This is a genomic window from Pseudoalteromonas sp. BDTF-M6 (genome assembly GCF_018334135.1).
Lineage (GTDB): Bacteria > Pseudomonadota > Gammaproteobacteria > Enterobacterales > Alteromonadaceae > Pseudoalteromonas.
On the sequence record NZ_JAGXTQ010000004.1, the window covers coordinates 115,344 to 230,686 of the forward strand.

Below are 115,343 nucleotides of genomic sequence, written 5' to 3' on the forward strand. Positions count from 1 at the left end.
GGTATTTGGCCACCGCCGCAGTCATACCCCCGAACTTGAAGTGGTGGCATTGGAATACGCCAATCTGCGAGCCCATAGGCGCTATTTATACGCCACCGAGGTTACAGTAACCACGACACAAAACCTCGAGGTCGGTGCCAAATCACTGGATTTCAGTGTCCTGGGCATGCAAATTGAGCTGGCAGAAGGTAATGGCATAAAAAAAGGCGATGTGCTCACCCTGGCCTTACCGCAGTTGCAGCAGATCACCAAGAAGTTCCACCTGGCGCAACTGCCCTACGAGGTAATGGCAATCAGTAAAAGCGGCACCGTTTTAAATTTGAAGGCCTATCAGAAAGGACGGCAGCCTCATGCCGGGGTGTTATTTTTTGCCCAGCTCATCGACAACAATAAAGATAAGCTGCAGCAATGTGAAGAAGAGCCCAAGGTACCAGGACTGTCCAAGGCGCTGCGTAACATAGTGATTAAAAACCTGTGTCAAACGCCCCTGTATTTTTGCAAGCAAGACAACCAGTTGGCCCTGGGTGCCATTGGGCTTGGCCGCTACAGCAACAGTATTCACCGCATTTGGCGACACTTCGGCGAGCTCGGCAGGCACCCGGATTTAAGCGCCTTGTTTAAAGGCCAAAGCCTACAACTGCTCACCGACACCCTGCGTGAGGGTCATCGCCAAGATCAGGCCAAGGCCTTTGATCTCTTTATCCATGTGCGCCCGAAAGAAGACAAAATTGCCGATGCCATCAGCTGTCGTTGTGTGGCCCTTGAGCAAGACTATCAGGCCCTTGCCCCCTTTATTAACGATGCGCTAGATGGAGGCTTACTCTTTGCCTATCGGTTATTTTTATCCAAAACTGGGCGTCCGGATACCAAGTATCTGCTCAGCGAGCTGAAATACATTAGCCATTATGCCCTGCACAAGGCCAAGGAATTAGAAGACGCCCTGTGGCAGGTAGAGGGGGTGAGCGATGCCCTGGCCATAGACGAGCTAATTCCAAGGCTTGTTCATGTGGATATCGGCGCCTACCAGGGTATGGTCGAGCGCCGTACTAAGTGGCTACAGCGTATTGGTTAACGTGCCGGAATAGTTAAAAAGTAAAGCAATTGCGCCAGGCTGCCAGCGGTGATCGCCGCAGGTGCCTCGGCAACCACCTTGGCCTTACCATGCACCGCCACACCTAAACCGGCCTGATGCAGCATCAGCAGATCATTGGCACCATCACCTATAGCCAGAGTCTGCTCCTTGGCCAGACCCAGCTCATCACGATAGGCGGATAAAAAACGCGCTTTTTCCTCGGCGTCGACAATTTTCCCGCTTACCGAGCCCACCAGCACCTTGCCATCGTCATCCAAGGTATTGGCATGAATGCGATCCAGGTGTAAGAGCTTCTGCACATGGGCGGCAAAGGGAACAAAGCCGCCTGAGGCAATGGCCAGATGCCAGTTGTGTGCGCGTAAAACCTCACACACCTGCTCTATGCCCGGCATCAGCGGTAATTGATTTTGCAGCTCGGCCACCAGAGTTAATGGGATCCCCTCTAACTTGGCGACCCGCTGGCGCAAACTGGCGCTAAATTCCAGTTGTCCGGCCATGGCCTGTGCGGTCACCGCAGCCACCTCGTCATAAACACCGCCAAGGCGGGCGATTTCATCAATGCATTCAATGGTAATGGCGGTGGAGTCCATATCCATCACCAGTAATCCGGGCTCACTGAGCTTGGGCGGATTAACCAGCACTGCACATTGCACGCCATTATCGGCGCCATACTGCTTGATTTGCTGCGCCAATTCCGGCGCTGCATCCTGCACGGTAAAGGCAAAGGCGGGCGGCAGGTCGCTGTGGGCTTCAAAGCGGCAAACGGCGCTAAGCTGACCCGGCCATTGCTGCAATTGTTGAACTAAATTAGCCACTTGCATGCCAAGTTGAAAACCGAAAACTAGTACATATGTTGGAGTTTTCGGCTCGGTATCTGCCACCAAAGACGAATGGTCGATGTCATACCAAAGGTTTAAACTTAGCAGATTACTTAAGGACAGATCGTCTTGCTGTGCTAAAGTAGAAAAGGCAATATTAGGCTGTGACATCAAAGGCTCCAAGGCGAAATTTAATCGTGATTACGGCACTGCCAATTTAATCACCGATAGCCGTGAAAGTCAGTAACCACATGAGCGATATGAAAAATAAACAAGTAAAAAATCCGGTGCGCAGCTCACAATGGCAACGCCTTAGACGCTTACTCTTTGCCGCGCTGTGTTTTGTCTTGCTGACCTGGATGGCCTTTAACACCAGCTTCCAGGGTCATCATATGCTCTATCAACAAGGCTATCACAGTGCCAAAAGCCTGTCTCAACAGCTGGCTCTGACCGCAGCCTTGCCGCTGGAACAAAACAATAAGCCACGCCTGGGCGAGTTAACCAACCAGCTCAGCAGCGATGCGGTTATCCAAAGTGCGGTTATTTACGATATGTATGGCACGGCACAGGCGCAAAGCGAGGCCTACAGCCCTTATCAAGCCAGCTTAGGGATCACCCAGGCAACGCCGGGGATCAGCAAGCTAACACAACCCATAGTGGTGCCGATCAACTCCCCACAAGACAACAAACCCATAGGTTTTGCCCGGGTCAATTACCTGCCGCAAACCGCCATAGACACGAGCCACCGTTATATTCATGAGGTCGGTCGCCAGGTACTGCTGATGCTGTTTATTTGCTGCATATTTACCTGGCAGCTTGGACGCGGCCTAAAGCGCTGGCAGCTAAAGCGTTACTTTCGTAAAAAAGCCAAACAGTTCAAATAAAGCTGCTCGCTTAAGGCGTCATAGTCCTGCCTTTGCAACAGCGCCGCCAGGGCGAGAAACACATTGGGTATGCGCTCCGGGGTATTCCTGCGCCCCTGATAACCACACAAGGGCATGCTGGGCGCATCGGTTTCGAGTAGCAGATGCTCGACGCCTACATGGCGCAAAGCTTGCTGAGTTTTTTGTGCTCTGGGATAGGTGATGGTGCCCCCCACCCCGAGCTTAAATCCCGCCTTGACATAACTTTCGGCCACCTGCTGTGAGCCGGAAAAAGCATGGATCACACCACCGAATTTAGGCGGACAGCGTTTAAAGCTAGCGGCGATTAGATCGTGGCTTTGTCTGTGGTGGACAATCAGCGGCAACTCAAATTCATTGGCCAAGGCGATTTGCGCCTCAAATAAACTCTGCTGCTTCTTTAACTCGCCGATACTTCTATCCAAACCACATTCGCCGACGGCGACCAAGATCTCACGGTTTGCCGCTATTAAATCACTCAACTCGGCAATATTTTGCTCTTGATGCTGGGCTAGAAAGTAAGGGTGCAAACCGGCACCGATATAGGTTGCAGGGTATTGCTTGGTGAAGGTAAGCAGGTTTGTGGCTTGGGCCAGGCTCACGCCCGGCACCACAAGGTGTGTGACTCCCAGCGACAGAGCATTGGCAATGCACTGCGCCCTATCCTCATCGAATTCACTAAAATCGAGATGACAGTGGGAGTCAATAAAGCGCATTAGGGGTTTAAGCGCTCGACTTGCCAGCTGTTATCTTGCTGGCGAATATACATAAAGCGGTCGTGCAGGCGATGGGCACCGCCTTGCCAAAACTCCACCTTGGTGGGCTTAACGCAATAGCCACCCCAGAAATCCGGCAAGGGGATCTCACCCTTGGCAAACTTGTTCTTCATTTGCGTAAACTTTTCCATCAGCACCTGACGTGAAGACACGGGTCGGCTCTGACTTGATGCCCAGGCGGCCAACTGGCTTTCCTTGGGGCGGGATAAGAAGTACTTGGCGACATCGGATACCGGCAAAGGCTGGGCTTCGCCATAGACTATCACCTGGCGCTCAAACATATGCCACGGGAAGTGCAGGCTGATTTTATTGTTCTTCGCCAATTCACTGGCTTTACGCGAGCCGGTATTGGTAAAGAAGACAAAACCCTTTTCATCCAGGTGCTTCAGCAACACGATACGCTGCGAAGGCTGGCCCTGCTCATCCACCGTCGCCACCACCATGGCCGTAGGATCGGGAATTTGCGCCTTAATGGCCTGTTCAAGCCACTTTTCGAATTGCGCAATGGGGTCGGCTTCAAGCATGCTCTCATCCAACCCGCCTTGTAAATATTCACGACGAATATCATCAAGTTTCATATCAATTCCTTCTAATTATCACCGCCGCCTAACACAAAAATCGCAAGGCTAAAGCCTCGCCTACAAAGCGAAAAACAACGACCCACAAATCACAGTATCAGCAAGTGTAGGAGTGCTGACAAGGCTTTCAACCGACTTATCCCTAGGAGCATACATAAAGTATGTGATTAGGGTCAGTCGGTTTAACAACGCCGTCAAAGCGAACTACAGGCCGCCTGATTCAGCAAGTGTAGGAGTGCTAGCTAGGCAGAGAAATGATTTATGTCAAGGAGCATACATCTAGTATGTGACTTTGACTCAATCATTTCTCTAACGCAGCTAAAGCGAACTACAAGCCGCCTGATTCAGCAAGTGTAGGAGTGCTGACAAGGCGGTACTCTTTTTTATACCTAGGAGCATACATAAAGTATGTGACTAGTGTTCAAAAAGAGTACCAACGCCGTCAAAACGAACTACACGCCGCTGAAATTACATTTGCTCCATGACTTCAATGCCGAGAAGCTCAAGACCTTGACGTAGCGTCTTCGCCACCAAAGAACAAAGTACCAAACGGCTAGCCTTATCTTCCTCGCTCACCCCCTCTTTCAATACCGGGCAGGCTTCGTAGAAGCTCATATACAGGCTCGCCAGCTCATACAGGTAACCACACAATACGTGCGGTGTGGCGTCACCGACCATTTGATCCAGCACTTCTTCAAACTGCATCAGTTTAATGGCCAATGCTTTTTCCTGTGGCTCAGCAATCACTACCGGCGCCTGATGCGCGGCGCTGTCGATGCCGGCCTTGCGGAAGATACTCTTAACACGAGTATAGGCATATTGCAGATAAGGAGCCGTGGCGCCTTCGAAGCTCAACATGGTATCCCAGTTAAAGATGTAGTCGCTGGTGCGGTTCTTCGACAGATCCGCATATTTTACCGCGCCAATGCCCACTTTAGTGGCGATCTCTTCCTGCTCCTGGTCGTTTAATGGCGACTCGCGCTCAGACAGCTTGGCCTTGGCACGGCTGACCGCTTCATCAAGCAGATCCGCCAGTTTCACCGTACCGCCGGTACGGGTTTTAAACGGTTTGCCGTCTTCACCCATCATGGTGCCGAACGGGCAGAATTCGTAGCTGGTTTCATCGCGCAGTAAACCGGCCTTGCGAGCGGTGATTTCAACCTGGCTAAAGTGCAGACTTTGACGGGCATCCACGAAGATCATGATGCGGTCGGCACCCAGCTTATGTGAACGGTACTCACAGGCTGCCAGGTCTGTGGTCGCATACAAGAAGCCACCACCTGATTTTTGTACGATAAATACCGAAGGCTCGCCGTCTTTGTTGGCCAGCTCATCAAGGAACACCACCTGGGCACCTTGGTCTTCTTTGGCAATGCCTTGTTCGCGCAGCACATCGATCATGCGCTGTAGCTCGCTGTTGTAGGCACTTTCCGCGTAAATATCTTCACGCTTAAGGGTCACGTTCAGCTTTTCGTATACTTCTTCCGAGTGCTTCACCGAGGTATCGATAAACATCTGCCATAGCTTGTCGCAATGAGCATCGCCTTGCTGCAGTTTTACCACGTACTCACGGGCACGATCGGCAAAGCCTTCTTCATCGTCGAAACGCTTTTTCGCGTCACGGTAGAAGCTTTCAAGGTCGGCGAGAGCCACCTTTTCCAGGTCAACGCCGTCATTAAGCAGGTCTTCCAGGTGCGCAATCAACATACCGAATTGTGTGCCCCAGTCGCCCATGTGGTTTTGACGAATGACTTTGTCACCACGGAACTCTAGGGTACGAGCAATGGCATCACCGATAATGGTTGAGCGCAGGTGACCCACGTGCATTTCTTTGGCCAGGTTAGGCGATGAATAGTCAACCACAACCGTGTCGGCTTTCGCATGCTCGGCCACACCCAGTTTGGCATCCTGGTTAGCGCTGGCCACAGACTCGGCCAGAAACTCTGGCTTAAGGTGAATATTGATAAAACCTGGGCCGGCGATTTCAACCTTATCCGCTAAATCGGATACGTCTAACGCATCGATAATTTTTTGCGCTAGTTCACGGGGGTTGGTTTTTAGTTTTTTGGCCGCGCCCATGGCGCCATTGATTTGGTAATCACCGAACTGCGGACGCGTGCTTTGCGTTACCGCTGGATTTGTGCCTTCTTCAAGCCCCGCAGCAAGCATGGCGGCATTGGCTTTGTCGATTAAAATTTGTTTAATGTTCATCGTTGCAGTTACCTTGCAATTGGGCCAACATCACGCTGGCCGAGATAAATTAGGGGCGATTAGTGTTCACGGGTCTCACTGAAGCTCACTTCAGGATAGCGTTCCATCGACAGATTTAAGTTTACACGGGTTGGCGCTATGTAGGTGAGGTTGTCCCCGCCATCGAGGGCCAGGTTCGCCTCACACTTACGTTTGAATTCTTCAAACTTCTTCACGTCATCGCAAGAAACCCAGCGCGCGGTGTTAACGTTGACGCTTTCATAAATGGCGTCCACCTTGTATTCCGCTTTTAAACGCGCCACAACCACGTCGAACTGCAGCACACCAACGGCGCCTACGATCAGGTCGTTGTTGATCAGTGGACGGAATACCTGCACCGCACCTTCTTCGGAAAGCTGTACCAAGCCTTTAAGCAATTGCTTTTGCTTCAGTGGATCTTTCAAACGAATACGGCGGAACAGTTCCGGCGCGAAGTTTGGAATACCGCTGAATTTGAGCTTTTCACCATCGGTAAAGGTATCACCGATTTGAATAGTGCCATGGTTGTGCAGACCTATGATGTCACCGGCGTAGGCGTCTTGTGCACGCTCACGGTCACCGGCCATAAAGGTTACCGCATCGGAAATGCTCACCTGCTTGCCCAAACGCACATGGTTCATCTTCATGCCCTGGCTGTATTTGCCCGACACGATACGCATAAAGGCGATACGGTCACGGTGTTTGGGGTCCATGTTGGCCTGAATTTTAAAGACGAAGCCGGAGAACATCTCGTCTTCTGCGCTCACTTCACGCTCGTCGTCGGTTTTACGCGGCATAGGTGCCGGCGCCCACTCGGTTAGACCATCGAGCATATGGTCCACACCGAAGTTACCTAGGGCGGTACCGAAATACACCGGCGTTAGATCACCGCTTAAGAACATTTCCTCGTCAAATTCGTTTGACGCACCTTGTACCAGCTCGATTTCTTCACGCAGTTGCTCCGCCAGACTCTCGCCTACCGCTTCATCCAACTCGCTATTATCTAGGCCCTTAATGGTACGCACGTCTTGAATGGTGTGACCCTGACCCGTTTGATACAAGATGGTCTCATCGCGGTGCAGGTGGTACACGCCTTTAAACTCTTTACCACAGCCGATAGGCCAGGTGATGGGCGCACACATGATGTTAAGCTCGGTTTCTACCTCATCCAGCAACTCCATTGGGTCGCGAATATCACGGTCCAATTTGTTCATAAAGGTAACTATCGGCGTATCACGCAAGCGGGTGACTTCCATTAGCTTACGCGTACGGTCCTCTACACCCTTGGCGGCGTCGATCACCATCAAACAAGAGTCAACGGCGGTCAATGTACGGTAGGTATCTTCCGAGAAGTCTTCGTGTCCTGGGGTGTCCAGCAGGTTAACTAAGCGCTCATTGTAAGGAAACTGCATGACCGAGGTGGTGACCGAGATACCACGCTCTTTTTCCATTTCCATCCAGTCCGACTTGGCATGCTGGTTGGAGCCACGGCCCTTGACCGTACCGGCCTTTTGAATGGCCTGACCGAACAAGAGTACCTTCTCGGTGATGGTTGTTTTACCCGCATCCGGGTGAGAGATGATCGCAAAGGTGCGACGCTTATTAATTTGCTGTATTAATTCTGACATGCGGTCACTTATGAGCTGTCGACCCAACCACGGCGAGGCGGTTAAGTCGCATTTAAATTATAAAGACATTAATGCCCGAGATTATACCGACTTTAGGGTGTGCACAAAAGCGCCGAATACAAGTAAAAGTGACTTCATGGTCCACCTATGTGTATTATTGCTGAGCATTTTGTATAATTTTTTTGTTGTGGTGATTACCATAACGCGCTCAGGCTATTTTAAGACGTTGCAAGGAGGCGCACACCATGAAGACAAGCAAGCTAAGCATTCGCTTATTGTGGTACATCACCCCGGTGGTGATCTTGCCCTTGCTGTTTCTAGGTGGTTTTACCCTCACTAACGTTACCAGCTCCTCAGAGCAACAGGCGCAGCTGATTGTTAGCCGCTTTGTTGAGCAACAACAAAACAAGGTGTTTCACTCGCTCAATGTCTATCATTCCACCACTGAGTTGCTGAGCACCTCGCCGGTATTGCAAAACTTTTTGCACCAGATTGACCGCCCCAACACCTATTACACCGCCCACCTGGGTGCTCTGCTCGACGTCTTTAGCAGTTATACCGAGGCCTATCCGGATATTCTCAGCATTAACTTTATTTCCAGTACGCAACAAAGTTACGCCTACTTTTCCACAACGCTGCAAAGTGCACCGCAACAATATCCCTTTTTCGAGCAACTACTGACCAGCTCGTTGCGCCGCCAGCAATTTATGGTGCAAGAAGACAATGGCGAAACCACCCTCTACTTTGCGCAAAAGGTATTTGCCCCGGACTACCATTTGGAGCGCCCGGTGCTGCTTGGCCACATCATAGTGCGAGTGCAGCCAACCGTACTTAACACCGCAATTTTAGAGGCGCCTTACAATAACACCTTGAATTTATTGCTGACCGAGCAAGGTAAGGTGTTGTTTAGCTCCAACCATGCGCTGCTGGGTAAAACGCTCAGCAAGCAGGATTTAGAGGCCATAGATCTGTGGGCCGACAACGGCCGCCTTAATGAAATTGTGCTTGAGAGCGTCGATAACACCGAGCGCATGCTCTACGGCGTGCAAATGCCCGATGGCCACTACTTTGTCACCAGCATTCCGAAAAAAATGCTCTATCAGGCCGGAAAGGTGATCAGTCTTATCACCGCGCTGATCGTGCTGATCTCTATCGTCACCCTGCCCGTGTTGATCTTTATCGTTGTGCGTAACTTACTGCTTAACCCCATAGAGCAACTGGGAGCCGCCAGTCACCGCGTCGGCGCCAACGATCTGGCCGTGCGCCTTGATGACAAACGCACCGATGAGGTTGGCCAGTTGTTTAGCGACTTTAACAACATGGTGAACAAGATTTATCGCACCCAGGGCGAGCTTAAGGAATACAAGGACACCTTGGAGCAAAGGGTTGAGGAGCGCACGTTGGAGCTGGAAAAAACCAACAAGGCATTGGAGTTAGCCATTGAGCAGGCGGAGCAGGCCAACCAATTAAAAAGCCGCTTTTTGGCCAATATGAGTCATGAAATTCGCACTCCCTTAACCGCCATCATGGGCTTTACTGAACAGTTGCTGGAGAATAACCAAATAGACGATGACAAGGTGCAACACCAGCTTGCCACCGTACTGCGTAACTCACGTCACCTGCTGGAGCTGATCAACAATATCTTGGATCTATCAAAAATTGAGGCGGAAAAGCTCGCCGTTAACCGCGAGCCGGTGTCACTGTATGAGCTGTTTGACGACTTGAACTCCATAGTCGAGCCCCAGGCGCAACAAAAACAACTGGAGTTTGCCATCAACTACCAGTTCCCCTTACCTAAATACATTAACAGCGACCAAACCCGCATTAAGCAGATCCTGCTCAATATTCTCACCAATGCGGTGAAATTTACCGCCAAGGGTCAGGTGCACCTGGATGTCAGCTACCACGACGATATGATTGAGTGTGTGGTCAGCGACACCGGTATAGGCATCTCGGATCAGGAACTGACCCGTATCTTTAAGCCTTTCGAGCAAGCCGATACCACCACCACCCGTCGCTTTGGCGGCAGTGGCCTGGGCCTGTGTATTGCTAAAAATCTGGCACAGTTATTAGGCGGCGATGTGCGCGCTCACAGCCAACAAGGCGTAGGCAGTCGCTTTAGCATACAGATCAACTGTAACCAGGTGTATGAGGCCCAGGACTTCTACCATGGCGTCGAGGAAATGCAACCGGTTATGGAGCCGATGCCAACCCTAAGCTGGCAACAATTCGACGGTGAAATTTTGGTGGCCGAGGATAACCGGGACAACCAAGCGCTTATTTCCCTGCTGTTGGAGCGCTGGGGGATCACTCCGGACTTTGCCAATAACGGCGCCGAGGCGGTAGAAAAAGCCCTGGTCAAAGACTACCAGCTGATCTTAATGGATATGCAGATGCCGGTGATGGGTGGTGAAGAAGCCACGCAAATGCTGCGCCATGCCGCCTACGATGGGCCCATCATTGCCCTGACCGCCAACGTGATGAAACACGATATCGAGCGTTATTTAGAGGCGGGCTGTGACAAGGCGCTGGCCAAACCCATCGACAAGGAGCAGCTCGAGCATACCCTGGCCACCTATTTAAGTCTGCAACAGGAGGCCAACTCCAAGTGGGACGACATACTTAAAAGCGAACGCTTTTTACAGATCAATGAAAACTACAAGCAAAAGCTCCCCGATTACCTTGAGCAGGTCTTGGCTCACCAGCAAGCCAAGGAATGGGAGCAGTTGCAGGCGGTGGCCCACAGCATAAAAGGCAGTGCCAGCTGCTTTGGTTTTAACGCCGTAGCCGATGCCGCCAGCGAGCTCGAGCTATCGTTGCGCAACGGCGAGTGCGAGCACCACGAATACCCGGTGCTTAAGCTTGAACACGCCATCCGCTTTGTTTTACAACCACAAGCCGAAGCGCCGAAGGGACTCTCTTAAGTCACTTGCCCCGCAGCAACTCAAAAATAAAATTACATAACGAGAACGATAAACTATGGACATGTTTTTAAATTGGGAATCGCCTGAATGGCTTGAACTGGCGCAGTCTTGGGCGGATCAGAACCTTGCAAAGCATGGCCTTGAACCATTAGGTAAACTACAAAAGGTTTCCGGCTGGGCTCTGGGTCAAATCTTTAAGCAAAATACCAACAAGGGTCTGTGCTTTTTCAAGGCGACAGCCTTTTTGCCTTTGTTTTCCAATGAGTCGCAGCTGTGTGCAAAACTCTCAGAACTCATGCCGGAGTATGTTCCCGAGACAATGTTTATCAGCAGTGAAAAACAGTGGATGATGAGCAAGGATTTTGGTGGCGGATTACCCGAAGATGCGGACAAAGGTTTGTGGCCAAAAGCGTTTCAGCGCCTAGCTAGGCTACAACAGCAATCGACAAAGCATACAGATGCACTGATAAAAAGTGGTTGTTTACTTAGGCAAGTGGCTGATATTCCAGAGCAATTAAATAGCGCATTAAACGATACTGAGATAACACGGCACCTTACTGACGACTTTATAATTAACAAAGATGAAATACTACTCAGGGTAAAACAAGCCGTTGAGAAATTAGCAAGTTTTAATATGCCCAATACCCTCGTGCATGGTGATCTGCACATCGAAAATATAGCCCAGGTGAATGGTACTTTTATTTTCTTTGACTGGAGTGATGCCTGTATCAGCCACCCCTTTATTGATGGCACCTACATTTACAGAATGCCCGAAGGCGAAAACAAGCAAAGGATAGTCACAGCATATTTATCTCAATGGTCGGACTTTGGGGACCCTGCAACACTGCGAGACGCCTGGGATACAGCCGAGTTGGTTTGCTATGCACACCAAGCAATATCCTATGCATCCATGAAAAAAGCCCTTAGCTCTGAGCAAATGGTGGCTCTAGAGCAGGCTTTTTTAAATGCTTTTAACAGGCTGCTTGCCAAAAGTTGAACGAAATAAGCTAGGAGCTGCTCCCCATTACGCATCTAATCAGATAAGCGAAACGAGAGCGACGCATTAAGCTGAGGGTGAGGGATAGCAAGGCAACGTTATTGTTAACGGATGCTGGGTGGCTAATCATCACCCATCAAAGGTTTCATCATTAACAAGGCATCTTCGCCATCGGGGTAGTATTTCTTACGCACACCGTTAGTGATAAAGCCATAGGCTTCATACAGGGCGATGGCGGCGGTATTGCTTTCACGCACTTCTAAAAACATCAACTCGGCATTACGCGCAGTCGAGTCCTTAATGAGCGATTGCATCAACACCTTACCCAACCCCTGCCCCTGCTCACTTGGCGCTACGCAAATATCCATCAGGGTAATATCTGGGCCAGCCTGCTCGGCGACATAAAAGCCCAATAGTTTATTGTCGCTAGAGAGTCCGGTGCAGAAATAACGCCCGGACAAACACGAGCGCATCAGCTTTTCACTCCATGGGTGACTGTGACAGGCCCGCTCTATGGCCATCATGTCCGCCACATCTTGTTCGCCCAAAGGCGCCAGCCTATGCATCGATAAGTACCTGCTCACATTCACACAATTGCTGCCACAGGGCCTGCTTATGTGCCACTGATAAGTTGTCGCTGGGAAGGTAAACGCGATTGCCCTGCAATTGCGGTGCGCTCACATCACCCAGGTGCACCTCGCTCCCTGTGGGAAGCAGACGCAAAATATCCTCGGCCAAGGGGCCCGACAAGGGTTGTGAATCTTGGGTTTGTTCACCATCAAGAGGCTGTGTGTCATGCGCTCGGTAAGCTGCACGTAAACGCACCGGCTGTATAGCAAAAATATCGGCTAAGTGTGACTGCATACGGAAATAATTAACTTTATTTGGCGGCTGCCAGTGTAGCGTAAAGAAGCTAAGGAAAGAAGTGGCAGGGGCGGAGAGATTCGAACTCCCAACCGTCGGTTTTGGAGACCGCTGTTCTACCAATTGGAACTACGCCCCTGCAATGTCGACGCATTATAATGAGCTTTTTATAAAGGTAAAGAAAAAATATCGCCGTACCCGTTCAATTGCTTCGAAAATAAACAACTGTAGAAAAAACAGTCCATTTTAGCCGGCTTAATGCGTAAATACCCCGCGCAGCAACTGCTGAGCTCTGGCGATCCTGGGACTACGCAGCGCTCCCGCCCGCCAACACAAGTGATACTCTATCGCCGGATTTGCCTGGGGGCCACCTATGGCGACTAAGCGTTCGTGTTTTAAATCATCACTCACCAGGTACTCGGGTAACACCGACCATCCCAAGCCCGCGAGCACCAGGGTACGCAAGCAACGCAGATCCGGGGCGGTGATAATCTCATTTAAGTGCCCCAAAAATAAACCATTATGGCTTACCCATTGACGCACTAGGGTCCGGCCCAGATCATAGGCCACCAAGGGTTGCTCACTTAATACCAGCTCCAGGTCCTGGCTCATTTGCCGCGCCCTGGCAGGGCTGGCAACCAGGAAAACCCGTTCCTCACCCAATAAACAGTAATCCAGCTGCCCATCTTCCGGAGGCGTTAAACACAGGGCAAAGTCCGAGTTACCATCTTTAAGAAAGGTAAACATGTCGTCATCGTGACTGGGGTGTAAGCGTATTTGCGCCCCAGCATCGGTAAGCGGTTGTAACTTGGGGGCGAGCATACTCGAAAGCATATCTATGGGGCCGTTTATATGTATCACCCCGTCTATTTTGCTGCCGTGTGATTTCATTTTTGCCAACACGCCTTCGGCATAATCCAGGGTATCTCCCAGTTGTATCGCTAGTTCATCGGCAATACGGGTTGGCCGTACCCCGCGTACATGGCGCACAAACAAACGGTGATCCAATTGTGACTCGAGTGAAGCGATATGACTGGAGACCGCAGGTTGAGTGATATGCAAAACATCGGCGGCCTTGCTAAAAGAACGCTGGCGGTAAACCTCAACAAAGGTGCGTAGTTGGTGAATGGACATAAGCTACAGCTATAAATTTAATTATATTAACCCAAGTTTAGATTATTTTTCCTCTATCTGCTTCTCACGCATACTGGGTCCCAACACAGTAAGAGCCAACAAGGTAACCAGTATGATTTATTCAACCACAGCCATTGCCAGTGGTGGCCGCGATGGCAGTGCCAAGCTAGCCGACGATAGCCTGACCCTTACCATGACCACACCGGGTACCAGCGCACCTGGACATAACCCAGAGCAGCTTTTCGCCATGGGGTATGCAGCCTGTTTCGACAATGCCCTTATTCTCACTGCCAAGCGCCTGAAGATGGCACTTAAGTGCTGTCAAACCCAGGTCACCGTGGGCCTGGATAAGGTCGCCGAGCAGTATCTGCTTGATGTGACCATAGATGTTTCAATAGAGGGCCTAGAGCCAACACAGAGCGAGCAGCTTATCGCCCTGGCCCATGAGGTTTGCCCTTATGCAAATGCACTGCGCGGCAATGCCAAGGTGCGCGTTAAAAACCTTGAGCAATCCGCTTGAAGATAAATTTCGGAGTCCTTATGAACACAATGAAAGCCGCCATGTATACAAATATAGGCCACCCCGCAGAGGTGCTAGACGCCCGTGACCTAACCATTCCCGAGCCGCAGGCGGGGGAAATCCGCGTGCGTATGACGCGCTCGCCCATACATAACCATGACATCATGACGGTCCGCGGCGAGTACGGTAGCCTACCCCAGTTGCCCGCCATCGGCGGCAGTGAAGCCGTAGGCATTGTTGATGCGCTGGGTGAGGGCGTTGCAGGCCCTGCTGTTGGCACGCGAGTAAACGTGGCCGGTGCCGCCGGTACCTGGGCCGAGTATTTTATTGCTCCTGCTATGGCGGCGGTGCCGCTGCCGGATAGCATCAGCGACGATATCGCCGCGCAATTATTAGCCATGCCAATGAGCTCGGTAATGGCGCTTAATAAAATCCCTGCCAAAGCAGGTGATTGGATAGTGGTTAACGCCGCCAACGGCGCCGTCGGTAAAACCGTGGCACAAATAGCCAAAGGCCGTGGCCTTAAAGTACTGAGCCTGGTTAACCGTGGCAGCTCCAAGGCGCAACTTGACGAGCTGGGTATTGGCAACGTCTTTGCCATGGACGAAGCCAATTGGTTTGAAAGTGCCCTTGCCGCTATTGACGGCCCCGTGGTCGGCGGTATCGAAATGATCGGCGGTGAAGCCGCCCGTAAGCTGATTAACCTGGTCGGAAACGGTGGCACTGTGTTGTCTTTTGGTGCCATGTCCAACGAACCCATGGCGGTGGATGCGGGCGATTTGATCTTTAAGGAAATCACCGTAAAAGGCTTTTGGGGCATGGTGGAATTCAGCCGTTTAACACCGGAGCAAATCACCGACTCGGTACTGGAGCTGATTGGGCTGGCCGAGCAAGGCGAGCTAACCTTGCCGGTGCATGAAACCTTCGCCATCAAGGACATTGCCAAAGCCGGTGCCGCCTATGACCAGCCGCGCCAAGGCAAGCTCATGATTCAGCCTTAAGCCCGACCAATTCAGAGTAAGTCATTTAAGTAATGTGACGTCAAAAGGCCCCAACCAGGGCCTTTTTTTGTCCGCGCTCAACAAATGTATAAATATAGGCACAAGTGGATTGACACTCTTGTACGCGACTTGCTATTTTCCTTAATGTCCTAGTTGGCATTGGAACGGATGCCAATAAAAATCAAATGGATAGCGCTTTTCCAGGCATGGCTGATGGCCAAGGCGCTAACAAGCTAATAAGGATGTTAAGATGAATAAAACCAACCGCTGGTTGCTGCCCCTGTGCACTTCCCTCGCCCTGCTGGCGAGCACGCCGACTCTGGCAAAGAGTTATCTGAATATTGAAGTGGCCGATGAAATTCTGGCACTGGGAGAGGAATATGAGCTCTCATTGAGCGAGAGTATTATCAGCGATAAAAACCATATGGTGAACAAGAAGCTGCTCACCTTTCTGCCCGAGGACGACAAGGTCTTTTACGAATTTACGCTGAGCATCAAAAAAGGCGAAAAGGTGTGGATCAGTGATGTCTTTGTCTTTAGCAACCAAAAGAATTTTTTAGACTTCAATACCCTGCTTTTTTCAGAGCTGGTTGATGAGAGCGACTTTTATCATCTTGATCACAAAGCCGGATATAACTTCTTTTCTTCCTATTCGCAGCATATTCCAAAGGGCTACGAAAAGTTAAAAGCCGAATACGACAAGGGCCTGCCGCACTATTTTAGTTACACCAGTGCCTCGACCGACTATCAGGCGTACCTAGCAAATATTTACCCCCTGTCGGAAAAATTGAAGAAAGCGGTTAAGGACACCCGGGCCACTAAGGTCACACCCCATGAAGAGGTGATCGAGCGTTTTGTCCGTGCAATCAACAGCAAGCGCTCGGCGCCATTATTAAAATATCGTGACCCCAAGGCCTCACAAAAGAACCAGGATATATACAAGCGAGGACTGCAAACCTTATTTGCCTACTTCGATAAAATTGGCAACCCCAGCAAGTTCGAGGTGGTTCAACATAGGCGCTATGAAAACATCAATCAGCCTAGTGTGGACTACTATCTGATCAATCTGCTTGAGCACAATGGGGCGTTAAGCAATCGGGTAGAGATGGAGTTTTTCTTCAGCGACGTGCACGGTAAACGCTATATCAAGGAATACGATATCACCGGCATTCATTTCGAATAACAAAAAAGGGCTGATTTCAGCCCTTTTTTAATGTTTGCTTATCTCATTGAGAGATAGTCAGGAATTGTTCCCTCTCGAATATCAATGAGAAGAAAATACACCTACATAACAGCTAGTTAGAAAGGTGCTCGTTATCGACACCATCATCTATACCATGCGCAGAATTTTTTTGATTATTTGCTGCTCGTCGACGTTTTAGTTCTGCTTTGGCTCAAGCTGAAGATTCTGCCATATCACGACGAAGCTCTTGTATCTCTTCAACACTAAGCCGTCGTGGGCCCGGTTTAGCTCTATCCACCTTGTACCTCCAACTTGCCACTATAAATTTTAGATTATTTTTCCTACACATCTTGAAAGCCATCAGAAGTGCCCAAAGATTATACAAAGAGGAATAACCTCGCTAAAGAAAAGGATTAAATCAATGGGTTTGAAACCAGGGCCTAAGCCAATAGCCAATAGCCAAGTCGACCGGCAAGCCAGATCAACGTCGACGTGACAACAAAAAAACGCCAGGAAACACTCCGGGCCTAAAACCGAGTAAATCCTCGACCAAGTAACGCTATCCCAATATCGAGTCAGAGTAAGTAGTACTGACTCTTGTTGACAACATTCTGTATGTTGCTATTTCTAAATCGTAAACGCCCAAAGTTAATGTGCCATTAGCCCAAAAAAAAGCCCGTAATGACGCGGACTTAAGTATGATTTAGTGCTTGTTAGTGCCAGACGTTTCCGGCCTAACAATTATTCCCATTCTATTATCAATAGAACAACAAACAAGTTATAAAACAATACCTTGAAGAACAACCCAATCAAAAAAAACCATGAAAAATGCCATGCATCGTAAAAACGCTTCAGATGTCGGATTAGCCTCTTCAGATAGCCAACTCACCCGCATTACCATCACAAACATCCAGCTCAACTAGGAGGCCTCGCGCGGCTTTTACAAAGCATCTTTCGCCAAGAGCTGCATGTTGAGACGCCCCCCCAAACACGCCAAACACCATTTCTGTGTTCACGACAGCAGCAGTCACAGTATTTCCACCGGTGATACTTTTGGCATTTCCTACAAGGTGTTTGACTCGCCTGCGGGCGAAAACCTGTTGTTTGTCACCACCACACATGTGCACTTAGACCCGCTCGCCATTAGTGCCAGCATCGAACGGCTGGTCGCACTTGAACCCAGGTTTATGTACCTGACCCACTACGGGCCGGTGCAGCCGATGACCGCGAATGCCCGGCAGTTACTGGCATCACTGGATGCCTTTGTCGCCATCGCCGAACAACACGCCAGCCCGCTTGAAGGTCGTCACCAGCGCATTGCCGAAGCCATGCTCGACTGGCTGACAACACAACTGGAGACTATCAACCCAGCGGCAGACCTGCAATAGGCCCGCGCCTGGCTGGGCAAATCCAAGTCACTTTGAATCTATTAAAGTCCCGAAAAAGCTGGTGTCCGGGTAACCAAGAACTCTGATAGAAGCATTTTCATCAATAATGACTTCGACCTCGTTAGCGTCTTCTGGCGGCTCCAGAGGAATTCTGCCCCCCGCCAGGTAAATTAATTCCTGATTTGACGAGCCCCTCCAACGAAGATTCGTATTCCTTAAAGAAGAAGAGTAGCGACCGGTTATCATCAAGTCACAATGTTCTCTGAGCAACGCCCAATCCTTGCGTTTTACTAGCTCACTATACGTAAAACCGGTATATAAAACCGTCGAGCAGCCCGAGTAGCGCCTGATAGACCTTAATAACCAACGTGTGCTTGGTGCCTGTTGTAGAGGCTCACCTCCTAGTAGGGTTATGCCATCAATATCCTTGTATTGAAGAATTTCATCCAATAATTGCTCCCGATGTATCAATTGGTTAGGCTTAAATGACCACATCTGCTGATTCCAGCATCCTTCACAAGCTAACGAACAGCCCTGGAGCCAAATAACGTAACGTTTACCAGGGCCATATATATGGCTTTCTGGTTCAATATGGGCAACGTTGAAGTATTCGCCGTAATCTTTGGCCACGGCTACACCATCCGGGTCAGAACCAGTTGGATCTGACCTTTACTGTTGGTAGTTTCCTTAATGGAGTACCCTTGGGCTTTAGCCTTGGCAATAGCCTGCTGGCGCGTTGCTTCAACACGGGCTTTACGTTCTTCTTCAAGGCGAATTCGTTCCTGCTCGACCAGTTTTTCCAGATGCTTTTCATAAGCAGATTCGTAAGCACCACTCACATCAGTCAGAAATCTGGAAACCTTGATATAACCCTTTTCGGAAAAGCGATCGACGGTACGACCTGCGTACTCATCTGAATCATGCATCATTACCCAACGATCTCGCTCAAACCGAAATAGCTGGCGGCCGTTGTAATCACTACGATTCGTTAGAATATCCCCAATCTGAAGTCGATTGAGCTGAACAAGATCAACATCACTTGAAGTGACTCTTTGTGGTTCAGCCCCAAGCGCTGTGAGAGCCTCCATCAGCACTTCTTCAATCACAAATGGCGTAGCGGTTTTGATTACAGCACTCATCAGGATTTACCCCTGAGCGACTGAACCCGAGCCGTTTGTTGAGACTGCTGCTGATGATATTCATCGGTCTTCTTTACGCTGCTGACGACACCTTCCAGATTGAGTAATTCATCCAGCGCCTCCAGACAGCTTTCGCCCTTGAATCCACAGGTTTTGGCGCTAATGGCTCCGTCGTCATCAATGGTCAGGGTAATTTTCTGTTCAGGCATTGGCGGACTCCTTGTCGCATACAATTTTTGCGTTCAAACGTTTTGCATCCTGTCTGGCCTGATTAATCTGAGCAGTATCAAATACCACCAGATAACGATTCTGCTGATATTTACGCAGTTCCGTTCCTTCTACGGGCGGCTCTTCTGATGGCCACAGGAATTGGTTTTCAGCAGCTGTATTACCTTTCAGACCGAGCTGTTTGGCAAAGGCATCAGATGCTTGTTTCGGCTGATATACAAACGATGAACCATGTTCATTCAGTGCTTTTTCTGCTCGCTCCTGTTCAGCTCTGCTGTTATCCAGTGCTTTTTGAGCCTCCTGGATATCACGCTCGATTTTCTTCACGCCTTGTCCATGATCAGCCAAGCAGCGCTCAAAAGCGCTGTAATGCTTTTTCCAGGTTTTGTCTTTAATGGATGTTTTCCAATTGTTAGCCTGACCCACATCCATCGACTGCAGAGCTTCTCGCCTGGCTTTTATACAGGCCTGGCGAGCCTGTTGTGTTAATTCTTCACATCTGGATTTGGCTTGTTGAATAGCCCCCTGTCGGGCCTGCTTTTCCTGCTCATCAGCGTCTTTGGGTGCCGCCTGCGGAATATCAGGCAAAGCTTCTGCAAGAAACTGTTCAAGCTTAAGGTCGTTGATTTCAGTGTTATTCAGCTGATGATCTGTCAGCTTTTCGGCAGCCGAGATCCAGCTAGCTCTGAATTTTTGCTCAACCAGAGAAGTGGCCTCGGGTTTATTCTTTTCCAACTGGTCAAGAGCAGACGACTTCTGCCTTCGTGACTCGTTTGCCGTCAATTGATCAGCTTTTAATGCATCACGACGTTGCTCCCAACGCTGATTCTGTTCGGCCTCGTCCAGCTTCTGCTCGGTGTCGACACCACGCTTGCGAATTTTATCTTGCAAGGTTTCCAGGCGCTGGCGATGTTGCTCTCGTTCCGCTGGTGTTGCGGTAATGACAGACCAATTATTGAGGGCATCGATTTCCTGATTCAGGGATTTCACCGACTGTCCCTGCCCAAGTAAGAATCCCTTGATAAAGCCTCTAAGTTTGTCAGCGATACTGGCTTGCTGTTGATCGATTTTAGACTGGGCGCTAGTCAGCACCTCGAGTCGTTGCTGCCAATCTTTTTCTGAGCTTTCCCAGGCCTGATACAAGGCATCCGGCTTTGCAGACTCAGGGCAGTATGGTGGGTGTACGACCACATCATAATCAATGAAGTGGGCCAGCTGGCTACGTTGCCAACCAGTCACCCCGGATGCCAGCTGCTCGGCATCATCATTCAGGAAGCTGTCGATACTCTGGGTGCTGATACCCTCAAGCTCAATTTCACGAACGTCCTCAACCACATATTCCAGGCCCGGTTGATCAGCGAAACGGAGTCGTTGCTGATAATCGCATTCGCCTATCGCTGTTTTGACTAGATACTGCCAGGCGGCCTCTTCAAAGGCCTGTTCGTAGGCCTGCTCAAGTTTCTGGCTTTGCGCTGCTGATAGCTTCAAGCACCAGTTGGCAGCAGCAAAATCAATTTTATCCGGAAGCAACCAGTTGCCATCGCTCGATAATAACAATGACGGAATCTGGTTATCCGTAAGCGCTACACCAGCACGAACCTGTTCTGCTACTTCGCTGGATTGAGTTCCCAATAACAACCGCCAGCTATCACCGGAAGCACCAAAACCGGAATGAGTGGCCGCTTGCAGATGTTCCAGCGTATCGCCCAGGCAATCGTTCAATGTGCCGCATAGCTGATGGGAGTGGTTGGTAACGACAGCGCCATCCGGATGCTGAACGCTGGATTGCTGCTGGTTCTGTTGCAGGTATTCCTCATTGCTATTTTCCCAGAACAGTTTGCAGAAACTGCGGAAACTGTCATCGATCTGCTGACGCTCCAGCTGGATTCCCCAGGCAGGTTGATCAGCAGATACCAAAGGCTGACCGGACATCAACAGCAGCCCTTGAGCCTGAGTGGTGGAGTGATCTACCAGCACCAAAGTACCTTGCTGGCTCACACCCGTGCGAATCAGACAACGACCAGACAGGGTATCAATCGCCACCTTATTGGCGTTTTTCTCGCCCAACAGCAGATAAATACGAATGCCTTTTTCTGCCTGCTCTTTGATGGCCTGAATCAGCAATTCGTCTTTCAGTTGCTCACAGGCAATCAGCAGGGTCAGACGAGCCATGGAGATAATCCGGCTGAGAAACTCACTATTCCGCATCGGCAAAACGCTACTGAAGTCTGCATCAGACTCCTGTTTGCTGAACAAAGCCGGTAAATGCTCGTGCTGGTAATCGATTCGAAATTGTTCCTGACGAGGTACGATCCGTGTCATCAGAGAGCCTCCGCTACTGTGTTATTGATCTGGTCTTGCAAGTATCGAGGCAGCTCAGCCTCTTCTTTCGGAGTGAAGGTCGGTGAGCCATCAACAATAAATCGGCCACCACTCTCACGAATAAAATCAAGCCCGCTGCTGCATTCCCAGCACCAGGTATGCTCCGTACCGACCAGAATCCAGTAGCGACCGTGGTTATCATTTTGCTTTTGCAGGATTTCGCGCGACCAGCTGTCTGGCAGTTCTGCTTCTTTTCCGTGCTGCCTATCCAGCGTCAACAGCAAGCCATCAGCATCAGTAAAATAAGCAGCCACTGAATTCAGGTTGCGGCTCTGACGTGGGGTATGTACATAACGATCTGAATAGATGAAGTGTTCGATATATTCACCACCTGTCAGCTGTTGCAATAACTCACCAAGATCCAGTAGATCAGTATTTACCAAGCTGATTGGCATCCGTAACTTGCGGCTTCTGGACGAAGTGAGATCCGCCATTGCGGCAACATGCCAATAAGCCTGCGGCTGACTTTCGCGTGAAATCTCTGACAGCAAGGACTGCTGTTCTTTAAGTGGTAACTCAAAGTCATTCAATGCAATATGATCCAGCCATTGTGCCTGATTTTTACGAGCCTCCGGCGATGAGTGGTACTTTCTGCTATAGAAGTCTTCCAACCAGAAACGATGCCAATCTTCAGCATCAGCTTGGTCAGCTGGTTGAATGGGAATATGCTTAGCCTGAACTGACTTAAACCGACCTATAACAGTTGAAAGACCCGAACAATTCAAGCTACCGATCTGTAATTTCTGGACAGCGGATGGATAACGCTGAATCGACTCCAGAGATGCCTGCAAGCGACGGTCTTTAATCAACCAATCGCCGTCGAATTCTCCGGCAATAGCCGCCATGACATCGTTCAGGTGATCACCAAAATCGTCAATGGAGAGAGCCAGAGCTTCTGGGCGTGAGCCGGTTTTGTTCTGCTTGAATTGCAACATATCCAACTGGCCATTTAGGCTAACTAGCGACTGCGAAAAGTCGAGCGTCCATTCAAGCTCAATCTCTGCTGATTTTTCGGGCGAGCAAATCACTTCGGGTTCGAGCGATGCCAGCTGCAGGCTGTAATGCTTAGGCTCAGTCTTGTTACGATCGACAAAGGACTCTTCCAGAACGTTCAGCTGTACAGGCTGCTTTACTTGGAATTCTGACCGAGCTGCGTCCGCTCCTTTTTTCCAGCTTGGCATATTGGGGTCAAAAAATGCCGTATCCAGCTGCATCATGACCGGACGAGTGCCCAGCAACGGATCATTATCTGTGTACCAGATATGATAAAGACCTCGCTCTTTAGCTTCGAACAAACCGCTATCAATAACTTGCTGACCTTTATCCGTGATTCCGGATTCATCCCACAGCGTTTCTCGCTTGAGATATGCCCTCAGTCGAGGCGGCATATCAGCAGGATTGTTTTGCATACTCTTTAACAGGGACACCAGATCGGGGCGCTTCCGCAAAAACGTACATCTGGCGATAATGGGAAAACGCTTTAGCTGAACATTTCGACTGAGCGTTAAGGCTAGTGAGCCTTTTTTGTTTACATTCTCTTTGACAGGCGTGGAGTGGTTTTTAGCCTCACCTGCCGGTTCATTAGCGTCAGCGATTCCTTTCAAGTCTGAAAAGGAACTCATCTGGTGTTTTTTATGGTTACTCATGATCGAGACTTCCCTTTCTTACCTGCATTGTGGTGCGGTTGTTTTTGGCTATTTTCAGTCGAAGCACAGCAGGATTCTGCGAGTTTCTTTAGCTCCAGCGTACGGGAACGCTGAGAGAAATATTCATGATGCCCAACAATCACCAACTGGAAACGGGCACGGGTAATGGAAACGTTAAGACGGTTGGGCGAGTCCATAAAGCCATCACGGTTGGTATTAACCATCGACAAGAACACCACATCCGCTTCCTGCCCCTGGAAGTAATCCACCGTCGCCAACTTGATCGATATGCCTTTGAAATTAAATCGTGCATAACGATAGGCATTACCCGGCAGCTTTTTAAGGGCTTCCCGCAGGGCTTTTTCCTGACCTTTGTAGAAGGTCAAAATCGCAACGTCGAAGGCTTCGCCTTTTTTGTTTTTGCTTTTGCCTTCTGCCCAAGCACAAAACGCCTTCAGCTCTGTTATCAGAGCCTGCGTTTCTTGTTTATTGCTATTGCCCCTGGTTTCTCCCCGAATATCCAGCCAGATATTACGAGACTTATACCTTGTGTATTGCCATGCCCGGTCAGAAGCTGTTTTACCGCCATCCTTCAAAACACCTTGTGGGTAAAATTGCTGTCGAGGGAATGCCGATATATCCGGATGCATCCGATGTTGATAGGTCAGCGTCGTATAGCGTTGGGATTTTTCAGAAGCATCAAAACCCTGATTCAAGGTCGTTGGATCGTCGCTCTTGCGTTTAACCAGTCCATCCCCCGATAGGGCCTCCAGAATCGACGGGAAAGCAATATTTTTGAGTACATGAATTCGGCCATCAGCTGATACTGACTTGGGGAAAAGCCGTTCCAGAGTATCTTCCAGATAACCGGTTTTCTGCTTCTGGTTGGTGGATAACCGCAGCCAGTACTCGCGCTCCAGACGCCAGCACACTTCTTCCGACCATTTAGTGCTGTCGATACGGTCGAGCAACTCTTTATGAACCTGAACGGTATCCTTGTATTCAGAGGTTTTAACTTTAAACGACTTACAGCCAGTTCCCGAAACCTTATGCTGCGCCGCTTGGGACGTGCGGCACCAATCGGGATGCAGTACCAGCATATCGTCAGGAATCCAGCCAGTCAGTTCCCCCAGACAGCTTTCTTCGATAAAAAGTAAATTGTGGCTATATAGCTGTTCAGGATTCAGCTGAATCTGTTTCAAGCCAACCATGTGGCTATTTGCATCACGTCCCGCGTTTGCCATTACGACCAACAGGTTATCCAGGCCCTTGGCAAGTTTTGACAGCGAAGTACGTGTTCGAATTTCTGCAACCAATGCACTTGCAACGTCACGGGTAACAGGCACCGACACTGGATGGGAATAGGGATTCCGATGGTCACCTCGCAGCTCCTCCAGCAGGAAGCAGGCTTGCTGGACAGCAGCAGGAAGGTTCTGACCGGGTATTTTACCTTTTGGTGGAACCAGCATCAGATTATCGAGGTTGGCGACGATCTGCTCACGATCAGTGAACGGCGATAGCTGACGCACGTCGCCTACCAATACCCAGCGTTTGGCGAAGCGGGCAGGCACCAGGAATTCCTGAAAAGTGGTTTTACTGCACTCGTCGATGATCATCACATCAAACGGTGGCTCGCCAGTATCCAGCGACACCTCGCGATCATTGAACAGTCTCAGAATACCGATGGTAGTACCGCAAACCAGATTGGAAGAATCTACCATCAGCTGCTTGCTGAGCTGATCACACCCGTGGATTTTCTGAAGACCACTGAGCATATTATCGAACTGGAATTCTTCAACACCGATGGCATTGTTTTCATCACCGATGCGCAACGGAAAGATCTGTGCCGACAGCGCTGGGTTTTCCTTGATCCGCTCCAGCACATTGTTGATCGCGGCATGGGTCGAAGCTGACAACAGAACACGCTTGCCCTGCATCACCAGCTGCATGATCAGTTCAAGAATGGTGGTAGTTTTACCTGTCCCTGGCGGGCCATCCAGAATGGTGAAGTCCTCATTCGCCAGGGCCTTGGCGACAAACTCGCGCTGACGATCACAACCATCAAAGTTTGGATCCGTCAGTACTGTCCAACTGGACTCGGGAATTTGCTGCGGCTGAACGTCTGGCCAACGGACTTGCCCACGTTTCTGCAGCATATGAACCAGCGGCCAATGGCCTACTGAAGGGCGATTCATCAACTGATTGATGGCATCCTTCTGGCGTTTGAGCTGGCTGGTGTCTACGCTGACACGAATCTCAGTCGTTTTTCCCTGTTGGGATGGATATTCGCTGTTCCAGTTTTTCTTGCCTTTGATATTTCTGGCCAGCAGGATCTGGCGCTCTCCTTGACGTGCTTTAAGCACACGAAAACCGTTATCAAATTTTCGTTCAGTCGAGTCTAGAATCTTGATGTTTTGGTTATCACCAAAGAAGTAATCCAAATCGGATCTACCGGTATCTTCGCCGCCTTCTTTCTCGATCAGCTGAATCCATTTTTCTTCGACTTTGGCAGACTCCACTGTCCAGGATAGCTGAGGAAAAGCGGAGCATTTCAGAACATCAGAATCCTTCAGTTGTTCCGTTCCTCGACTCTCGAGTACCAGAACTTGGCTTTTGTCCTTCTGATCCCCCTTTGTGGCAAGGCTTTCAACCTTCAAATCCCAGTGTTCACTTTGCAGAGAGTGCTCCTGACATTGAAAGTGACCACAACTCAGCCTTGCCAGTTGCTTACTGGTAATGTCGTCCAGCTTATGACCGTCTACCTGAGGCTGTAACTCTGAAAACAGCAACCAACTATTACCTTCGGATTTGGCTTGCCATTGCTTAAGCCTGGATTCGTCCAATCCAGTGATCAAAGTGAAAGGTGTGTCTTGCCCGCCAATGGACAGTTTGCTACCGGCTTTCACATGGCCTTGCACAGTCAGCCCAGCACCATTTTGCCGCATCACTTTACATAGTTGGCCATCAATATAAACAGAGTCCAGCTTGTCAATTTGAACAGCCAGTGGACGCAGTTCCAGCTGATAACCGCTCCATGAGATAGGATCGTCGTCTAATTCAAGGTCAGGCAAATACAGCTGATGATCCGAGGCGCTATAACCATCGTTGGGGATATCTGTCTCTCGTCGTCCTTTACCTTTGCCTTGTCGAATAGGGTCGTCCTCATCCGGGTCAAAATCAGCATCGGGTAGCTCTCCATCAACGGTGAGAATTTCAAACCAGCCTTGCTTACCAGCCACAACTTCAATTTCGCTCACTGGCAACAGTTGCCAGATCAGTTTGTCAGGCTTGAGCTGATAGCGCTTGTTGGCGACAGGCTTCCATTCGCAGCTGACTTCCTTGTTCTCCAGTGCCTTGATGCTGTTATTCAGGTAATGCATAAACGGCATCAGGACACTGTTGGTCTGGCTGGCCAGTTTGGCAGCCTTGAAGCCTTGCTGTTCAAGGGCTGTAAAAAACGGGTTTTCCATAACAAGCTATCCAGATTATTTTTTCACGAAAGGGTTTTCGCCTTCCTGTTTGAGACGGGGCTTTTTACTGCTGGAAAGATCCAGAGCTTCTGGCTCGGCAGAGCTGGCAGGAACTGCGCGCCCCTTCGCCCAAGCACGGGTATCCTGAATCATTTCCGCCATGGTCAAAGACAGTGGAGAGGTGGCCTGAATGGCCTTGAGGATATCGTCCTTGTTTAACTGGTGGCCTTCGTCAAAAGCCAGAAACATGGCCTCCTTGACGGCTTCTTCCAGTTCAGCTCCGGTAAAGCCCTTGCTGGCGAGCGCCAGCTCATCCAGTTCGTCTTGCGTAAAATCATCGAAACGATTTCGGCGTTTCAGATGAATAGAGATAATGTCTTTGCGATCCTGCTGCACCGGCAGATCGACAAAAAATATTTCATCGACACGACCTTTCCGTAGCAACTCTGGTGGTAATTGGGCGATATGGTTGGCAGTCGCGACCACAAACACCGGTTTTTCCTTTTCCTGCATCCAGGTCAGGAAGGTACCCAGCACCCGAGACGTAGTGCCGCCATCGCTTGCACCGGAGCTCTGCAGGCCTGACAGGCCTTTTTCGATTTCATCAACCCAGAGAATACTGGGCGCCAGTGCTTCGGCAGTTTGTAGTGCCGAACGGATGTTAGCCTCAGACTGCCCCACAATACCGCCGTAGATTTTGCCCATATCCAGACGCAACAGAGGCAGTTGCCAGGCATTCGCCACTGCTTTGGCGGCCAGGCTTTTACCTGTGCCCGGCAAACCGAGCAACAACACACCTCTGGGAGTTTCCAGGCCAAAATCACGGGCGTCTTTGGTGAACGACTGACGACGGCGATTCAGCCAGGATTTGAGGTTATCGAGGCCGCCGATATCGTCGAGCGTGGCTTTCGGATGAAAGTATTCCAGATGTCCGCTCTTGCGAATCACCTGCTCTTTTTCTTTAACGATAAAAGGGATTTCAGATTCGGTGAGACGTCTGAACTGGCAAGCGGCCTTTGAGAAAGCCAGTTGGGCTTCGCTGGTTGAGAGACCAAGTGCAGACTCGATCAGAGCGGATGACTCTTGATAGTCCCTGTCGCCCAGTTCATATCGCTGCTTGGCCTGTCGCATCAGAGTTTTGAGGTCATCGGTATCCGGTAATGGCATTTCCATCACCTGTACCTCTTTCTCCAATTCTGGAGGCAGTAAAGGAGCAGGCTGGGATAACACAACAGTGACGTTATTGATTTCACGGCTGGCAACGGCGATCGCAAATGCACGCAAGCGGCTGATCAGGGTGTGCTCGTTAAGGAAATGATGGAAATCTTCCAGCAGCAGGATGAAGTCAGGCTCTTCATCGTCTGCACTGATATCCACTAACCACTCGAGAACTTCTTGAGGCTGTTCCCCCTCATCCGCCCACTCCCAGCAATTGTCTTCGAAATCGTATTTCATCAAGCCCTGGGGCATGTTCCAGATGTAGAGGTCTCTGTTCAGGTCTGTGGCTGCCTGAATGCAACAGGCGCGAATCAGCAGGGTTTCGTGACTGATTATTTGAATAACCGGTGCCGCTGCTTCCGTATTTAGCTTGAACAAATCCCCAAATTTCACTGTCTAACCTCCATGTTGAATTGCCAGTAACTATAACTCATGACAGATGTATATAAGCATTAGAAATATCAAAACTCCGCCAACACCCAAGCGGAGCTTCTGGCCCTGACCCGCTGTAAATAATCCACACAGACTGATCCCGCCGCAATAATCGGCCCCTGTTCATCCAGCACTGGGATACCCTCCAGATGAGCGAGAAATGGCGTCAGCATACTGTCGGCCATGCTGTAGTACTCACCGGCCAGCCACTGGCTCTGGCTCAGCTGCTGTTCAACAATCGCAATAAAGCCACGAGCCGAAAGTTGATAAAGGAGGGTGCGCTCCGGGCGATGGCGCACATGCAGCGGTGCGCCGACACTCGAGCTGGCTTCCCTGCCAACCGGTAACGGCAACATGTTTGCATCCTTGCGAAGTTATTACAGGCTCAGGTTAGCACGTTGAGCAGGGCACCCTGTAATTCCATCTACCAAGCGGCATAGAGCCTGCCGTTGCTAGCCAGTACCGGTCACTCCCACTCGATAGTCGCAGGCGGCTTACCTGAGATATCGTAAACTACGCGAGAAATGCCGTCGATTTCGTTGATGATACGGTTTGAAACCTTACCTAGGAAGTCATACGGTAGGTGTGACCAACGCGCCGTCATAAAGTCGATGGTTTCAACACAACGTAGGCTTACAACCCAGTCGTATTTACGCGCATCACCCATTACACCTACCGACTTAACTGGTAGGAATACAGTAAATGCTTGCGACACTTTATGATAAAGATCTGCTTTATGCAGCTCTTCGATGAAAATCGCATCGGCACGACGAAGCAGGTCGCAGTACTCTTTCTTGATTTCACCCAGTACACGTACACCTAGACCCGGACCTGGGAATGGGTGACGGTAAAGCATGTCGTAAGGCAGGCCTAGCTCTAGACCAATCTTGCGTACTTCGTCTTTGAACAGCTCGCGCAGTGGCTCAACAAGGCCCAGTTCCATATCTTCAGGAAGACCGCCCACGTTGTGGTGTGACTTGATCACGTGTGCCTTACCAGTCGCAGAGGCCGCTGACTCGATTACGTCTGGGTAGATGGTACCCTGAGCAAGCCATTTTGCGTTTACACGCTTGCCCGCTTCTTCGTCGAATACTTCGATAAAGGTGTGGCCGATGGCTTTACGCTTAGCTTCTGGCTCGTCAATGCCTTCAAGGGCTTTCAAGAAGCGCTCTTCTGCATCAATCTTAACTATGTTCAGACCAAAGTGGTCGCCGAACATATCCATAACCTGCTGGCCTTCGTTTAAACGCAGTAGACCGTTGTCAACGAACACACAGGTCAGCTTGTCGCCAATCGCTTTGTTGATAAGCATGGCCACAACCGATGAATCAACACCACCAGAAAGGCCTAGAATAACTTCGTCATCACCCACTTTCTCTTTGATACGGGCAATCGCATCTTCGATGATTTGCGCTGGAGTCCATAGTTTTTCACAACCACAGATATCAACCACAAAGCGCTCAAGTAGGCGCTGACCTTGTAGCGTGTGCGTTACTTCTGGGTGGAATTGAACGCCGTAGAAGCGCTTTTCTTCCCATGACATGGCCGCATGCGGACAAGTATCTGTCTTAGCAGTAGTAGCGAACTGAGGTGGAATGGCTTCAACCTTGTCACCGTGGCTCATCCATACGTCCAGCAGACCCGCGCCGTTTTCACCCAGGTGATCTTCAATGGCGTCAAATAATGGACAGTTACCCACTTTTTCAACCTGCGCGTAACCGAACTCTTTCTTATCAGAGCCGTGTACCTTACCGCCCAGCTGCATGGCCATGGTTTGCATGCCGTAACATACACCAAGAACCGGCACACCCGCTTCGAATACGTAATCGGGTGCACGTGGGCTGCCCTGCTCTACCGTTGACTCTGGGCCACCAGATAGAATGATACCTTGTGGGTTAAATTCACGGATTTGCTCTTCCGTTACATCCCAAGCCCACAGCTCACAATAAACACCAATTTCACGCACACGACGGGCGATTAATTGCGTGTACTGTGAACCAAAGTCTAGGATCAATATACGGGAGTCATGGATATCTTTGCTCATTGCGATCTCATCTAAATTAAATGAAATTGGATTAACGATAATGCTTTTTCGTTAATCAGAAATTAGTAAGGGCTAGCATCTGCGATCGCATTTGCCAGCCCTTGTCTCGTCATGTTTGGCAATTAGCCCAGACGATAGTTTGGTGCTTCTTTGGTGATTTGCACATCATGTACGTGCGACTCACCCATACCGGCTGCGGTAACGCGTACAAAGTGCGGCTTAGTATTTAGTTCTGCAATGGTTGCACAGCCAGTTAGACCCATGGCACTGCGAATGCCGCCCACTTGCTGGTGAATAATATTAGCGATTGGGCCCTTATATGCAACACGGCCTTCAATACCTTCTGGTACAAGCTTTTCTTCTGATTTAGCATCTTGGAAGTAACGGTCTGACGAACCTTCTTTTTGGTTCATTGCACCTAAGCTACCCATACCACGGTATGACTTATAGTAGCGGCCTTGATAAAGTTCAACTTCACCCGGTGATTCTTCGGTACCGGCTAGCATAGAACCAACCATTACCAGTGACGCGCCAGCAACGAGTGCTTTAGCAATATCACCAGAGAAACGGATACCACCGTCGGCGATTACCGGAATATCACGGCCTTGTAAGCCTTCAACCGCATCTGAAATCGCGGTGATTTGTGGTACACCACAACCGGTTACGATACGAGTCGTACAGATAGAACCTGGGCCAATACCTACTTTAACGGCATTTGCACCGGCATCAGCTAATGCAACCGCACCTTCAGCCGTTGCTACGTTACCGGCAACGATTTGTAAATCAGGGAAAGCTTCGCGCGTTGCTTTAACGCGGTCGATTACACCTTGTGAATGACCATGCGAGGTATCGATAAGTAGAATGTCAACGCCAGCTTCAACCAATGCAGCAATACGCTCGTCGGTGCCTGCGCCAACACCAACAGCAGCACCCACACGTAAACGGCCTTGCTCGTCTTTACATGCGTTTGGCTTATCTTGTGCTTTTTGGTAATCCTTAACCGTGATCATGCCTTTAAGTTTAAAGTCATCATTCACAACTAAGATTTTTTCGATACGGTGCTCGTGCATAAGACCTAGAATAGTTTCGCGGTCCGCACCTTCTTTTACCGTTACTAGCTGGTCTTTTTTCGTCATTACTGTCGAAATTGGCTGGTCTAGTTTGGTTTCAAAACGCATATCACGGCTTGTTACGATACCAACTAGGTTGTTATCGGTATCAACAACAGGGAAACCTGAGAAACCTTTATCGTGTGCTAATTCTAAGGCACCTGCGATAGTCAGATCAGCAGTGACAGTAACAGGGTGAGAAACTATGCCCGCTTCGTAAGTTTTTACCTTACGAACATTCGCTGCTTGCTCAGCGATGGTCATATTTTTGTGGATAAAGCCAAGACCACCTTCTTGTGCTAACGCAATCGCTAAACGCGCTTCGGTAACTGTGTCCATAGACGCAGAAACGATTGGCAAATTCAGTTCGATTGTTTTGGTTAGACGAGTTTTAAGGTTTGCTGTATGTGGTAATACAGTTGAATGACCTGGTACTAATAGTACGTCATCAAAGGTTAAAGCTTCTTTAGCGATCCTAAGCATTGGCAACTTCTCACGAATTGGTGATTGGGTGGAGTTGCGGCGGCATTTTATCAGCGATGTACGCATGAGTAAAATAAAATTTGTGCTTTATTTATGATAAACTGCTTCAAGTTTCCCCCAGGCGCTTTATCACTATGTATTCACAATCAAATTCTGCCGCTAACCAGGGCGTTTATACGGTATCTCGACTCAATCGGGAGATCCGTACCATTTTGGAACGTGGCTTTGCCTCGATTGTGCTCACCGGTGAAATTTCCAACTTTGTCGCCCCCGCCTCAGGGCATTGGTACTTCTCGCTAAAAGACGATAAATCTCAGGTGCGTGCGGCCATGTGGCGCGGTAATAATCGCTACGCCAAGTTCCGCCCTAAAGACGGCGATCAGGTGCAAGTGCAGGCGCGGGTGTCCTTATACGAACCCCGTGGTGACTACCAGGTTATCGTTGAGCATATGGAAGCCGCCGGTGAAGGCGCCTTAAAACAAGAGTTCGAGGCGCTGAAAATGCGACTGGCGGCTCAGGGGCTATTTAGCTCGGCCCATAAAAAGCCGTTACCCGGCACCATTAATAAAGTGGGGGTGATCACCTCCTCAACCGGTGCCGCCATCAAGGACATCTTAACCGTACTAAAACGTCGGGCCCCGCAACTAGAGGTGGTGATTTATCCCTGTCAGGTGCAAGGCGACACGGCTCATCAGGGGATCATCGACAAGCTGCAACTGGCCAACGCCCGTAATGAGGTGGATGTGCTGATCGTCGGTCGCGGCGGTGGTAGCTTGGAAGATCTCTGGTGTTTTAATAACGAGCACCTGGCCCATGCCATCTTTAACAGTCAATTGCCGGTGATCAGCGCCGTCGGCCATGAAATCGACACCACCATCAGCGACTTCGTTGCCGATATTCGCGCCGCTACGCCTTCTGCGGCGGCTGAGCTGGTGAGCCCGGACAGCAATCAACTTAGGCAGGCCATACATCATCAAAAACAGCACCTCTACAGTGCCTGGCGTCATCTGCTGCATGCTCGCGCCCAGCAATTGCAGCGACTACAAAGCCGCCTGTCGCAGCAACACCCGGCCAATCAATTGATGCAACAGCAACAGCGTTTGGATGAATTGCAAATGCGTCTGCACCATGCCATGGAGGGGCGTTTAAGCCACCAGCGAGGGCAATTAAACCAGCTTAATATGCGGATGCAGCGCGCCAACCCGGATACTCGGGTGGCGGCGGCGAAATATCAGTTGCAACAGTTGTCGACGCGTCTGGTCGCGGTGCAAAAAGAGCAGCTCTATCAAGCACAATCGCGGCTTGCACAACTGGCAGCCAGGCTCGATAGCATCAGCCCACTGGCGGTATTGGCCCGGGGTTACAGCATTACCAAAAGTGAACAAGGCATTGTGAAGTCAGTGCAGCAGGTGCAACCACAGCAGCAATTAACAACCGTGGTTGCTGATGGGGAAATTATGACTCAGGTGGTTTGCGTTCAACCCAAAAGCTAAGGGAGCCATCGGAGCTCACCGCGCTGGTGCGTTGAAATTGGCGCCACCAGGGCTGTTTGTCTAGGCGTGATTGCAGCTGTCGCCAATCGGTTTGCGGGTCGAGCGTTGTGCCCTCCAAGGCGGAGAACTCGATGCGACACACGGTGCTTTTACATTGCACCTTATCCAGGGCAACCTTGTCGGCAAAGCCTTCACTGAACACAAAGTCACTGGTTTGGGTCTCCGTCAGGTAGGCCCAACTTTCATCACGGGCTTCCTGTTCAAACAGCTGCTGCAGTTGGGATTCCATTTCCTCAGGCCCTTTTAGAGCGCGCTGTAACACCCTTATCTCTTGTTTTGCCTGGGCCAGTTGCTGAGCTAACTGCGCCGCTTCTTCCGAGTTCGGCTCCTCATCTTCAGCGTCAGTACTTTCGGCAAGGGTAGCCGGTGACTCGTCGAGGAATGGTTCGGCCTGAATGGGTTCGACCTGACTGGGTTCGGCCTGAAGCTCTTGGTTACTGTCCGGATTGTCGCTTTCTGCTAATAAAACTGCATCGGCTTGGGAAGGAAGCGCTGCGCTCTGGGGGGCTGAGACCTTAGTTGCCGTCGCCTGTTCGCCGTCGGAAAACAGCGCATAACCGCACCCCAGACCCACAAAAAAGGCCGTAGCAACGGCCATAACTAATTGATTCTTTGCCATACTTTTATATTGATTATTTTTAGAGCATGGCACTAGTATGGGACTTATTTTCCGGTTCGTCATCCAAAAAGTTTTGATTCATGGACTCGGCCGGACAAGGACAATCCGGACGACCCACCACTTTAGCAGGCACGCCAACCGCGGTGGTGTGTGCGGGCACAGGGCTGAGCACCACGGAGCCGGCACCAATACGGGCGCCCTCGCCGACCTCAATATTACCCAGCACTTTGGCACCGGCACCAATTAACACGCCGGCACGGATTTTCGGGTGACGGTCGCCAGACTCATTACCCGTACCACCTAAGGTCACTGACTGCAAAATAGAGACATTGTCTTCAATCACTGCCGTTTCACCGACGACAATACCTGTGGCATGGTCGAACATGATGCCGTGACCGACCTTACAAGCCGGGTGAATATCAACGCCAAACACTTCCGAGCTGCGGCTTTGAATAAAGCGTGCCAGCTCTTTGCGGCCCTGGCGCCACAAGCAATGGGCTAAACGGTGCGCCTGAATGGCATGGAAGCCTTTGAGGTTTAAGATCACCATCAAATAAGTGTCCACCGCCGGATCGCGGTCACGCACCGCTTTAATGTCGTGCGCTACATGGGTCAACATGGCATCGCATTCAACAAAGGCCTGATCGAACAACTCTCGAATCGTAAAGGCAGAAACCACGGCATCGGCCAGCTTATTGGCCACAATAAAGCTCAGTGCCGAACCCAAACAATCATGATTTAGCACGCAAGAATAAACGTGGGATGCCAACAAGGGCTCTTTGGTAACGACTTGATTCGCTTCTTCTCTTAGCTGTTGCCAGATCTCATGACGCATGGCGGTATCCTAGTAGTAACTAACGGCTTATTGCTATAAGTGTAACGGATCTGGCGGCAAACGCGCTATCCCCGAAACTGGCGCGCTGGTTATTAGATATAACTAAATTATTCAACCAGCGTTTCCTCGCCATAGATTATTTCCTCCTGGGGGACATACAAGCTGGGTTTTTCATTACGGTACTGGCTCGGCGAGACGGCAAACCAGCGTTTAAAGGCATGATGAAAGGCACTCAGTTCGCTGTAACCACACAGATAAGCGATTTCACTAAGGCTTAACGTCGACTCCTGCAGCAGCGCACAGCTTTTTTCTTGGCGCAGGGTATCGAGCACGGTGCGATAACTGGTTCCTTCCGCACTCAGGCGCCGCTGCAAGGTTTTCTCGCTCATGCTCAGCATCTGCGCCATGGTTTTACAGCTTAACTCACCGCTGGCCAGCTGTTGTTCTAATAACAGTATCAGTACCTGGCTGATGGCCTTGTGTTTTTCGGCCACTATGCCTTGTTGCAACTGAGCGTGTTCGATTTGGGCATCGGCTTGAAAGTGGATCTGATGGCTGGACGCGCCATATTCGATGGCACAGTTAAAGTACTGCTGCAGTTGTTCGCAGGGTTCTTGGCGCTGCACGCTCACACGGGTGGGCCGCCACTGCTTGCCGGCCACGGTGCGGGCTATTTTGACGCAAAACGCCATCGCCGCCTCATAGCTCTGCGTGCCGATAGCGCCGGTATTCGAAGCAAAATGAAAGCGCAGCTGGGCCTGCCACGGTTGCGGCTCGATAAGCTGGGCATTGGTGGTGTCGCCGATCAGCTTCTGATAACGCAGGATCAGTTTAAAGGCGCTTAGCACACTGTCTTGTTTTAATAAGGCCAGGCCAATCACCGGAATGGCTCTAACATTCATGCTGCCACCGACGGCAATGCCGAGATTCAGCAGCTCACCTCGACGCTCGATGGCCGCTTGCGCCGAATTCCACAAGGAACTGACATTACTTTGTGGATAACGGCTGTCCTTAACCGTTAGGGAATCGAGGGCAATATTGGCGTCATTGAACAAGGTGGTAACGGGCAAACCATGCCACTTGAAGGTTTCGGCCATGGCACTGACCCACCATGATGAAATTGTCCGCATTGCTTGACCTGTAAAATCAATTATAAGACTCACAATAGCAAGCGCAGTGCGAATTTCCAGCATATTGTTAATAAGCGTGCTGATAAGGTGCAGCACCCTTTAGCGGCTGACTATAACAATAATGATCACTGGCACGCTGGTTATTTACTCAACAGGAGAGCGCCCATGGGCCATGTCTCAGATAAAGAAGGCTTTAGCAGCTTTAAGGAATTTTATCCTTATTACCTGCAAGAGCATAAAAACAAGGTATGCCGACGCTTACATGTGCTTGGCAGCACCTTGGTACTCACCGTCCTGGCTGCGGCCCTGCTCAGTGGCCATTATATGTGGTTGTGGTCATTACCGATTATCGGCTATGGCTTTGCCTGGGTTGGTCATTTCTTTTTTGAAAAGAATAAACCGGCCACCTTCACCTACCCGTTTTACAGCTTTCTCGGCGACTGGGTCATGTTTAAAGACATCATCACCCGTAAGGTTCCTTGGTAAAAAGTTCCTTGGTAATAAGGAGTAATAATGAAAGATCAGGTTTCACCCCAAGAATGGCAAGCGCGGGTTGAATTAGCCGCGGCTTACCGATTAGTCGCCCACTTCGGTTGGGACGATTTAATCTTTACCCATATATCCATGCGTGTTCCCGGTACCCAGGACCAATTCTTAATTAACCCCTATGGCATGATGTTTCATGAGATCACCGCTTCATCGCTGATCCGCGTCGATCAACAGTGCAATAAGTTGCATCACAGTGACTACCCGGTGAACCCCGCCGGCTTTACCATTCACAGTTGCATCCATGAAGCCCGTGACGACGCCCATTGTATTATTCACACCCATACCGCCAATGGCGTAGCGGTGTCGGCGTGCAAACACGGGCTATTGCCCATTTCGCAACAGGCGGTGGTGGTGCTCAGCGGTTTGAGCTACCACGACTATGAGGGCATCGCCCTCAATCCGGAGGAAAAAGAGCGCCTGGTTGCAGACTTGCAGGGCAACAACTTTTTGCTCCTACGTAACCATGGCCTATTGACGACGGGGGCGACAGTGGCAGACGCCTTCTTATTTATGTATGCCTTGGAGTCGGCCTGCGCCATACAGGCGCGTACCAACCAAAATCCAGAGCAACTGGTTCATGTCCCACAGCCGATTATCGATGGCATTGAAGGGCAAACTCAGGCGGTCACTAAGGGCCTGGGCGGCGCCTTGGCCTGGCCGGCGTTATTACGCCTGCTTGATGCCAACAATCCCGGCTATGATAGTTAACCATTGACTAGGCCTTCAATAATGGTTAATAAAAAAGCCCCAACATTTGGGGCTTTTTTATTGGCTTACATAGCGATTAAGCGTCGTCTCTCAGTTCCCGGCGGAGGATTTTGCCCACGGTGGATTTAGGCAGCTCCTCGAGAATATGTATGTGCTTGGGTACCTTGTAGTTGGTAAGCTGCTCGCGGCAAAACGCTTGCAACTCTTGCTCATCGACGTCTTGCTTTACGGTGATAAAGGCATGCACCGCTTCGCCGGTGCGCTCATCGGCCTTGCCGACCACGGCCGCCTCAAACACCGCCGGGTGACTTACCAGCACGTCCTCAACCTCGTTCGGATAAACATTAAAGCCGGAGACAATAATCATGTCTTTGAGACGATCAACCACCTTTATGGCGCCATTATCCAGACGAATGCCGACATCGCCGGTTTTAAAATAGCCGTCGGCGGTTAGCGCCTTGGCTGTTTCCTCTGGACGATTCCAGTAGCCCTTCATAACCTGAGGGCCGCGCACCACAATTTGCCCGCTTTCGCCGTCGGCCACTGCCTTGTCATTCTCGTCCCAAAGCTCCACCTCGGTGTCACGCAGCAGCAAACCGACCGTGCCGATTTGCTCCTGTCCCGGCTCGTTTAGGGTGACCACGGGAGAGGTTTCCGATAAACCATAGCCCTCGGATATACTACAACCCGTCACCTTGGCCCAGGCATTGGCGGCGGTTGTGGTCAAGGCGGCGCCACCGGACAAGGTTAAGCGCAAGCTGGAAAAATCCAGTTGTGTGAATTCCTTGGTCGCACACAGACCCACGAACAAGGTGTTAATGCCGGCAAAACAGGTAAAGCGAAACGGCTTAATGGCACTGACAAAGGTATCCAAGTCACGCGGATTTGGGATCAGCACGGAATGATTGCCAGAGGCGGTATTGATTAAAATGCTCAAGGTAAAGGCATAGATATGATAAAGCGGCAAGGGACAAATAAATATCTCGCTGGCATCATCATAGCGGTCAGAAAAGGCTTCCTTGGTTTGCAAGGAATTGGCAATCAGGTTTTTATGCGTTAACTGCGCCCCTTTCGACACTCCGGTGGTGCCACCGGTGTACTGCAGCACCGCCACATCATCTAGCTGCGCACTGGAGCGCGGGTAGTCAACACCCTGCCCTTGAGCCAGCGCCTGATGCCAGGTTACACAGTGCTCGGCTAGGGGGTCACTGCTCTCAAGCAATAAATCCGCGGCGCCGGTGCCGATCACCAGCTCAATCTGCGTCTCGGCCAAAATGGCCTCCAGTTTGGGATACAGATCGCCGAGGATCACCAGGGCCTTGGCTCCGGAGTCATTAAACTGGTGCAGCATCTCCCTGGGTGTGTACAAGGGGTTAGTGTTGACCACCACTAAGCCCAATTTAAAGGCCGCATAAACCACAATGGGGTATTGATTTACATTGGGCAATTGAATGGCAAGACGGTCTCCGGCTCGCAGTCCCTGAGCATAAAAATAGCCAGCCAGTTGCTGTGCCAGTGCATCCACCTGGGCGAAGGTGAGGGTTTTCCCCACGCTGGTAAAGGCGTCCTTGTCGCCATAAGTCTGGCAAGCGGACGAAATAAAGGTATCTAGGTTTTGATACTCATGTAGTTGAGCAAGCATAGGTTTCCTCGCTTTTTATTCTTTTTATTTATTGGAAAAATCATAGCTTGCTTTTGGCTTAATGTATCTAGGTACTATGCCTTGCTCTTTGGCCGCCGCTAACATGGCCTGCTCAATCCAGCCCGCATCCATGATGTTGACGTAGTTGCCGTCAGCATCGAAATTAATATTCGCGCCCTGCACCACCATAAAGGTGTCGGTCAGGCCCTCATTACTCGCTGGAGTATGGAAGGTATGAATGGAACCTCCGGGCTCAAACAAGTAGCTACCCGCCACTTGCTTATCATCCGGATATTCCAGATAGTGCCAACAGCCGCTCATGGTATAGAGATGAACGACGCCGGTGTGGAAGTGCTTAGGTAAGGTTACATTGGGTTCAAACTGCACCCGCAATACCCAAAGCCCGTTTTCAACATCCAACACCAAAGGGTACAGATGCACTCCTGGAAGGGCATTTTTAATGATTTGCTGCTCTTCGGTGTGCACACATAACAGGTGCTCGAGATGATTAACCATATCTGGTAAGGCCATAGTGTGTTCCTCTTGCTTGTTGCTGTGCCTTAAAGGCTTATTATTATTGTGAGTTAAGGGCAGCGAACTGCCCAATTTTTAATCTTGATGAAAGGGGGTCAATGCACCTTGGCGACCCGGCTCAAGGATCACCTTAATGTGGTCATTGGGCTTTAACAGGGTGTTAAAAGCCTCGGCAATGCCGTCCATACCGACCGTTGCCGTACACATTTTTTCCCAGGCGATATCGCCACTGGCGATCATTTGCAACGAGGTGGCAAATTCCTCAACCGAGTAGTAATAAGAGAATTTAATGTCCATTTCTTTGACCGTGGCATAACCAAAGTTCACTTGCGTCATAGCTGTGTGTACGCCGGTGATGACCAGGGTAGAATGGGCCGGCGCACGTTCGATAAAGCCGTTGATAAGCTGATGAATACCAACGCATTCAAAAATCACCACGCGACGGCCCTGGGCCAGGTCACTGGTAAACTTCACTTCATCTTCCTGACTCGGATCAATGGTATGCAAGGCGCCGAATTGCTCGGCAACGTCACGTTTACTGGCCTGCAGATCTGAGGCGACTATCTCTTTCACACCCAGGTGCTTAAGCGCCGCAATGGTCGCCAAACCTATGGTGCCGCAGCCGGCAACCAGAGCCACACAATCGCGGTCGATATCGGCACGATTAACCGCATGTACACCCACAGCTAATGGCTCGGTAATTGTGACGGCCAAAGAGCTTAGGTGCGCTGGCACTTCCAGAAGCAGCTCGGCATCAAGGATAAAATATTCTGAATAGGCGCCACTTAAGCCTGGGGTGACCCCGACACCGGCACCGCCTTGCGTGAGCAAGATTGGTGCACAGGTTACCCGGGTACCGGGCGCAAAACGCGGTGGTGTCTGTGGGCCATAACTCACCACTTCGGCACAAAACTCATGCCCTAACATGATCGGCGCGGAACTTGGCAGATCCTCGGGCAAGGCGCCCATCTTTTTGTAGATCTCGAACACTTCTTCGCCATGGCGAGCTATGTGCAAATCGGAGCCGCAAATACCGCAAGCTAGACTTTTAACCAATACCTGCCCCTCCCCAGGTACGGGAATATCCACGTCAATGTTGCTAATTTGGCCGTTTTGTACTGCCACTGCTGCCATCTTACTCATAGAAGTGTCCTCATTTGACGTTAAATTGATTCGCCCTCTTTTACGCTTAATGAAATAGGCAAGAGGGGACTTTAGATAGTAGTTACAAATCCACGAGGATATCTTGACAAAATGCGACATGGTGATGACATAATACGACATACAAATGACTTCATTGCCGCGGTGACCCATGCCCTATTATGCCCGCATCGGCTCTCTCACCGGCTATCCCGAGCTGGTAGAGCGGCTTGGAGGTGACCCTTGGGACCTGTTGTCACAGGTATGCATCTTGCCAAGGCAATTTACCGATCCGGATCTAATGATCCCCTACAAGCAAATTGCCGAGCTCCTGGAAATGACCGCCACGCAATTGCAGCTCCCCTATTTCGGCGCCCAGTTAGGACAAGAGCAGGGCCTAGCAACGCTGGGCTTGATCGGTGCCTACATAGTGCAAAAGCCGACCTTGCTGCAAGCTCTTGAATGCGGCGCCAAGTATGCCCAACGCCATGCTCAGGGGGTCAACCTGACTTTGGGCGCGCCAAGTGCTGATCAGTGCGAACTGGCCGTTAACCTGCAAATCAATCATCACCAGCAATACACACAAATCTGCCTGCTAACCCTGAGCCTGATACTCAGCGTATTGAAAGACATGCTCGGGGCCCACTGGCAACCCCACCATATTGGCTTTAAACAGCATCTGCCCCTGGCCGCCAAACTGGCGCTGGAGCAACTGCTCGGTTGCCCGGTACAAGGCAGTTGTCGCAAAGACAGCATTGTTTTTAATGCCGATATTCTCAGCCAGCCGCCACTACAGCAGGCCAACCTGCTCGCCGAGATCGTTGAGAGTCAATTTCAGGGTTTTCAGCTACAACAGCATGTCGACTATGTAGTGCTAACCCGTCACGCCATTAACATGCTGCTGCCCACAGGCGATTGCAGCAAGGAGAGCATAGCCAAGAGCCTGGATCTGCACCCGAAAAAGTTAGAGCGCCTGTTAAGTGAACAACACACCTCCTACCGGGATCTGCTGGAACAAGTACGCAAGGATGTGGCCCAACAGGTTCTGACAAGCCAACGCCCAAACCTCACTAACTTAGCGCTAAACCTAGGTTATTCGGAGTTTTCGGCGTTTAGCCGCAGTTTTAAGAGCTGGTTTGGTATGTCGCCGACGCACTATTTGCAAACAATCAACAATAGTAAAAAGTAAGCATCAAACGCTTATGCAAGGCTAAAAACCGAGTTCATATCAAAAAATTAACTTTCTGTTTTTAAGGAAAAACAGGAAAAACAGGAAAAACAGGAAAAACAGGAAAAACAGGAAAAACAGACAAAATGACACACAAAAGGTACAAAATCGTACATTAAATGAATTGCAACAAAACCCCTCCCACCGGTAACTTTTTGGCAACAAAACGAGGTTATCGGCAACACTTTTCACCTAAAGCCAACTGCTCGATTAACCATGAGCGTCACCAAAACAGGAACCAGTCATGACTCGACTATTCAACAAATCCCGCCTAGCAACGTTAATGATGCTAGCCATGGGAGGCTCCGCCCAAGCAGCCACCGAGCTTTCCCCTGCAGAATTACAATTTACCCTGATCACCGGCGAAAAAGTCAGCGCAGTTGTAAAACCGGATGGTCAACTAGGCGGTATTCGCCTGCACGATGAAAATGGTCAAGAGCAGTTAACCAGCGTGTTTCGCAGAGGCGACAGCCAGTATGTGTTAACCGCCAAGTCGCAAAATTTGGTTGATAACCACGGCGTTGACCTAGAGCTGTTTAACATCACCAAATTACATCAGTCCGGCTACGATGATGCCTCAACCGATAAGCTCCCGGTTATTGTCGAATACACGGACGGCACCCTTGCGGGCAGCGCCACGCCCACCACCTTTGAGGGTGTCTCACTCACCGGTGAGCTGGAAATTATTGACAGCGCCGCCTTTGCCATCAGCAAAGACAAGGCTGCACAAGTTTGGCAAAGCTTTAGCAGCGACAGCCGCATCAAAGGCGTCTGGCTTGACGCCATGGTACAAGCACATAAAACCTCACAAGGCAGCGCCACGCTGACGCCTACCGTGCCGCTAACCGGCGCCTATGGCCCACTGGCGGCACAATACAATGGTACCGGTGTGAAAGTGGCCGTACTTGATACAGGTTATGACACCAGCCATGCAGATCTTGTCGGCCAGGTCATTGCCGAACGTGATTTTATTTGGCCTTTTAACAAGGTTGACGACTTCAACGGCCATGGTACCCATACCGCCAGCACCGTTGCCGGTAATGGGGCGGAATCAAATGGCCTATGGGCGGGCGTTGCGCCGGGCGCAGACTTAATCGTCGGCAAAGTGTTAAGCGACGCGGGCGGCGGTTCAACCTACGGCATTCTTAATGGCATGCTCTGGGCCGTCGAAGAAGGCGCGCAGGTCGTAAATATGTCTCTTGGCGGCAGTGGCACCAGCTGTTCTGGTCCACTGGTGGATATGGTTGAAGCGTTAAGCGATAAAGCCCTATTCGTTATTTCTGCAGGTAACAGCTTCACTCGTGAAACAGTTGGTATTCCAGGATGTGCGCCAAGCGCATTGACCGTAGGTGCACTGGATCGTGAAAACAACACCGCCTCCTTCTCATCACGTGGTCCGTCGCCGGATGGCCACTCGGCAAAACCTGATATTGCCTCACAGGGTGTAGATGTTGTTGCCGCCGCTTCAGGTGGTACCGGTGCCACCGCCTATAAGGCGCTGTCAGGCACTTCGATGTCGGCGCCTCACGTTGCCGGTGGTGCAGCCATCGTCATGCAGGCACGTCCCGACTTATCACCACAAGAAGTAAAACAAATACTGACCTCTTCTGCCGTTGAATCCGATGCCCATGTACTTGAGCAAGGCGCAGGTCCAATGGATATCAACCGTGCCGTAGCACAAGCGGTCATCGCTGCTCCCAACAAAGAGCTGGGTATGTTCCGCCATGGCGATGGTTCAAGCTATACAGAGGCGCAAGTCACACTCGAAAACCTGTCATCAGAAGACATCACCCTGAAACTAAGCCTGGATTTAATCGGTGAAGACGGTATCACCAAGCTGCCTGCTACCTTTGCCGGCCTAGGTGAAAAAGAAATCACCATCGCCGCCAATAAAACGGCGCAGCTACCGGTGTGGGTTAACCCCGAAATTGCCCTACGCGACGGTGCCTATGGTGCTATTACGGGTAAGATCATTGGTAAAACGGTAGGAACAGACGATGAGCAGGTGATTGTGCCTATCTCATTCTGGATTGACCAACCGCAAGTGACCTTAGATCTCAATGTGACCGACCGTCGTGGCATGCCCGCTTCGTCACCTTCTAAGGTCTATCTAATCAATGAAGAAGACGATTGGGGTCGCTATATACAACTTCGCAATGGCCATGCCAGTGTAAGCGTACCTAGTGGCGATTACACCGTGGTTGCCCATATCATGACCTTTGATAACGACAGCACCACCTCGGGTTTAGTTGAGTCGGCCACCATGATGGCGGATCTTGATGCCAAGCTGACCACAGATCGCCAGCTTCAGTTTGATGCCCGCGATGCCCGAGAAGTAACCTTTAAGGCGAGTAAGCCATTAGCTACTCAAGGCTTCTCATTCGGCTTCACCTATGCCCTGGACGACAGTAAAAACGCCAAGCTGGCCGCTTATGATCTAGCCCCGGATTACGTCAACAACATGTACGCCTGGTCGCAAGGCCATGACAGCCGCTTCCGCTCATTTGTTACCACCCGTGCAGTGGCACCAGAAACAGAGCTACGCACCCAAGGTGGTTTAGTGCTGGACTATGTAAACCAAGGCGAGGCATTGTCATTCCACGGTGAAGGCAGCGTCGAAGTGGTTGCCGTTGGCGAAGGCGACTACAGCACCGATTGGAGTCAATTTGATCTCGAAGGCAAAATAGCCCTTATCTCTCACCCATACTATGTCACCTCTTACATGGTGCGTAACGCCATGAATGCCGGTGCCATTGGTGTTATTCACTATCGTGGGGGAAGCCATGGTCGTTACAAGGGCAGCATCAGTGGCACACCACGCGTGCCTGTGATTAATATCAGCGCCGAGCAAGGCGAACTATTGGCCGCAGAAGTGGAAGCAGGTAACAACCGCATCAGCTGGTCGGGTATTGCCGCCGAACGCTCACCCTATGCCTATTCGATTAACCACATTACCGATGGTGCGATCGAGTCTGGTCAAATCGTGTTGCAAGAACAAAAGATGCGAAAGGTCACCGCCCAATATCATTCACAGAATGACGAGCGTCCGGCCTGGACAGATGTTATGGCCATGACCCGGAGCACTGGCGAATTCTACTCAACCGGTAGCCCGCAAATGATCATGTTGCCCGTGGAGCGCGAAGAGTATTACAGCGCCACAACTAAGAACGCCTGGACCAATATCGTTATGCCAAGCAGCCGTTTAGGCTCAAATGGTGGTTACTTCGATGGCCCTCGCGTAATGACAGAAGGTGAAGAGCAGACAAGCTGGTTTAAAGGTCCGCGTACCGGTGCCCTACTAACCAACGGCTCGGCAATGGTCGCCCGTCAGACCAACCTGCTTTACTTCCGCTTCGCCACCTTTGGTGATGGCGCAGGTCACGACGGTACCTCAGGTTTCAATGGCAGCTCGGCGGTTGGCGTCAAGTTAGACGGTCAATCGGTTTTCCCGAACAACGGTATGCTTGAAGTACCGCACAGCAATGCCGAAGTTGAACTGACTACCCAGTACTATGCCCGTGGCGTAGGTGAGCGCTCACCTATTAGGGATAACCTGGGCTCATTCTTCCGTGGCGTATACAGCTTCAATACCCATAGTGAAACTCAGGGTCGCCAGGCAGTATTAATGCCGACCTATGATTTTCCGGTGGATATTGAGAACAGCGTGCCTGCGGGTGAAGCCTTTAAGATCGCCTTGGGCGCCAAACTTGACTCAGCAGAAACGGTCTCGCTGAGCGAAGTAAGCGTGCAATATGCTTTTGGCGAGCACTGTTTACCGGAAGGTGTGTCGGCGTACAGCTACTGCCCTGTGTCAACGCGCCTACCTGAAAGCGCATGGCAACAAGCAACCGTATCAATGGTGGATGGTCAGTGGACAGCAACCCTACCAAACAATGGTGCCGCCGGCGAATTTGTTCACCTACGTGTGCAAATGACCGATTCATCTGGCAGCACGGCGTCTCAAACCATGATGCGTGTATACATGCTTGATTAACCCCTTTGTTGGTTCACAACCACAAACCACCTTGTTCTTGTAGCAAGGTGGTTTTTTTGCTTTAGGGCGGCACCTTCAACCCCGCTTTGAGTGGTGACTTGGCAATGAAAATACTTTATTGTGCGGACAAGCATTTTTTGACTCTACAAGCAGTTATATGAGCCAAGCAGTAGTTACCTCAACCTTTTTTGCGACCATCCTGTTATTCACTCTCCCCGCCTGCCAAGCGGAAACGGTCAAAATGTCGAAAAGTGGCATTTGCCATACTCCCGACTCCGCCCACTACCAGCGCACCACAAGCTTCACAACCTATGCCGATGTACCCAGTTGCCTCGATGCAGGCGGCCGCTTACCCAAAGGCTATGGGCAAGAAAAGATCGCCCCTCGTGCCCGTGGTGAGTACAACCGCGATGACTGGCCCCATTGGTTGGATGAAGATAATGACTGCCAGGACACCCGCGCCGAGGTGTTAATTGCCCAATCACAGGCTCAGGTAAGCTTTAACGAACAACAGCAATGTCGGGTTACATTAGGTGCCTGGACGGATCCCTATTCGGGTAAGCAGTTTACCAGTGACGATGACTTGGACATCGACCATATAGTGCCGCTCAAGTTTGCCAGCGAGCACGGCGGTGCCCATTGGAGTCGCAGCGAAAAGGCACGCTTTGCCAACGACATGGACAACCTGCTCGCCGTAGACGACGGCCTAAATCGCTCCAAGGGCGCAAAGGGCCCAACCGAGTGGCTGCCACCCAAACATGACTACCGCTGCGAATACCTCGCCCGCTTCAATGCGGTGATGACCAAGTATCGCTTAAACTACACCGCGCAGGAGCAACGCACCCTAACGAAAATGCGTAGTGCGTGTAGCTAGCAGGAATAACCGCAAAAGTGGGTTAATAATCACAGCCTTGCTCGAAAACTGCTTAACGCTTTCGTTACACAGATGGACCCTGCGGGCAGGGCCCCCCGCCACTTTCGAAGGCCTCTCGCTGACGGGCAAAATGGCAACCATCGCCTAACGGACACCTTCCCCTTCTTCAGGTGTGCGCTTGATACCATAGCGCCCTTAACATTATTGGCTAACCAGGGCGCAGTGGCGTTTTTTCGTCTATCTCAGCAAACGATCACCTAATTTACTCCTTGATTTAAATCAGCACTTGGCTTGAACCATTAGCGTAATATTTTCCAAGGCCTGACGAAGATGCTCATCTTATTGCCATTTGTGATAACTGGTGATGTTGCCATAGCGCAATCATCCTCCTATTTCCACTAGCTAATCACAATCTAATTATCCAAAAGCATAGGGAATTACTTGACCTGTGCCTGAGGCTCGGGTCTAAGCTTTATGTAGGAGTGCAAAACTGAAAAGCCAATAGGAAAGTCGCCAAGCCGGCAAAAAGGCTTGCAACCATGACTAACAAGTTAAGGTATTACACGCTGTTGACATCACTGAGCCCAGTTAAGTCTGTTAACGGTCTTATGCAGAGTAGAGATATCAAGGCCCTAGCTTAGATTAAGTAAGCACTAATCCTGGCTTTAACCTGGCGCGCATCAATGAAGAACAACAGCAAGGTTTTCACTCATATTAGGAGATAAATTATGAGCGATGTAGATCATAGAGTTGGCGTCAAAGAGCATAACTTAGTTGTTCGAAACCTGAAATTAAGAAATGTTACCGAAGAGAACAGTGACGCATTAGTTTCTGAAATAGATAAGGTTTTTGGGATAGATGAAGTAAGTTACAACATAAAAAACGGTGAAATCCACCTTGCCTATGATGCTACTCATATTGATCTGGACGGTATTGAAGAAGTGATCAGAAAACATGGAGCTGATTTGCATGATGACTGGTGGACCCATACTAAAGAGAGCTATTACAAATTTGTCGACCAAAATGTTAAGGACAATGCCAAACATAAGCCTTGGAGTTGTCATCAAGTGCCTACAAAAGCAAACCGGAAACAAAAGTAAACTCACTGGCTAAGAGCTTGCTAACTAAAAAGACGTAAAGCAGGGGGAAGCGATGAAAATTAAAAAGTATACCCTTAAAGCATATGCAATGGGGATTGATACCCACCAAGAGCCTATAGTGTACATGCGCCAGGATTGCCTTATTTGTCACTCGGAAGGCTTTAGCTCAAACGCTCGCGTGCTTTTAGAGACAAACAATAAGGAATTAATTGCCACATTGAATGTTGTTCGAAATGAAAAGTTAGCACCAGATCAGATAGGCCTCTCTGATATTGCAATGGCTCAATTAGATACGTTTGCAGGCCAACACCTAACCATTTCTCATGCCCCTGTTGTTAGCTCGTTAGGCTTTGTAAGGAAAAAAATCCTTGGTTTAGAGTTAGATAAAAAAGAAATAACGCAAATTATTGAAGACATAAGTAAGCACAGATATACCGACATTGAAATTGCGAGCTTTTTAAGTGTTTGTGCGGGAAAAAGACTCAGTATCGATGAAATTGTTTATTTAACTCAGGCAATGGTGAGTTGCGGCAAGATACTGCAATGGGAAGAGCATGAAAAAGTTTTTGATAAACATTGCATAGGAGGACTTCCCGGAAATAGAACAACCCCCATCCTAGTGTCTATCGTCAGCGCCGCAGGATTAATCATTCCCAAAACTTCCTCCAGAGCAATCACCTCCCCCGCAGGCACAGCAGATACCATGCAAACCTTAACCGATGTCAGTTTAAGCATGCAGGATATTAAACGCGTAGTAGACAAAACGGGAGCCTGTTTAGTCTGGGGAGGAGCGGTCAATCTTAGTCCCGCAGACGATGTACTGATCCGCATAGAGCGCTCATTAGATCTGGATGGTGAAGGCCAGTTGATTGCCTCTGTTTTGTCAAAAAAGATTTCCGCCGGTTCGACCCATGTACTAATAGATATACCCGTCGGTGAGACGGCCAAAGTCCGTTCCCAAGAAAATGCCGCACGGCTAGCCAGGCTGTTTACTCAGGTGGGTCAGGCTTGTGGCATTAATGTGCGGTGTCTTATAACGGACGGTTCAAAACCTGTTGGCCAAGGCATAGGCCCGAGCCAGGAAGCGAGCGACATTTTAGCCGTGTTAGGCTGTAAAAAGGATGCGCCTATGGATTTAAAAGAGCGCTCATTGATTTTAGCGGCAAATTTATTTGATTTAGACAATGGACAAGGCATAGAGGCTGGGTTGGAAAAGGCAAAATCAATCCTAGAAAGCGGTCAAGCATTGACTCAGTTTAATAAAATTCGAGCGGCACAGGGCCAAATCAAGGAACTTACCTCGGCTCGGTATAACCATCAAGAAGTTGCTAACAAGAGCGGCTTTGTGAGCCATATCGATAACCGCAAACTTGCCCGGTTGGCTAAATTGGCAGGGGCACCATTTTCCTTGAATGCCGGTTTAAGACTGCATGTGAATGCAGGGAGCAAGGTGGTAAAAGGCGAGCCTTTGTTTACTATTTTTAGTAACAGCACCGGAGAGTTAAGTTATGCGCTTGATTTCTATCAGAACAACTCTGACATCTTTAATATTCAGGAATGAAAAGTGTAATGAGTAAATCAATGATCTTTTCTTTAAATTCTGAGCCCTTAGTTGCAAGCCTAAGCAAGCAATTAGATTGTCCGATCGGCGCATATAATTCACGTGATTTTCCCGATGGCGAGTCTTATCTTCGCATCCAGAGCAAGGTGAAGAATTGTCATTGCATTGTTGTTGCTGACTTATCCCACCCCAACGAGAAATATTTACCGCTTATTTTCCTGCTTGATACATTAAAAGACTTGGGTGCTAAATCCGTTGGCTTGGTAGCCCCTTATCTGAGTTATATGCGCCAGGACAAGCGCTTTATCGACGGTGAGGCCATTACTTCAAAAGTATTTGCTCAGTCGCTTTCTAACCACATAGATTATTTAGTGACTGTGGATCCGCATTTACATCGCTACCACTCCCTGGATGAAATATATTCCGTGCCAAATGTGGTGGTGCAAGGCGCACCTTTACTTGCGAACTGGTTAAAAGGCCAGCCAAACTTGTTTCTGGTTGGCCCCGACTCAGAGAGCGAACAGTGGATAAGTAGCATAGCCAAAGTAAGTGGCCATGCCTACGTTATTGGACAAAAGAATAGACAAGGCGATCGCGATGTTGAGGTAAGGCTGCCGGACTTAGGTGCTCACGAGGGCCAAACCGCGGTGATCATAGATGATGTCATTTCGAGCGGACACACGATTTTAAGCTGCATTGAGGCCTTAAAAAAATATAATGTTGAAGAGATTAAATGCGCCGCAGTGCACGGTATTTTCGCTGATGGCGTAGATGTGCGCTTGATTGCTGCAGGCTTGTCTGAGCTTATCACTACGAATTCCATCACCCATCCCTCAAATGCCGTCGACATTGCTCCCATACTGGCAGAACCCATACTAAGCTGTTTGGCAAAACTGGAAGGGAAACCGTAAAGAAAGCCATATTACCGAGACTGTACAGGCACACTATATAGCAGCAAGGATCTCTCCCAGGATTGCCATTACAACGAAGAAGATCAGCAGCACTTTTAAAGTTTTTTCTGATTTATGAAGAGGCTTGCCCAAACATAACCATGCTATCCCCAACACAATCGCTAACGGAGGAAAAGCAAGGATTAATAGTATGAAAATTATAAATTCCATCATAACTCCATGAGCTTTTAGTGGATAATCCTACATACCTCCATAGAACGTATTCACAAAGCCCTGTAGCTTTTCAGCAAGCCTGGGGATTACATACTTGTGTTGCAATACACTGGGTGGCTTTTCCATTTTAGCAACGATTTCTTCCCTTGGCGGTTTCTGTTAGCTGAAAATCATGCGCTCAACTAAGGCTTTTAAGCTGTCAGGAATGAAGTGCTCTTATTCTGCCATTTGCTGGGTCGCGTTCTCCATCAGCAGGCTTATAAAGCTCGTCCGTGGTCTAGCCTGTTTTACTTGGGTATTCGTAAGCGGGGTGACGATTTTAGCCATAGTTAAGTAGTACAACTTGTATAAAAACCAAACTGTACTACTAAATGTACTACTAAAATTACTGAATGTCCGTAGATGTGGTTGATTTATTTTGGACATAAAAAAAGCCCAATTTTCTAATATATATCAGAAAGTTTGGACTCATCTGGTTCATATCGAACCGAAAAGTGGTACCAGTGGGCGGACTTGAACCGCCACGCCCGAAGGCAACGGATTTTGAATCCGTCATGTCTACCAATTCCATCACACTGGCATCTTTTTTCTTTAACCTTCTCAGCGAGAAGATAAAGAAAAACCACTTCAGAGCAAAGGCTTTTTTTATTTGCCCTCATCTCTATGCCCAGCATTATACAAAGAATGATAAGCGCGGCAAGCGTTTTATGTTATTAATGTGTCAACTGCCGATTATTCAACCAAAGCGGGCTTTTAACCTATCTCACATCTATAACAATGGCCAACGCCCCAAAGTCAAAATGGAAAGCGTCGCCTTTGTAATCACCCTTTGTTACACTGTCGCCGATTTTGTTTGAGAGAAATAACATCATGTCTTTGAATTCTGCGCCTGCGGGCATTGGTCGTCGTCTCGCTTCACTTATTTATGACGGCTTAGTGGTTATTGCCTTTGCCATGCTGACCACCGTGGTCTTTCTGCTATTAGTGCAAGGTGGTGTCTCCTTAGGCTGGATTGCTATGGGCGAGGCCGAAGATGTGGCCGCGCTGATCCAACAAAATACCATCCTCTATGTAATTCGCGATATTCTCTTAGTGCTGGTAAGCATTAGCTTTTTTGGCTATTTCTGGAGTAAAAGCGGACAGACGATAGGCATGCGCGCCTGGCGCTTACAGGTACGCCGTTTAGACGGGTCATTGCCCACATTTTGGCAAGGTGCCTGGCGCAGTTTAGCCGCCCTACTCGGCCTCGGGAATCTTCTGGTTTTAGTGGATTTTAAAAATAAGCGTGCGCTACAGGACTACCTGTCAGGCTGTGAAGTCGTGACCCTATCGAAAGAAGAAAATAAAAAGGTCTATCGCGCCTTAGATTAAGACCTGACATTTCAGAGCGGCCATCTGCGCCGCTCTAATCGTAGGTCAGGCTTTGCCGCCCTAGATAGCAGTAGTTGAGCAATGCAGGTGCAATTGCCAAGAGTCCGACAAACAAGCTCTCAACTTCCTTGACGGCGCAACGCGCCGACCTGTAACCGCTCTTTCATTCAATCTAAACGCTTTCTGATCGCGGCGCTCGTTGTGTAGCATAGCAGCGCTATGTAAACAGCGAGCAACAAAGAGCAGGATGCGTTTAGGCAGTATCAGCCAAAATAATAGAGCATGACGAGCGCTGGAAGTACAAGGCAAAAATGATCGAAATGCCGCAGTTTCCATAGAGCAAATGAGGACCTTGAGACCATTTTTAACGCCGTAATTGTGAGCGCAGTTGCTTTAATTGCGGCGTTTGAGTAGGTAGCTGGCAAACACAATAAAGAGTAGGCTCGGCAGCACGGCACCAATAAAGGCCGGGATCTGATATACGGTCACTATCGGCCCGAAGATGCGGTCGGTTAGGTGGAACACGATACCCGTTATCACCCCCATAACAATACGCGCGCCCATGGTCACGGTACGCAGCGGCCCGAAGATAAAGGATAACGCCACCAATAGCATTACCGCCAACGCCACCGGCTGCATAATCTTGCGCCAAAGGGCGAGCTCATAGGTGCTGGTATCCTGATCATTTTGCTTTAAATACTGCAAATAAGACCAAAGACCACTGAAGGACAGGGTTTCCGGCTTCACCGAGACCACCCCTAGTTTTTCCGCGGTTAACTGCGAGGCATAAAAGTATTCGTCCTGAGTCTGCTCACTGATTTGCAGATCCGACATAAGTAAGGTTCTAACATCACGCAGCATCCAACCGCCATCACGGTTAAACCCTTTGGCCGCAAAGGTCACCCGCTGCAGTTGCAGTTCCTTATCAAAGTGATACATGCGAATGCCATTTAACTGGCCTTGTTGATCAACGTCTTCGATATTAATAAAGACATCGCCGTCTTTGGCCCATACCCCTTGCTGTGCGCTAAACACCTCGCCCCCGTAGATGGCCTGCGATCGCAGTTGCTTGGCGGTTTGCTCAGCCTTGGGCACTCCCCACTCGGCCATGGCCATCATCAACAGGGCCATAACAATGGCGGTTTTCATTACCGAGCCGATGACCTGCAGGCGTGACATACCGGCGGCTTGCATCACCACCAGTTCGCTGTTGGAGGCCAGCGCCCCTAAACCGGTCAAACCACCGATTAACGCCGCCATAGGGAAGAACACCACCACGTCGCCAGGAATACTATACAGGGTGTAGAGCATGGCATCTATGATGTCATAATTGCCGCGCCCGACCGATTTCAACTGTTCGATAAATTTTATCAGGGTGCTGATGCCGACCAAAACCAACAGGGCAAAGCCCGTGGTCTGCATTATGCTACGGCCTAAATACCAGTCTAATGTCTTCATGCTGTGGCACCTCTGCGCTTAAAGCTGGCGCGCAACCAGGCACCCAAGGGGCGTCCCTTAATAATCAAAAATGCACCTATAAATAAAGCACTTAAATGCACCCACCATAAGCCGGCAGAAACCGGGATTTTGCCATCTTCGAGGGCAAACTTGGCGGCATTGAGTAAGATAAAGTAACCCAGATACAAGGCAATGGCTGGCACCAGCTTGGCAAACTTACCCTGGCGCGGATTAACCACACTCAGCGGCACCGCAATCAAGGTCAACAGAGGAATGGATAAGGGAATGGCCAGACGCCACTGAAACTGCGACACAGCCTCGTTACTATCTTGTTTTAACAACTCTGAGGTGGGCACGGCTTCAAGCCTACGACGCTGATGCTCGATGGCCTGTTCGCGGATTTGCACCTGATAGCTGTCAAAATCGGTGCGCTGCACATCAAGCCCCTTGTCTTTTAATTCCACGCGCTGACCCTGACTGAGGATCAGCTGTTGCTCGCCGTTTTCATGCTCTTCTACCTGACCCATGTCGGCATAAACAATCAGCGACTTTTGTACATCTTCGCCGCGCAGCAACTGGGCAACAAAAACGCGATTAAGGACCCGGCCACCGTTATCGATATTGTGAATAAAGACCACGGCTTTTTCGTTACCGGTTTCTTGGAAACGCCCGGCTCGCAGAGCCGACAGACCGGCTTCGGCCTCGGCGCGTTCTTTAAGCTGATATTCTTTTTCGCTGGCCCAGGGCGCCAGGTAAAGGGTCATGGCACCGGCTAAAATAGCCAGCACGGTACTGGAGATCAAGGTTACCCGCACCACATACCATTCACTGACACCACAGGCCTTCAGTACGGTCATTTCGCTGTCGGCATACACCCGACTATAAGCGAGGATAATACCTAGGAATATACTTAGAGGGAGAATCAAGGACGCCAGTTGCGGCAACTTTAAGGCAACCACAGAAAGCACCAATTTTGCTGGAATACTGCCCTCAGAGGCATCGCCTAAAATGACAACGAATTTTTGACTCACAAATATCGTCATGAGGGTAACAAAAACAGCCACCTGCGACTTCAAAACTTCTGCGGTTAAGTATCTAAAAATCAGCAATGTGCGCCCCTAAAAACGTCGTGTTTCACTGGCATAGTGGGAAAATTTGAGTAAACTAGTTATTTTAGTCACTTTATTATATGTCAAGCGGATCAAATATCCTACCTAAGGCATGTAATTGTCTACACTTTAGTTTAGTGGATTGAGCAAACCGTAAATAGTTCACTGGCATATTATAAGTACTTACTCGGTCTGTTGCCGCACAACACACTGGGAGTACCGATTATTACTCTAATTAGGAGTCACAATGGAATTTAGCGTAAAGAGTGGAAGTCCAGAAAAACAGCGCAGCGCCTGTATCGTGGTAGGTGTTTATGAACCACGTCGATTATCACCCATTGGTGAGCAGCTGGACCAGATCAGCGAAGGCTATATTTCGAATCTTTTGCGTCGCGGCGACCTTGAAGGCAAGCCGGGACAAACCCTGTTACTACACCATGTACCTAATGTGCTAAGCGAGCGCGTTCTTCTGGTTGGCTGTGGTAAAGAACGCGAACTAGATGACAAACAATATAAACAAATCATCTCCAAAACCATCAATACCCTAAACGAAACCGGGGCGATGGAAGCCGTTTGTTTCTTAACCGAACAGCATGTTAAAGGCCGCGACACCTATTGGAAGGTTCGCCAGGCGGTAGAAACAACCCAGGATTGCCTGTACACCTTCAACGAATTGAAAAGCAAAAAGAGCGACCCACGTCGACCGCTGCGTAAAATCGTCTTTAACGTCCCAACCCGTCGCGAGTTGACCATAGGTGAAAGCGCCATCGAGCACGGTTTAGCCATAGCTTCAGGCGCCAAGCTGTGTAAAGACGTGGCCAACATGCCGCCAAATATCTGTAACCCGCGTTATCTGGGCGAGCAGGCAAAGTCTCTTGAAACGGAATTCGACAAGGTCACGGTGAACCTGGTTGGCGAGAAAGAGATGGAAGAGCTGGGCATGCACTCATACCTGGCCGTTGGTCGCGGCAGCGCCAATGAGTCGGTGATGTCGGTGATTCACTACAACGGCGGCGTTGAAGATGCGGCGCCTATCGTGCTTGTGGGTAAAGGCCTGACCTTCGACTCGGGCGGTATTTCAATTAAACCAGGCGAAGGCATGGATGAAATGAAGTACGACATGGGCGGTGCTGCCGGTGTTATCGGTACCATGCGCTCAATTGCCGAGATGAATCTGCCCATTAACGTCATTGGCGTCTTAGCCGGCTGTGAAAACATGCCAGGCAGCAACGCCTACCGCCCGGGCGATATTCTTACCACCATGTCGGGACAAACCGTTGAGGTACTTAATACCGACGCCGAAGGCCGTTTAGTACTGTGTGATGCCCTGACCTATGTTGAAGCCTTTGAGCCAGACACAGTGATTGACGTGGCCACCCTGACCGGCGCCTGTATCATCGCCCTGGGTGCCCATGCTACCGGCATGCTGTCAAACCACAACCCGCTGGCCCATGACCTGCTTAAAGCAGGTGAGCAAAGTGGCGACCGCGCCTGGCAATTGCCATTGTGGGATGACTACCACGAACAGCTGGAAAGCCCGTTTGCCGACTTCACCAACCTGGGTGGTCGCGCAGCAGGTACCATCACCGCAGCCTGCTTTTTGTCTAAATTCACCAAGAAGTACAACTGGGCGCACCTGGACATTGCCGGTACGGCATGGCGCAGTGGCGGCAAGAACAAGGGCGCAACCGGTCGTCCGGTGCCTATGCTGACCCAGTATTTAATTAATCGCGCTGGTGTTTCGGAAAGCCCGCAAGATTAATCTTTCGAATTAATCAGCCTTAGCATGTTTAAGCCCCTTTTATAGGGGCTTATTCATTGATGCAAACAGCCGATTGTGTCAAAATTGGCGGATTAACGAGCCGCGTAGAGGACGCAATGCACGCGTTATTTTACCTGCTAGAGCATGCCGATGAGCCGGGCCATGAAGTGCCGGCTCATTTTGATCTTGGCGCCCGCCTTGCGGCGGAGCAATACCGCCAGGGCAAAAGGGTGTTTATTTTTGTTGATAATCGTGACGATGCGCACCTTATCGACCAGCATTTATGGGCGTTTGACGCCGATAGTTTTGTGCCCCACAACCTTCAAGGCGAAGGCTCTCGTGGCGGCGCCGCTGTAGAAATCGGACAAACACCGCCGGTTGCCAAGCGCACCGTGCTAATTAATTTAGCCTCCACGGTGCCCGATTTTATACGCCGCTTCGACACCATTTTGGATTTTGTGCCCGCCGATGAGCGACGCAAACAAATGGCACGAGCAAAATACAAGCAGCTTCGCGATATTGGCGCGCAGCTAAGCACACAAAAAGTTTAGATAGAATTTAGTTAAAGGTTCTGGGCAATGGATAAAACCTACAATCCGCAAGATATTGAACAATCCCTCTATCAAGAGTGGGAAGAAAACGGCTACTTCAAACCAAGTGGCGAAGGCGACGCGTACTCGATTATGATCCCGCCGCCAAACGTCACCGGTAGCCTGCACATGGGTCACGCGTTCCAGGACACCATTATGGATACCTTGATCCGCTTTAAGCGCATGCAAGGAAACAACACCCTATGGCAGGTGGGTACCGACCACGCCGGTATCGCCACGCAGATGGTTGTTGAGCGCAAGCTGGCCGCGGAAGAAGGTAAAAACCGCCACGATCTGGGCCGCGATGCCTTTATCGATAAGATTTGGGAATGGAAAGAACAATCCGGCGGCACCATCACCAAACAGCTTCGTCGCCTTGGCGCCTCGGTTGACTGGGACCGTGAACGCTTCACCATGGACGATGGTCTGTCTGAAGCGGTGAAAGAAGTTTTCGTACGCCTGCACAAGGAAGATTTAATCTATCGCGGTAAGCGCCTGGTAAACTGGGATCCAAAGCTGCACACGGCTATCTCTGACCTGGAAGTAGAGAACAAAGACAAGCAAGGCCACATGTGGAACCTGCGCTACCCGCTTGCTGATGGCGTAACAACCAAAGACGGTAAAGACTACATAGTCGTAGCAACAACACGTCCAGAAACCATGCTGGGCGATACCGGTGTGGCGGTCAACCCGGATGACGAGCGTTACCAGGACCTTATCGGTAAAGAAATTCTGCTTCCTATCGTAAATCGTCGCATTCCTATCGTCGCCGACGAGCATGCCGATATGGAAAAAGGCACGGGTTGTGTGAAAATCACCCCGGCACACGACTTTAACGATAACGAAGTAGGTAAACGCCACCAGTTGCCAATGATCAACGTATTCAACAAGGATGCGGCGATTCTAAGCGAAGGTGAAACCTTTACCTTCGACGGTAAGCCTCTTGAGCTGGATGCACCAATTCCTGAGCGCTTCCACGGCCTAGACCGCTTTGACGCCCGTAAGCTGGTTGTTGAAGAGTTTGAGCAAGCTGGTTTACTGGAGAAAATCGACGACCACAGCCTAACCGTTCCTTACGGCGACCGCTCTGGTGTTGTTATTGAGCCGCTGCTTACCGACCAATGGTACGTGCGTGTAGCGCCACTTGCAGAACCTGCAATCAAAGCGGTTGAAGATGGCGATATCCAGTTCGTACCTAAGCAGTACGAAAACATGTACTTCGCCTGGATGCGCGATATCCAGGACTGGTGTATCTCGCGTCAGCTTTGGTGGGGTCACCGTATCCCGGCATGGTACGACAACGACGGCAATGTCTACGTTGGCCGCGATGAAGCCGAAGTGCGCCGCGACAACAATTTGAGCGATGATGTAGCCCTAAGCCAGGACGAAGACGTACTGGATACCTGGTTCTCATCGGCCCTGTGGACCTTCTCTACCCTGGGCTGGCCAAACAAGGTTGAAGACTTAAAAGTATTCCACCCGTCGAACGTCTTGGTAACCGGTTTTGACATCATCTTCTTCTGGGTTGCCCGTATGATCATGATGACCTTGCACTTCATCAAAGATGAAGATGGCAAGCCACAGGTACCATTTAAAACCGTTTATGTAACCGGCCTTATCCGTGATGAAAACGGCGACAAGATGTCCAAGTCTAAGGGTAACGTACTTGACCCACTGGACATGATCGACGGTATCGACCTGGAAAGCCTGGTAACCAAGCGTACCGGCAACATGATGCAGCCGCAGCTGGCACAGAAGATCGAAAAGAACACCCGTAAGACATTCGCCGACGGCATTGAGCCGCACGGTACGGATGCACTGCGCTTTACCCTGGCAGCCATGGCCTCAACCGGCCGTGATATCAACTGGGACATGAACCGTCTTGAGGGTTACCGTAACTTCTGTAACAAGCTATGGAACGCAAGCCGTTACGTGCTGATGAACACCGAAGAGCAAGATTGTGGCTTCAACGATGCAGAGCGTGAATACTCGCTGGCGGATCGTTGGATCCAAGGTCAGTTCCAGCAAACAGTGAAGACCTTCACCGAGCACCTGGATAACTACCGTTTTGACCTTGCTGCCAACACCATTTATGAGTTCACCTGGAACCAGTTCTGTGACTGGTACCTAGAGCTAACCAAGCCGGTATTGTTCAAGGGCAACGAAGTACAACAACGTGGTACGCGTCATACGCTGATCACCGTACTTGAAGGCCTACTGCGCCTGATGCACCCATTGATGCCTTACATCACTGAAACCATCTGGAAGCGTGTCGCACCCATTGCCGGTATCGAAGCAAACACCATCATGCTGCAAGCCTTCCCGCAGTTCGATGAGAGCAAGGTAGATGCAACGGCCATGGCCGACCTGGAGTGGGTAAAGCAATTCATCGTCGCTATTCGTAACATCCGCGGTGAGATGGACATCAGCCCAAGCAAGCCGCTGAATGTTCTACTTGCTCATGCAGGTGATGAAGATATTCGTCGTCTTGAGCAAAACCGTAATTTCTTAAGCTCGCTGGCGAAGCTTGAAGAAGTAACCGTACTTGCAAACGCCGACGAAGCGCCGGCCTGTGCCACCGCCTACGTTGGCCAGTTGGAGATCATGATCCCCATGGCAGGTCTAATCGACGTTGAAGCCGAGCTGGCCCGTATCGCTAAGCAGCTTGAAAAGGCGCAAAAAGGCTTAGAACAGGTTGAGAAAAAGCTAGCTAATGAGAAATTCGTAAGCAACGCGCCTGAAGCGGTACTGGAAAAAGAAAAGTCTAAACTTGCTGAATTCAGTGATGCGAAAGCGAAACTACTTGAGCAAAAAGCAAAAATCGAAAGCCTGTAAATTAGTCTTTTGAACGAACTTAAAAACGCGAGCCCAGGCTCGCGTTTTTTGTGCCCGAAGAAAAGGTCACTACACTAAATGTTTAAAAAACAACCTTTTGCTTTTTCGTTTTATCATTTTAGACCTAAGATTATATTTACTATCAAAGTGCCTTGGTTGATATAGCAGAGCAAGTATGGCGGCAACAAAAGAGACTGCGAACACATTGAGCCTGACCTCAGAGTCTTTAACTACAGCATTGAAGGATTATTTTGTTGTCGCTCAGGACGCTTTAACCAGCATGGGGTTCATCGTCCAGCTGGCAATCATACTGACCATCTATCTCTGCTCATTTCTCATCGCAGCCAAGCTTCGTAGAAAGGTCACGCCCGCCAAAGAGCCCTCCGCGAGCGGTGCCCATGCCCTGGAATTTGTTGTCAACAAGCTGCTGGCCGTGGTCTACCCCATGCTGGCCATCTCATTTCTGACGCTCTCTTTGCTTCTGGGGGAGCAATATGAGATTGATACCTGGTTAATCAATGCGGTGTTAATTATCGCCGTGTTGCTGTTTTTAAACACGGTTGTTCGTGCCGTGGTAGACGGCGAACACATTGCCGCCTTTATGCGCTGGGTGGTGTTACCCTTGGTGTTCCTGCACCTCGTAGGGATACTCCCACACATTATCGCCGTGCTGGAAACCATCGCGGTCACCATTGGCAACGTTGAAGTTTCTTTTTATGGTATCGGCCGCGTCTTAGTGTTCGGCGTGATCCTGTTTTGGCTGGGCAAAGCCTTTAGAATGACGGGTAAGAAGCTAATACGTAATCAAAAAAAGCTGGATGTCACCACCAAGGAAGTCTTTACCAAGGTGTTTGAGGTCGCCCTCTTCTGTGTCGGCTTTCTTTTGCTCCTCAACATCATGGGTATCAACCTTACGGCACTTGCGGTATTTGGTGGCGCTCTAGGTGTGGGCCTGGGGTTGGGCCTGCAAACGATTGCCTCAAATTTTATTTCCGGCATTATTATCCTGGTGGATCGCTCATTAACCATAGGCGACTTTATAGAGCTAGAAGACGGCAGCAAGGGGTTTGTTCGGGAGTTTCGCATGCGTTATACGGTGTTGGAAACCTATGACGGCAAAGACATACTCGTCCCCAATGAAAAGTTTATCAATTCCCTGATGACCAACTGGACCCACAAGGACCCCAAACAGCGCTACCGCATTGATTTTAGCGTCGCCTATAAAACCGATATCCGCGCCATGTGCGAGATCATAAAAGAAGCCGTTGCCAAGCACCCTCAGGTTATCAGCGGCGAGGATATCCCCTTTGAAGAGCGTCCCGATTGTGAAATCGACTCATTCGGAGATTTTGGTGTGAATATGTTCGTCGAGTTTTGGATGTTCGGCATTGATGATGGCAAAAACCGTGTCGGTGGTGACCTGTTGCTAATCGTATTTGAAACGCTGCGAGCGCATAATATTGAGATCCCATTCCCACAAAGAGAGGTGCGCATACTCGACGATGCACCACCTTCTATGACCAATACCACGCCCAAGTAGCCACATTGACTCAAAGCCCAAAACGCAAAAACGCGAGCCTGAGCTCGCGTTTTTTTATTCTCTCTAAAGCCTAGCGGCCTAAGATGGAGACAATTTCTCGGGTATTTTTAATTAAGCGGATAATGCGATTATCCACTTCAATGGAAATAATACCATCGCGACCATGGGTGTCGATTACACGACCACGGCGGTAGATATCATAATCAAGGATGTCACCCTGGTGATATTTTTTGTGCCAACCCGGAGGCAATGAGCCACCGTTATCAACTTTCTTTTGCAGACCAGGTGGTAGACTGCCTTTGCCCTTACCCTTGTCTTTGTGATCTTTGGCCTGGGCCATTCCCGTCACTAGGCTAAGGCCGATTACGGCAACACATAAATAGCTTTTCATACCAATATCCCTTGTTAAGTCTTTCATTTAGCCTAACAATTTATAATGAACAGACCATGAAGCGTCAACACCTCTCTCGCAACACGCACAAAAAAGCCAAGCAGATGCTTGGCTTTTTCTTATCATAGTTTCTACAAGGCTTAGAAGCTGTAGTTGTACTGAGCACCGAATAGGTAGGCATTACCTTCGGATTCAAAGCCCCATTGCTGACCAAGCTCATCGCTCTCAACAAAGCTCTGTTTTTTACCACGGATAATGCTGGCGCCCAGGTCCACACTTGAGGCTTCATCCAGCTGCCACTCGGCGCCGAATGAGAACCAGAAGCGATCGGTGTCCGGGATAGAAATTGACAGGTGCTGTTGTGATACCGGCGACTCGTCAAAGGCTAAACCGGCGCGCAATTTAATATCGCTGTTAAGCTGATAATCACCACCGATGGCAACACGAATTGAGTCAGAGAAGTCTTCCTGCTTTTCAAATACCGGCTGCTCAACGCCTGGTACAAAGGCTTCCAGCTTGTCGAAGCTGCTCCAGCCGGTCCATACCACGCTGTAGTGCAGGCCGTATTCCTTGTTCAACTGGTGTGAGCCCGAGAACTCGGCGATCGCAGGCAGAGTTAGCTCTAGTGAACCTGGCAGCTCACGGCCCTCAAGACCACCAAAGGCGGCAGGAAGCGAGTTGCGGTATTCACCATCGAAGGTCAGGTCGGTTTCGCTGCGGTAGTGGAAACCTAAACGGTTATAGTCATCCAGGCTATAAGCCACACCCAGGTTCCAGCCAAAACCCGTGTCATCACCCTCAAGGTGCGCTGCTTCAAGGCTGGTAGGGGCACCAAGGGGGTTAGCACCCAAGGTACGCTTTACCTTGGCATCGGCATAAATATGGTTCACGCCCAGGGCCAGGGTCCAGGCCTCGTCAAGCTGATAAGCCACCGACACATTGGTGTTGATGGTCACAATTTCGGTTTCACCAGCGATCTGACCGGCGACATAGTCACCAGCAAACTCGGTAGACAGGCCAAAGTTTGAGAATACGCCAAAGCCCAGGCTTACCTGCTCATTCAGCGGCATAGTAAAGTAACCGGCCGGGATCACCGCGCTTGGCGCAATGCTGCTGTCATCAAGCAACTCGGCGTCAAGGCCATTGTTGGTGCTCTCACCCTCAAGGCTTACATCCGGTTTTACGTACATGGCGGCGATGCTTAGCTGCGCTTTGTCAAACTGCGACATAAGCGCTGGGTTGCGGGCAACCACAGAAGCGTCATCTGCAACCGCCGCTTCACCGGCGTAGGCACGGCCCAGGCCTGAGACATTCTGCTCTGCCAACTGGAAGGCAGCGGCAAAAGATTCGGTTGATAATAGCGCCAAGGATGCCGCTAAAAGGGTCTTTTTAAATTGCATACTTCATTCTCATTGTTATCTTTTTAACTGGCATACACTACATGATCCAATGATAAAAATCTGTTAATTTTGGTTAACAACGCGTAATTTAAAGGCAAAGTTTCGCATTTTTATATCAAAGTTAACACTGGTATGTCCACGCCCAATCAATTGATAATAAATCTCATTTGCATTGACTAAATAAACTCAGTGGTTACACTATTGCCATTATCAATCTGCAGGGCCAGTTATGTTTTACATACTTGCACTTCTCATCGGGGCATTGAGCTTATGTGCCTTTGGCGTCCTTGCCTTGATACGCGCCTGCTACTGCGCCTGCGCACGCCAGGGGCAATGTGATAACCCCGTTGGCAAATACTGGCTGCTGGGCATAGTCAGCCAGCTGGCAAGTTTAGGAGGCTGTGCCTTGGCGCTGCATAGTCACCTTGGCTCTCTGGCCTGGTTTTTAATGATTACCGGTTGCTTAGGAGGCACCTATCTAATGAATCCGCTGAAGCTTCGGCTGCAAGCACGACTGAGAGTGAGCTCAATTGCAAGGAAGCGCGTTAAAGAGACGGCAAGGAGCAACCGACCTAGTTATAGGCCAGGGGTTAAGGCAGTAAATGCTCCTTAAGCAACCGAGCCGGGTTAAGATCAAAGTCGCTACCGCAGGTGGACGCAGTAATTTTAATATCATCCTTGGTGCGGCTCAGGTCGATATCTTTTGGAGTAATATGATGGCGATGTAGAGTATTGTAAAACACCCGCACCTTAGGGCGAATGGGATTGTCGCTGTTGCCCTGCACCACGATGGCCAAACGCTCATTAGTCAACTGCACCAGGGTGCCGATTGGATGAATGCCCACGCATTTAATAAAGCGCTGCACCAGGGCCTGATCAAACAAATCTTGCTGTGCCATTAAATAGCGTAAGGCACCAAGGGGCTCCTGCGCCTGTTTGTAGGGCTTATCGGCAATCATTGCCGCATAGACATCGACAATGGCCAGAATACGCGCTTCGCGGGATAGTTTGTCGGCACCGAGACCGCGCGGGTAACCACTGCCATCAAGGCGCTCGTGATGATTGACTATCATCTCCAACATCATACCTGTGATATGCTTTTGCCCTTTGAGCATGCCTAATCCCAGAGCCACATGCTTGCGCACCGCCTTGAGCTCGAGCTCGCTTAAACGGCCCGCCTTTGACAATATGCCCTGTGGCACCTTGGCCAAACCAATATCGTGCAATAAGGCCGCCAGCGCCATTTGCCTGACCTTATTCATCTCATAGCCGAGATACCGGGCAAAAATCGCGGTGAGAATGGCGCAATTGAGCATATGTCGCCAGGTATAGCTTTGCTGGTCGCGCAATAAAGTTAACGCCGCCATGGCATCGGGGTTACGAAACACCGAATCAACAATGGCATCGGCAATATCGCAAAGCAGCTCCAAATTTACCAGCATTCCGGCGCTCAGGTCATGAAACATGGCACGCAGCTTACCCTGGCTTTGTTCATAGCAGGTGCTGGCGATTAAAAATTCCTGTTCCAACGAGGCCTGAGTAGACTCACTTACGCTTACCTTGGCTGGCATGTCTTCGCTGGACTTGGTGGGTGTTTTCGGAGTATCGGATGGTGCGGTGGTAGGCTGCAAATGACGGGGAATGGCCACCTCGCTTTGGGCAAAGTCGACGGTCAATTCCTCCACCCCTTCTTTGTGCAGGCGCGCAATAATAGCGGGGTCGCGGACCATGCCACGGGTTTTGATTTTAATTGCCGCCCCGGCGACCTGCCTATTGACGCGATCGACAAACATGCCGGGCTTTAACTCGCTAATAGGTAAGGAGATCAACATAAAACAGGGCTAGCAATTGAAGGACTGAAAGGACGTTACCACCAACTAATACTTAAAGTCTAGAATTGGTGGTAAAAACCATCTTTTAGTCTTGGAAGTAAGTACCCCAGCCATCGTATTCAACCTGGTTTTGCTCGGCAATGGCCACCAGCTTGTCTACGTCTTCCATAATGGCATCGGCGTTGAGTTCACACTCTACCACCACATCGAAACCCCAGATGGTACCGCCGTCTTCCAGTTCCAGCTCGGCCGGCTCTTCAACATCGTAACCCAGTTTAAAAGCGGCCAACGCGGCATTTTCCAGCGCGGTAAAGTCTTCGCATACAAAGTGGTGCTCTACTTCGTACAGAAGCTCGGGATTAGAGCCGTCTTCCAGTAAAGACTCAACAATTTCTTCGCTTATTTCGCGCCAGTTTTCCATTTAGCTTCTCTCATTTAATTGCGTCAGCGTTTCATTCATCACCTCATGGAAGTGATCGGCATATTGGCGAACACTCATGGATGAATCTAACAGCTGTGGGGCTAACATTTTGATGTAGATAGTACCATTATCCCAGCGGTTTAACTTAATACATTTATGCGTATCGCTCATCACCACGGGGATCACCGGAATATTGGCGTTTGCGGCGGTATGAAAGGCGCCGGTTTTGAAAGGCAGCAGGCCACGGCCATAGCTGCGCGTCCCTTCGGGGAACATCCACAGGGATAAACCGCCTTGTTTTAGCTTTTCCGTGGTCTTAGTAATGGTGGCCATGGCTTTTTTACGGTTGCCACGGTCAATAAGGATATTACCCGAAAGCCAGTACAGCTGACCAAAGAAAGGGATCCACTTTAGGCTCTTCTTACCCAAGCTCACGGTGTTGCGCTGCAGGGCTCCTGGCAAGAAAAAGATATCATAGTTATTTTGATGGTTGGCAATATACACCGCCGGCTCGCCACTGATGATGGACTCATCTTTTTCGATCACGAGTTTAACACCGAATACGCGCGACGTCGCCGCATACCAGCTACCGATCACCCGTACATTATCGCCATGAAACGGACGCACAAGGCACAACAAAAAACCTGCAATGAAACTACAAGGAATAAATACCGCAATCACCAACAAGCGTAACAATGCCAGCACAATTAACTCCAACTTTCGAGATTGGCCGGCATTATACATAGGCTGATTTATTTTAGCGAACACTTGTACGCCGCTTTTTATTATCTCGCTGCAGCCAAAATACCTAGGGCCATTATTAGGGTCTGTTTATCTTTGCGGTTTACTTTATGTTCAATCTAAACGCATTCTGATGAATATCATCACTGATTTATGTGGTTTAATTCATCCGTGAAGCTTGGTTACATCGCGCATCCATGCGCTCACCTCGCTAAGCTGCGAAGCATTGCTTCGGTCTTGCTCACCTATGTTCATAGCGAGCAACACAGAGCAGGATGCGTTTAGATGAACCCGCAGGGCAGCGCTTGTAGCGCATTTCTACTGTGTTGTTACATGTTCATGTAGAATAACTACACCACACATGTGCCGCCTTGTATAAATCCGCTACAAACTGCTGCAGAAACAAACAACAAAGGTCAACAGACCCTACTTTAGCGCATTTGTAAACATAGCACAGGCTTGTCCTGTGCGCTGCACCAAGGCTGCTTGTTAGGTTGCGGTTTTTATTGGTTAATATTCCCACCTTTAACACCTCCATTGGCTACACTTGAGTCATTAGCTAACGTCACTTCATCTATGTCGGCTGTTGGATGTAGTCCTGATTTTGATACTAAAAGGAACCCCAATGACTAAGTGTCCCGTAATGCACGGCGGTCTGACCCATAACGCCGAGGCCAACACCGACTGGTGGCCAAATACCCTCAACCTCGACATCCTCCACCAGCATGATGGCAAGTCCACCCCCTATGACCGGGACTTCGACTATGGCGCGGAATTTTTAAAGCTCGATCTCGAGGCGGTGAAACAAGACCTTAAGGCCCTGATGACCCACAGCCAACCCTGGTGGCCGGCGGATTGGGGCCATTATGGTGGCTTGATGATCCGCATGGCCTGGCACGCCGCCGGATCCTACCGTATTGCCGATGGTCGCGGTGGCGCCGGCACCGGCAATCAGCGCTTTGCTCCCCTTAATTCCTGGCCCGATAACGCCAACCTCGACAAGGCTCGGCGCCTGCTGTGGCCGATCAAGAAAAAATACGGCAATCGTTTATCCTGGGCCGACTTGATCATCCTTGCTGGTAATATGGCCTATGAGTCCATGGGCTTAAAGACCTTTGGCTTTGCCGGCGGTCGCGAGGATATTTGGCACCCGGAAAAAGACGTCTATTGGGGCGCAGAAAAAGAATGGCTGGCGCCCAGCGATGAACGCTATGACGACGTCAACCAGCCGGGCACCATGGAAAATCCCTTAGCGGCGGTACAAATGGGGCTTATCTATGTCAATCCCGAAGGCGTCAACGGCCAGCCGGATCCGCTGAAAACCGCGGCACAAGTGCGCGAAACCTTCGCTCGCATGGCCATGAATGATGAAGAAACCGCGGCGCTTACCGTAGGTGGCCATACAGTGGGCAAGGCACACGGCAACGGCGATGAAACACTGCTGGGCCCAGAGCCCGAGGCCGCCGATATCAGCGAGCAAGGCCTGGGCTGGATTAACCATACCCAGCGCGGTATCGGCAGCGACACCCTTACTTCGGGCTTAGAAGGTGCCTGGACCAGTCACCCCACTCGTTGGGACAATGGTTACTGTTATTTACTATTGAACTATGAGTGGGAATCGAAAAAAAGCCCGGCCGGCGCCTGGCAGTGGGAGCCCATCAATATTAAGGAAGAAGACAAGCCCGTCGACGCCGAAGATCCCAGCATTCGCCATAACCCGATCATGACAGACGCCGATATGGCGATGAAGATGGACCCCAGCTACCGTGCCATTATCGAGCGCTTCGCCAAGGATTTTGACTACTTTAGCGATGTATTTGCCCGCGCCTGGTTCAAGCTGACACACAGGGATCTCGGTCCCAAGGCCCGCTACTTAGGCGCCGATGTGCCCAATGAGGATCTGATTTGGCAAGACCCTATCCCTGCGGTGAATTATATCCTTAGCAACCATGAAATAGACGAGCTTAAGGTCAAGCTGCTCGATTGCGGCGTCAGCCACAACGATTTGATCAGTACCGCCTGGGATAGCGCCCGCACCTATCGCGGCTCGGATCACCGCGGCGGCGCCAACGGCGCCCGTATTCGCTTGGCGCCACAAAAGAATTGGCCGGGCAACGAGCCGGCACGCCTTGCTCGCGTCCTTGATGCGCTGGAAAAATTACAGGCAGAGCTAAGTAAACCGGTTAGTCTGGCCGATTTAATCGTGCTTGGCGGCTGTGCCGCGGTGGAGCAAGCGGCCCATGCTGCCGGCGTCGCCACCAATGTGCCCTTCTCGCCGGGACGCGGCGATGCCAGTATCGAAATGACGGATGCGGAGTCCTTTGCGCCGTTGGAACCCATCGCCGACGGCTTTCGCAATTGGCTAAAACAAGACTATGCGGTGCCCGCCGAAGAGTTGCTACTCGACCGCGCCCAACTTATGGGTCTCACGGCGCCAGAAATGACGGCGCTGGTCGGCGGTATGCGCGTGCTCGGCACCAATTATGGCGGCAGCGAACATGGCGTGTTTACCAGCAGCGTGGGCGTACTGAGCAATGACTTCTTCGTGCACCTGACCGATATGGCCTATCGTTGGCAAGCGCGCAGCGACGGCCTTTACGATCTGGTTGACCGCGAAACCGACGTAGCCAAATGGACGGCAACCGGGGTCGATTTAATCTTCGGTTCCAACTCGGTACTGCGCGCCTACGCGGAGTTTTACGCCCAGGATGATAACAAGCATCGCTTTGTGCACGACTTTATCAAGGCCTGGTGCAAGGTAATGGATGCCGACCGCTTCGATTTATAAGGTGTCGACTTAGCCACAAAAAAAGAGGGCTGCTGCCCTCTTTTTTATTCTTCGGTTGTGTCTGCCACTTCAGGCTCAGGCGTACTGCCTGCAAGTTCAATCTCGCAGCCATCCACCCTTTGTAAGCCACGGGGCAGTTTATTACCTCGGCGGCCTCGCTCACCATGGTAGTGCTCTAAATCGCTTGGTTTGAGCGTCAGCTTGCGCTTACCGGCAAGCAAGGTCACGCTGGCGCCTTGCGGCACCACGGCCAGTAATTTCACAAATTCCTCACGAGCTTGCACCTTGGCGCTCGGGATGGAAATGATCTTATTGCCCTTACCCTTGGCCAGCTTGGGGAGATCGCGCAGCGGGAACAATAGCATGCGCCCCTCGCTGGAAATGGCCATGCAATAGTCGCTGGCAATATCACCCACGGCAATGGGCTGCAGCAGTAAGCCACCTTTTGGAATGCTTACCAGCGCCTTACCGTTTTTGTTTTTACTGACCAGATCGTTAAATTCGGCCACGAAACCATAACCGGCATCGCTGGCCATCAGCAGCATCTGCTCATTGTCGGCCATCACCGCATGCTCCAAGGTCGCCCCTGCAGCAATATTAAAGCGTCCCGACATGGGCTCACCCTGGCTGCGCGCCGACGGTAAACTATGGGCATCGGTGGCAAAGGCACGGCCACTGGAGTCGAGGAACACCGCTGGCTGATTGCTCTTACCCTTGGCGCTGGCCTTAAATTTATCGCCCGAGCGATAGCTCAAGCCTTCGGCATCGACATCATGACCCTTGGCCACACGGGCCCAGCCTTTTTCGGAAAGCACCACTGTCACCGACTCGGACGGGATCAAATCCTTCTCGCTCAGCGCCTTGGCTTCTTCACGCTCAACCACGGGCGAACGACGTTCATCGCCATAGGTTTCTGCCGCTTCCTGAATTTCCTTTTTCATCAGCGTCGACATGCGACGCTCTGAACCCAGCGTCAGCTCTAATTTGTCACGCTCTTTGGCCAGCTCATCCTGCTCACCGCGAATTTTCATTTCCTCTAACTTAGCAAGATGACGAAGTTTTAAGTCCAGAATCGCTTCGGCTTGTGTTTCCGTTAAGCCAAAACGCTCCATCAACACCGGCTTGGGCTCGTCCTCGTTGCGGATAATGGCAATCACTTCGTCAATATTGAGGAAGGCAACCATTAAACCTTCAAGGATATGCAGACGTGCTAAAACCTTATCGAGGCGGTATTGCAAACGACGACGCACCGTATCACGGCGGAACTCAAGCCACTCGGCCAAAATACTGCGCAGGTCTTTGACCTGAGGACGACCATCGAGGCCAATCATATTCAGGTTAACGCGGTAGTTTTTCTCAAGATCTGTGGTTGCAAACAGGTGCGCCATCAGCGGCTCCACCTTAATGCGGTTCGAGCGCGGCACCACCACGATGCGGGTCGGGTTTTCATGGTCCGACTCGTCGCGTAAGTCCGCCACCATGGGCAGCTTTTTCGCGGTCATTTGGTTGGCAATTTGCTCCAGTACCTTGGCACCCGAGCACTGATGCGGCAGCGCAGTGATCACTATTTCACCTTGCTCAACATGGTACTTGGCACGCATTTTTAGCGAACCACGACCCGTGGTATACATCTTCTCGATGTCGGCTTTCGGGGTGATAATTTCCGCTTCGGTGGGGTAATCCGGTGCCTTTACCAATTGCAGCAGTTCGGCTAATTCGGTTTTTGGTTTATCGAGCAATAAACAACAGGCTTCGGCCAGCTCACGCACGTTGTGAGGCGGAATATCCGTGGCCATACCAACGGCGATACCGGTCACCCCGTTTAAGAGGATATGCGGTAAACGAGCCGGCAATACCAGAGGCTCTTTCATGGTACCGTCGAAGTTCGGCGTCCAGTCTACCGTGCCCTGACCAAGCTCTTTGAGCAGCACCTCGGAGAACTTAGACAAACGCGCTTCGGTATAACGCATGGCGGCGAAGGACTTAGGATCATCCGCCGCGCCCCAGTTACCCTGGCCATCCACCAGCGGGTAACGGTAAGAAAACGGCTGTGCCATCAACACCATGGCTTCATAACAGGCGCTATCACCATGGGGGTGATACTTACCTAACACGTCACCCACGGTACGGGCGGATTTCTTGTATTTTGCCGCCGCCGATAAGCCCAGCTCGCTCATGGCATAGACAATACGGCGTTGTACCGGCTTCAGGCCATCGCCAATATGCGGCAAGGCGCGGTCCATGATCACGTACATGGAATAGTTAAGGTAGGCGTCTTCGGTAAAACGCCCCATAGTAAGCTGCTCTATGCCTTGTTGTGACAAGGTCGTTGTTTGTGTCATTGCTCGTTATCCAAACTTACTTTTTATTGTATTGCACTCGGTAGATGGCATTGGCGTAATCATCGGAGACCAGTAGGCTGCCATCGGGCATTTGCACCATGGCCACCGGGCGACCATAGGTTTGCTCATTTTCCATAAAGCCGGTGATAAAAGGCGTATAGCCCGTCACCTTATCGCCCTCAACCTTGGCGACCATAACCCGGTAACCCGCTTTTTTACTGCGGTTCCACGAGCCGTGCTCGGCCACAAATAGCTGATTTTTAAACTTGGCCGGGAACTGCTCGCCGGTGTAGAAATGAATCCCCAACGGCGCTACATGGGCACCCAAATTAAGGGCCGGCTGCACATAATCGCTCATATTCTTACCCTTACCGAATTCAGGATCGGCAATGGTGCCGCCGTGAAAATAAGGGAAGCCAAAATGTTGGCCAGGCTCGGTGATCACATTGATCTCACAGGGCGGGATATCATCGCCCATCATGTCGCGGCCATTGTCGCTAAACCAGAGATTGCCGGTTTGCGGGTGGTAATCAAACCCCACCGAATTACGTACGCCCTTGGCGATGGTGGTCACTTCTTTGCTTTTTAGGTCCAGTGAGTAAAGCAAACCAAATTCCGGGTCCTCGGCGCAGACATTACAAGGCACACCCACTGGAATGATTAAATCACCCTGGGGGGAAAAGCGAATAAATTTCCAGCCATGATGGCGTTTATCGGGAAGCTGGTCGAATACCACTTCCATTTCGGCCTTATCCAGCTTGGAGTCGATGTCTTTAAAGCGAACGATGCGCTCAACCTCGGCAACATATAAATCGCCATCCTTAAAGGCGATACCGGACGGCAAATTCAAGCCCTCGGCTATCAACACCTGGCGCTCCGCCTGGCCATCTTTATCCGCATCGATTAACGCGTGCACCTTGCCGGCCTTGCGCGAACCCGCATAGACGATGCCGCTGTCTGATAACGCCAGCTGACGGGCATTATCTACGTTTAAGGCATATGGCTCGATACTAAAGCCTTCGGGGACCAATAGACGTTCGGTAATGTCCGTAGCCTGGGCACTGCCCACAAAGGCCAAACCCATTAACGTACTTAAAATTTTCTTACCCATGGAAACCTCTCTCTGTTTATTGGCGCCTTAGCTCGGCGCCCAGATTGCTGTTACTTACAGTTCAACTTCGGCCTTATCGCCATGGTTTTCTAACCATTGGCGGCGATCGCCGGAGCGCTTTTTCGCCAGCAGCATGTCCATCACTTCTTCAGTCTGCTCCGGCTCGTCCAAGGTTAACTGCACCAAGCGACGGGTGTTGGGATCCATGGTCGTTTCGCGCAGTTGCAGTGGGTTCATTTCACCCAAACCTTTAAAGCGCTGCACATTCACCTTGCCGCGCTTTTTCTCTGCTTCGATACGATCCAGGATTCCGGTTTTTTCATCTTCATCGAGGGCATAGAACACCTCTTTACCCACGTCGATACGATAGAGCGGAGGCATCGCCACATAGACATGGCCCTGAAGAACCAGGGACGGGAAATGCTTTACAAACAGCGCACACAGCAAGGTGGCGATATGCAGTCCGTCGGAGTCCGCATCGGCAAGAATACACACCTTGCCATAGCGCAACCCGCTTAAGTCTTCGCTATCCGGGTCGATACCCAGGGCCACGGAAATATCGTGCACCTCTTGGGAAGCCAGGATCTGCCCCGACTCCACTTCCCAGGTATTAAGGATCTTACCGCGCAGCGGCATGATCGCCTGAAAGTCTCTATCGCGTGCCTGTTTAGCCGAACCGCCCGCCGAGTCACCTTCCACCAAAAAGAGTTCGGTGCGCTCGATTTCGCTGCTGCTACAGTCGGTCAGCTTGCCCGGTAGTGCCGGCCCTTGAGTGACCTTTTTACGCACCACCTTTTTTGCCGCGCGCATACGGCGCTGTGCATTACTGATACACAGCTCGGCCAAGAGTTCGGCCACGTCTGTGTGTTCGTTCAACCACAGACTAAAGGAGTCTTTCACCACTCCGGACACAAAGGCCGCACATTGCCGTGACGACAGCTTTTCTTTGGTTTGTCCGGCAAATTGCGGGTCTTGCATCTTCACCGACAACACATAGGAGCACTTATCCCAGATGTCTTCCGGAGTCAGACGCACGCCCCGTGGTAAGAGATTACGGAATTCACAGAACTCGCGCATGGCCTCAAGCAGACCCTGGCGCAAGCCATTAACATGAGTACCGCCCTGGGCGGTAGGGATCAGGTTTACATAACTTTCAGTGATCGACTCACCACCTTCGGGCAGCCATAGCAAGGCCCAGTCGACCCCTTCTGTGCTGCCGCTAAACTCACCGGTAAAGGGTTGTTGCGGAAGGGTTTCATAGCCCTTGGTGGCGTCCTTGATATAGTCTTTGAGGCCTGCCTCGTAGAACCACTCTTGCGTTTCCTTGGTTTGCTTATTGATAAAGCGAATGCGCAAACCCGGGCATAGCACCGCCTTGGCCTTAAGCACATGGTTTAATTTCGTCAGTGAGAAGTTGGCCGAATCAAAATACGAGGCGTCGGGCCAAAAGCGCACCGAGGTTCCTGTATTACGCTTACCCACGGTGCCCGTTACGTGCAAATCTTGCACCTTATCACCATCGGCAAAGGCAATTTCGTAGACCTGACCGTCGCGACGCACGGTCACCTCAACTCGGGTCGACAAGGCGTTCACCACGGAAATACCCACACCGTGCAAACCACCGGAGAACTGGTAGTTTTTATTGGAGAACTTACCACCGGCATGGAGTTTAGTGAGGATCAGCTCAACCCCGGGGATCCCTTCTTCCGGGTGAATATCAACCGGCATACCCCGGCCATCATCGATCACCTCAAGGGAGTTATCTTCATGGAGGATCACATCCACCTTACTGGCATGACCGGCCAGGGCCTCATCGACACTGTTGTCGATCACTTCTTGGCCCAGGTGGTTAGGACGAGTGGTATCTGTATACATGCCCGGACGACGTTTTACCGGGTCCAGACCATTTAATACTTCAATTGCTTCGGCGTTATAGTTCTGCTGGCTCATATTTTTATTCGTTAACAGCCTATGTGGTTAGGGTGATATTTAAGAATCGCGTAATGGCGCCAAAATAGCGCTCAAATCCTACAAAGCGGTGCTCGCCGCCGGGTTCAACAACCTGTCGGCAGAGTTGGTAGTAGTCTACGGCCTGCCTATAGGGTAACACTTCATCACCTTGTTGTTGTAACAAAAACAATAGCTCGGGGGAAGCTAATTGCTCCAAATAAAGTTGTTCCAGCGCCTGCAAATGCGTTTGCTCTAACTGGTAATGATAATCCTGATAAGGATTGTATTGGGCCCCCAAATATTCGCTAAACCGACGCGCAGGATGCACCGCAGGGTTAACCACCACGGCGGGTAGCCCATGGGTTTGCGATAAGTAAGTGGCGTAAAAGCCACCCAGGGAGCTGCCGATCAGGGCGGTGTGCTCATCCAGGTGCGTCTCTAACTGGGCGATGGCCGCTTCTGGATCGTGACTTAAACGCGGCACAATATACTGCCCGGACCAATTGGCCAGGTACTCGCCTAATTGCACCGCTTTTTGCGATAGCTCCGAGCTATTGAAGCCATGAATATAGATTAATTTTCTAGCCATACGACCTGTGTCTTGAGTAACCCGTCCTGCTCCACGCGCAGACGGCGATAGGCCGGGCCCACGCTCTGTTGCTGCCAATCCTGCGTGTGTTTGGTAAATTGAATCGAGGTCGCTGGAGTTCCGTATATAGTTACGCCCTCATAAACACGTTCATACTCGTTATGAGCATGACCATGCACCAGCGCCTGAACCTGGGGGTACTCGCCCAGTAAATCCAACAATTGGGCGCCATTTTCCAAAATGTGTTTGTCGATATAACCGCGCACCGGCAAGGGATGATGATGACCGATTAATATATGCGGCGCGTCACTCTCGGCCAGCGCCGCTTTAATATCGTGCAGGTGCGACTTGCTCACCCAGCCCGACGGCGTGGTGCCCTTGGTATTGATCAGCAGTAGTTGCGCATAGGGATGGCAAATACGTTTGCAGGCCCGGATTTGCCCTTCACTCATGGCCTGCAAATGGATTAATTCATCATGATTGCCGGGCACCCAGAATACCGGACATGCCAAGGGGCTCTGCGCCACCAGCTCGGCAAATAATTGATAAGACTCGGCCGTGTGATCCTGAGTTAGGTCGCCACCGAAGACCACAAAATCGAACGCTTCCTCGGCCATGGCCGCCAAAGTTTTCGCCAGATGATCGGCGCAGTTAACGTTAAAGTATTCGCCGCTTTTATCGGCAAACACATGACTATCGGTAAAGTGGCCGAAGTGCAGCGGCTTGGCTGCATTAATATGATGTTCTTTAAACCAGGCCACTGCCACAATCCCAATCCAATACCGCCTCTCCGTGCGAAATACAAAACGTTAGCCAGTCGTGTAAAAACGCATTGACCTGATACTTCTCGTCTTTTTGATGCATGCCCGCATTCGGGTAGCTGTAGGTTGGCTTAATGCGGCTGTGATAGTCCGGATGCACCACCTCGGCCACCCGGGCATCGTGATAGATGCGCACATTCATCGGCGGCGTAAACATACCGGCAATGGCACCGCGCACCTGAGTAATACAAATATCCGTGGTGTACTTGGCCATCTGCTCTATATCGACTTGATAGCGCTCATGACGAATATCCAATAAACGCGACGCTCCCCGGCATTGCTGCTCGGGAAGGATGCGCAGCACATTGGCATAATTGCGCTCACATAGAGTTAGATACTTGGGTAATGATTGTATATACCCGGCTTTTCTTTGTACCGTCACGGTTTATTCCACTGCTGTAATATTCGCTGCTCGTTCAGTGCCAACCATTGTAGACTGATCACCGTAGCGGCGTTATCGATTTCACCGCTGCTTAGGCGAGCCAGGGCGTCATCCAAATCCAGTACATGTACCTTAATATCTTCGCCCTCATGATCCAAACCGAAAATCCCTCCGGCCTCACTGAGATCCGTTGGCGCCAAGTATAAATAAAGACGCTCGCTGGTGCCCCCGGGGCTGGATAAATACGACAGCATAAATTCCAGCTCGCCAAGCTCCAGTCCGGCTTCTTCCTGTGCTTCTTTACGCACCACGGCTTGATAGTCTTCACTGCCATCGGCCATGCCGGCGATGCACTCCAGTAACCAAGGACTGTCTTTACTGGCCATGGCGGCGATACGGATCTGCTCAACCAATAGCACCTGACGACTGCGGGGATCATAAGGTAAGACCGCCACCGCATGACCCCGTTCAAATATTTCCCGCTCTATGGTATCGCTGCGACCGCCGGCAAAGAGGGCATGGTTAAATCGGTACTTATCCACTTTAAAGAAGCCATCGAAGACTCTTTCGGTGCTTTCAACCTGCACATCTTCGTTTTTAAAACTACTGATTTTATTCATATAAAACAGACCGATTACGTTAAGTCACAAAAACAAGAATAAACGATACCGTTTACCCTTCCTCAAAATATAAATTCTGTTACACTTAAGCATATATTATTTACGCTTTTGCTTTTCAATATCGTGTCTAAACACGATAACATGCAGATAAATCGCAATATATTCCTAAGGACTGTACTGATAATGAAAAAGACACTGTTGACGACATTGCTAGCGCTTAGCTTTAGCTCTTACAGTCATGCTGAAGACCTGCTCCAGGTTTATCAAATTGCCCTTGAAAATGATCCCGTGGTCCTTAAAGCCAAGGCCAATGCCGAAGCGCAACAGCATAACACAGACCGAGCCTTGAGCGCCTTGTTACCGCAAGTCGACTTCTCTATGGGCTACAATAAGACCGACAGTGACGGTTACGATATCGACACCGATTCGGGCCAATTGATGTCTCTCGATACCGAGCGCGACACTTTTTCTCGTCAGATCAGCCTTAACCAAGCCATTTTCAATTTGAACGCATGGCGCTCTTTGGATATCGCCGACAAGCAAGCGCTGCAACAGCAAACCGTTTACGACCTGGCACAACAAGCCCTGATCGTGCGCGTATCGCAAGGTTACTTCAATGTCCTTAGCGCCATCGATACCCTTGAATTTGTGCAAGCGGAAAAACGCGCCATTGAGCGTCAATTAGAACAGACCAAACAGCGCTTTGCCGTAGGCCTAACGGCGATTACCGATGTCCACGAAGCACAGGCTCAGTTTGATAACTCGGTTGCCCGTGAAATCGTTGCCAAAAACGATGTGGAAACGGCACGTGAGCAACTACGTGAAATCACAGGTAAATACCACGCCAAGCTGGATACCCTGGATACAGACACCTTCTCGACCGTGCAGCCAACCAAGCAAAATACCGATTTCGTTGAGCTTGCTAAGCAAAATAACTTAGAGCTGCAAGTGTCTAAGGCCACCGTTGATATCGCCAAGCAACAGATTGATCTAGCACAAGCCGGTCACTACCCGACGCTGTTTTTGAATGCGTCTTACGGCGATTCCTTGACCGATACCGAAATCAGCACCATGGGCACTACCTTCAACCGTGATCACGTGCCGCGTGAAGATCAAACGACCGTTGGCCTGAGCTTTAACTTGCCACTTTACTCCGGTGGTGCCACCGTGGCATCAACCAAGCAGGCACGTTCTCTGTACGTGGCCGCCAGTGAAGACCTGGAAGCGACACTACGTGCCGTTACCCGCTCGACCATCACCTCATACAACCAGGTGGTATCGGATATCGCTACCTACAAGGCCCTTGAGCAGGCGGTGATCTCGGCGGAAAGTGCGTTGCAAGCAACCGAAGCCGGTTTTGAAGTGGGCACACGTACCATTGTCGACGTATTGGTCAGCACCCAAAACCTCTACAACGCCAAGCGTAACCTGGCCAACGTGCGTTATCGCTATGTGGTCTCAACCCTGGCACTGAAACAAGCGGCGGGTACCTTGACGGCACAAGACCTAGAAGCTATCAATCAGGGCTTAAAAGCACAAAACTAAGCTAATAAACAAAGCCAGCCTCAGCGCTGGCTTTGTTTTGTCAATTTAACGTATACTGAGCGCCATTCGTCATGATAAATATCAACGCTTGTGGTTAACAAAACATCCTTCCAACTGGCTTTTTTTGCCCCGAAATACTGGCCTAGCTGGCTATCCGTTTTCTTACTCTATACCCTTAGTTGGTTACCCCAATCCTGGCAACTGGCGTTAGGACGTGCACTCGGCCGCCTTGTTTATCGCTTGATGAAAAAGCGCCGCAAAATCGCCGAAGTAAATATCGCCCTGTGCTACCCGGAGCTAAACGCCGAGCAACGAGCCGAGCTGGTGCTTAAAAACATGGAAAACACCGGCATGGCCATCTTTGAAAGCGCCATGGCCTGGTGGTGGCCCGATTGGCGTATTAAGCGCATTGTTGGCTCAATCACAGGTTTGGAACACATAGATCAGGCGAATGCCGAAGGCTGTGGTGTACTACTCATGGCACCACATTATTTGCACCTTGAAATGTCATCCCGGATCATGGGCACACAGCGCCACGCTGTTGGCTTTTACAGACCTCACAACAACGCCTTGATGGATTATTTCACCACCAAGGGCCGATTGCGTTCAAACAAATATCTCGTTGGTAAGCGCGATATCAAAGGCCTTTTGAAAGCGCTAAAAGACAAAAATTTCTGTTATTACCTGCCAGACCAAGATTACGGCAGAAAACGCAGCGTTTTTGCCCCATTCTTCGCAGTTGAACAGGCCGCGAGTACTACAGGGACGCTTATCTTTGCATCTGCGAAATACTGTAAAACTCTCAGTATCCTCAGCCGTCGCGATGAAAAGGGTAAATATCATTTAGCGGTGCAACCGGCGCTAGAGAATTTCCCCAGCGGCGATGAGGTGGCCGATGTCACAGCGGTCAACCAACGCATGGAAGAGGCTATCAATAAAGCACCAGAGCAATACATGTGGTTGCATCGACGCTTTAAGACCCGTCCGGATAAAAACGCGCCCTCTTACTACCGCTAAAAACACAGGGCCCTGAATAATAAAAATAATAGGAAGGTAAGCAATGTGGTTTTGGATTAAACATTTATCTTTGGCGGCAATCCTGCTGTTTGCCGCCGGCTACTTTTTACTTGGTGATGGGCCCATGTTTAAAGACCAGCAGGACAATGCCGCCGCTTCCGGCTTATCCCAGTTTTATGCCAGTATTAAAAGCTCGGTTCGCAGTGCCACCGAGCGCGATAAGTATGTGATTGATCTAGGTGCTCCTGGGCAAGATCTTGATGCCCAGCTTAGCCAACGCCTAGGCACGGTGCAGGGCACAGATCTGCGCTGGCAAGGCAGCGTGAAAACTCGCCGCTTTAGCGCTGGCGCTACCTTGAAAAAAGCCCTGTCCGATTTTGCCAAAGAAGAAGGCGTGGTTTTTTACTGGCACCTGGACAAGGACTATGTCATAAAGCATCCGTTTCGCGTCGACGACACCTTTGTAGCCACCCTACATCAGGTGGGCAGAGCCATCGACAGCGACTTTGAAAGCGATGTGCAAACCTACTTTTGCCATCAACAACGGGCCGCGCTTATCACCGAGCGCCCATCCGCCTATGTGCGGGACAACTGCATTAAAACCGTTGCCCGCTAGGGCAGCCTTAGTCGGACTGAGGCGGTGATAACAAGGCCGCCCAAATCGCACTGACGCTGGTTATTTCCTGCTGCACTTCCAACTTAGCCACCAGCTTATCCTGATTACGCAAGCTCAACACATGATACAGGCCTCGGTAATGGCAATAGGCATGGATCAATTGCCGTGCCTCGCTCTCGCTAATGCAATCATAGGCCGCGGCGATTTCGAGAATGCGAATATTATCCGAGTAAGTCACCAGCTGAGGGTGTTGTTCGGCATAGGCCAACACCAAATACTGGGTGATAAACTCAATGTCGGTCATACCGCCATAACCTTGTTTGAGGTCGAACAGCAGCTCGTTATCCCGACTCAGGTGCTGGCGCATTTTCTCACGCATCTGTAATACATCCTGTTGCAACGCCGGGCGCTCCCTGTGTTGCGTCAGTATGCTGTGGCGTATCTCGTCAAAGCGTGCCGCCAGGTCTTGAGCGCCGTAAATCACCCGCGCGCGCACCAAGGCCTGGTGCTCCCAGGTCCAGGCCTGAGTTTGCTGATAATGCAAAAAGCTTTCGATATTAATGGCCAGCAGACCGGATGACCCTTCTGGGCGCAAGCGGGTATCAAGCTCATACAAGATGCCGGAGCTGGTGCGGGTATTGAACAAATGCATCAGTCGCTGCGCCAACTTTAAATAAAACTGGCGGGAGGAAATCACCTTGTCACCATCGGTATTGGAGTCGCCATCATGGTTATGAACAAACACCAGATCGAGATCCGAGTCGTAACCCAACTCCAGCCCGCCTGCCTTGCCGTAGGCTATCACCGCAAAGCCCTTGCGCTCATCGTCCGTGCCCTCGGGACGGCCAAAACGCGCGACCATTTGTTGCCAGGCTAGGTTAACCGCCTGCTCCACAATTGCCTGTGCTAAGGCGGTCAAGTGATCGCTCACCTTCATTAAGGGTAATACCCCGGTGGCATCGGCGGCGGCAATGCGCAGCTGCTGAGTTTGTTTAAATTGCCTAAGGGCTTCCATTTGCAGCTCAAGATCCTGCTCATCGATTCGCAGGAAATACTGACGGATCTCATTGGCGTAGGCATCCAAGGGCAAGGGTTTGTAGAGCTCGGCCGGGTCGATCAGTTCATCGAGTAAAATCGGGTAATGAGCAATTTGCTCGCCGATCCAACGGCTGTGCGCACACAAGCGCACCAGTTGCTGCAAGGCGCCGGGATTTTCCAACAAGAGCTCCAGGTAGGTGGTGCGCGACATGATTTTATCGAGCACATTGGTCACCAGGGCAACCACCTCGCCGCTGGCGCTGATTTTTTGTAACCGCGCCAGCACCTGAGGCATCAACTTATCAAGGGTATCGCGGCCGCGCTTGCCGATAGGCTGCTTGCTCACCCGCTCACGAAAATGCTGCAAAGGTGCCTGCCAACTGGCTCTTTGCTCCGGCTCGGCGATAACATCGCTGAGCGCCTCGATATCACCATGCTCCCAGGCCAACACATAACCACTGTCCACGCTGGCGCTGGGCTCCTGTTCAAACCCGATCACCTGTTCAAATTCAGTGCGAATGCGAACCATGGCGGCATCAATCAGTGCGCGCGCCCCCTGCTCATCGGGCTGCTCCAGCAAATAACTTAGACGCAGCCAATCTTGCTCATTATCCGGCAATTGTTGGGTTTGTTGATCGGCAAAGGCTTGTAAATACTGCTCCACCCGGCGCAACAAGGCATAGTCGTGCCACAACTGCTGATATTGCTCGTCGGAAAAGACAGCCAAGGACGTGAGTGCCTTAAGCGCCTGATGCAAACCCGCGGTCTGTAACTCCCGCTCGCGACCACCGCGAATGAGCTGTAGCGCCTGCACTACGAACTCCACCTCACGAATACCACCGGCCCCGAGTTTAATATTATCGACCAGACCCTTGCGCCTGACTTCCTGAGCGATCAGCGATTTCATCTTACGCAGCGACTCGATCACCGAAAAGTCGATATAGCGACGATAAACAAAGGGTCGCAGCAGGGTATAAAATTCCTGATGGTAGGCGCTGGCGCTGCCAATCAAGCGGCCCTTAAGCATGGCATAGCGTTCCCACTCTCGGCCCTGCTCCTGGTAATAATCCTCCATGGCGGCAAAGCTCATCACCAGCGGACCACTGTCGCCAAAGGGGCGTAAACGCATGTCGACTCGGAACACCCGGCCATCGGCGGTGTGCTGATCCAGCGCCGCAATCACCTTTTGCGCCACCTTGGTATAAAACACCTGAGCCTCAATGCTGCGACGCCCGCCCTGGGTCGACACCGACCGCGGGTAGGTAAAAATCAAATCGATATCGGAAGAATAATTAAGCTCAAAGCCACCTAGCTTGCCCATGCCTAAAATCAGCATAGGCAGGCGCTCTCCCCGCTCATCAAATGGCTCACCGTTGAGCCTGGTCACCTGCGCATAGGCCCAGCAATTGGCGGCATCGATCAACTTATCACTCAACTCGGAGACATAACGCATGGAGTCGGCAATGTCGTTGGCACACACCAAATCCAGGTAAGCCACATGCAACCAATATTGCTGTCGATACAAACGCAAGCGGCGCATCGCCTTAACATCATCCACTTCTTCAAGAGGCTCACTGAACACCTCGGGCGCCGCATAGGAGGCTTGCTGCTCGGGAGCCAATAGCCACTCACCCCAGTGGGGATGGGCGCTGAGCACCTTAAAGGCAAAGTCACTGAGCGCCAGTAATTGCACCAATGGCGACCGCAGGGGCGCCTGCAAGGGCGCCTGCAAGGGCGAGCCCATTTCTTGCGGGTTATATATCTGTTGATAGCGACTTTCACCAAGTTGTTGTAATAACGTGGGAATAGTTATGGCTGCTGGCATGAAATAGCTCTCTTTTAAGTTACGGCCAAGCGTACTAGAATGAAGTCAAAGTTACTCTAATGTAGTCAGTATGACGTATTTTACTTTGTCAAACGAGTCCCTCTACACTTTTGCAATTTGCTTTGCGGCCATTGCCTTAGTGTTGTTTTTGCTGCGTATCTATACTCAGATCAAGGCAAGACAAACCCTCAGTGAAGAGCTGGCCCAGCGCGATAACTTCGCCCTCGGCATCAGCTACGCCAGTTATTTGCTCTCCCTGGTACTGGTCATCGGCTACCTGCTGGACGACTTCTCCCTCGCAGTGATGAAGCAAGCCCCCTGGAAGGTGCCCTTTTTACTGCTGCTGATGTTGCTGTTTATCAAGGTCGGTCAGGCCATACATCGCAAGTGGATCTTAAGTCGTTTTAACGAAGAAAAGGCGATTTTAAAACAAAATGTCTGTGCCGCCATGGTCGACTCCGGCATGCTGCTGGGCAATAGCATAGTGGTTATCGGATTAGTTAACTGGTCACAAACCAATAGCCTATACTCTTTGTTAGTGGTGTCTGTCAGCTTTTTAATGTTGCAGTGCATGTTTGCCTTGGATAGCAAAATTCGCGAGGCGCGCTTTGCTAAATTTAACCAAGGTGCCTCATTGCAGAATAACTTTAATCTGGAAAATACCTCTATCGGCATCCGCTATGCGGGCAAGTCGTTGGGACTGGCGTTGGCCATCTACGCCGGGCTGGCCAGCGCCACCTATCACAGCGGAAAAATGGTTGAAAATGTCTTTACATTGGCGGTGCACTGCGGTCTGATGTGGATATTGGTGATGGCGATGTCACGGGTCGTACTTTTAATCGTGCTCTATCGCGTCAATACCGGTGTAGAAGTTGATCATCAGGATAACGTCGGCATTGCCGCGGTTGAGTTTTCGGTGCACTGCGCCATGGGCTATTTACTGATTCAATTTTTTACCTAAGGCATAAGGGCCTTCATGAATTTAAGCAATTTTCTCCTGCTCGACAGTGACCCTTTGTTAAGCCGTGCCTTTTGCGCCCGAGTTGACAGCTCACAAGTGATCGTTGCCGGTGCCAACACCCGTCACATGGTCAAACTTATGTTTGACCAGCAGGCCAAGGATTATTGCTACTGTGATTTTGAAAATGAAATTAGCGTCGCCGAGCTTTCCAGCTATTTATCGCGTCATCACAAGATTGCCGGCGTGCTTATTTTTGCCGAGGTTTATGAGCACGCCAGCGACACCTTCAAATGGGTAATAGACTCCCTGCATCCCAAACGCTACCTCATCGAACAACATGACCAACATTACCATCTTGAACCTCTAGACACTCCCTTTCGCCACAACCACTTAAGCTGCAATCAGGACCCAGATTCACTTGCGCATTTAGGCGACTAGTTTAGACTGTCGCAAAACCCCCTTTAGAGCATTCATATGAGAGTTCCGCATATTTATGAACCGGCAACCCTAGAGCTAGGCATTGAGCTCGACCTAGGTGATGACGCCGCCGGACACATTGGCCGCGTGCTGCGCATGCAAAGCGGCGATCAGATCAGCCTGTTTAACGGTGAGGGAGGCGAGTATTTATGTGAAATCCTCATTGCCAGTAAAAAGCAGGTGCGAGTTAAGGCGATTGAATTCAAAGACTTCGAATGCGAATCATCCTTGGCTATTCACCTTGGCCAGGTGATCTCCCGCGGCGATAAAATGGATTTCACCATTCAGAAATCGGTGGAATTGGGTGTCAGTGAAATCACCCCCTTATTTAGCGAGCGCTGCGGCGTAAAATTAGCGGCCGACCGGCTTGCGAAGAAGCATCAACAATGGCAGAAAATCGCCATTGCTGCGGCAGAGCAATGTGGACGTAACCAGATCACCACCATACATGAGCCCATGCCTTTGGAACAATGGCTGCAGCAAGTCACCAATGCCACTAAACTTACCTTACACCCCCGCGCCGAGCACAGCATTAAAACCTTGGCCGCACCAAGCTCAGGGGTGCGCTTTTTAGTTGGTCCGGAAGGCGGCTTTAGCGATGAAGAGATAGCCTCAAGCCACAATAATGGTTTTATCGATATCCGTCTTGGCCCACGGGTACTGCGCACGGAAACAGCGGCGTTAACCGTACTCAGCGCACTGCAGTTGGAATTTGGCGATCTCGGCAATTGATTTTGCCCACCGCCAACCCCATTACATAGTTAGAATTTTTTTAAGCGAGCATAGCAATGGCAATAAAACTGGGCATTATTAGCGACCCGATTTCAGGATTTAACATTAAAAAAGACACCGGCTTTGCAATGATGATGGAAGCACATAAGCGTGGTTATGAGCTTTATTACATCGAAATGGACGACCTGTTTTTACGTCAAGGTCGTGCCTTTGCTCATGCCGCCAAGGCCGCGGTGTTTGATAATCCAGAGAAATGGTATGAGTTGCAGCCCCAGAGCGATATTGCCCTAGGTGAACTGGATATTATCCTGATGCGTAAGGATCCGCCCTTTGATACCGAATACGTGTATGCCACCTATATTTTAGAGCGTGCCGAGCTGGAAGGTGCCCTGGTGGTGAATAAACCGCAAAGCCTGCGCGATGCCAACGAAAAGCTCTACACCGCCTGGTTTAGCGAGTTTACCCCGGACACCCTGGTAACGCGCTCGGCCAAGCAGATTCGCCAGTTCCTCGGCGAGCATGGCGACATTATTCTTAAGCCCCTGGATGGCATGGGCGGTGCCTCTATTTTCCGCGTTAAGCAAGACGATGCCAATATCGGTGTGATCATCGAAACCCTGACCGAGCACGGCAGTCGCTATGCCATGGCACAAAATTATATCCCAGCGATCAAAGACGGCGACAAGCGCGTATTGGTAGTAGACGGTGAGGTGATCCCCTACTGTTTGGCCCGTATTCCACAAAAAGGCGAAACCCGTGGCAATCTTGCCGCCGGTGGCCGCGGTGAGGTACGCCCGCTTAGTGATGACGAGCGTCGTATCGCCGAAGCCCTGGCGCCAACCTTAAAAGCCAAGGGCTTGTTGTTTGTTGGCCTGGACATTATCGGCGATAAGCTCACCGAAGTGAACGTCACCGCCCCGACCTGTGTGAAAGAAATCGAGGGCGAAACCGGTATCTCTATTACCGGACAGTTTTTTGATGCGTTGGAGCGTAAGCTCACGCCAGCTTAACCTAAGGTAAGCCTATGCAATCATTAACGAACCACTTTTTAGTCGCCATGCCATCGATGCAAGATCCCTTCTTCAAGCACGCGGTGGCCTACATTTGCGAGCACAATGATGATGGTGCCATGGGGCTGGTGATCAACCAGCCCATCGATGTCACCGTGGGCGAGTTGCTCGACAAGGTCGAAATCGATAACGATAAGAGCAGCCAGGCGGCAGGCCACCAGGTGTTTGCTGGCGGACCGGTGAAAACCGACCGTGGTTTTGTACTGCATACCCCTAAACCCGGCTACGCCTCTTCGCAGGAGCTAAGCTCGGAGATCATGATCACCACCTCCAAGGACGTGCTCGCCAGCTTGACCACCAGCGATGCGCCGCAGGACTTTATTATCACCCTGGGCTATGCCGGCTGGTCCGAAGGCCAGTTGGAGAAAGAGTTGCTGGAAAATACCTGGCTGATCATCGAGGCCGACCCGCAGATCATATTTAACACCCCCATTAGCGAGCGCTGGCACAAGGCCCTGGCTTTGGTGGGAATAGATGCCGACAAACTAAGCCTTGAGGCCGGACACGCATGAACCCAAGCAATAAAACGCCGCCGGGGCAACGCAGTGTGATGGGTTTTGACTTTGGCACCAAAAGCATAGGTGTGGCCATTGGCCAGGAGCTCACCGGCACAGCCAATGCGCTGCGCGCCGTTAAGGCCCGTGATGGCATTCCAAACTGGGAGGATATTCGCGCCCTGGTGAATGAATGGCAGCCCGATTTACTGGTGGTTGGCTTGCCGCTGAACATGGATGGCACTGAGCAAGACCTCACCCACCGCGCCCGCAAATTTGCCAATCGCCTGCATAACCAAACCGGCTTGCAGGTCGAAACTCAGGACGAGCGCCTGACCACGGCGGCGGCCAAGGAGCAGTTATTTGCTTCCGGAGGTTATCGCAATCTGCGCAAAGACAACATCGACAACGCCTCGGCGGTGCTGATCCTCGAAAGTTATTTTTCGGCGGCCTACGGCGACTAAGGGCAGTAAGTTAGTGGGCTGATACAATAAGGGCGACCCTGAGGTCGCCCTTAATTATTTATGCAGGTGTTTTAAAACTTGTCGTCATCGCTGCTTAGGCCGTCAACGGTAACCCCTTGAAGGAAACCAGCACCCTGCTGATCGTTATTGCGCAACTTGATCATTAAGCGCAGATCGTTTGGCGAGTCGGCGTGGTGCAGCGCATCGGCATAGCTGATACGTTTGTCCTGATAATGGTTGAACAACGCCTGGTCGAAGGTTTGCATACCGATTTGCGTCGACTTTGCCATCACCTCTTTAATCGAACCAATTTCACCTTTTTTGATAAGCTCAGCCACCATGGGTGAATTCAGCAACACCTCGATAGCGGCAACACGACCCTCACCGTCCGCGGTGGGTACCAATTGCTGAGCAATAATGGCGTGCAGGTTCAGTGCCAGGTCGTATTTCAGCTTCTCGTGCTTTTCTTTTGGCACCAGGTGCATAATACGGTCGATGGCTTGGTTAGCGTTGTTAGCGTGCAGGGTCGCCACACACAGGTGACCGGTCTCGGCAAACGACAGGGCGTATTCCATGGTCTCTTGTGAACGGATCTCACCGATAAGGATCACATCCGGAGCCTGACGCAGGGAGCTTTTCAGCGCCGCTTCAAAGCTTTCCGTATCCAGGCCCACCTCACGTTGAGTAATAATACTCTTACTGTGTTCATGAACGAATTCGATCGGGTCTTCAATGGTCAGAATGTGACCCTTTTGATTGCGGTTACGATAACCCAAAAGCGCCGCCATTGAGGTCGACTTACCTGTACCCGTACCACCTACAAACAGCACCAGGCCGCGCTTTTTCATGATCACATCGGTTAATACCGACGGCAAGCCCAGGTCTTCCGCATTAGGAATAACCGTGTTAATACGACGAATAACCATACCCGCCTGGTCGCGCTGCCAAAAAGCCGAGACCCGGAAGCGGCCTTCTTCGGTGGCGATGGCAAAGTTACATTCTTTGCTGTTGTGGAATTCATTTATTTGCTTGTCGGTCATGGCCGACTCAACCAGGGTCAAAGATTCCTCGTCGCTCAATACATGGTCGTCCAGCGGCGTGAGCTCACCGTTGACCTTGGCGCTCACTGGCAAACCACTGGAAACAAATACGTCCGACGCCTCTAGGGCGACCATCTTTTGCAGGTGATGTGATAATGGCTGTAACATTGCTGAGTTCTATCCTACATTTGGCCCGATAAACCGAACTGGGTTTTATCATGGGCTTTAGCTTTAGCTGCTTGGGTACTGATAAGGCCACGGTTCAGTAAGTTATGTAAGCACTGATCCATGGTTTGCATGCCGTGGGCGGCACCGGTTTGGATGGATGAATACATCTGCGCAATCTTATCCTCACGGATAAGGTTACGAATCGCTGGAATACCTATCATAATCTCGTGGGCGGCAATCCGGCCTCCGGAGACTTTTTTCAGTAGCGTTTGCGAAATTACGGCACGCAGTGATTCCGACAGCATCGAACGCACCATGTCTTTTTCTTCACCGGGGAATACGTCGATAATACGGTCTATGGTTTTCGGTGCCGAGGTGGTGTGCAGGGTACCAAATACCAGGTGACCGGTTTCCGCCGCGGTCATCGCCAAGCGAATGGTTTCCAAGTCCCGCAGCTCGCCCACCAGAATAACGTCGGGGTCTTCACGCAAGGCACTGCGCAGTGCGGCGTTGAAGCTGTGAGTATCACGGTGCACTTCCCGTTGGTTAATCAAACACTGCTTATTTTGATGCACAAATTCGATCGGGTCTTCAATGGTCAGAATGTGATCGTGTCGATTGTTATTGATGTAATCGATCATCGCCGCCAATGTGGTTGATTTACCCGAACCGGTCGGCCCGGTTACCAGTACCAAACCACGGGGGTTATCCGAGATGGTTTTGAAGATGTCCGGCGCCCCTAAATCGTCTAACGTCAGTACTTCATTAGGGATGGTACGAAACACCGCGGCAGGACCACGGTTGGTATTAAAGGCATTAACACGAAAACGCGCAAGGTTAGGCACTTCGAATGAAAAATCCACTTCCAGATTTTCTTCGTATTCTTTGCGCTGTTTATCGTTCATAATATCGTAGACGAGCCCACTCACCTCTTTGGCTTCGAGCACGGGAATATTGATGCGGCGCACGTCACCATCGACACGGATCATCGGTGACACACCGGCAGAAAGGTGTAAATCCGAGGCCTTGTGTTGCACACTAAAGGCCAGTAATTCGGTAATATCCATAAATAGGACTCCACAACCAACTGATAACTTTATGGTTACAATAGCAGAACGACTCGATGCCGCCTATGACAGAATAGCTCAAGCGGCAAAAAAAAGCGGCCGCGATTATAATGACGTCACTTTAATTGCCGTTTCTAAGAAAAAACCCTTAGAAGATATTCTAGCGGCTTTTGCGCATGGTCACAGAGAATTTGCAGAATCTTATGTACAAGAAGGGGTTGAGAAGGTTCGTCAACTTAGTGAACATAAGAATATAGTATGGCACTTTATCGGCCCGATTCAGAGCAACAAAAGTAAGGCCATCGCCGAACACTTCAGCTGGGTGCAAAGTATCGACCGCGAGAAGATTGCCCGCCGCCTTGATGAGCAACGTCCCAGCAACATGAAACCGCTCCAAGTGTTAATACAAGTTAACATCGACGATGATCCCAACAAATCCGGTTGCCGTCTTGAGGACGTGCCGGCGCTGGCCGCTTTTATCGATAGCTGCAACCAGCTAAATTTGCGTGGTTTGATGGCAATTCCCGCAAAATCAGAAAGCTATGAGGCACAATTACAATCTTTTAAGCAATTAAGCGCTTGCTTTGATAGACTAAAGGACCAATATCCACAGCTCGACACCCTGTCCATGGGCATGAGTGGCGACATGGATGCGGCAATCGCCGCCGGCTCCACCATGGTGCGCATTGGCACCGCCATTTTTGGCGAGCGTGACCAATAGCACCGAGGCGCCGAACATCGAATAACACAAGATTTGAGGTCTATATGTCACAGCAAACCATCGCGTTTATCGGTACTGGAAATATGAGTTACGCCATCATTGGCGGCATGGTGAAAAATGGCTTTGCCAAAGAGCAAATCATTGCCACCAATCGTAATCAGGAAAAACTCGCGAAGGTGGCCGCAGACTTTGGTGTACGCACCACCGCCGATAATATTGAGGCCCTGCAACAAGCCGACATCATTGTTTTGTCGGTGAAACCCCAGATGATGGCTGAGTTGGCACAAAGCTTTATTGCCGCCGGGGTCGACTTCAGCGACAAGGTCTTTATTTCCGTTGCCGCCGGTATCACGGTGAAACGTCTGCAGGAAATGCTGAGCCACCCGGTAAAAATGGTGCGCTGCATGCCAAACACGCCTTCGCTGCTTGGTCGTGGCGTCAGCGGCCTGTATGCCGAGGGCACCAGCGAGGATGAAAACCAGTTTATTGAATCCGTGTTTAACAGCACAGGTCTGGTAGTGTGGGTCGATAAAGAAGAGCAAATCAACGACATCATCGCCGTCACCGGCTCATCACCGGCCTATTTCTTCTTGTTTATGGAAGCCATTGAACAAAAAGCGATTGAGCTGGGCTTTAGTGCCGAGCAAGCCCGCGCCCTGGTACAGCAAACCGCTCTGGGTGCGGCGGAGATGGCCCTGTCCAAAACAGATATCAGCATCGCCCAGTTACGCGCCAATGTAACGTCCAAAGGCGGCACCACCCATGCTGCGGTGGAGCACCTTAAGGCGCATGGCTTAGTTGAAAACGTCTCCGGCGCCATGGATGCATGCATTGCCCGCGCCCAGGAGATGGAGCAAGAAATTTAATTTTTTTATTGAGGCTGAACGCATGAACTCAGTGCATTTTTTAGTTGGCATCCTGTTTGATTTATTCCTTATGGTGGTGCTGTTGCGCTTTTGGCTGCAGGCGGCACGAGCGGACTTTTACAACCCGCTCAGCCAGTTTGTGGTGAAAGCCACCAGCTTTGCCGTTAATCCTCTGCGCAAGGTGATCCCCGGTTTTGCCGGTTTAGACATTGCCTCCCTGGTATTGGCATTTATTGTCGCCTTTGCCAAGGTTACCACCCTGCTGCTGATGTTTGGCGAGGGCTGGAACACCACCTTAGTGCTGATGGGCGGTGTGTTCACCCTAATCCGCGAGGCCTTGCAGCTACTGTTCTGGGTCTTGATCATTCGCGCCATTCTAAGCTGGGTGAGCCAGGGCTATAATCCTATCGAGGCCATCTTCCATCAGTTGACCGAGCCCATGCTACGGCCGATAAGAAAGGTGATCCCTCCCATTGGCGGTTTAGACCTGTCGATCCTTGTGCTGATCATCGCGTTACAATTTTTGCAGTTCTTATTAATGGATTTAACCCGTTAATAGCCTCGGGCGAGCACTAGTTCGCCCGATTTCTGATACACTTAGTTAGTAGACCCTACAGTACTCACAACACAGGAGTGGCAGCTATGAAAGCCCTGCTATACAGCCTAATTTTAAGCCTTCTGTGCATGGCTCCAAGCTATGCGGCGCAAAACGATGTTCAAGGCGGTCAGTTTAAAAACCTTGGCCATTGGCAAGTTCACTATATTGCCTTTCCCTCAACCACAATTTCCCCTCAGGTAGCCCGCAGCTATAACCTGGAGCGCGCCGGTGACAGAGCCCTAATTAACATTTCCGTGCTCAAGAACGACAAGGCGCAAACCGTGGCTATTTCAGGGGTGGCGAAAAACCTTCTAGGGCAAAGCGAGGAACTGGAGTTCCAGGAAATCAAAGAAGGCGACAGCGTTTACTATATCGCCCAGATGCGCTTTGAAGACGAAGAAACCTATCGCTTTGAAATTACCCTGACTCAGGGGACGACCGTGGAAGTACTGCGCTTTCACCAAAAGCTATATAAAGATTAAGAGAGAACAGATGACAACTTGGGTGCTTGCCACCGGCAACAAGGGTAAGGTTGCCGAGCTCAGCGCGCTATTAAGCGACTTACATATCACCATAAAGCCACAAAGCGACTTTGACGTTAGTGATGTAGCCGAGACCGGCACCACCTTCGTGGAAAACGCCATTATCAAAGCCCGTCACGCCAGTGCGCAAACGGGCTTGCCGGCCATTGCCGACGACTCGGGCTTAATTGTTGATGCCCTCGATGGCGCCCCGGGCGTCTACAGTGCCCGCTATGGTGGCCCAGGTGCCAGCGACGGTGATAATATCGATAAACTGTTGCTGGATATGCAGGGGCAAACAAAGCGCAGTGCGCGCTTTTGCTGCGTGCTGGTGTTAATGCGCCATAAAGACGACCCATTGCCGCTTATCTGCCAGGCTACCTGGGAAGGCGAGATCACCGAGCAACGTAGTGGTTATGAGGGCTTTGGCTATGATCCCGTGTTTAAGGTCAAGGGTCTGGATAAAACCAGTGCCGAGCTGACCAAGGCCGAGAAAAACGCCATTAGCCACCGCGGCCAGGCATTACAACTGCTACTTGCTCAATTGCAGGGTTAACGCGTGACCCTGCCTCCATTAAGTCTATACATTCATATTCCCTGGTGCGTACAAAAATGCCCTTACTGCGACTTTAATAGTCACGGTCAAAAAGGACAGCAGATCCCCGAACAGGAATATGTGCAGCACCTGCTTGCCGACTTGCGCACCGATGCCCCGCTTGCGGCCGGACGCCCTATTCACAGTATTTTTATCGGTGGCGGCACGCCGAGCCTGTTATCGGGTGAAGCGCTGCAAACCCTGCTCGACGGCGTGCGTAAACTTACGCCGCTGGCCGACAATGCAGAAATTACCCTGGAAGCCAACCCGGGCACGGTGGAATCCGGGCGCTTTGCCGACTATGTAAAAGCCGGTGTGAACCGTATTTCCATCGGCGTGCAATCCATGCAGCAGGACAAGCTCAAAGCCCTGGGGCGCATCCACAGTGCCGATGAAGCCAAGCGTGCGGCCGAGCAAGCACACCAAGTCGGGCTGCGCAGCTTCAATCTGGACTTAATGCATGGCCTGCCAGGGCAAAGCATTGACGATGCCCTTGGGGATCTACGCCAGGTCATCGCCTTAAACCCGCCGCATATCTCCTGGTACCAGTTGACCATCGAGCCCAACACCCAGTTCTATTCTAAGCCGCCGACCCTGCCCGAAGACGACACCCTGTGGCAGATCCAGGAGTTGGGCCAGGAACTGTTGCGCGAGGCGGGTTATCAGCAGTATGAAATATCTGGTTACGCAAAACCCGGCCATCAATGCCAACACAACTTGAATTATTGGCGGTTTGGCGATTATATAGGCATAGGCTGTGGCGCCCATGGCAAAATAACCAAACCCGATGGCGACATAGTACGCACCGAGAAGGTGAAGCACCCGCGCGGTTATATGGATCTTACCAAACCCTATTTATACAGGCAGTGGTCCGTAACCGACGACGAGCGACCCTTTGAGTTTATGATGAACCGTTTGCGCTTAGCCGAGCCCTGCCCCCTTGATGAGTTTCAACGATACACGGGCTTAGACCTAAGCCAGATTGAAGCTCAGTTACAAGCGGCGCAACAGCAAGGCTTGCTCAGCCGTGACAACACCCATATTCGGGTGACCGAGCGCGGCCATAGGTATCTCAATGAATTGCTGGAAATGTTCGTTTAATAGGGTCTGTTTATCTTTGCGGTTTACTTTATGTTCAATCTAAACGCATTCTGATCACGACGCTCGTTATGATGCATAGTCATTCTATGTACATAGCGAGCAACACAGAGCAGGAGGCGTTTAGATGAACCCGCAGGGCAGCGCTTGTAGCGCATTTCTACTGTGTTGTTACATGTTTATGTAGAATAACTACACCACACATGTGCCGCCTTGTATAAATCCGCTACAAACGGCTGCAGAAACAAACAACAAAGGTCAACAGACCCTAACAATAACTAGGATAAGAACAATGAAATTGACAGGTTTGCTATTAGCAATTTTTTTACTGAGCCCCTGGGCTTACGGCGAAGAAGCAAACCCTGTCATTAAAGACTTTGGTTACTTTTACCAAGTGCCAAAGCATGCCGCCATCACCCCGGATACCCGCTTTAAAATTGCCTTCGATGTGGCCCCTGCGGCCAAAGCCGGTGAGCAGAACAACCACATTAACTCCCTGGCACGCTTTATCAATATGCATGTTGCGCATGGGGTTAAACCAGAAAATATTGAATTAGCTCTGGTTGTTCATGGTGGCGCCTCGGTCGATGTATTAAGCAATAAATACTACCAAGAACGTTTTGGGGTCGATAACAAAAACCAGGCCTTGCTCAGACAGTTACTGGATAACAACACCCAAGTCTATGTATGCGGTCAGTCGGCAACCCATTACCAGATCAGCGCCGAGCAGTTGATCCCCGGCGTACAAATGGCGCTTTCCGCCATGACCGCCCATGCGCAACTGCAGCAACAAGGCTACACAGTAAATCCATTTTAAGGCTGCCTCCCAGGCGGCCATACTACAACAAGATTATTTTAACTTTCGCGGGGCATCAGCCCTCGCACAACAACAAGTGAAAGGATAGGTAAAATAACTATGCGCAAGCTAACACTTATCGCCGCAGCCATCAGCGCCACACTGCTGGCCGGTTGTCAAAATACACAAAGCACCAGCACACCGGCCGCAACGCCGGCGCCGGTACAAGAAGTTGCTCAAAGCGAAGTCGAAAAAGCCAACGCTTTTTTTGAAGAAGTCTTTAATCGCAACATCATGCGTAGCCCTACATTCCAAACTTATATGGGTATTAAAAAAGACTATGATAAGTGGGATGACCAAAGCGAAGAGCGCGCCCTAGAAGACCTGGCATTGGCCAAGGCAGATCTGGAGATGCTGAAAACCATCGATCGCAACAAGCTTGATGCCACCACTGGGGTGAGCTATGACCTGATGCAGCAAAACCTTGAAGAAAGCATTAATGATTTCCAATGGCGCTACCACACCTACCCGGTGAACCAGATGTATGGTACTCACTCCATGGTAGCGGCGTTTTTAATTAACCAGCACAGCATTGCCAATGTGGAAGAAGCCCAGGCGTACATCGCCCGTTTAAACGGCGTGCCTAAGCTGTTTGCCCAGTTGGAAGAAAACCTGGAAATCCGAGCCAGCAAGGGCATCATTGCACCTAAGTTCGTGTTCCCTCATGTGATTGAAGCAAGCCAAAACATCATTACCGGAGCCCCTTTCGGTGGCGATCAGGATTCAACCCTGCTGGCCGACTTTAAACGCAAAATCGATAAACTGGAGATAAGCGCAGAGCAAAAACAAGCCCTTATCGCCGAGGCCACCGAAGCCCTTAACGTGTCGGTTAAGCCGGCTTACGCCAGCCTTATCGGTTACCTGCAGCAGCTTGAAAAGCGTGCCGATGAGCGCGACGGCGCCTGGAAGTTCCCGGACGGTAAAACCTTCTATAACACCATGCTTGAGCGCACCACCACCACCGACCTAACGGCAGAGCAAATTCATGCTATCGGTCTTGCCGAGGTGCAGCGCATCCATGATGAAATGCGTGCGATCAAGGAAAAGGTGGGTTTCGAGGGCGATCTCAAAGCCTTTATGGAGTTTATGAAAACCGACAAACAGTTCTACTACCCGGATACCCAAGAAGGCCGCGATGCCTACTTGGCCGAAGCGGTACGCGTAATCGATGATATGAAGAGTCGTTTAGACGAGCTGTTTATCGTTAAGCCTAAGGCAGATTTAACCGTGAAGGCGGTAGAAGCTTTCCGTGAAAAGTCTGCGGGTAAAGCCTTCTATCAGCAGCCTGCGCCAGATGGCTCACGCCCGGGTGTTTACTATGCCAACCTGTACGATATGGAAGCCATGCCGACCTATCAATTGGAAGCCCTGGCGTATCACGAAGGGATCCCAGGTCACCATATGCAAATCGCCATTGCCCAAGAGCTTGAAGGCGTACCTAGTTTCCGTAAGTTTGGCCGCTTCACCGCCTACACCGAGGGCTGGGGACTGTACTCTGAGCTACTGCCAAAAGAAATGGGCCTATACCAAGACCCTTACTCGGACTTTGGTCGCCTGGCCATGGAACTATGGCGCGCCTGTCGCCTGGTTGTTGATACCGGTATCCACGCCAAACGTTGGACACGTCAGCAAGGCATCGATTTCTACGTAAACAACACACCGAATGCCACCTCGGATGCGGTGAAAATGGTTGAACGACACATCGTAATGCCATCGCAAGCCACCGCCTACAAGGTCGGCATGCTGAAGATAGTTGAGCTACGTGAGCAAGCGAAAAAGGCCCTGGGTGACAAGTTCGATATTCGTCAGTTCCACGACGTGGTATTGAAAAACGGCCCGGTACCATTAAACCTGCTTGAAGAAATGGTGGCCGAATGGGTTGCTAAGAAGCAAGCCGCCTAATCTTACTAATAAGATTGGAATGAACAACGCCGGTTACTGACCGGCGTTTTTTTGTCTGTAAACCCTACTTTCGGCCCCGCCACATCACTAGCCCGGAAACCACAAAGAATACCGGTAATAGGCTCAGCAACAACCAGAGCACCTGCACTAGGGGCCCGGCAAAATCACCGATATGAAACTTGTATTTAAAATTCCATACCTGAGTCGGCAGATTGGCGGCTGCGCCATCGAAACTATTAATCACTTGCGCGCTGTAAGGATTCATCCAGACCCAGGAATAGGCATGGCTTTCACCAGGCTGTTTGAGGCGCAGCGCCAAAGGCTTTTCCGGGCTCTTGGGGAAATAAATGCGAAACAAGGCAGCTTCCGGAAACACGGCCAGGCCCTTTTTAAATGCCTCTTGGAAGTGCGTTTGCGCCATGGGGGTAATGTCGTCAACCTGAGGGCGGGATTCAACCTGCCCCGGCAGCACGGCGTTGACCACAGCCTGCGTCGGCGCCTTCCAGTTAAAGGCAATGCCGGAGAAGGCGATAAGTAGCAATGGCAAGCAGGTATACACGCCGAGCACATGGTGAACCTGGCGGTTGATCACCCGGGCCTTGGCGCGTCGGTTTATCTTCAGGCGTTTTAAGCGTTGCTTGGGCTTGACCCAGAGGTAAAAACCGACCAAAAGCACCAGCATAAAGCCCAGCGCCATGGTTGACACCCAGTTGCGCAGCGGCATCTTGCCCTCGCCGTCGCGCCATAATAACCAGCGATGCAAACCCATGGTAAAGCCGTACAAGGTGTCGTAATAATCGTAGCGATGCAGTACCTCTCCCGTGCTCGGCTCCAGGCTCGCATAACTGCCATCGGCCAGCCTTGCCTGCCAGGCCCAGCGGCTATCTTCCTCTATGCTGATAAACTCTATCTTCTGTCCGCTCTGCTCCTGTACTTTTTGATACAGGGTATCCAGATCCAAGGGCGCCTCAGAGGTGGCGCGCTGCCATAGCTCAGGATTCACCGCCAGTTGGATATCCTTGGCATAGATCAAAAGGGCCCCGGTGAGTGACATCAGCACCAAAAAAAAGCCGATCACCAGCGCCAGGGTCAAATGAATTTTTCGTGCTACGCGTTTCAAACTGCAATTCCATTAGCTAACAACCGGGGCATTTTAAATGATAATTAGTATCATTTAAACTTTTTAAGATGATTCTATCAATTAGTGCGTTAATTTAGCCTTGTGATATAACCGCAAAAGCTGAGGTACAAGAGGAGTAATTGTCGCGGTGGCGATGTCCCCCCCCTAAGAACCCCAAGGGCCCCAGCTATGGGCATGCCTTCGGCCAGCAGCCTGCTGGCAATTACTCTTCTCATCCCTCGTTTCGGATGCAATGTAAGGGGATAAGGCTGAGACATCGAGTACCAAAGTGGGTATTGCTTAAGTTGTTAAAATATCGGAAGTTAGAAAAAGTCATTGCTGGCAAAAGCGTAAGACATTTATTATCAATAGGGGACAAAGCAAGTAGGGAAACTTGTAATCAAACTAACGCTAGCTTTCCTTATATTAATTTCTTAAGTTACAAATGGAGTTTTGATGAGAATAAAGAAAAATATTCTACAGCCCTTTATGGGAGTACTTATATTAGCAGTACTCTGCTTTGGTGCTTACTTTATATTGAGTGAATTCTGGGTATTATTTTCATCGATCGATGCTAAGTTAGGTGCAAGTTTAGTTGCCGCATCCGCAACAATTCTAGTCTCAGTCTTTACTGTCGTCTTTTCAAAGCGTCAAGAAGGTAAACTCGAAATTGATAACCAATTAAGAGAAAAAAAGATACCAATCTATGAAAAGATAATTGAGTTTATTTTTCTTATTACTTTTGCTGATAAATTAGGTAAAAAACAGCCCTCAGAGAAACAGATGATTCAATTCTTCACTGATACAACTAGGGATTTAGTAATCTGGGGTTCAAAGGAAATGGTTGATGCATTTGGTGACTTCCGTGATGGAGTTACAAATATTCCTGATGGGAATAATGCTGAACATATTATGGCAACCGTTGAAGATCTGCTCCTAGCAGTCAGAAAAGATCTGGGACATAAACACAAAAATTTCAAACGTGGCGAAATATTACGTTTGTACATCAACGATATAGATGATTACTTTCAGTAACTAATCATGTAGTCAAGGTGAAATGTTCCATTCGGTTTTCTAGGTAAGGATTTAGGTCTATCTAGTTGGTTTTGTGACGCACACATAATTGCAGACACTATACGAAATGCTTACCTATTAATTTACTGCAAACTTGCAGGAATGGATCCTCCCGTTTAGATTCGCGCTGGAGAAATTGGCTTTTGTTGTGGAGCATGATTGAAACAGCGAGATAAGGATATCGAGCTAGGTTTACCGAGGCAGGACGTCTCGTTAAACCGTGTTGAAAGCTAAGCGGAATGTTTAACAAAACGCTGAGTTCGCAAGCATGAGCGAATCACGGGCGCCTTGGGGTTCCAAGGGGAGGTTGGCGTAAACCTCCCTTTGGTTGCCGTCGCCAAGGCGACAAGATCTATCAATTACCACCGCAGTCAGCTGACCGACACGATAGACCAGAACAAGCCGCTGTCGGCGCATAACACCGACCCACAATAATCAATAAGGCGCTTGTCCGCGCCCGGCCCCCAAACTATCAGTCCACCAAATAATACTCTACTGTACTCACCACCCTCACCTTCTTCAGGTGCGGCGAGCTTGAATCCCTATCGCTAATACTAAACTGCCCTTGGCGCGCCGATTTAATCTTACCGAGTGTCGAGTCCGAGTCGCGGGCAAATTTAAGCGCCACTTCGCGGGCGTTGCGGGTCGCCTGCTCTATCATCTGCGGCTTGATATCGTTTAAACCGGTAAACAGGTATTCGATACGGTTAGTGTAACGGTCACCGCCGATGGCAATGCCCTGCTTGGCCAACTCACCGATCTGGCTGCTGGCATGGCGCACCTGATTAGGGCTTTGGCTGTACACCGACATATTGGCGCTAACCAGATAGCGCAGGCCGACCTGCTCCGGGCCATACTGCTGCGCCTTTTTATCGACCACGGTCACCTGGCCGAAGGAGATCTCCTCGTCACTAAAGCCATGCAGCTTTAAAAATGCCACCACCGCATCTTGTTTTTGTTGCACCGCGGCGGTGACCTCTTCGAGCTGCTCACCGGCCTCGGTAAAAACGATGGGCCAAATGGCGGTGTCCGCCTGTACCTGCTGCTCTGCTAATCCCTTCACCACCACGGTGCGATCCATGGCCTTAAACTCGACGATGGCATTGCTGAGTAAGATACCTATGGAGGCCAGCCCCAAGGCCAGGAGAAAAGCGGGTAAAATATTGATATGCGTTATACTTTTATGCATTGATGCTTCCTTTTTGCAGCAAGTATGAGACTATATTTCGGTATCCAGTGTACCAAAACGAGTAAGCTATGAGCGTAAAACGCATTAGTCAGTTCTTCAACCCTAAATCCATAGCTGTTGTCGGCGCCTCAAACAATCCCATGCGCCCTGGCTACATTGTGATGCGCAACCTGCTGCAAGGTGGCTTTAACGGCCCCATTATGCCGGTCACCCCCAAATATGAGGCGGTACACGGAGTGCTGGCCTACGCCGATATCGCGGCGCTACCGCAAACACCGGACATTGCCATTATCTGCACCAACAAGGCCACCTTGTTGCCACTGATCAGCGACCTTGCCAAACAAGGCTGCCGCAACGTCATCGTGGTCGCGGCGGGCCTTAGCGAAGAACAAAAAACCGAGCTACAACAACATTGTAAAGCTCAGCAGGTCAACCTGATGGGGCCCAATTGTTTGGGTCTGATGATCCCCCACCTAGGCGTCAATGCCAGCTTTTCCCATACCGTGACTCGACCCGGTAAGGTTGCCTTTATTTCTCAGTCGGCGGCGGTGTGCTCAACCATTTTGGACTGGGCGCAGCACAAGGACATCGGCTTTTCTTATTTTATCTCCGTGGGCGACTGCCTGGATATCGACTTTGGTGAGCTGTTGGACTTTCTCGGCCGCGATGCCCGTACCAAGGCCGTACTCCTATACATAGATAACCTAAAAGATATTCGCGGCTTTATTTCTGCGGCCCGCGCCGCAGCCTTCAGTAAACCCGTGATCGTCATTAAAACCGGACGCACCGACGCCGGTGCCCAGGCGGCACTGGCACACACCGGCGGGGCCAGTGGCTGCGATGCGGTGTACGACGCCCTTATTCAACGTGCCGGTATGCTCAGGGTAAACGATTTACGCGAACTCTTTGCCGCGACACAAACGTTGGCGCTGCATCCAAAACTGCTGAAGGTGGAACCCTTGTGCATTCTCACTAATGGCGGTGGTCCAGCGGTAATGGCGGTGGATAGCCTGGTGCAAAGCTCGGGTAAACTCTGTGAGCTGAGTGAGGCCACCTTAGAGGCATTAAACAAGGTGATCCCTCAGGCGGACAGCACCCATAACCCGGTGGATATATTTGGCGACTCCAACCCCCAGCGCTATCAACAGGCGCTGAAAATACTGCTCGAGGCCAAGGAAGTAGAAAACCTGCTGATTATTCACACCCCATCGGCCCTGGCACCGAGCGCCGATTATGCCCGCATCATAGTCGATACCTTGGCGCAAATAGATGCGCGTAAGCGCCCCTTTGTGATAACCAACTTTATGGGCGAAGACGCTGCCTATGAAGCCAGGCGCATTTGCGCCCAGGGCGGTATTCCCACCTATCGCACCCCAGAAGGCGCGGTTGGTGCCTATATGCATTTGATCAATTATCGCCGTAACCAAAAACACCTGACGCAAACCCCGGAGTCCATCGTCGATGAACTGGATATCCAGGTCGAGGCGGCGCAGGCGGCGATCAGCGCCCATTTGGATCGCAACGAGCATTATCTCAGCACTCACCAGGCGGCGCCATTGCTGGCCTATTACGGCATAGAGACGGTGAACACACATATCGCCACGACGCCGAGCGAAGCGGCAGAAGTCGCCGCCGAGTGCGGCTTTCCCGTGGTGCTCAAGCTGATCAGCCCGGATATCGCCAGTAAATCCGAGGTCGGCGGCGTGGTGCTCAACCTCAGTGATGAGCAGGAGGTCGAGCAAGCGGCTTTTGCCATCTTGCTGCGCATTAACCAGGTTTACCCCGAAGCCCGCATCGACGGCTTTGCCATTCAGCCCATGGCGCCGCGCGCCGGAGCCCACGAGCTGCGTATCGCCATCAAAACAGACCCGCAATTTGGCCCGGTGATTTTACTCGGTGAGGCCGGCAGTGCCCTGGATTATTCCCAGGCAGCGGTGGCCCTGCCGCCGCTGAATATGAACCTGGCCAAGTATTTAATTGCCAATGCACAGGATAAGGGCGTGCTTAAAGAGCGCACCTTGCCGGAAAAGGTCGACAAGTATCGCTTATGCGCCCTGCTCACCCGGGTGTCGCAGTTAATCGTCGATCAACCCGATATCCACAGCCTGGAGCTCAATCCCCTGCTGGCCACCCAGGGTCAGTTTTTAGTGCTCGATGCCAGCATAGGGATCAGCCGCTATCAGCGCCTTGCCCATCGCAAGCGTCTGGCCATTCGCCCCTACCCCAAGGAGCTGGAGCGCCGGGTGACCCTTAAAGATGGATCCAACGCCCTACTGCGCCCTATACGTCCCGAGGATGAGCTGGCCCACCGTCGTTTCGATGAGTCTCTTACTAAAGAAGATAGATATAGGCGCTTTTTCGGTGAAATGCCGCACTTTAGCCATGAGCAATTGGCCAAGATGACGCAGATAGACTATGACAGAGAAATGGCCTTTATCGTCACCCGTAAACAGGACGGAGAAAATGTCACCCTTGGGGTCTCCCGGGTGCTGATGGACCCGGATAACCTGGTCGGGGAGTTTGCCATCGTGGTAGGCTCACAAGCGCAAGGGCTGGGCCTTGGACGCATTCTTCTTGGCGCCGCCATCGATTATTGCCAGCAACAGGGCGTTGGCAGCATAGAAGGCATGACGCTATGGGAGAACACCGGCATGATAGAGCTGGCGCGTAAGTTAGGGTTTACTATCACCCGTGACTTTGAAGAAGGGACCATTCATATGCGTCGTGTACTCAATGAAAGAATACAAGATGATTAAAAAAATAAGAACAACTCTGGCCGACGTGTTTGAAGCACGCGGTAAATCGAAGCGCTATGGCTATGCCTTCGATGCCTTTTTAATGACCTTAATTTTCGCCAATGTGCTCGCCATAGTGATGGAATCGGTGCCCAGTATGGCACACCAACATACGCGCTTTTTTTTCTACTTTGAGCTGGTGTCGGTGCTTATTTTCACCGTGGAATACCTGGCTCGGGTGTGGGCCAGTGTCGATTTAAACCGGTTTGCCGATAGCTCACTCAGCCCGACGAAACGACGTCTTCGCTATTTGATATCACCCATGGCCATCGTCGACCTAATCGCCATTTTACCCTCGCTATTGATGTTTATTGTGCCATTCGACCTGCGTTTCTTACGGGTACTGCGATTGCTGCGTATTTTCAAACTCACCCGTTATTCCCGTGCCATGCAACTGATGCTGAACACCATACAAGAAGAGGCCGGCTCTTTACTGGCGGCATTCTTTATTATGACGGTGATCCTCATTATTGCCGCCAGCGGCATATATCTGCTCGAACATGATGTGCAGCCGGATAAATTCGGGTCGATACCGGCCGCCATGTGGTGGGCCATTATCACCTTAACCACGGTGGGTTATGGCGATACCGTGCCGGTCACCCTGGTGGGGAAAATCTTCGGCGGCATTATTACCATTCTCAGTATGGGCATGGTCGCCATTCCCACGGGTATTTTGGCCTCAAGCTTTTCGGAACAGCTGCGCAAGCGCCGCAGAGCCTACAGTGAAATGGTCCATCAGCTGATGGAAGACGGCATTATCTGCCATGATGATAGGGTAAAGCTGCATGAGTTGCGCCTTGAGCTGGGTTTAAGCGTACAAGAGGCGGCGCACCTGGAGGAGCAGGTGCGCGAGCAGCACCCCTTGCTTAAGCGCTTTTGTCCCCAGTGCGGCCATCATCTGGAATAATACAGGCCTTACCAAGTAAATCGACCACCCCATCACCATGGCAGGGCTGCTGCAGGGAGTCGCTCTGCATCAGGGTGCACCCCAGGCTTAATAGCTGACGCTGTTGTTTGTCATCGGCGACGCCCAAGGCCAGCACCTCGATATCCATAGCACTGAAAATGGACATGTACCGGCTTACCTTGTTATAGGCCTTGTAGTCCACACAAAGTAAAGCGCTCAGCTCGGCCCCTAGCTTCACCTGCTGAAATAACTCTTCGCCCAATTCCGGTAAACTAAAGTCGTCCAGCGTCTTAATATGCAAAGACAAGCGCGCCCCTTCGACCATCAGTTCTTGCAGCACCTGTCTGGCTTCGCTGTCGAGACGTTGCCAATCATGCACCGAGAGCTCTAACAACAAGCAGCCAATTGGGAAGTCATAGCTGTGCAGCAGATGGATAATATCGCCCATACTGCCCGGGTGGCTAAACTCACGGCCATTAATAGCCAAGGACAAGGTCAGCTGCGGCTGTTGCCTATGCCACAAGCGACATTCGAGCACGGCGCGCTCCAGGGTTTGCAATAAGAGTTTTGACCACAGCTTGGTTTGACGAATATGGGGGAAATAGTCGTGCGGCGCTAATAACTGATCATCCTGCTGCCAATAGGGCAAGACCTCAAAGCCATGTAAGTGTCCGCTTTGCATGCCATAGATACCCTGATAGTGGTTGATAAACTGGCACTGCTCGGCGGCCACCATTAAGGCTTGTTCGGTGGCCAAACTGCGTTGCACCTGGGCATTGATCTCAGGCTGGAAGAAATGGAATTGGTTGCGACCGCTGCGCTTGGCTTGATACAGCGCCAACTCGGCGCCCTTAAGCAGGGCCTCTCCCTGGTGGCCATCCTCGGGAAACAGTGCCACACCGACACTGGCGTTGGCAGCACCTAGCATTCCATGACATGGACGCATCAATACCTCCCGCACCTTACGACACACCGCCAGCACCTGCTCTAACTCATCGATGTCTTCCAGCAACAGGGCAAACTGTTCCGCCTCGATACGTCCCAAACTGTCTTGTGAGCGTATCGCTCGCTGCAAACGATAAACCAGACTCAGCAGTTGCTGCTCGCCATCTTGATCTTGCGTGTCGCCAACAACCGGTAAGGGCACATTGATCAGCAATAGCGCACAGCCACGGTTATTCCGCTGCGCCTGTTCGAGGGCATGTTCAACGCGATCCATAAACAAGGGACGATTAGGAAAGCCGGTCAGACTATCGTAATGTGCCTGCTGTTGCTGGGTTACCAAGGTATTTTTGGCTTCACTGATGTCGGTCAACATAACGATATAACAGGTGCTGTGCTGCTCACTGTCGGCAACGGCGCTCATTTTTAACAGCACAGGTACCTGCTCACCGGTTTTCAGTACCACCTGCTCTTCACACTGGTAATGCTCGCCAACCCGCAGGCCCTTGAGAATACGGAGATAGTTAATGCGCACATTTTTCGACAGACCCAGATTAAGCCGACGCGAGGACGGGCTGCTGGCGGCGTAATCGAAATTATCCCGCAATGCCTGGTTGGTGGCGACTATGCGTAACTTGGAGTCGAATATAATCAGCCAGTCGCTGGCCTGCTCAAAGGCGGCGCCAAACATGCGAGCATTTTCTTCCAGCACCAGCTCCCGGGTCATATTGGTGTAGGTGCCCGCAACCTGTACCGGGTGGGCGCCATCCCATTGCATCACCTTGCCAAAGTCTTTGTACCAGCGCCATTGTCCACTGTTATGACGCAGACGATACACGCAGTTAAAGTAGCCCTTGTCGGTGGATAAGAACTCCAACCACTCAATACGGAATTTTTGCCTTTCATCCGGGTGGATTAACGCCAGATATTGATCCAGCTGGCAATGCTCATAGTCATACCCCAGCTCCTCACGCAACCGCGGCTGATAAATTTTACTCTCATGCTGATGCCAATCCCATACCCCGGAATGACTGCCCTCAAGCGCGAGTTTTAGACGCGCCGCCGACTCTTTGCTTTGCTTATGGGCCGCCATCAGCATTTTTTGAATGCGATTACGACGATACATCCACATGGCGATGAGAATTAGCACAAGCACCACGTAAAGGGTAATGAATCCGGGTGAACTCCACGGCGGGTAGGCAACGCTAATACTCAGTTTCGCCGGCTTGGTTGACTCGCCGGTAAAGGGGTCCCGCGCCCACACCTGCAACAGGTGCTCACCGGGGTTCAGTTTAGGAAAGACCACACGGTTGTTATCCCGAGTAAAGCTTTTTTGGCTGCCATCGAGCTGGTACTCGTAAATAACCCTGTCCTGGTAATTAAAGGCCATGGCACTGAAGGTGATCTCTAACCCCACATCATCATGGGCCAGATAGACCTGGGTTAAAGGCCCCATGGTCGGCAAGGCCAGCTCACGATACATCAACTCGGCCGAGGTGAAGTTAACCCCCTGCAACAAGGCGCGCTGAGGCATATTCAGCCGCGGGTAAAACAGCGTCGCCCCCTTAACCGAGCCAAATGCCAAGCGACCATCGTCACGACGACTCACCGAGCCCAGATTAAACTCATTGGTAGCCAGGCCTTCCTCATTGGTGTACTGAAAAAAGTGCTCGTTTTGCGGGTTAAAGCGCCACAACCCTTTGTGGCTGCTCATCCATACCATGCCCATTTCATCGAGCACCAGATCATACATGAGGTTACCCAGACCACGGCGTTGCAGGTCGATGCGCTTAAGAAAGCTAAAGTTGCTGGCGTTTAGCGCCACCAGACCATAATTGGAAAACGACAGCCAGAGGATATTGTTGTTATCCACCACATAGCCATTGAGATTGATGGCCAGGCTACCGTGAGATTGCGGCACCTGATAAAGCATTTGCAACGTTTGCGTTTGCGCATCAAACCGCAGCAACTGGCCGCCGGAGAAAAACAGCGGCTGCAGCGGTTGATCCGCTAAGGGGGCGCTAAACCCCAAGGCCAGAAATGGATCATGGTTATCTAAGTCACCGCCAAGGGGCTGCACTCGCTGCGTGGCCAAGTCAAAATAGAAAAAGCCTTGATTCTGATTGACCGCGTACAGGCGGCCGTCTTCGGTCAGATACAGACCATGCAAGTAGCCCTCAAGGTAGGCCTGAGCCTCTTGGTCCCTGGCGCGCAGTTTACTTAACTGCCGGGTGTCCTTGTTAAAGCTAAATAAGCCACGGGTGGTGTTCATCAGCAATTGCTGACGATAGGGGATCAGGGTGTAAATGCTAAATACATTATCAAGCTCGTCGCTAAGGTAACTTTTAAATTTGACCTCGCTTTGCATTGTCGCCAAGTCGACTATGGTCAAGCCATTATGAGTTCCCAAATACAGGGTGTCGTCACTTTGCGCCGAGCTCCAGATATTATGATGAGACAGGCCGTCGCCACCAAGGGTGTCGGCGGTGACATTGTGAAAATCAAAGCGCTTATTGGGCAGGAAAAAGGCGCCGTCACTTTTGGTGCCCAACCACATATCGCCCTGCTCCGTTTCCACCATCTTGATAATGCTGGGATCGGACAAACTATAGGGGCTCTCGACCAGCCTTTTTTGCTTGCGCAACCGGTTTATTTGCCAGTCATATTCAAACAAGCCCTTATCCGTGGCCAACAGCAGTGTTTGTTGATCCAGGGGGTTTATCTGCCAGATATTCAGCTCCGGCAATAACACCCTGCTTTGAAATGAGCGCTGCGGCTCGGCAAACAGGGCATCGAGCTCGGCGATATCTGTGATATACAGGCCCTTCACCGTGCCTATTAATAACTTGTTGTTATCGAGCAAGGCGAAGGATTTTACATTCTCTCTGTGTATACCACTGCTGCCCGGCGGCAAATGCTGCAGAGGTCGAGCCTGCAAGCTATTGAGATCATAAACAAAAGCACCATTGGTGGTACCGATGAAAATATAATGCTGATATTGAAAAAACACCCGCACCAGGGCACGGTTTTCATCGTCGCTGACCTTAAATAAACTGGTGATGGTGCCGCTTTTTGGGTTAAGGACGGCAACATCGCCTCCGCGGCCAAGCAACATATTGTTCTCATCCAGGGAGTGCATGGAAAATACGGCGGTGGCAAAATCCGGGTCCAATTCTTTTGGCGGCGCCACCACCCGCTCCAGCACCCCTTTACCGCTGTCATAGCGATACAGACCACTCAAAATAGAGGAAGTCCAGATTTGCCCCTGTTTATCCATATGCAAGGCATCGATCATGGCATCGTCAAGTTCGCCCTTGCCGTCGCTGATAATCTTTACCTGGTAGCCATCGTATTTATTTAAGCCACTTTCGGTGGCCAGCCACAGATAACCCTGGTGGTCGATGACCATGTTGCCGACATAACTTTGCGACAAGCCTTCACTGGGTGACAACCGCTGTACCTTGGCGCTGACGGTGGTAATCAGGAAAAAGCTCAATAACAACAGCCAGCAATTACGCATCGGCGGGTTCCCTATAGCAATATGGCAACACATCTCGGCCCTGGCACCGATAGCTGCGCAAACGCGACGCCAGGTGCTCAGGCAGGGTCGCCACGACGGCAAAGCCGAGCTGTTCGTACAAGGGGCAAAGATGCTGGTAAATAAAACTGTAGATGGGCCCGTTTAACTCGGCACATACTTGGCGAATTAGGGTGCCGGCCAGGCCTTGGCGGCGATGACTGGCGGCAACAAACACGCCGCACAGAAACTGCTGTTCTTCAAGACGACTGACTCGGGCCGCCGCGACGATTTCATTGTCGCAACGCACCACCCAAAGCAGGTCTTGTTTATTGGCGCGACCTCGCGCACCCACCCGATCATAAAACTTGTTAACCAGGGGGGTGGCAAGAGCAGGTAAGCGTTGCGCCAAGGGGGAGTTCATCGCGATGCGCTCATCATCGCCAGAAAATGTTCAAATTGCTGCTTTAGGTAGCTTTGTTCCGAGAGCGGACGCATATTGATGGCTTCATACACCTTATCCCGGGCGTTTTTGCCACGAATAATTTGATACGCCCAAAATGACGCTTCGTAATCCAATTGAATTCGGTACTTCTCTTCTCGCGGAAGTAGGCAAAGATTGACACTCATCGCTGCAACACTATTTAATAACTGATACGACCTATACTATAACAGATAGTACCCAGGGTGTATGGAACCCCGCCTAAGCTAGGGCTGGTATTTCTACCCTAGGTTACCTAAAATAGAAAAATACATCACATAATTTTAACAATGTGATTGATGAAAATAATGATAACCACTGCCCCCTTATTCCGCTAATTTTTTCTTCAAGGTCGCAGTGTTACGCCAGCAGGTATTTATGCAACACATCTTTGCCTTAGTGCTGCCGCGGTTGCTGCTAGTAGCTCTATTATGCTCTCTGGGTAACGCCTACGGGGCAACCAACAGCACTAAGATGACCTTTAACAGGCCGATGGACACGGCGCAGGCGCGTTTTGTCATCGACCTGATGTCACACGCTTACGCTCAGCTCGGCTATGAACTGGAGATCATCGACTTTGATCACCCCTTGGCCTTGGCGGCGGCCGATAAGGGGGAATTAGACGGTCAGTTAGGGCGTATCGCCAATATCGAATCACGTTATGAGAATCTGCTGCGGGTGGACTTTCCGCTGTTTAAGTTTGAGCTCTTTATGCTTACCCGCTGCCACTATTGCAGCCTGCAGGAGCTGTCACGGGTCGCTATCCGCAATGGCTACCCGGTTACCGAACAATACTTGCATAGCAATAATTTCAATGGCCAAATCATTAAACTGGAAAGCGTGGCGGCGCAGCTAAATCTTCTGGCTCAAAATCAGGTGGATGCGGTGGTGCTGCTTGATTTCCATCTTCAGCAAGGCTTCCATTATCGCGCCGAGCAGCCCTTTGCTCGTCATCACCTGCAAGATTATTACAGCTATCATTACGTGCATAAGCGCCATGAGGATAAAATTCCCAAGCTTCTCGCTGTGTTGCAGGGATTAGAGGCCAGTGGTGTGGTGGCGCAATTGCGTAAAAAACACGGGTTATAGGTCGAGTTCGCCCTGCTCCATGGACGGAGGCTGTTGTCCTTGCTCCTGTTGACGCGCGAGGAAACGCTTGTAACGCTGCTGACACAGCATATTGACGTGGCGCTTTTGTGCATCGCTTAACTGATTCCAGTGAAAGCGCTCTTCTCGCGACCGATAACAACCACGACAATAGCCGCGACTATTGACCTGGCAGATCCCCTTACAGGGGCTATCGATGGAGAATATTTCAAGCTGTTGCATAGGCACTTCAAAGCATCAAGGTCAAAACCTAACCCTATCTCTAACGTTAATGCTTGAGGCGCCTAATTGCCAGTGAAAGTTACTTATCCATTTCTTCTTTGCGTAATACCGGCTTGGCGTAAATCGCCGTAACCAGGTCGCGCAAATGCTCGGGGATGGCCTCCATACGCTTGGCGAAGGCCTTCACATCCTCTGATTCGGAGTCGACCACCGCATTGGCATGCTTGGCGGCAATATAGTTGCCCGGATGCAGATAGAAAGACTCCACAATCTGCTTGTCTATGGTTTTTGCCAAGTCTTCTGGGGTGCTGCAGTCGTTGCCGATAGGCTGACCAAACGCCAAATGTACATGACCCTTATCGCTGGTAAAGCCCTCGACAATGCTTTCGATGTCTTCACCCGCCGACTTTACATACTCGCCGTGGTGCTTCTTATGATACAGCTCCTTGGCTTTGGACAGGGCGCAAGGTTCGTACTGATAGGAGATAGACACAGGCACAATTTTGAGCTCGCGCACATACTCGGCAAAGTCTTTCTTTTGCTTACGGCCGTTAAGCTGCAGCATTTTCAATAGCGCCGGATCGGTTTGGTCGAAACCATCTTTGGTGCGCCCTTCTCGCTGGGCAATCCAGATGCTATGGCCTTCGCTCAATGAGTCATAAATATAGGCCGACAGCTGGGTCAGCGCCTTCAGCATTTCTTTTGGCGCCTTGGCCGAGCGCTTGACGATAAAGCTCTTGTTTAAGCGCATTAATTCGGTGATATACGGGATCTGCAGCAGGTTATCACCTATGGCGATGCGTACCGTGTTCATGTCGTGCTGGTGCAAACCAAAGTTCACCAAGGCCGGGTCCAGAACGATATCGCGGTGATTGGAGATAAATAAATAAGCCTGGTTTTTATCCAACTCATCAAGGCCGGAAAAGGTCACCTTGGCCGTGGTGTTATTCACTATCTGCTCCAGGTAGTGCACCACTTCAAGCTGCACCTGCTCTACGGAGCTAACCTGACCCCATTTGCGCTGTAACTGCCTACGTACCAGCGGTCGCGAAATAAGACGCATTGATGCCAACCAAGCAGGCAAGTTGTGCTTAGCAATGAGATCAACAAAGGCATTATCGGCAATCAGCCGAGCTACGGCTGCCGCCACTTCGTCATCGTTGTAAGGTCTTATATCTGCATACTTATCCACGGTGCTCACCTTATTACTGCAGGCAAAAAAACGGCGCCTATTGTATCGCGCCCTTTATTTATTCGCTAAGTTTATCAACTCTTACCAGTGAGAGCGACTGAATTTTAGCCACAGTAAACGTAGCAGTAAAAGGCTCAAGATAACCGCGGAGCCTTGCTCCAACCAGGGCGGCAACACCTCATGATGCTGCTCACCCAGTGGCGTCACCTCAAAGCCGAATTCATCAACCAGGTAATCGGTGATTAAGCCAAACAACAAGGCCACGCCTATCACCCCGGTTAAATAAGCGGCAACGGCGCGACGGCCCAGCTCCTTACCAACTACCCCTAAGGTGGCGATATTGGTAGCCGGTCCGGCCAACATAAAGACCAGCACCGCTCCGGGCGACACCCCAGCCAACAGCAAACCGGCGGCAATCGGCGTAGAAGCGGTGGCACAAATATACATGGGGATGCTGATCAGCACCATCACCGTCATGGCCAAAATACCATTGCCCCATTGGCTTAAATAAGAGGTGGGTACATAGGTTTGCACCAGGGCCGCGAAAAAAAGGCCAATCATCAGCCATAAGGCGGTGTCGCTCAAAAGCTTGGTGGCGCTAAAGTGCAGCGCTTGCTTGAACTTGGTGAAAGCAGCTGCTTGAGCAGGTTTTGTCGGTGCTAAAGCCTCTGCATCGGCGCGACAACAAGCGGCTTTTTCTCGTGTAGGCTGAGCTTGAGAGGGGCAACAGCTGACTGCTTGCTCATCGGGCTGAACCCGGACGGCGCTGCAACTCGCAGGGCTCTCGACAAACGTCGCCTTGGCCGTGGAAGCACAGCACGCACTTTGCTTAGGTGTCGAACTTTCAGTTACGCTTTGCTCCGAGCTGCCCTCACGCCCCACCAGCAAGCCGGCGGTAATAGCGCTGAAAACGGCGGCGAGCGGCCGGATCACCGCCATAAAGGGGCCCAATAACGCATAGGAAACGGACACCGAGTCGACCCCGGTTTCCGGCGTCGAGACTAAAAAGGATGTAGTCGCACTTTTTGACGCTCCCGCCCTTCTGAGTCCGACTGCCGCCGGGATAACCCCGCAGGAGCACAGCGGCATGGGCGCCCCGATCAGCGCCGCCTTAACCGTGGTCCAGAGACCCTCTTTGCCGAGGTGACGATTAAGAAAGTTAGCGGGCAAGTACACATTGATTAATCCGGCAAGCAGCAGACCCAGCATCAGCCAAGGCGCTGACAGCACAAACAGTTGCCAAAAATTACTGAGTAAGTCCATCTACGTCCTCCAGGGCAGTAAGAATCGAACAATGTTGCGCCGGTGCGCTACTGCCGCAGCATTGCTCGGCGAGTTGTGACAGCGAGGCATGGAAACGCTGTAATTCGGCGATGCGCTCGGCCACCAGCTCACGCTTTTTCAAGGTTAAATCTTTCACTTCCTGACAACTGTGCTGTTGCTTTTCGAAGTTTATCTTTAACAGCTCGGCAATTTCTTCCAAACTAAAACCAACATCCTTGGCACGACGGATAAAACGCAATTGCGCCATGTGTTTGCGCCCGTATTGACGATAGCCACTGGCATTACGCTGCGGCGCACTCAATAGCCCTTGCTGCTCATAATAACGCAGCGCGTCCGTACTCATCTCCACCTGCTTGGCCAATTCACCTATGCGCATCTACACTCTCCCTCTGTGCTGTTCAATTAGCGGCCATTATAAACCTTAGAGTTAACACTAAGGTCAAGGATTAATTTTGCGCTAATCGCCGGTCCATGAAAAACTAGCGCCACTAGCCTATTTGGAGAGCACAAATGAACATCGTCATGTTAGACGCCGACACCTTAGGAGCAAACTCACTGGCACCGATTGCCGCTTTAGGAGAGTTTCACAGCCATGCACTCACATCAGCACGGGATGTCGTTGCGCGCTGCGCCGACGCCGAGGTGGTGATCACCAACAAGGTGCAGCTTGGCGCCGAGCAACTAAACGCACTGCCAAAACTAAAACTCATTTGCGTCGCCGCTACCGGCACCAACAACATAGATCTTGCCGCCGCCAAAGAACAAGGCATTGTGGTGTGCAATGTCGCCGGCTACTCCACCGCCAGCGTGGTGCAGCATACCTTTACCCTTATCTCTTTGCTGCTTAATAACCTGCATAGGTATATTGACGATTGTCGTCGCGGTGCATGGCAACAAAGCGAGATGTTTTGCCGCCTTGATTATGATATCGCCGAGCTCGCGGGTAAAAAAATCGCCATTATTGGTCATGGTGAACTGGGGCAGGCCGTGGCCAAGGTGGCCAACGCCTTTGATATGCATGTGCTCATTGCCGAGCGCTGCGGTCACGCCCCTCGTCCCGGTCGCATCGCCTTTGAAGAAGCACTGGCGCAGGCGGACATCGTCAGTATTCACTGCCCACTCAATAGCGAGACAGAGCAATTAATCAACCGCGACACTCTGGCCTTAATGCAGCCAAGTGCGGTGCTGGTCAATACCGCTCGTGGCGCCATTATTAACGAAGCCGATCTGGCGGCAGCCTTGGCCGACAGAACCCTGGGCGGCGCGGCCTTAGACGTGCTCAGTGAAGAACCGGCCAACCCGGCGAACCCTTTGGTACGCTACCAGGGTGACAACCTGCTACTGACGCCCCATATTGCCTGGGCCTCGGCACAAGCCAGAGACCGGCTTATCCACCAGCTGGCCTTAAATATTCGTGCATTTGCCGATGGTGAAGTTCGTAACCGCGTTGGTTAAATTCACTAACTCTTTAGTAATAGCACCAATCAGACTAGAGCGAAAAAATTCAACCTATTGAAAAATATAAAAATAAAAATCTGGCACTGTATTTGATATATCACTGCCTACCAGATAATAAAAAATTGGATAACACAATGAAAAAAGCACTTCTTTGCGCCCTTATCAGCCTACCCCTACTGGGCGGTTGTATCGTTTCCGTGAATGACGGTGAAGCAGACGCCCATTGGGCATCAAGCGATTGGCAAAAACAACAGCGACAAAATCGCGACTATATTGCCCATCTTGATCTAGGTAACAGCGCCATGGTAGTCAAAGAAACTCTGGGCACACCGGATTTCAGTGAATCCTTTGCCCATCAGGGAGAAGAATATCAGGTGCTGTTTTATGCCACGCAAAGCGTTAAATCCGATGGCAAGATCGGCAAAAACGAATGCACGCCCTTAGTATTTAAAACCGGTCGTTTGATCAGTGTTGGCGACAGCGCCTATCAGGCACTGGTCGGTAAGCTGTAAAGAAAGGAACCAGGCCGCCGTTTATAACCCGGCGGCCTTTTTTTTAACCGTAGAACGCAGCGCCATTGCGCCCTTGTTGCTTGGCCTGATACATGCCCTTATCAGCATTTTCGATCAAGGCCATTTCGCAGCTGTCGCTGTTGTCGCCGTTAAAGGTGGTGGCACCAATGCTGATGGTGATGTGCTCGGCAATGGGTGAATCAATATGAGGAATATTCAGCTCGCTGATAACCCGGCACAGCTTATTGGCTAATGCCATGGCGGTATGCTCCTCACTGCCCGGCAAAACAGCCACAAACTCTTCACCACCGTAACGAGCGATGAAATCACTGCCACGCTGGCAATTGTTGACCAAGGCGGAGGCCACCTTCTTCAAACACTCATCCCCCTTTTGATGGCCGTAACTGTCGTTGTAACGCTTAAAGTAATCGATGTCGATCAACAGCACAGACAGGGGCAAACCGGCACGCACGCTGCGGCGCCATTCTCGGGCAAAGTGCTCATCAAAATAACGGCGATTTGGGATTTCCGTTAAACCATCGATACTGGCCAGCATTTCCAACAGGTCATTTTTTTGTTTGATGGTAAGTTGGTTTTTCACCCGGGCACGCACAATGGCACTGCCAAAGGGCTTGGTAATATAGTCCATGGCACCCAATTCAAGACCCTTGGCTTCATCGCCGCAGGAATCATTGGCGGAGATAATAATGACAGGAATGGGCTGCGTTTTATCATCGTGTTTTAACTGCCTCAGTGCCTCGTAGCCATCCATGCCCGGCATCATGATATCCAGCAAGATTAAATCGGCGGTGTTTTCCTCGAGCCAAGCAAACATGGCCTCGGCATCATTCACGCAATGCACCTGATATTGAGGGGTGAGGGTTTTGGTTAAAATCACTTGGTTTAATTCGTCATCGTCGACAATGAGAATTTTTGCTGACTTCATGAGCCTTCCTGTTTGCTATACCTTGCCCAACAATCCGTGCCGTGCAGGCCTGCCGCTGAGCTGTATTTGTTATTTGTTTAGCGCACCTTTGCTACC

Annotated in this window: 98 protein-coding genes and 2 tRNA genes (1 of these 100 only partly in view); 47 read left to right on the top strand and 53 right to left on the bottom strand. The window is 50.8% G+C overall.

Annotation, left to right across the window (positions count from 1 at the left end; translation table 11 throughout):
• Nucleotides 1-1,072, top strand: the 3' portion of a protein-coding gene (locus KD147_RS10415; RefSeq protein WP_212547810.1) for a PilZ domain-containing protein. 1,406 nt of this gene lie to the left of the window's left edge; the window shows 1,072 of its 2,478 coding nt (coding positions 1,407-2,478); the start codon falls outside the window, past its left edge; the stop codon is at nt 1,070-1,072.
• Here the strand turns inward: KD147_RS10415 and serB are convergent.
• Nucleotides 1,069-2,082, bottom strand: a complete 1,014-nt coding sequence (serB, locus tag KD147_RS10420) for a phosphoserine phosphatase SerB (RefSeq protein ID WP_105255698.1) — start codon at nt 2,080-2,082, stop codon at nt 1,069-1,071. The two genes, KD147_RS10415 and serB, sit on opposite strands and share 4 nt — an antisense overlap.
• An 89-nt stretch (nt 2,083-2,171) precedes the next feature.
• On the opposite strand from serB, the gene KD147_RS10425 reads away from it, so the two are divergent.
• Nucleotides 2,172-2,795, top strand: a complete 624-nt coding sequence (locus KD147_RS10425) for an AhpA/YtjB family protein (protein ID WP_212547811.1) — start codon at nt 2,172-2,174, stop codon at nt 2,793-2,795.
• Here the strand turns inward: KD147_RS10425 and KD147_RS10430 are convergent.
• The 4 genes from KD147_RS10430 to prfC all read right to left on the bottom strand — a co-directional run bounded on the left by KD147_RS10430 (nt 2,762) and on the right by prfC (nt 8,024).
• The gene (locus KD147_RS10430) at nt 2,762-3,529 is read right to left on the bottom strand and encodes a TatD family hydrolase (RefSeq protein WP_212547812.1); all 768 of its coding nucleotides are present in this window, start codon (nt 3,527-3,529) and stop codon (nt 2,762-2,764) included. The two genes, KD147_RS10425 and KD147_RS10430, sit on opposite strands and share 34 nt — an antisense overlap.
• Nucleotides 3,529-4,167 (bottom strand): pyridoxamine 5'-phosphate oxidase, encoded by a 639-nt coding sequence (pdxH, locus tag KD147_RS10435; protein WP_105255700.1) that lies wholly within the window; start codon nt 4,165-4,167, stop codon nt 3,529-3,531. The genes KD147_RS10430 and pdxH overlap by 1 nt, the downstream gene beginning before the upstream one ends.
• Before the next feature lie 468 nt (nt 4,168-4,635).
• Entirely contained in the window at nt 4,636-6,378 is a 1,743-nt protein-coding gene (gene argS, locus KD147_RS10440; protein WP_212547813.1) for an arginine--tRNA ligase, read from the bottom strand.
• A gap of 59 nt (nt 6,379-6,437) precedes the next feature.
• Nucleotides 6,438-8,024, bottom strand: a complete 1,587-nt coding sequence (prfC, locus tag KD147_RS10445) for a peptide chain release factor 3 (protein WP_249319189.1) — start codon at nt 8,022-8,024, stop codon at nt 6,438-6,440.
• Between the two features lie 245 nt (nt 8,025-8,269).
• Between prfC and KD147_RS10450 the strand changes: the two genes are divergently transcribed.
• The gene (locus KD147_RS10450) at nt 8,270-10,948 is read left to right on the top strand and encodes an ATP-binding protein (protein WP_212547814.1); all 2,679 of its coding nucleotides are present in this window, start codon (nt 8,270-8,272) and stop codon (nt 10,946-10,948) included.
• A 55-nt stretch (nt 10,949-11,003) separates the two neighbouring features.
• Complete coding sequence (locus tag KD147_RS10455; RefSeq protein WP_212547815.1) at nt 11,004-11,945, top strand: phosphotransferase; 942 nt, start codon at nt 11,004-11,006, stop codon at nt 11,943-11,945.
• Between the two features lie 122 nt (nt 11,946-12,067).
• On the opposite strand, the gene rimI is transcribed toward KD147_RS10455, so the two are convergent.
• From rimI to KD147_RS10475, 4 genes are all read right to left on the bottom strand, one after another.
• Entirely contained in the window at nt 12,068-12,511 is a 444-nt protein-coding gene (gene rimI, locus KD147_RS10460; RefSeq protein WP_212547816.1) for a ribosomal protein S18-alanine N-acetyltransferase, read from the bottom strand.
• On the bottom strand, nt 12,504-12,809 hold the full coding sequence (locus KD147_RS10465; protein WP_212547817.1) for a hypothetical protein: 306 nt from the start codon (nt 12,807-12,809) through the stop codon (nt 12,504-12,506). The genes rimI and KD147_RS10465 overlap by 8 nt, the downstream gene beginning before the upstream one ends.
• Nucleotides 12,810-12,871: 62 nt before the next feature.
• A tRNA-Trp gene (locus KD147_RS10470) sits at nt 12,872-12,948 on the bottom strand.
• Between the two features lie 116 nt (nt 12,949-13,064).
• Nucleotides 13,065-13,943 carry a LysR family transcriptional regulator gene (locus KD147_RS10475; protein WP_105255705.1) on the bottom strand — a complete coding sequence of 293 codons (879 nt, stop codon included), beginning with the start codon at nt 13,941-13,943 and terminating at the stop codon, nt 13,065-13,067.
• A 112-nt stretch (nt 13,944-14,055) separates the two neighbouring features.
• Between KD147_RS10475 and KD147_RS10480 the strand changes: the two genes are divergently transcribed.
• The 4 genes from KD147_RS10480 to KD147_RS10495 all read left to right on the top strand — a co-directional run bounded on the left by KD147_RS10480 (nt 14,056) and on the right by KD147_RS10495 (nt 18,035).
• Nucleotides 14,056-14,463, top strand: coding sequence for an Ohr family peroxiredoxin (locus KD147_RS10480; RefSeq protein WP_212547818.1), 408 nt, complete (start codon nt 14,056-14,058; stop codon nt 14,461-14,463).
• Nucleotides 14,464-14,483: 20 nt separating this feature from the next.
• Nucleotides 14,484-15,464 (top strand): zinc-binding dehydrogenase, encoded by a 981-nt coding sequence (locus KD147_RS10485; protein WP_212547819.1) that lies wholly within the window; start codon nt 14,484-14,486, stop codon nt 15,462-15,464.
• Between the two features lie 250 nt (nt 15,465-15,714).
• Nucleotides 15,715-16,647, top strand: coding sequence for a hypothetical protein (locus KD147_RS10490; protein WP_212547820.1), 933 nt, complete (start codon nt 15,715-15,717; stop codon nt 16,645-16,647).
• Nucleotides 16,648-17,615: 968 nt separating this feature from the next.
• The gene (locus KD147_RS10495) at nt 17,616-18,035 is read left to right on the top strand and encodes an MBL fold metallo-hydrolase (RefSeq protein WP_212547821.1); all 420 of its coding nucleotides are present in this window, start codon (nt 17,616-17,618) and stop codon (nt 18,033-18,035) included.
• A gap of 27 nt (nt 18,036-18,062) precedes the next feature.
• Here KD147_RS10495 and KD147_RS10500 read toward each other — a convergent pair whose 3' ends face one another.
• The 10 genes from KD147_RS10500 to guaB form a co-directional block, all read right to left on the bottom strand.
• A complete protein-coding gene (locus KD147_RS10500) occupies nt 18,063-18,665 on the bottom strand; it encodes a 4Fe-4S single cluster domain-containing protein (RefSeq protein ID WP_212547822.1) in 603 nt (200 codons plus the stop codon).
• A gap of 2 nt (nt 18,666-18,667) precedes the next feature.
• Nucleotides 18,668-19,174, bottom strand: a complete 507-nt coding sequence (locus KD147_RS10505) for a hypothetical protein (protein WP_212547823.1) — start codon at nt 19,172-19,174, stop codon at nt 18,668-18,670.
• The gene (locus KD147_RS10510; RefSeq protein ID WP_212547824.1) at nt 19,174-19,383 is read right to left on the bottom strand and encodes a DUF2997 domain-containing protein; all 210 of its coding nucleotides are present in this window, start codon (nt 19,381-19,383) and stop codon (nt 19,174-19,176) included. Before KD147_RS10510 ends, KD147_RS10505 begins: the two co-directional genes overlap by 1 nt.
• The gene (locus KD147_RS10515; RefSeq protein ID WP_212547825.1) at nt 19,376-21,574 is read right to left on the bottom strand and encodes a hypothetical protein; all 2,199 of its coding nucleotides are present in this window, start codon (nt 21,572-21,574) and stop codon (nt 19,376-19,378) included. Before KD147_RS10515 ends, KD147_RS10510 begins: the two co-directional genes overlap by 8 nt.
• 149 nt (nt 21,575-21,723) lie before the next feature.
• On the bottom strand, nt 21,724-23,430 hold the full coding sequence (locus KD147_RS10520) for a hypothetical protein (protein ID WP_212547826.1): 1,707 nt from the start codon (nt 23,428-23,430) through the stop codon (nt 21,724-21,726).
• The gene (locus KD147_RS10525; protein ID WP_212547827.1) at nt 23,427-26,900 is read right to left on the bottom strand and encodes an AAA domain-containing protein; all 3,474 of its coding nucleotides are present in this window, start codon (nt 26,898-26,900) and stop codon (nt 23,427-23,429) included. Before KD147_RS10525 ends, KD147_RS10520 begins: the two co-directional genes overlap by 4 nt.
• Nucleotides 26,901-26,915: 15 nt before the next feature.
• Nucleotides 26,916-28,511, bottom strand: a complete 1,596-nt coding sequence (locus KD147_RS10530) for an AAA family ATPase (protein WP_212547828.1) — start codon at nt 28,509-28,511, stop codon at nt 26,916-26,918.
• Between the two features lie 68 nt (nt 28,512-28,579).
• Nucleotides 28,580-28,906 (bottom strand): glutathione S-transferase family protein, encoded by a 327-nt coding sequence (locus tag KD147_RS10535; RefSeq protein ID WP_212547829.1) that lies wholly within the window; start codon nt 28,904-28,906, stop codon nt 28,580-28,582.
• 110 nt (nt 28,907-29,016) lie between these two features.
• Nucleotides 29,017-30,594 (bottom strand): glutamine-hydrolyzing GMP synthase, encoded by a 1,578-nt coding sequence (gene guaA / locus KD147_RS10540; protein ID WP_212547830.1) that lies wholly within the window; start codon nt 30,592-30,594, stop codon nt 29,017-29,019.
• Between the two features lie 122 nt (nt 30,595-30,716).
• Entirely contained in the window at nt 30,717-32,186 is a 1,470-nt protein-coding gene (gene guaB / locus KD147_RS10545; protein ID WP_212547831.1) for an IMP dehydrogenase, read from the bottom strand.
• A gap of 134 nt (nt 32,187-32,320) precedes the next feature.
• Between guaB and xseA the strand changes: the two genes are divergently transcribed.
• A complete protein-coding gene (gene xseA / locus KD147_RS10550) occupies nt 32,321-33,679 on the top strand; it encodes an exodeoxyribonuclease VII large subunit (RefSeq protein WP_212547832.1) in 1,359 nt (452 codons plus the stop codon).
• Here the strand turns inward: xseA and KD147_RS10555 are convergent.
• The 3 genes from KD147_RS10555 to KD147_RS10565 form a co-directional block, all read right to left on the bottom strand.
• Entirely contained in the window at nt 33,642-34,358 is a 717-nt protein-coding gene (locus KD147_RS10555) for a hypothetical protein (protein WP_212547833.1), read from the bottom strand. The two genes, xseA and KD147_RS10555, sit on opposite strands and share 38 nt — an antisense overlap.
• Nucleotides 34,359-34,377: 19 nt before the next feature.
• Nucleotides 34,378-35,193 (bottom strand): serine O-acetyltransferase, encoded by an 816-nt coding sequence (gene cysE / locus KD147_RS10560; RefSeq protein WP_105199651.1) that lies wholly within the window; start codon nt 35,191-35,193, stop codon nt 34,378-34,380.
• A 107-nt stretch (nt 35,194-35,300) separates the two neighbouring features.
• Nucleotides 35,301-36,323 (bottom strand): AraC family transcriptional regulator, encoded by a 1,023-nt coding sequence (locus KD147_RS10565; protein WP_212547834.1) that lies wholly within the window; start codon nt 36,321-36,323, stop codon nt 35,301-35,303.
• Nucleotides 36,324-36,488: 165 nt separating this feature from the next.
• Here KD147_RS10565 and KD147_RS10570 point away from each other — a divergent pair, with 165 nt between their 5' ends.
• Both KD147_RS10570 and KD147_RS10575 read left to right on the top strand, forming a co-directional pair.
• Entirely contained in the window at nt 36,489-36,809 is a 321-nt protein-coding gene (locus KD147_RS10570; protein WP_212547835.1) for an Mpo1-like protein, read from the top strand.
• 27 nt (nt 36,810-36,836) lie between these two features.
• Nucleotides 36,837-37,580, top strand: a complete 744-nt coding sequence (locus tag KD147_RS10575; protein WP_212547836.1) for a class II aldolase/adducin family protein — start codon at nt 36,837-36,839, stop codon at nt 37,578-37,580.
• 76 nt (nt 37,581-37,656) lie between these two features.
• Here the strand turns inward: KD147_RS10575 and KD147_RS10580 are convergent, their stop codons facing one another.
• The 3 genes from KD147_RS10580 to KD147_RS10590 form a co-directional block, all read right to left on the bottom strand.
• Nucleotides 37,657-39,222, bottom strand: a complete 1,566-nt coding sequence (locus KD147_RS10580; RefSeq protein WP_212547837.1) for an AMP-binding protein — start codon at nt 39,220-39,222, stop codon at nt 37,657-37,659.
• 24 nt (nt 39,223-39,246) lie between these two features.
• On the bottom strand, nt 39,247-39,753 hold the full coding sequence (locus KD147_RS10585; protein ID WP_212547838.1) for a 2,4'-dihydroxyacetophenone dioxygenase family protein: 507 nt from the start codon (nt 39,751-39,753) through the stop codon (nt 39,247-39,249).
• Nucleotides 39,754-39,831: 78 nt separating this feature from the next.
• Complete coding sequence (locus KD147_RS10590; protein WP_212547839.1) at nt 39,832-40,899, bottom strand: zinc-binding dehydrogenase; 1,068 nt, start codon at nt 40,897-40,899, stop codon at nt 39,832-39,834.
• A gap of 169 nt (nt 40,900-41,068) precedes the next feature.
• Here KD147_RS10590 and KD147_RS10595 point away from each other — a divergent pair, with 169 nt between their 5' ends.
• The 6 genes from KD147_RS10595 to KD147_RS10620 all read left to right on the top strand — a co-directional run bounded on the left by KD147_RS10595 (nt 41,069) and on the right by KD147_RS10620 (nt 50,564).
• Entirely contained in the window at nt 41,069-42,085 is a 1,017-nt protein-coding gene (locus KD147_RS10595) for an AraC family transcriptional regulator (RefSeq protein WP_212547840.1), read from the top strand.
• A gap of 283 nt (nt 42,086-42,368) precedes the next feature.
• Nucleotides 42,369-46,118: a S8 family serine peptidase gene (locus tag KD147_RS10600; RefSeq protein ID WP_212547841.1), complete on the top strand. Its 3,750-nt coding sequence runs from the start codon at nt 42,369-42,371 to the stop codon at nt 46,116-46,118.
• 157 nt (nt 46,119-46,275) lie between these two features.
• Nucleotides 46,276-46,992 (top strand): HNH endonuclease family protein, encoded by a 717-nt coding sequence (locus KD147_RS10605; RefSeq protein WP_212547842.1) that lies wholly within the window; start codon nt 46,276-46,278, stop codon nt 46,990-46,992.
• Between the two features lie 728 nt (nt 46,993-47,720).
• Nucleotides 47,721-48,092 (top strand): cation transporter, encoded by a 372-nt coding sequence (locus tag KD147_RS10610; RefSeq protein ID WP_212547843.1) that lies wholly within the window; start codon nt 47,721-47,723, stop codon nt 48,090-48,092.
• A gap of 52 nt (nt 48,093-48,144) precedes the next feature.
• Nucleotides 48,145-49,653, top strand: a complete 1,509-nt coding sequence (locus tag KD147_RS10615) for a thymidine phosphorylase family protein (RefSeq protein WP_212547844.1) — start codon at nt 48,145-48,147, stop codon at nt 49,651-49,653.
• 8 nt (nt 49,654-49,661) lie between these two features.
• On the top strand, nt 49,662-50,564 hold the full coding sequence (locus KD147_RS10620; RefSeq protein ID WP_249319192.1) for a ribose-phosphate diphosphokinase: 903 nt from the start codon (nt 49,662-49,664) through the stop codon (nt 50,562-50,564).
• Between the two features lie 708 nt (nt 50,565-51,272).
• Here the strand turns inward: KD147_RS10620 and KD147_RS10625 are convergent.
• Nucleotides 51,273-51,357 (bottom strand) — tRNA-Leu (locus KD147_RS10625).
• On the opposite strand from KD147_RS10625, the gene KD147_RS10630 reads away from it, so the two are divergent.
• Together KD147_RS10630 and KD147_RS10635 are read left to right on the top strand one after the other, a co-directional pair.
• Entirely contained in the window at nt 51,332-51,634 is a 303-nt protein-coding gene (locus KD147_RS10630; protein WP_105188217.1) for a hypothetical protein, read from the top strand. The genes KD147_RS10625 and KD147_RS10630 overlap by 26 nt on opposite strands.
• Before the next feature lie 13 nt (nt 51,635-51,647).
• Nucleotides 51,648-52,148 (top strand): RDD family protein, encoded by a 501-nt coding sequence (locus KD147_RS10635; RefSeq protein WP_212547846.1) that lies wholly within the window; start codon nt 51,648-51,650, stop codon nt 52,146-52,148.
• Nucleotides 52,149-52,541: 393 nt separating this feature from the next.
• Here KD147_RS10635 and lptG read toward each other — a convergent pair whose 3' ends face one another.
• Nucleotides 52,542-53,606, bottom strand: coding sequence for an LPS export ABC transporter permease LptG (lptG, locus tag KD147_RS10640; RefSeq protein WP_105188219.1), 1,065 nt, complete (start codon nt 53,604-53,606; stop codon nt 52,542-52,544).
• Nucleotides 53,603-54,715 carry an LPS export ABC transporter permease LptF gene (gene lptF / locus KD147_RS10645; protein WP_105188220.1) on the bottom strand — a complete coding sequence of 371 codons (1,113 nt, stop codon included), beginning with the start codon at nt 54,713-54,715 and terminating at the stop codon, nt 53,603-53,605. The genes lptG and lptF overlap by 4 nt, the downstream gene beginning before the upstream one ends.
• A gap of 247 nt (nt 54,716-54,962) precedes the next feature.
• On the opposite strand from lptF, the gene pepA reads away from it, so the two are divergent.
• From pepA to KD147_RS10665, 4 genes are all read left to right on the top strand, one after another.
• Nucleotides 54,963-56,477 carry a leucyl aminopeptidase gene (gene pepA / locus KD147_RS10650; protein WP_105188221.1) on the top strand — a complete coding sequence of 505 codons (1,515 nt, stop codon included), beginning with the start codon at nt 54,963-54,965 and terminating at the stop codon, nt 56,475-56,477.
• 116 nt (nt 56,478-56,593) lie between these two features.
• Nucleotides 56,594-57,028 (top strand): DNA polymerase III subunit chi, encoded by a 435-nt coding sequence (locus KD147_RS10655; protein ID WP_212547847.1) that lies wholly within the window; start codon nt 56,594-56,596, stop codon nt 57,026-57,028.
• Nucleotides 57,029-57,055: 27 nt separating this feature from the next.
• Complete coding sequence (locus tag KD147_RS10660; protein ID WP_212547848.1) at nt 57,056-59,902, top strand: valine--tRNA ligase; 2,847 nt, start codon at nt 57,056-57,058, stop codon at nt 59,900-59,902.
• A gap of 211 nt (nt 59,903-60,113) precedes the next feature.
• Nucleotides 60,114-61,442: a mechanosensitive ion channel family protein gene (locus KD147_RS10665; protein ID WP_212548057.1), complete on the top strand. Its 1,329-nt coding sequence runs from the start codon at nt 60,114-60,116 to the stop codon at nt 61,440-61,442.
• 70 nt (nt 61,443-61,512) lie between these two features.
• Here KD147_RS10665 and KD147_RS10670 read toward each other — a convergent pair whose 3' ends face one another.
• The 5 genes from KD147_RS10670 to KD147_RS10690 all read right to left on the bottom strand — a co-directional run bounded on the left by KD147_RS10670 (nt 61,513) and on the right by KD147_RS10690 (nt 66,191).
• The gene (locus KD147_RS10670; protein ID WP_105188223.1) at nt 61,513-61,833 is read right to left on the bottom strand and encodes a hypothetical protein; all 321 of its coding nucleotides are present in this window, start codon (nt 61,831-61,833) and stop codon (nt 61,513-61,515) included.
• Between the two features lie 140 nt (nt 61,834-61,973).
• Complete coding sequence (locus KD147_RS10675) at nt 61,974-63,233, bottom strand: outer membrane protein transport protein (protein ID WP_105188224.1); 1,260 nt, start codon at nt 63,231-63,233, stop codon at nt 61,974-61,976.
• A 590-nt stretch (nt 63,234-63,823) separates the two neighbouring features.
• A complete protein-coding gene (locus KD147_RS10680) occupies nt 63,824-65,065 on the bottom strand; it encodes a cyclic di-GMP phosphodiesterase (protein ID WP_212547849.1) in 1,242 nt (413 codons plus the stop codon).
• Between the two features lie 85 nt (nt 65,066-65,150).
• Nucleotides 65,151-65,486: a ribonuclease E inhibitor RraB gene (gene rraB, locus KD147_RS10685; protein ID WP_105188225.1), complete on the bottom strand. Its 336-nt coding sequence runs from the start codon at nt 65,484-65,486 to the stop codon at nt 65,151-65,153.
• Nucleotides 65,487-66,191, bottom strand: a complete 705-nt coding sequence (locus KD147_RS10690; protein WP_105188616.1) for a 1-acylglycerol-3-phosphate O-acyltransferase — start codon at nt 66,189-66,191, stop codon at nt 65,487-65,489. It abuts the gene before it with no gap.
• Nucleotides 66,192-66,852: 661 nt separating this feature from the next.
• Here KD147_RS10690 and katG point away from each other — a divergent pair.
• Complete coding sequence (gene katG / locus KD147_RS10695; protein WP_212547850.1) at nt 66,853-69,015, top strand: catalase/peroxidase HPI; 2,163 nt, start codon at nt 66,853-66,855, stop codon at nt 69,013-69,015.
• A gap of 44 nt (nt 69,016-69,059) precedes the next feature.
• On the opposite strand, the gene parC is transcribed toward katG, so the two are convergent.
• Genes parC through KD147_RS10730 form a run of 7 tightly spaced genes read right to left on the bottom strand, consistent with a single transcriptional unit; the run spans nt 69,060 to nt 76,830 of the window.
• Nucleotides 69,060-71,357 carry a DNA topoisomerase IV subunit A gene (parC, locus tag KD147_RS10700; RefSeq protein WP_212547851.1) on the bottom strand — a complete coding sequence of 766 codons (2,298 nt, stop codon included), beginning with the start codon at nt 71,355-71,357 and terminating at the stop codon, nt 69,060-69,062.
• A 16-nt stretch (nt 71,358-71,373) separates the two neighbouring features.
• Entirely contained in the window at nt 71,374-72,468 is a 1,095-nt protein-coding gene (locus KD147_RS10705; RefSeq protein WP_212547852.1) for a PQQ-dependent sugar dehydrogenase, read from the bottom strand.
• Nucleotides 72,469-72,522: 54 nt separating this feature from the next.
• A complete protein-coding gene (gene parE, locus KD147_RS10710; protein ID WP_212547853.1) occupies nt 72,523-74,418 on the bottom strand; it encodes a DNA topoisomerase IV subunit B in 1,896 nt (631 codons plus the stop codon).
• A gap of 19 nt (nt 74,419-74,437) precedes the next feature.
• The gene (locus KD147_RS10715; RefSeq protein WP_212547854.1) at nt 74,438-75,007 is read right to left on the bottom strand and encodes a YqiA/YcfP family alpha/beta fold hydrolase; all 570 of its coding nucleotides are present in this window, start codon (nt 75,005-75,007) and stop codon (nt 74,438-74,440) included.
• Nucleotides 74,992-75,768: a metallophosphoesterase gene (locus KD147_RS10720; protein WP_212547855.1), complete on the bottom strand. Its 777-nt coding sequence runs from the start codon at nt 75,766-75,768 to the stop codon at nt 74,992-74,994. The genes KD147_RS10715 and KD147_RS10720 overlap by 16 nt, the downstream gene beginning before the upstream one ends.
• Nucleotides 75,755-76,210, bottom strand: a complete 456-nt coding sequence (locus tag KD147_RS10725) for a DUF1249 domain-containing protein (protein WP_212547856.1) — start codon at nt 76,208-76,210, stop codon at nt 75,755-75,757. Before KD147_RS10725 ends, KD147_RS10720 begins: the two co-directional genes overlap by 14 nt.
• Nucleotides 76,207-76,830 carry an NUDIX domain-containing protein gene (locus tag KD147_RS10730; protein WP_212547857.1) on the bottom strand — a complete coding sequence of 208 codons (624 nt, stop codon included), beginning with the start codon at nt 76,828-76,830 and terminating at the stop codon, nt 76,207-76,209. Before KD147_RS10730 ends, KD147_RS10725 begins: the two co-directional genes overlap by 4 nt.
• A 183-nt stretch (nt 76,831-77,013) precedes the next feature.
• Between KD147_RS10730 and tolC the strand changes: the two genes are divergently transcribed.
• The 3 genes from tolC (at nt 77,014) to KD147_RS10745 (ending at nt 80,008) form a co-directional block, all read left to right on the top strand.
• Complete coding sequence (gene tolC, locus KD147_RS10735; RefSeq protein WP_212547858.1) at nt 77,014-78,375, top strand: outer membrane channel protein TolC; 1,362 nt, start codon at nt 77,014-77,016, stop codon at nt 78,373-78,375.
• Between the two features lie 90 nt (nt 78,376-78,465).
• A complete protein-coding gene (gene lpxL / locus KD147_RS10740; protein ID WP_212547859.1) occupies nt 78,466-79,392 on the top strand; it encodes an LpxL/LpxP family Kdo(2)-lipid IV(A) lauroyl/palmitoleoyl acyltransferase in 927 nt (308 codons plus the stop codon).
• 43 nt (nt 79,393-79,435) lie between these two features.
• Nucleotides 79,436-80,008 (top strand): TcpQ domain-containing protein, encoded by a 573-nt coding sequence (locus KD147_RS10745; RefSeq protein WP_212547860.1) that lies wholly within the window; start codon nt 79,436-79,438, stop codon nt 80,006-80,008.
• Nucleotides 80,009-80,015: 7 nt separating this feature from the next.
• Here KD147_RS10745 and glnE read toward each other — a convergent pair whose 3' ends face one another.
• The gene (gene glnE / locus KD147_RS10750; protein WP_212547861.1) at nt 80,016-82,871 is read right to left on the bottom strand and encodes a bifunctional [glutamate--ammonia ligase]-adenylyl-L-tyrosine phosphorylase/[glutamate--ammonia-ligase] adenylyltransferase; all 2,856 of its coding nucleotides are present in this window, start codon (nt 82,869-82,871) and stop codon (nt 80,016-80,018) included.
• Between the two features lie 70 nt (nt 82,872-82,941).
• Between glnE and KD147_RS10755 the strand changes: the two genes are divergently transcribed.
• Genes KD147_RS10755 through ruvX form a run of 6 tightly spaced genes read left to right on the top strand, consistent with a single transcriptional unit; the run spans nt 82,942 to nt 87,069 of the window.
• Nucleotides 82,942-83,832, top strand: a complete 891-nt coding sequence (locus KD147_RS10755; protein WP_212547862.1) for a DUF350 domain-containing protein — start codon at nt 82,942-82,944, stop codon at nt 83,830-83,832.
• Between the two features lie 15 nt (nt 83,833-83,847).
• Nucleotides 83,848-84,270, top strand: a complete 423-nt coding sequence (locus KD147_RS10760) for a hypothetical protein (RefSeq protein WP_105255757.1) — start codon at nt 83,848-83,850, stop codon at nt 84,268-84,270.
• Nucleotides 84,271-84,306: 36 nt separating this feature from the next.
• Nucleotides 84,307-85,041: a 16S rRNA (uracil(1498)-N(3))-methyltransferase gene (gene rsmE, locus KD147_RS10765; protein ID WP_212547863.1), complete on the top strand. Its 735-nt coding sequence runs from the start codon at nt 84,307-84,309 to the stop codon at nt 85,039-85,041.
• A 56-nt stretch (nt 85,042-85,097) separates the two neighbouring features.
• On the top strand, nt 85,098-86,051 hold the full coding sequence (gene gshB / locus KD147_RS10770) for a glutathione synthase (RefSeq protein ID WP_105255759.1): 954 nt from the start codon (nt 85,098-85,100) through the stop codon (nt 86,049-86,051).
• A 14-nt stretch (nt 86,052-86,065) separates the two neighbouring features.
• Nucleotides 86,066-86,623, top strand: coding sequence for a YqgE/AlgH family protein (locus tag KD147_RS10775; RefSeq protein ID WP_212547864.1), 558 nt, complete (start codon nt 86,066-86,068; stop codon nt 86,621-86,623).
• Nucleotides 86,620-87,069 carry a Holliday junction resolvase RuvX gene (gene ruvX, locus KD147_RS10780; RefSeq protein WP_212547865.1) on the top strand — a complete coding sequence of 150 codons (450 nt, stop codon included), beginning with the start codon at nt 86,620-86,622 and terminating at the stop codon, nt 87,067-87,069. Before KD147_RS10775 ends, ruvX begins: the two co-directional genes overlap by 4 nt.
• 71 nt (nt 87,070-87,140) lie before the next feature.
• Here the strand turns inward: ruvX and KD147_RS10785 are convergent, their stop codons facing one another.
• Both KD147_RS10785 and KD147_RS10790 read right to left on the bottom strand, forming a co-directional pair.
• A complete protein-coding gene (locus tag KD147_RS10785; protein WP_105255762.1) occupies nt 87,141-88,277 on the bottom strand; it encodes a PilT/PilU family type 4a pilus ATPase in 1,137 nt (378 codons plus the stop codon).
• A 14-nt stretch (nt 88,278-88,291) separates the two neighbouring features.
• Entirely contained in the window at nt 88,292-89,344 is a 1,053-nt protein-coding gene (locus KD147_RS10790; protein ID WP_105255763.1) for a type IV pilus twitching motility protein PilT, read from the bottom strand.
• Nucleotides 89,345-89,375: 31 nt separating this feature from the next.
• Here KD147_RS10790 and KD147_RS10795 point away from each other — a divergent pair, with 31 nt between their 5' ends.
• The 8 genes from KD147_RS10795 to KD147_RS10830 all read left to right on the top strand — a co-directional run bounded on the left by KD147_RS10795 (nt 89,376) and on the right by KD147_RS10830 (nt 96,501).
• Nucleotides 89,376-90,065, top strand: a complete 690-nt coding sequence (locus tag KD147_RS10795) for a YggS family pyridoxal phosphate-dependent enzyme (protein ID WP_212547866.1) — start codon at nt 89,376-89,378, stop codon at nt 90,063-90,065.
• A 44-nt stretch (nt 90,066-90,109) separates the two neighbouring features.
• The gene (gene proC / locus KD147_RS10800) at nt 90,110-90,931 is read left to right on the top strand and encodes a pyrroline-5-carboxylate reductase (protein WP_212547867.1); all 822 of its coding nucleotides are present in this window, start codon (nt 90,110-90,112) and stop codon (nt 90,929-90,931) included.
• A 22-nt stretch (nt 90,932-90,953) separates the two neighbouring features.
• Nucleotides 90,954-91,487, top strand: coding sequence for a YggT family protein (locus KD147_RS10805; RefSeq protein WP_105255766.1), 534 nt, complete (start codon nt 90,954-90,956; stop codon nt 91,485-91,487).
• Between the two features lie 86 nt (nt 91,488-91,573).
• Nucleotides 91,574-92,011 carry a DUF4426 domain-containing protein gene (locus KD147_RS10810; protein ID WP_105255767.1) on the top strand — a complete coding sequence of 146 codons (438 nt, stop codon included), beginning with the start codon at nt 91,574-91,576 and terminating at the stop codon, nt 92,009-92,011.
• Nucleotides 92,012-92,021: 10 nt separating this feature from the next.
• Nucleotides 92,022-92,606 (top strand): XTP/dITP diphosphatase, encoded by a 585-nt coding sequence (locus tag KD147_RS10815; protein WP_105255768.1) that lies wholly within the window; start codon nt 92,022-92,024, stop codon nt 92,604-92,606.
• Nucleotides 92,607-92,609: 3 nt separating this feature from the next.
• On the top strand, nt 92,610-93,746 hold the full coding sequence (gene hemW / locus KD147_RS10820; protein WP_105255769.1) for a radical SAM family heme chaperone HemW: 1,137 nt from the start codon (nt 92,610-92,612) through the stop codon (nt 93,744-93,746).
• A 289-nt stretch (nt 93,747-94,035) separates the two neighbouring features.
• Nucleotides 94,036-94,560: a DsrE family protein gene (locus tag KD147_RS10825; RefSeq protein ID WP_105255770.1), complete on the top strand. Its 525-nt coding sequence runs from the start codon at nt 94,036-94,038 to the stop codon at nt 94,558-94,560.
• 99 nt (nt 94,561-94,659) lie between these two features.
• A complete protein-coding gene (locus KD147_RS10830; RefSeq protein ID WP_212547868.1) occupies nt 94,660-96,501 on the top strand; it encodes a DUF885 domain-containing protein in 1,842 nt (613 codons plus the stop codon).
• A 64-nt stretch (nt 96,502-96,565) separates the two neighbouring features.
• Here the strand turns inward: KD147_RS10830 and KD147_RS10835 are convergent, their stop codons facing one another.
• Complete coding sequence (locus KD147_RS10835) at nt 96,566-97,621, bottom strand: PepSY-associated TM helix domain-containing protein (RefSeq protein WP_212547869.1); 1,056 nt, start codon at nt 97,619-97,621, stop codon at nt 96,566-96,568.
• A gap of 456 nt (nt 97,622-98,077) precedes the next feature.
• Between KD147_RS10835 and KD147_RS10840 the strand changes: the two genes are divergently transcribed.
• The gene (locus tag KD147_RS10840) at nt 98,078-98,656 is read left to right on the top strand and encodes a hypothetical protein (RefSeq protein WP_212547870.1); all 579 of its coding nucleotides are present in this window, start codon (nt 98,078-98,080) and stop codon (nt 98,654-98,656) included.
• A gap of 511 nt (nt 98,657-99,167) precedes the next feature.
• Here KD147_RS10840 and KD147_RS10845 read toward each other — a convergent pair.
• Nucleotides 99,168-99,884 carry an SIMPL domain-containing protein gene (locus tag KD147_RS10845; RefSeq protein ID WP_212547871.1) on the bottom strand — a complete coding sequence of 239 codons (717 nt, stop codon included), beginning with the start codon at nt 99,882-99,884 and terminating at the stop codon, nt 99,168-99,170.
• Between the two features lie 68 nt (nt 99,885-99,952).
• Here KD147_RS10845 and KD147_RS10850 point away from each other — a divergent pair, with 68 nt between their 5' ends.
• Both KD147_RS10850 and KD147_RS10855 read left to right on the top strand, forming a co-directional pair.
• Entirely contained in the window at nt 99,953-102,640 is a 2,688-nt protein-coding gene (locus tag KD147_RS10850; RefSeq protein ID WP_212547872.1) for a bifunctional acetate--CoA ligase family protein/GNAT family N-acetyltransferase, read from the top strand.
• Nucleotides 102,633-103,586: an ion transporter gene (locus KD147_RS10855; protein WP_212547873.1), complete on the top strand. Its 954-nt coding sequence runs from the start codon at nt 102,633-102,635 to the stop codon at nt 103,584-103,586. The genes KD147_RS10850 and KD147_RS10855 overlap by 8 nt, the downstream gene beginning before the upstream one ends.
• Here the strand turns inward: KD147_RS10855 and KD147_RS10860 are convergent.
• The 3 genes from KD147_RS10860 to KD147_RS10870 are packed head-to-tail and all read right to left on the bottom strand — an operon-like array spanning nt 103,546 to nt 108,675.
• Nucleotides 103,546-108,048 (bottom strand): EAL domain-containing protein, encoded by a 4,503-nt coding sequence (locus KD147_RS10860; RefSeq protein ID WP_212547874.1) that lies wholly within the window; start codon nt 108,046-108,048, stop codon nt 103,546-103,548. The two genes, KD147_RS10855 and KD147_RS10860, sit on opposite strands and share 41 nt — an antisense overlap.
• Nucleotides 108,041-108,469 (bottom strand): GNAT family N-acetyltransferase, encoded by a 429-nt coding sequence (locus KD147_RS10865; protein ID WP_212547875.1) that lies wholly within the window; start codon nt 108,467-108,469, stop codon nt 108,041-108,043. The genes KD147_RS10860 and KD147_RS10865 overlap by 8 nt, the downstream gene beginning before the upstream one ends.
• Nucleotides 108,466-108,675 (bottom strand): DUF3283 family protein, encoded by a 210-nt coding sequence (locus KD147_RS10870; protein ID WP_212547876.1) that lies wholly within the window; start codon nt 108,673-108,675, stop codon nt 108,466-108,468. The genes KD147_RS10865 and KD147_RS10870 overlap by 4 nt, the downstream gene beginning before the upstream one ends.
• Nucleotides 108,676-108,904: 229 nt before the next feature.
• Here KD147_RS10870 and KD147_RS10875 point away from each other — a divergent pair, with 229 nt between their 5' ends.
• Nucleotides 108,905-109,615: a substrate-binding periplasmic protein gene (locus KD147_RS10875; protein WP_212547877.1), complete on the top strand. Its 711-nt coding sequence runs from the start codon at nt 108,905-108,907 to the stop codon at nt 109,613-109,615.
• Here the strand turns inward: KD147_RS10875 and KD147_RS10880 are convergent.
• The 4 genes from KD147_RS10880 to zntR all read right to left on the bottom strand — a co-directional run bounded on the left by KD147_RS10880 (nt 109,610) and on the right by zntR (nt 112,707).
• Nucleotides 109,610-109,855, bottom strand: coding sequence for a DUF1289 domain-containing protein (locus KD147_RS10880; RefSeq protein WP_212547878.1), 246 nt, complete (start codon nt 109,853-109,855; stop codon nt 109,610-109,612). The two genes, KD147_RS10875 and KD147_RS10880, sit on opposite strands and share 6 nt — an antisense overlap.
• Before the next feature lie 79 nt (nt 109,856-109,934).
• Nucleotides 109,935-111,047: a 1-acyl-sn-glycerol-3-phosphate acyltransferase gene (locus KD147_RS10885; RefSeq protein ID WP_212547879.1), complete on the bottom strand. Its 1,113-nt coding sequence runs from the start codon at nt 111,045-111,047 to the stop codon at nt 109,935-109,937.
• Nucleotides 111,048-111,128: 81 nt separating this feature from the next.
• Nucleotides 111,129-112,310, bottom strand: a complete 1,182-nt coding sequence (locus KD147_RS10890; RefSeq protein WP_212547880.1) for an SO_0444 family Cu/Zn efflux transporter — start codon at nt 112,308-112,310, stop codon at nt 111,129-111,131.
• Nucleotides 112,294-112,707 (bottom strand): Zn(2+)-responsive transcriptional regulator, encoded by a 414-nt coding sequence (gene zntR, locus KD147_RS10895; RefSeq protein WP_212547881.1) that lies wholly within the window; start codon nt 112,705-112,707, stop codon nt 112,294-112,296. The genes KD147_RS10890 and zntR overlap by 17 nt, the downstream gene beginning before the upstream one ends.
• 134 nt (nt 112,708-112,841) lie before the next feature.
• On the opposite strand from zntR, the gene KD147_RS10900 reads away from it, so the two are divergent.
• Both KD147_RS10900 and KD147_RS10905 read left to right on the top strand, forming a co-directional pair.
• Nucleotides 112,842-113,786 carry a D-2-hydroxyacid dehydrogenase gene (locus KD147_RS10900; RefSeq protein WP_212547882.1) on the top strand — a complete coding sequence of 315 codons (945 nt, stop codon included), beginning with the start codon at nt 112,842-112,844 and terminating at the stop codon, nt 113,784-113,786.
• Nucleotides 113,787-113,923: 137 nt separating this feature from the next.
• Nucleotides 113,924-114,301, top strand: a complete 378-nt coding sequence (locus KD147_RS10905) for a DUF3192 domain-containing protein (protein WP_212547883.1) — start codon at nt 113,924-113,926, stop codon at nt 114,299-114,301.
• A 43-nt stretch (nt 114,302-114,344) separates the two neighbouring features.
• Here KD147_RS10905 and KD147_RS10910 read toward each other — a convergent pair whose 3' ends face one another.
• A complete protein-coding gene (locus tag KD147_RS10910; RefSeq protein WP_105188270.1) occupies nt 114,345-115,247 on the bottom strand; it encodes a diguanylate cyclase in 903 nt (300 codons plus the stop codon).
• Between the last annotated feature and the right edge of the window lie 96 nt (nt 115,248-115,343).

Excerpts from the sequence above, each read along its gene's own strand:
- parC (WP_212547851.1), bottom strand. The coding sequence starts at position 71,357 with ATGACACAAACAACGACCTTGTCACAACAAGGCATAGAGCAGCTTACT.
- cysE (WP_105199651.1), bottom strand. The coding sequence starts at position 35,193 with ATGCGTCATGAGATCTGGCAACAGCTAAGAGAAGAAGCGAATCAAGTC.
- KD147_RS10475 (WP_105255705.1), bottom strand. The coding sequence starts at position 13,943 with ATGTCCATTCACCAACTACGCACCTTTGTTGAGGTTTACCGCCAGCGT.
- KD147_RS10630 (WP_105188217.1), top strand. The coding sequence starts at position 51,332 with ATGTCTACCAATTCCATCACACTGGCATCTTTTTTCTTTAACCTTCTC.
- KD147_RS10795 (WP_212547866.1), top strand. The coding sequence starts at position 89,376 with ATGGTTACAATAGCAGAACGACTCGATGCCGCCTATGACAGAATAGCT.
- KD147_RS10910 (WP_105188270.1), bottom strand. The coding sequence starts at position 115,247 with ATGAAGTCAGCAAAAATTCTCATTGTCGACGATGACGAATTAAACCAA.
- parE (WP_212547853.1), bottom strand. The coding sequence starts at position 74,418 with ATGAGCCAGCAGAACTATAACGCCGAAGCAATTGAAGTATTAAATGGT.
- KD147_RS10775 (WP_212547864.1), top strand. The coding sequence starts at position 86,066 with ATGCAATCATTAACGAACCACTTTTTAGTCGCCATGCCATCGATGCAA.
- KD147_RS10755 (WP_212547862.1), top strand. The coding sequence starts at position 82,942 with ATGACGTATTTTACTTTGTCAAACGAGTCCCTCTACACTTTTGCAATT.
- KD147_RS10705 (WP_212547852.1), bottom strand. The coding sequence starts at position 72,468 with ATGGGTAAGAAAATTTTAAGTACGTTAATGGGTTTGGCCTTTGTGGGC.
- gshB (WP_105255759.1), top strand. The coding sequence starts at position 85,098 with ATGGCAATAAAACTGGGCATTATTAGCGACCCGATTTCAGGATTTAAC.
- KD147_RS10900 (WP_212547882.1), top strand. The coding sequence starts at position 112,842 with ATGAACATCGTCATGTTAGACGCCGACACCTTAGGAGCAAACTCACTG.
- KD147_RS10905 (WP_212547883.1), top strand. The coding sequence starts at position 113,924 with ATGAAAAAAGCACTTCTTTGCGCCCTTATCAGCCTACCCCTACTGGGC.
- prfC (WP_249319189.1), bottom strand. The coding sequence starts at position 8,024 with ATGTCAGAATTAATACAGCAAATTAATAAGCGTCGCACCTTTGCGATC.
- katG (WP_212547850.1), top strand. The coding sequence starts at position 66,853 with ATGACTAAGTGTCCCGTAATGCACGGCGGTCTGACCCATAACGCCGAG.
- KD147_RS10860 (WP_212547874.1), bottom strand. The coding sequence starts at position 108,048 with ATGCGTAATTGCTGGCTGTTGTTATTGAGCTTTTTCCTGATTACCACC.
- KD147_RS10830 (WP_212547868.1), top strand. The coding sequence starts at position 94,660 with ATGCGCAAGCTAACACTTATCGCCGCAGCCATCAGCGCCACACTGCTG.
- KD147_RS10505 (WP_212547823.1), bottom strand. The coding sequence starts at position 19,174 with ATGAGTGCTGTAATCAAAACCGCTACGCCATTTGTGATTGAAGAAGTG.
- KD147_RS10825 (WP_105255770.1), top strand. The coding sequence starts at position 94,036 with ATGAAATTGACAGGTTTGCTATTAGCAATTTTTTTACTGAGCCCCTGG.
- xseA (WP_212547832.1), top strand. The coding sequence starts at position 32,321 with ATGTATTCACAATCAAATTCTGCCGCTAACCAGGGCGTTTATACGGTA.
- KD147_RS10595 (WP_212547840.1), top strand. The coding sequence starts at position 41,069 with ATGCCCTATTATGCCCGCATCGGCTCTCTCACCGGCTATCCCGAGCTG.
- KD147_RS10635 (WP_212547846.1), top strand. The coding sequence starts at position 51,648 with ATGTCTTTGAATTCTGCGCCTGCGGGCATTGGTCGTCGTCTCGCTTCA.
- KD147_RS10495 (WP_212547821.1), top strand. The coding sequence starts at position 17,616 with ATGTTGAGACGCCCCCCCAAACACGCCAAACACCATTTCTGTGTTCAC.
- KD147_RS10465 (WP_212547817.1), bottom strand. The coding sequence starts at position 12,809 with ATGCAGTCACACTTAGCCGATATTTTTGCTATACAGCCGGTGCGTTTA.
- KD147_RS10510 (WP_212547824.1), bottom strand. The coding sequence starts at position 19,383 with ATGCCTGAACAGAAAATTACCCTGACCATTGATGACGACGGAGCCATT.
- ruvX (WP_212547865.1), top strand. The coding sequence starts at position 86,620 with ATGAACCCAAGCAATAAAACGCCGCCGGGGCAACGCAGTGTGATGGGT.
- zntR (WP_212547881.1), bottom strand. The coding sequence starts at position 112,707 with ATGCGCATAGGTGAATTGGCCAAGCAGGTGGAGATGAGTACGGACGCG.
- KD147_RS10680 (WP_212547849.1), bottom strand. The coding sequence starts at position 65,065 with ATGTTGATCTCCTTACCTATTAGCGAGTTAAAGCCCGGCATGTTTGTC.
- rraB (WP_105188225.1), bottom strand. The coding sequence starts at position 65,486 with ATGGAAAACTGGCGCGAAATAAGCGAAGAAATTGTTGAGTCTTTACTG.
- KD147_RS10605 (WP_212547842.1), top strand. The coding sequence starts at position 46,276 with ATGAGCCAAGCAGTAGTTACCTCAACCTTTTTTGCGACCATCCTGTTA.
- KD147_RS10485 (WP_212547819.1), top strand. The coding sequence starts at position 14,484 with ATGAACACAATGAAAGCCGCCATGTATACAAATATAGGCCACCCCGCA.
- KD147_RS10580 (WP_212547837.1), bottom strand. The coding sequence starts at position 39,222 with ATGCTTGCTCAACTACATGAGTATCAAAACCTAGATACCTTTATTTCG.
- KD147_RS10525 (WP_212547827.1), bottom strand. The coding sequence starts at position 26,900 with ATGGAAAACCCGTTTTTTACAGCCCTTGAACAGCAAGGCTTCAAGGCT.
- KD147_RS10745 (WP_212547860.1), top strand. The coding sequence starts at position 79,436 with ATGTGGTTTTGGATTAAACATTTATCTTTGGCGGCAATCCTGCTGTTT.
- KD147_RS10890 (WP_212547880.1), bottom strand. The coding sequence starts at position 112,310 with ATGGACTTACTCAGTAATTTTTGGCAACTGTTTGTGCTGTCAGCGCCT.
- KD147_RS10855 (WP_212547873.1), top strand. The coding sequence starts at position 102,633 with ATGATTAAAAAAATAAGAACAACTCTGGCCGACGTGTTTGAAGCACGC.
- KD147_RS10850 (WP_212547872.1), top strand. The coding sequence starts at position 99,953 with ATGAGCGTAAAACGCATTAGTCAGTTCTTCAACCCTAAATCCATAGCT.
- lptG (WP_105188219.1), bottom strand. The coding sequence starts at position 53,606 with ATGAAGACATTAGACTGGTATTTAGGCCGTAGCATAATGCAGACCACG.
- KD147_RS10845 (WP_212547871.1), bottom strand. The coding sequence starts at position 99,884 with ATGCATAAAAGTATAACGCATATCAATATTTTACCCGCTTTTCTCCTG.
- KD147_RS10480 (WP_212547818.1), top strand. The coding sequence starts at position 14,056 with ATGATTTATTCAACCACAGCCATTGCCAGTGGTGGCCGCGATGGCAGT.
- KD147_RS10575 (WP_212547836.1), top strand. The coding sequence starts at position 36,837 with ATGAAAGATCAGGTTTCACCCCAAGAATGGCAAGCGCGGGTTGAATTA.
- KD147_RS10585 (WP_212547838.1), bottom strand. The coding sequence starts at position 39,753 with ATGGCCTTACCAGATATGGTTAATCATCTCGAGCACCTGTTATGTGTG.
- KD147_RS10715 (WP_212547854.1), bottom strand. The coding sequence starts at position 75,007 with ATGGCTAGAAAATTAATCTATATTCATGGCTTCAATAGCTCGGAGCTA.
- KD147_RS10730 (WP_212547857.1), bottom strand. The coding sequence starts at position 76,830 with ATGAATAAAATCAGTAGTTTTAAAAACGAAGATGTGCAGGTTGAAAGC.
- KD147_RS10875 (WP_212547877.1), top strand. The coding sequence starts at position 108,905 with ATGCAACACATCTTTGCCTTAGTGCTGCCGCGGTTGCTGCTAGTAGCT.
- pepA (WP_105188221.1), top strand. The coding sequence starts at position 54,963 with ATGGAATTTAGCGTAAAGAGTGGAAGTCCAGAAAAACAGCGCAGCGCC.
- rimI (WP_212547816.1), bottom strand. The coding sequence starts at position 12,511 with ATGCATAGGCTGGCGCCTTTGGGCGAACAAGATGTGGCGGACATGATG.
- KD147_RS10520 (WP_212547826.1), bottom strand. The coding sequence starts at position 23,430 with ATGAGTAACCATAAAAAACACCAGATGAGTTCCTTTTCAGACTTGAAA.
- KD147_RS10570 (WP_212547835.1), top strand. The coding sequence starts at position 36,489 with ATGGGCCATGTCTCAGATAAAGAAGGCTTTAGCAGCTTTAAGGAATTT.
- guaB (WP_212547831.1), bottom strand. The coding sequence starts at position 32,186 with ATGCTTAGGATCGCTAAAGAAGCTTTAACCTTTGATGACGTACTATTA.
- KD147_RS10675 (WP_105188224.1), bottom strand. The coding sequence starts at position 63,233 with ATGCAATTTAAAAAGACCCTTTTAGCGGCATCCTTGGCGCTATTATCA.
- serB (WP_105255698.1), bottom strand. The coding sequence starts at position 2,082 with ATGTCACAGCCTAATATTGCCTTTTCTACTTTAGCACAGCAAGACGAT.
- KD147_RS10535 (WP_212547829.1), bottom strand. The coding sequence starts at position 28,906 with ATGTTGCCGTTACCGGTTGGCAGGGAAGCCAGCTCGAGTGTCGGCGCA.
- KD147_RS10870 (WP_212547876.1), bottom strand. The coding sequence starts at position 108,675 with ATGAGTGTCAATCTTTGCCTACTTCCGCGAGAAGAGAAGTACCGAATT.
- KD147_RS10425 (WP_212547811.1), top strand. The coding sequence starts at position 2,172 with ATGAAAAATAAACAAGTAAAAAATCCGGTGCGCAGCTCACAATGGCAA.
- KD147_RS10785 (WP_105255762.1), bottom strand. The coding sequence starts at position 88,277 with ATGTTACAGCCATTATCACATCACCTGCAAAAGATGGTCGCCCTAGAG.
- KD147_RS10760 (WP_105255757.1), top strand. The coding sequence starts at position 83,848 with ATGAATTTAAGCAATTTTCTCCTGCTCGACAGTGACCCTTTGTTAAGC.
- KD147_RS10865 (WP_212547875.1), bottom strand. The coding sequence starts at position 108,469 with ATGAACTCCCCCTTGGCGCAACGCTTACCTGCTCTTGCCACCCCCCTG.
- KD147_RS10840 (WP_212547870.1), top strand. The coding sequence starts at position 98,078 with ATGAGAATAAAGAAAAATATTCTACAGCCCTTTATGGGAGTACTTATA.
- KD147_RS10620 (WP_249319192.1), top strand. The coding sequence starts at position 49,662 with ATGAGTAAATCAATGATCTTTTCTTTAAATTCTGAGCCCTTAGTTGCA.
- KD147_RS10490 (WP_212547820.1), top strand. The coding sequence starts at position 15,715 with ATGAATAAAACCAACCGCTGGTTGCTGCCCCTGTGCACTTCCCTCGCC.
- KD147_RS10805 (WP_105255766.1), top strand. The coding sequence starts at position 90,954 with ATGAACTCAGTGCATTTTTTAGTTGGCATCCTGTTTGATTTATTCCTT.
- KD147_RS10455 (WP_212547815.1), top strand. The coding sequence starts at position 11,004 with ATGGACATGTTTTTAAATTGGGAATCGCCTGAATGGCTTGAACTGGCG.
- KD147_RS10555 (WP_212547833.1), bottom strand. The coding sequence starts at position 34,358 with ATGGCAAAGAATCAATTAGTTATGGCCGTTGCTACGGCCTTTTTTGTG.
- KD147_RS10660 (WP_212547848.1), top strand. The coding sequence starts at position 57,056 with ATGGATAAAACCTACAATCCGCAAGATATTGAACAATCCCTCTATCAA.
- KD147_RS10810 (WP_105255767.1), top strand. The coding sequence starts at position 91,574 with ATGAAAGCCCTGCTATACAGCCTAATTTTAAGCCTTCTGTGCATGGCT.
- KD147_RS10615 (WP_212547844.1), top strand. The coding sequence starts at position 48,145 with ATGAAAATTAAAAAGTATACCCTTAAAGCATATGCAATGGGGATTGAT.
- rsmE (WP_212547863.1), top strand. The coding sequence starts at position 84,307 with ATGAGAGTTCCGCATATTTATGAACCGGCAACCCTAGAGCTAGGCATT.
- KD147_RS10515 (WP_212547825.1), bottom strand. The coding sequence starts at position 21,574 with ATGGCTCGTCTGACCCTGCTGATTGCCTGTGAGCAACTGAAAGACGAA.
- glnE (WP_212547861.1), bottom strand. The coding sequence starts at position 82,871 with ATGCCAGCAGCCATAACTATTCCCACGTTATTACAACAACTTGGTGAA.
- guaA (WP_212547830.1), bottom strand. The coding sequence starts at position 30,594 with ATGAGCAAAGATATCCATGACTCCCGTATATTGATCCTAGACTTTGGT.
- tolC (WP_212547858.1), top strand. The coding sequence starts at position 77,014 with ATGAAAAAGACACTGTTGACGACATTGCTAGCGCTTAGCTTTAGCTCT.
- pdxH (WP_105255700.1), bottom strand. The coding sequence starts at position 4,167 with ATGAAACTTGATGATATTCGTCGTGAATATTTACAAGGCGGGTTGGAT.
- KD147_RS10655 (WP_212547847.1), top strand. The coding sequence starts at position 56,594 with ATGCACGCGTTATTTTACCTGCTAGAGCATGCCGATGAGCCGGGCCAT.
- KD147_RS10565 (WP_212547834.1), bottom strand. The coding sequence starts at position 36,323 with ATGCGGACAATTTCATCATGGTGGGTCAGTGCCATGGCCGAAACCTTC.
- KD147_RS10815 (WP_105255768.1), top strand. The coding sequence starts at position 92,022 with ATGACAACTTGGGTGCTTGCCACCGGCAACAAGGGTAAGGTTGCCGAG.
- KD147_RS10880 (WP_212547878.1), bottom strand. The coding sequence starts at position 109,855 with ATGCAACAGCTTGAAATATTCTCCATCGATAGCCCCTGTAAGGGGATC.
- KD147_RS10600 (WP_212547841.1), top strand. The coding sequence starts at position 42,369 with ATGACTCGACTATTCAACAAATCCCGCCTAGCAACGTTAATGATGCTA.
- KD147_RS10450 (WP_212547814.1), top strand. The coding sequence starts at position 8,270 with ATGAAGACAAGCAAGCTAAGCATTCGCTTATTGTGGTACATCACCCCG.
- KD147_RS10430 (WP_212547812.1), bottom strand. The coding sequence starts at position 3,529 with ATGCGCTTTATTGACTCCCACTGTCATCTCGATTTTAGTGAATTCGAT.
- argS (WP_212547813.1), bottom strand. The coding sequence starts at position 6,378 with ATGAACATTAAACAAATTTTAATCGACAAAGCCAATGCCGCCATGCTT.
- KD147_RS10790 (WP_105255763.1), bottom strand. The coding sequence starts at position 89,344 with ATGGATATTACCGAATTACTGGCCTTTAGTGTGCAACACAAGGCCTCG.
- KD147_RS10670 (WP_105188223.1), bottom strand. The coding sequence starts at position 61,833 with ATGAAAAGCTATTTATGTGTTGCCGTAATCGGCCTTAGCCTAGTGACG.
- KD147_RS10590 (WP_212547839.1), bottom strand. The coding sequence starts at position 40,899 with ATGAGTAAGATGGCAGCAGTGGCAGTACAAAACGGCCAAATTAGCAAC.
- proC (WP_212547867.1), top strand. The coding sequence starts at position 90,110 with ATGTCACAGCAAACCATCGCGTTTATCGGTACTGGAAATATGAGTTAC.
- KD147_RS10610 (WP_212547843.1), top strand. The coding sequence starts at position 47,721 with ATGAGCGATGTAGATCATAGAGTTGGCGTCAAAGAGCATAACTTAGTT.